Origin of the sequence: Salinicoccus roseus, assembly GCF_003814515.1 — a bacterium.
Taxonomy (GTDB): Bacteria; Bacillota; Bacilli; order Staphylococcales; family Salinicoccaceae; genus Salinicoccus; species Salinicoccus roseus.
Genome location: NZ_RKQJ01000004.1, coordinates 1 through 112,555 on the forward strand (window position 1 = coordinate 1; position 112,555 = coordinate 112,555).

130 protein-coding genes are annotated in these 112,555 nt (G+C 48.4%); 25 read left to right on the forward strand and 105 right to left on the reverse strand.

The features are described from left to right. Window positions 1–102: 102 nt before the first annotated feature. The 3 genes from EDC33_RS12705 to EDC33_RS10975 all read right to left on the reverse strand — a co-directional run bounded on the left by EDC33_RS12705 (window position 103) and on the right by EDC33_RS10975 (window position 2,254). Window positions 103–282 carry a hypothetical protein gene (locus EDC33_RS12705; RefSeq protein WP_124011228.1) on the reverse strand — a complete coding sequence of 60 codons (180 nt, stop codon included), beginning with the start codon at window positions 280–282 and terminating at the stop codon, window positions 103–105. A gap of 133 nt (window positions 283–415) precedes the next feature. Further along, window positions 416–1,186: a KinB-signaling pathway activation protein gene (locus EDC33_RS10970; RefSeq protein ID WP_094907218.1), complete on the reverse strand. Its 771-nt coding sequence runs from the start codon at window positions 1,184–1,186 to the stop codon at window positions 416–418. Window positions 1,187–1,204: 18 nt separating this feature from the next. Continuing rightward, window positions 1,205–2,254: an Mrp/NBP35 family ATP-binding protein gene (locus EDC33_RS10975; RefSeq protein WP_124011229.1), complete on the reverse strand. Its 1,050-nt coding sequence runs from the start codon at window positions 2,252–2,254 to the stop codon at window positions 1,205–1,207. 252 nt (window positions 2,255–2,506) lie between these two features. Here EDC33_RS10975 and EDC33_RS10980 point away from each other — a divergent pair, with 252 nt between their 5' ends. Further along, entirely contained in the window at window positions 2,507–3,961 is a 1,455-nt protein-coding gene (locus EDC33_RS10980; RefSeq protein WP_229716767.1) for an alpha-amylase, read from the forward strand. A gap of 31 nt (window positions 3,962–3,992) precedes the next feature. Further along, window positions 3,993–5,378, forward strand: a complete 1,386-nt coding sequence (locus EDC33_RS10985) for an alanine/glycine:cation symporter family protein (protein WP_040105281.1) — start codon at window positions 3,993–3,995, stop codon at window positions 5,376–5,378. 39 nt (window positions 5,379–5,417) lie between these two features. On the opposite strand, the gene EDC33_RS10990 is transcribed toward EDC33_RS10985, so the two are convergent. The 9 genes from EDC33_RS10990 to EDC33_RS11030 all read right to left on the reverse strand — a co-directional run bounded on the left by EDC33_RS10990 (window position 5,418) and on the right by EDC33_RS11030 (window position 15,910). Further along, entirely contained in the window at window positions 5,418–6,515 is a 1,098-nt protein-coding gene (locus tag EDC33_RS10990; protein ID WP_124011231.1) for an NAD/NADP-dependent octopine/nopaline dehydrogenase family protein, read from the reverse strand. Window positions 6,516–6,528: 13 nt separating this feature from the next. Further along, on the reverse strand, window positions 6,529–8,085 hold the full coding sequence (locus EDC33_RS10995) for an amidohydrolase (RefSeq protein WP_124011232.1): 1,557 nt from the start codon (window positions 8,083–8,085) through the stop codon (window positions 6,529–6,531). 77 nt (window positions 8,086–8,162) lie between these two features. Further along, window positions 8,163–8,969, reverse strand: coding sequence for a pyrroline-5-carboxylate reductase (proC, locus tag EDC33_RS11000; protein ID WP_124011233.1), 807 nt, complete (start codon window positions 8,967–8,969; stop codon window positions 8,163–8,165). A gap of 82 nt (window positions 8,970–9,051) precedes the next feature. Then, window positions 9,052–9,717 (reverse strand): PAQR family membrane homeostasis protein TrhA, encoded by a 666-nt coding sequence (trhA, locus tag EDC33_RS11005; protein WP_170156425.1) that lies wholly within the window; start codon window positions 9,715–9,717, stop codon window positions 9,052–9,054. Window positions 9,718–9,770: 53 nt separating this feature from the next. Next, window positions 9,771–10,916 carry a UTP--glucose-1-phosphate uridylyltransferase gene (locus EDC33_RS11010; protein WP_124011234.1) on the reverse strand — a complete coding sequence of 382 codons (1,146 nt, stop codon included), beginning with the start codon at window positions 10,914–10,916 and terminating at the stop codon, window positions 9,771–9,773. A gap of 92 nt (window positions 10,917–11,008) precedes the next feature. Further along, window positions 11,009–13,129, reverse strand: a complete 2,121-nt coding sequence (locus tag EDC33_RS11015; RefSeq protein WP_124011235.1) for a hypothetical protein — start codon at window positions 13,127–13,129, stop codon at window positions 11,009–11,011. Then, on the reverse strand, window positions 13,126–14,532 hold the full coding sequence (locus tag EDC33_RS11020; protein WP_124011236.1) for a glycosyltransferase family 2 protein: 1,407 nt from the start codon (window positions 14,530–14,532) through the stop codon (window positions 13,126–13,128). Before EDC33_RS11020 ends, EDC33_RS11015 begins: the two co-directional genes overlap by 4 nt. Beyond that, window positions 14,532–15,476: a HEAT repeat domain-containing protein gene (locus tag EDC33_RS11025; protein ID WP_124011237.1), complete on the reverse strand. Its 945-nt coding sequence runs from the start codon at window positions 15,474–15,476 to the stop codon at window positions 14,532–14,534. The genes EDC33_RS11020 and EDC33_RS11025 overlap by 1 nt, the downstream gene beginning before the upstream one ends. 35 nt (window positions 15,477–15,511) lie before the next feature. Then, complete coding sequence (locus EDC33_RS11030; protein WP_124011238.1) at window positions 15,512–15,910, reverse strand: response regulator transcription factor; 399 nt, start codon at window positions 15,908–15,910, stop codon at window positions 15,512–15,514. Between the two features lie 262 nt (window positions 15,911–16,172). On the opposite strand from EDC33_RS11030, the gene EDC33_RS11035 reads away from it, so the two are divergent. Continuing rightward, a complete protein-coding gene (locus tag EDC33_RS11035) occupies window positions 16,173–17,279 on the forward strand; it encodes a GGDEF domain-containing protein (RefSeq protein ID WP_124011239.1) in 1,107 nt (368 codons plus the stop codon). Between the two features lie 25 nt (window positions 17,280–17,304). Here EDC33_RS11035 and EDC33_RS11040 read toward each other — a convergent pair whose 3' ends face one another. The 10 genes from EDC33_RS11040 to kynU form a co-directional block, all read right to left on the reverse strand. After that, window positions 17,305–18,606 (reverse strand): pyrimidine-nucleoside phosphorylase, encoded by a 1,302-nt coding sequence (locus EDC33_RS11040; RefSeq protein ID WP_124011240.1) that lies wholly within the window; start codon window positions 18,604–18,606, stop codon window positions 17,305–17,307. A 17-nt stretch (window positions 18,607–18,623) separates the two neighbouring features. After that, complete coding sequence (locus tag EDC33_RS11045; RefSeq protein ID WP_040105286.1) at window positions 18,624–19,760, reverse strand: glycosyltransferase family 4 protein; 1,137 nt, start codon at window positions 19,758–19,760, stop codon at window positions 18,624–18,626. A gap of 16 nt (window positions 19,761–19,776) precedes the next feature. Then, window positions 19,777–20,925, reverse strand: a complete 1,149-nt coding sequence (locus tag EDC33_RS11050; protein ID WP_124011241.1) for an NAD-dependent epimerase/dehydratase family protein — start codon at window positions 20,923–20,925, stop codon at window positions 19,777–19,779. Between the two features lie 164 nt (window positions 20,926–21,089). Beyond that, the gene (locus tag EDC33_RS11055; RefSeq protein ID WP_124011242.1) at window positions 21,090–23,315 is read right to left on the reverse strand and encodes a TRAP transporter permease; all 2,226 of its coding nucleotides are present in this window, start codon (window positions 23,313–23,315) and stop codon (window positions 21,090–21,092) included. Window positions 23,316–23,320: 5 nt separating this feature from the next. Further along, window positions 23,321–23,773 (reverse strand): DUF1850 domain-containing protein, encoded by a 453-nt coding sequence (locus EDC33_RS11060; RefSeq protein WP_229716766.1) that lies wholly within the window; start codon window positions 23,771–23,773, stop codon window positions 23,321–23,323. A 62-nt stretch (window positions 23,774–23,835) separates the two neighbouring features. Next, complete coding sequence (locus tag EDC33_RS11065; RefSeq protein ID WP_124011244.1) at window positions 23,836–24,864, reverse strand: TAXI family TRAP transporter solute-binding subunit; 1,029 nt, start codon at window positions 24,862–24,864, stop codon at window positions 23,836–23,838. A 124-nt stretch (window positions 24,865–24,988) separates the two neighbouring features. Further along, on the reverse strand, window positions 24,989–25,309 hold the full coding sequence (locus tag EDC33_RS11070; protein ID WP_094907236.1) for a hypothetical protein: 321 nt from the start codon (window positions 25,307–25,309) through the stop codon (window positions 24,989–24,991). Between the two features lie 14 nt (window positions 25,310–25,323). Continuing rightward, window positions 25,324–26,166 carry a tryptophan 2,3-dioxygenase gene (locus EDC33_RS11075; protein WP_124011245.1) on the reverse strand — a complete coding sequence of 281 codons (843 nt, stop codon included), beginning with the start codon at window positions 26,164–26,166 and terminating at the stop codon, window positions 25,324–25,326. Next, the gene (locus EDC33_RS11080; protein WP_094907238.1) at window positions 26,159–26,794 is read right to left on the reverse strand and encodes a cyclase family protein; all 636 of its coding nucleotides are present in this window, start codon (window positions 26,792–26,794) and stop codon (window positions 26,159–26,161) included. The genes EDC33_RS11075 and EDC33_RS11080 overlap by 8 nt, the downstream gene beginning before the upstream one ends. Continuing rightward, window positions 26,791–28,056, reverse strand: a complete 1,266-nt coding sequence (gene kynU, locus EDC33_RS11085; protein ID WP_124011246.1) for a kynureninase — start codon at window positions 28,054–28,056, stop codon at window positions 26,791–26,793. Before kynU ends, EDC33_RS11080 begins: the two co-directional genes overlap by 4 nt. A 143-nt stretch (window positions 28,057–28,199) precedes the next feature. Here kynU and EDC33_RS11090 point away from each other — a divergent pair, with 143 nt between their 5' ends. Continuing rightward, window positions 28,200–28,922: an SDR family NAD(P)-dependent oxidoreductase gene (locus EDC33_RS11090; RefSeq protein WP_040105295.1), complete on the forward strand. Its 723-nt coding sequence runs from the start codon at window positions 28,200–28,202 to the stop codon at window positions 28,920–28,922. A 26-nt stretch (window positions 28,923–28,948) separates the two neighbouring features. Next, window positions 28,949–29,374, forward strand: a complete 426-nt coding sequence (locus tag EDC33_RS11095) for a hypothetical protein (RefSeq protein ID WP_094907241.1) — start codon at window positions 28,949–28,951, stop codon at window positions 29,372–29,374. 53 nt (window positions 29,375–29,427) lie between these two features. Here EDC33_RS11095 and EDC33_RS11100 read toward each other — a convergent pair whose 3' ends face one another. Together EDC33_RS11100 and malQ are read right to left on the reverse strand one after the other, a co-directional pair. Continuing rightward, the gene (locus tag EDC33_RS11100) at window positions 29,428–31,779 is read right to left on the reverse strand and encodes a glycogen/starch/alpha-glucan phosphorylase (RefSeq protein ID WP_124011247.1); all 2,352 of its coding nucleotides are present in this window, start codon (window positions 31,777–31,779) and stop codon (window positions 29,428–29,430) included. Next, on the reverse strand, window positions 31,776–33,254 hold the full coding sequence (gene malQ / locus EDC33_RS11105) for a 4-alpha-glucanotransferase (protein ID WP_124011248.1): 1,479 nt from the start codon (window positions 33,252–33,254) through the stop codon (window positions 31,776–31,778). The genes EDC33_RS11100 and malQ overlap by 4 nt, the downstream gene beginning before the upstream one ends. Before the next feature lie 138 nt (window positions 33,255–33,392). On the opposite strand from malQ, the gene EDC33_RS11110 reads away from it, so the two are divergent. From EDC33_RS11110 to EDC33_RS11135, 6 genes are all read left to right on the forward strand, one after another. Continuing rightward, window positions 33,393–34,094 (forward strand): YjjG family noncanonical pyrimidine nucleotidase, encoded by a 702-nt coding sequence (locus EDC33_RS11110; protein WP_124011249.1) that lies wholly within the window; start codon window positions 33,393–33,395, stop codon window positions 34,092–34,094. A 71-nt stretch (window positions 34,095–34,165) separates the two neighbouring features. Then, window positions 34,166–35,080 carry a metal ABC transporter solute-binding protein, Zn/Mn family gene (locus EDC33_RS11115; RefSeq protein ID WP_124011250.1) on the forward strand — a complete coding sequence of 305 codons (915 nt, stop codon included), beginning with the start codon at window positions 34,166–34,168 and terminating at the stop codon, window positions 35,078–35,080. 13 nt (window positions 35,081–35,093) lie between these two features. Continuing rightward, the gene (locus EDC33_RS11120; RefSeq protein WP_124011251.1) at window positions 35,094–35,819 is read left to right on the forward strand and encodes a metal ABC transporter ATP-binding protein; all 726 of its coding nucleotides are present in this window, start codon (window positions 35,094–35,096) and stop codon (window positions 35,817–35,819) included. Then, window positions 35,812–36,690: a metal ABC transporter permease gene (locus EDC33_RS11125; RefSeq protein ID WP_188358218.1), complete on the forward strand. Its 879-nt coding sequence runs from the start codon at window positions 35,812–35,814 to the stop codon at window positions 36,688–36,690. Before EDC33_RS11120 ends, EDC33_RS11125 begins: the two co-directional genes overlap by 8 nt. Beyond that, window positions 36,687–37,796, forward strand: coding sequence for a metal ABC transporter permease (locus tag EDC33_RS11130; RefSeq protein ID WP_229716765.1), 1,110 nt, complete (start codon window positions 36,687–36,689; stop codon window positions 37,794–37,796). The genes EDC33_RS11125 and EDC33_RS11130 overlap by 4 nt, the downstream gene beginning before the upstream one ends. A gap of 17 nt (window positions 37,797–37,813) precedes the next feature. Beyond that, the gene (locus EDC33_RS11135) at window positions 37,814–38,467 is read left to right on the forward strand and encodes a metal-dependent transcriptional regulator (RefSeq protein ID WP_124011252.1); all 654 of its coding nucleotides are present in this window, start codon (window positions 37,814–37,816) and stop codon (window positions 38,465–38,467) included. Window positions 38,468–38,521: 54 nt separating this feature from the next. Here the strand turns inward: EDC33_RS11135 and wrbA are convergent, their stop codons facing one another. Further along, complete coding sequence (wrbA, locus tag EDC33_RS11140) at window positions 38,522–39,133, reverse strand: NAD(P)H:quinone oxidoreductase (protein ID WP_040105304.1); 612 nt, start codon at window positions 39,131–39,133, stop codon at window positions 38,522–38,524. Between the two features lie 42 nt (window positions 39,134–39,175). Next, the gene (locus EDC33_RS11145; protein WP_094907249.1) at window positions 39,176–39,616 is read right to left on the reverse strand and encodes a MarR family winged helix-turn-helix transcriptional regulator; all 441 of its coding nucleotides are present in this window, start codon (window positions 39,614–39,616) and stop codon (window positions 39,176–39,178) included. Between the two features lie 171 nt (window positions 39,617–39,787). On the opposite strand from EDC33_RS11145, the gene EDC33_RS11150 reads away from it, so the two are divergent. Next, window positions 39,788–41,380, forward strand: a complete 1,593-nt coding sequence (locus EDC33_RS11150) for a BCCT family transporter (protein WP_124011253.1) — start codon at window positions 39,788–39,790, stop codon at window positions 41,378–41,380. A gap of 52 nt (window positions 41,381–41,432) precedes the next feature. Here EDC33_RS11150 and EDC33_RS11155 read toward each other — a convergent pair whose 3' ends face one another. From EDC33_RS11155 to EDC33_RS11200, 10 genes are all read right to left on the reverse strand, one after another. After that, the gene (locus EDC33_RS11155) at window positions 41,433–41,900 is read right to left on the reverse strand and encodes a Dps family protein (RefSeq protein WP_040105307.1); all 468 of its coding nucleotides are present in this window, start codon (window positions 41,898–41,900) and stop codon (window positions 41,433–41,435) included. An 88-nt stretch (window positions 41,901–41,988) separates the two neighbouring features. Beyond that, window positions 41,989–42,654 (reverse strand): Crp/Fnr family transcriptional regulator, encoded by a 666-nt coding sequence (locus EDC33_RS11160; RefSeq protein WP_229716764.1) that lies wholly within the window; start codon window positions 42,652–42,654, stop codon window positions 41,989–41,991. A gap of 190 nt (window positions 42,655–42,844) precedes the next feature. Further along, entirely contained in the window at window positions 42,845–43,627 is a 783-nt protein-coding gene (locus tag EDC33_RS11165; protein ID WP_124011254.1) for a Cof-type HAD-IIB family hydrolase, read from the reverse strand. A gap of 85 nt (window positions 43,628–43,712) precedes the next feature. Continuing rightward, window positions 43,713–44,429: a hypothetical protein gene (locus EDC33_RS11170; RefSeq protein ID WP_124011255.1), complete on the reverse strand. Its 717-nt coding sequence runs from the start codon at window positions 44,427–44,429 to the stop codon at window positions 43,713–43,715. Between the two features lie 88 nt (window positions 44,430–44,517). After that, window positions 44,518–45,108 carry a hypothetical protein gene (locus EDC33_RS11175; RefSeq protein ID WP_124011256.1) on the reverse strand — a complete coding sequence of 197 codons (591 nt, stop codon included), beginning with the start codon at window positions 45,106–45,108 and terminating at the stop codon, window positions 44,518–44,520. Continuing rightward, window positions 45,092–46,588 (reverse strand): sodium:solute symporter family protein, encoded by a 1,497-nt coding sequence (locus EDC33_RS11180; RefSeq protein WP_094907255.1) that lies wholly within the window; start codon window positions 46,586–46,588, stop codon window positions 45,092–45,094. The genes EDC33_RS11175 and EDC33_RS11180 overlap by 17 nt, the downstream gene beginning before the upstream one ends. Further along, window positions 46,575–46,826 (reverse strand): hypothetical protein, encoded by a 252-nt coding sequence (locus tag EDC33_RS11185; protein WP_094907256.1) that lies wholly within the window; start codon window positions 46,824–46,826, stop codon window positions 46,575–46,577. The genes EDC33_RS11180 and EDC33_RS11185 overlap by 14 nt, the downstream gene beginning before the upstream one ends. 161 nt (window positions 46,827–46,987) lie before the next feature. After that, window positions 46,988–47,404 (reverse strand): universal stress protein, encoded by a 417-nt coding sequence (locus EDC33_RS11190; RefSeq protein WP_124011257.1) that lies wholly within the window; start codon window positions 47,402–47,404, stop codon window positions 46,988–46,990. A gap of 25 nt (window positions 47,405–47,429) precedes the next feature. Then, window positions 47,430–47,753, reverse strand: a complete 324-nt coding sequence (locus EDC33_RS11195; RefSeq protein WP_124011258.1) for a YrhK family protein — start codon at window positions 47,751–47,753, stop codon at window positions 47,430–47,432. Window positions 47,754–47,906: 153 nt separating this feature from the next. After that, the gene (locus EDC33_RS11200) at window positions 47,907–48,902 is read right to left on the reverse strand and encodes a zinc-binding dehydrogenase (RefSeq protein ID WP_124011259.1); all 996 of its coding nucleotides are present in this window, start codon (window positions 48,900–48,902) and stop codon (window positions 47,907–47,909) included. A gap of 137 nt (window positions 48,903–49,039) precedes the next feature. Between EDC33_RS11200 and EDC33_RS11205 the strand changes: the two genes are divergently transcribed. Continuing rightward, the gene (locus tag EDC33_RS11205; RefSeq protein ID WP_124011260.1) at window positions 49,040–50,005 is read left to right on the forward strand and encodes a threonine ammonia-lyase; all 966 of its coding nucleotides are present in this window, start codon (window positions 49,040–49,042) and stop codon (window positions 50,003–50,005) included. Between the two features lie 30 nt (window positions 50,006–50,035). Here EDC33_RS11205 and EDC33_RS11210 read toward each other — a convergent pair whose 3' ends face one another. From EDC33_RS11210 to EDC33_RS11220, 3 genes are all read right to left on the reverse strand, one after another. Then, complete coding sequence (locus EDC33_RS11210; RefSeq protein WP_124011261.1) at window positions 50,036–51,013, reverse strand: LLM class flavin-dependent oxidoreductase; 978 nt, start codon at window positions 51,011–51,013, stop codon at window positions 50,036–50,038. A gap of 12 nt (window positions 51,014–51,025) precedes the next feature. Continuing rightward, the gene (locus EDC33_RS11215; protein WP_124011262.1) at window positions 51,026–51,304 is read right to left on the reverse strand and encodes a DUF3219 family protein; all 279 of its coding nucleotides are present in this window, start codon (window positions 51,302–51,304) and stop codon (window positions 51,026–51,028) included. Between the two features lie 163 nt (window positions 51,305–51,467). Then, window positions 51,468–52,667, reverse strand: coding sequence for an amidohydrolase (locus tag EDC33_RS11220; protein WP_124011263.1), 1,200 nt, complete (start codon window positions 52,665–52,667; stop codon window positions 51,468–51,470). 247 nt (window positions 52,668–52,914) lie between these two features. Between EDC33_RS11220 and EDC33_RS11225 the strand changes: the two genes are divergently transcribed. Both EDC33_RS11225 and EDC33_RS11230 read left to right on the forward strand, forming a co-directional pair. Then, a complete protein-coding gene (locus tag EDC33_RS11225; RefSeq protein WP_124011264.1) occupies window positions 52,915–53,391 on the forward strand; it encodes a DUF2243 domain-containing protein in 477 nt (158 codons plus the stop codon). A gap of 1 nt (window position 53,392) precedes the next feature. Then, window positions 53,393–54,169, forward strand: a complete 777-nt coding sequence (locus EDC33_RS11230; protein WP_124011265.1) for a cytochrome c oxidase assembly protein — start codon at window positions 53,393–53,395, stop codon at window positions 54,167–54,169. Between the two features lie 68 nt (window positions 54,170–54,237). Here EDC33_RS11230 and EDC33_RS11235 read toward each other — a convergent pair whose 3' ends face one another. From EDC33_RS11235 to EDC33_RS11450, 44 genes are all read right to left on the reverse strand, one after another. After that, window positions 54,238–55,668 (reverse strand): NAD-dependent epimerase/dehydratase family protein, encoded by a 1,431-nt coding sequence (locus EDC33_RS11235; protein WP_124011266.1) that lies wholly within the window; start codon window positions 55,666–55,668, stop codon window positions 54,238–54,240. A gap of 131 nt (window positions 55,669–55,799) precedes the next feature. Next, window positions 55,800–57,092: a DUF2254 domain-containing protein gene (locus EDC33_RS11240; RefSeq protein WP_170156418.1), complete on the reverse strand. Its 1,293-nt coding sequence runs from the start codon at window positions 57,090–57,092 to the stop codon at window positions 55,800–55,802. Window positions 57,093–57,237: 145 nt separating this feature from the next. Continuing rightward, window positions 57,238–57,756, reverse strand: a complete 519-nt coding sequence (locus EDC33_RS11245) for a DoxX family membrane protein (RefSeq protein WP_124011268.1) — start codon at window positions 57,754–57,756, stop codon at window positions 57,238–57,240. Window positions 57,757–57,909: 153 nt separating this feature from the next. After that, complete coding sequence (locus tag EDC33_RS11250) at window positions 57,910–58,788, reverse strand: alpha/beta fold hydrolase (RefSeq protein WP_124011269.1); 879 nt, start codon at window positions 58,786–58,788, stop codon at window positions 57,910–57,912. A gap of 115 nt (window positions 58,789–58,903) precedes the next feature. Further along, on the reverse strand, window positions 58,904–59,413 hold the full coding sequence (locus EDC33_RS11255) for a YfiT family bacillithiol transferase (protein ID WP_124011270.1): 510 nt from the start codon (window positions 59,411–59,413) through the stop codon (window positions 58,904–58,906). Window positions 59,414–59,505: 92 nt separating this feature from the next. Further along, the gene (locus tag EDC33_RS11260) at window positions 59,506–59,961 is read right to left on the reverse strand and encodes a YaiI/YqxD family protein (protein ID WP_124011271.1); all 456 of its coding nucleotides are present in this window, start codon (window positions 59,959–59,961) and stop codon (window positions 59,506–59,508) included. A gap of 59 nt (window positions 59,962–60,020) precedes the next feature. After that, a complete protein-coding gene (locus tag EDC33_RS11265) occupies window positions 60,021–60,467 on the reverse strand; it encodes a DUF4385 domain-containing protein (RefSeq protein ID WP_124011272.1) in 447 nt (148 codons plus the stop codon). 151 nt (window positions 60,468–60,618) lie between these two features. Next, complete coding sequence (gene rpsI / locus EDC33_RS11270; protein ID WP_031547085.1) at window positions 60,619–61,011, reverse strand: 30S ribosomal protein S9; 393 nt, start codon at window positions 61,009–61,011, stop codon at window positions 60,619–60,621. An 18-nt stretch (window positions 61,012–61,029) separates the two neighbouring features. Then, window positions 61,030–61,467: a 50S ribosomal protein L13 gene (rplM, locus tag EDC33_RS11275; protein ID WP_031547084.1), complete on the reverse strand. Its 438-nt coding sequence runs from the start codon at window positions 61,465–61,467 to the stop codon at window positions 61,030–61,032. Window positions 61,468–61,636: 169 nt separating this feature from the next. Then, on the reverse strand, window positions 61,637–62,416 hold the full coding sequence (gene truA / locus EDC33_RS11280; RefSeq protein WP_124011273.1) for a tRNA pseudouridine(38-40) synthase TruA: 780 nt from the start codon (window positions 62,414–62,416) through the stop codon (window positions 61,637–61,639). A gap of 11 nt (window positions 62,417–62,427) precedes the next feature. Next, window positions 62,428–63,225 (reverse strand): energy-coupling factor transporter transmembrane component T family protein, encoded by a 798-nt coding sequence (locus EDC33_RS11285; RefSeq protein WP_124011274.1) that lies wholly within the window; start codon window positions 63,223–63,225, stop codon window positions 62,428–62,430. Beyond that, a complete protein-coding gene (locus EDC33_RS11290) occupies window positions 63,215–64,078 on the reverse strand; it encodes an energy-coupling factor transporter ATPase (RefSeq protein ID WP_124011275.1) in 864 nt (287 codons plus the stop codon). The genes EDC33_RS11285 and EDC33_RS11290 overlap by 11 nt, the downstream gene beginning before the upstream one ends. Continuing rightward, complete coding sequence (locus tag EDC33_RS11295) at window positions 64,075–64,863, reverse strand: energy-coupling factor transporter ATPase (protein WP_094907274.1); 789 nt, start codon at window positions 64,861–64,863, stop codon at window positions 64,075–64,077. The genes EDC33_RS11290 and EDC33_RS11295 overlap by 4 nt, the downstream gene beginning before the upstream one ends. A gap of 151 nt (window positions 64,864–65,014) precedes the next feature. Beyond that, on the reverse strand, window positions 65,015–65,410 hold the full coding sequence (gene rplQ, locus EDC33_RS11300) for a 50S ribosomal protein L17 (RefSeq protein ID WP_040105330.1): 396 nt from the start codon (window positions 65,408–65,410) through the stop codon (window positions 65,015–65,017). Window positions 65,411–65,428: 18 nt separating this feature from the next. After that, the gene (locus EDC33_RS11305) at window positions 65,429–66,373 is read right to left on the reverse strand and encodes a DNA-directed RNA polymerase subunit alpha (protein ID WP_040105331.1); all 945 of its coding nucleotides are present in this window, start codon (window positions 66,371–66,373) and stop codon (window positions 65,429–65,431) included. Window positions 66,374–66,460: 87 nt separating this feature from the next. Beyond that, window positions 66,461–66,850 (reverse strand): 30S ribosomal protein S11, encoded by a 390-nt coding sequence (gene rpsK, locus EDC33_RS11310; protein ID WP_031547075.1) that lies wholly within the window; start codon window positions 66,848–66,850, stop codon window positions 66,461–66,463. Between the two features lie 22 nt (window positions 66,851–66,872). After that, complete coding sequence (gene rpsM / locus EDC33_RS11315) at window positions 66,873–67,238, reverse strand: 30S ribosomal protein S13 (RefSeq protein WP_040105332.1); 366 nt, start codon at window positions 67,236–67,238, stop codon at window positions 66,873–66,875. Window positions 67,239–67,262: 24 nt separating this feature from the next. Continuing rightward, complete coding sequence (gene rpmJ / locus EDC33_RS11320; protein WP_017473641.1) at window positions 67,263–67,376, reverse strand: 50S ribosomal protein L36; 114 nt, start codon at window positions 67,374–67,376, stop codon at window positions 67,263–67,265. Between the two features lie 30 nt (window positions 67,377–67,406). Continuing rightward, window positions 67,407–67,625 carry a translation initiation factor IF-1 gene (infA, locus tag EDC33_RS11325; RefSeq protein ID WP_017547668.1) on the reverse strand — a complete coding sequence of 73 codons (219 nt, stop codon included), beginning with the start codon at window positions 67,623–67,625 and terminating at the stop codon, window positions 67,407–67,409. Between the two features lie 151 nt (window positions 67,626–67,776). Continuing rightward, window positions 67,777–68,424: an adenylate kinase gene (locus EDC33_RS11330; protein WP_040105333.1), complete on the reverse strand. Its 648-nt coding sequence runs from the start codon at window positions 68,422–68,424 to the stop codon at window positions 67,777–67,779. Between the two features lie 12 nt (window positions 68,425–68,436). Then, the gene (secY, locus tag EDC33_RS11335) at window positions 68,437–69,735 is read right to left on the reverse strand and encodes a preprotein translocase subunit SecY (protein WP_094907276.1); all 1,299 of its coding nucleotides are present in this window, start codon (window positions 69,733–69,735) and stop codon (window positions 68,437–68,439) included. Next, window positions 69,735–70,175, reverse strand: a complete 441-nt coding sequence (rplO, locus tag EDC33_RS11340) for a 50S ribosomal protein L15 (protein ID WP_040105335.1) — start codon at window positions 70,173–70,175, stop codon at window positions 69,735–69,737. The genes secY and rplO overlap by 1 nt, the downstream gene beginning before the upstream one ends. Before the next feature lie 27 nt (window positions 70,176–70,202). Continuing rightward, the gene (gene rpmD, locus EDC33_RS11345; protein WP_031547068.1) at window positions 70,203–70,382 is read right to left on the reverse strand and encodes a 50S ribosomal protein L30; all 180 of its coding nucleotides are present in this window, start codon (window positions 70,380–70,382) and stop codon (window positions 70,203–70,205) included. Window positions 70,383–70,398: 16 nt separating this feature from the next. Beyond that, window positions 70,399–70,899: a 30S ribosomal protein S5 gene (gene rpsE, locus EDC33_RS11350; RefSeq protein WP_031547067.1), complete on the reverse strand. Its 501-nt coding sequence runs from the start codon at window positions 70,897–70,899 to the stop codon at window positions 70,399–70,401. A 21-nt stretch (window positions 70,900–70,920) separates the two neighbouring features. Continuing rightward, window positions 70,921–71,283: a 50S ribosomal protein L18 gene (gene rplR, locus EDC33_RS11355; protein WP_040105336.1), complete on the reverse strand. Its 363-nt coding sequence runs from the start codon at window positions 71,281–71,283 to the stop codon at window positions 70,921–70,923. A gap of 26 nt (window positions 71,284–71,309) precedes the next feature. Next, window positions 71,310–71,846, reverse strand: a complete 537-nt coding sequence (gene rplF / locus EDC33_RS11360; RefSeq protein ID WP_040105337.1) for a 50S ribosomal protein L6 — start codon at window positions 71,844–71,846, stop codon at window positions 71,310–71,312. A gap of 24 nt (window positions 71,847–71,870) precedes the next feature. Further along, window positions 71,871–72,269, reverse strand: coding sequence for a 30S ribosomal protein S8 (rpsH, locus tag EDC33_RS11365; protein WP_040105338.1), 399 nt, complete (start codon window positions 72,267–72,269; stop codon window positions 71,871–71,873). 30 nt (window positions 72,270–72,299) lie between these two features. Further along, complete coding sequence (locus tag EDC33_RS11370) at window positions 72,300–72,485, reverse strand: type Z 30S ribosomal protein S14 (protein ID WP_084184968.1); 186 nt, start codon at window positions 72,483–72,485, stop codon at window positions 72,300–72,302. Between the two features lie 19 nt (window positions 72,486–72,504). Further along, window positions 72,505–73,044 carry a 50S ribosomal protein L5 gene (gene rplE / locus EDC33_RS11375; protein WP_040105340.1) on the reverse strand — a complete coding sequence of 180 codons (540 nt, stop codon included), beginning with the start codon at window positions 73,042–73,044 and terminating at the stop codon, window positions 72,505–72,507. A gap of 25 nt (window positions 73,045–73,069) precedes the next feature. Continuing rightward, window positions 73,070–73,402, reverse strand: a complete 333-nt coding sequence (gene rplX / locus EDC33_RS11380) for a 50S ribosomal protein L24 (RefSeq protein WP_040105341.1) — start codon at window positions 73,400–73,402, stop codon at window positions 73,070–73,072. Between the two features lie 30 nt (window positions 73,403–73,432). Further along, window positions 73,433–73,801 (reverse strand): 50S ribosomal protein L14, encoded by a 369-nt coding sequence (gene rplN / locus EDC33_RS11385; RefSeq protein ID WP_017547656.1) that lies wholly within the window; start codon window positions 73,799–73,801, stop codon window positions 73,433–73,435. Window positions 73,802–73,830: 29 nt separating this feature from the next. Next, complete coding sequence (rpsQ, locus tag EDC33_RS11390) at window positions 73,831–74,094, reverse strand: 30S ribosomal protein S17 (RefSeq protein WP_094907277.1); 264 nt, start codon at window positions 74,092–74,094, stop codon at window positions 73,831–73,833. 21 nt (window positions 74,095–74,115) lie between these two features. Beyond that, window positions 74,116–74,325 carry a 50S ribosomal protein L29 gene (gene rpmC, locus EDC33_RS11395; protein ID WP_031547052.1) on the reverse strand — a complete coding sequence of 70 codons (210 nt, stop codon included), beginning with the start codon at window positions 74,323–74,325 and terminating at the stop codon, window positions 74,116–74,118. Beyond that, window positions 74,315–74,749 (reverse strand): 50S ribosomal protein L16, encoded by a 435-nt coding sequence (gene rplP, locus EDC33_RS11400; protein WP_031547050.1) that lies wholly within the window; start codon window positions 74,747–74,749, stop codon window positions 74,315–74,317. Before rplP ends, rpmC begins: the two co-directional genes overlap by 11 nt. Window positions 74,750–74,764: 15 nt before the next feature. Beyond that, window positions 74,765–75,409, reverse strand: coding sequence for a 30S ribosomal protein S3 (gene rpsC, locus EDC33_RS11405; RefSeq protein WP_040105342.1), 645 nt, complete (start codon window positions 75,407–75,409; stop codon window positions 74,765–74,767). A 21-nt stretch (window positions 75,410–75,430) separates the two neighbouring features. Beyond that, a complete protein-coding gene (gene rplV, locus EDC33_RS11410) occupies window positions 75,431–75,814 on the reverse strand; it encodes a 50S ribosomal protein L22 (RefSeq protein ID WP_031547048.1) in 384 nt (127 codons plus the stop codon). A gap of 31 nt (window positions 75,815–75,845) precedes the next feature. Beyond that, entirely contained in the window at window positions 75,846–76,124 is a 279-nt protein-coding gene (gene rpsS / locus EDC33_RS11415) for a 30S ribosomal protein S19 (protein WP_040105344.1), read from the reverse strand. Window positions 76,125–76,182: 58 nt separating this feature from the next. Continuing rightward, complete coding sequence (rplB, locus tag EDC33_RS11420) at window positions 76,183–77,019, reverse strand: 50S ribosomal protein L2 (protein ID WP_040105345.1); 837 nt, start codon at window positions 77,017–77,019, stop codon at window positions 76,183–76,185. A gap of 30 nt (window positions 77,020–77,049) precedes the next feature. Further along, window positions 77,050–77,322 carry a 50S ribosomal protein L23 gene (gene rplW / locus EDC33_RS11425; RefSeq protein ID WP_031547045.1) on the reverse strand — a complete coding sequence of 91 codons (273 nt, stop codon included), beginning with the start codon at window positions 77,320–77,322 and terminating at the stop codon, window positions 77,050–77,052. Then, window positions 77,322–77,945, reverse strand: a complete 624-nt coding sequence (rplD, locus tag EDC33_RS11430; RefSeq protein WP_040105347.1) for a 50S ribosomal protein L4 — start codon at window positions 77,943–77,945, stop codon at window positions 77,322–77,324. The genes rplW and rplD overlap by 1 nt, the downstream gene beginning before the upstream one ends. A gap of 29 nt (window positions 77,946–77,974) precedes the next feature. Then, window positions 77,975–78,637, reverse strand: coding sequence for a 50S ribosomal protein L3 (gene rplC / locus EDC33_RS11435; RefSeq protein WP_094907278.1), 663 nt, complete (start codon window positions 78,635–78,637; stop codon window positions 77,975–77,977). 25 nt (window positions 78,638–78,662) lie between these two features. Next, window positions 78,663–78,971, reverse strand: a complete 309-nt coding sequence (rpsJ, locus tag EDC33_RS11440) for a 30S ribosomal protein S10 (RefSeq protein WP_031547042.1) — start codon at window positions 78,969–78,971, stop codon at window positions 78,663–78,665. 317 nt (window positions 78,972–79,288) lie between these two features. Continuing rightward, window positions 79,289–80,623 (reverse strand): NCS2 family permease, encoded by a 1,335-nt coding sequence (locus EDC33_RS11445; RefSeq protein ID WP_124011276.1) that lies wholly within the window; start codon window positions 80,621–80,623, stop codon window positions 79,289–79,291. A gap of 34 nt (window positions 80,624–80,657) precedes the next feature. After that, window positions 80,658–81,296, reverse strand: a complete 639-nt coding sequence (locus tag EDC33_RS11450; RefSeq protein ID WP_124011277.1) for a YczE/YyaS/YitT family protein — start codon at window positions 81,294–81,296, stop codon at window positions 80,658–80,660. Between the two features lie 161 nt (window positions 81,297–81,457). Between EDC33_RS11450 and EDC33_RS11455 the strand changes: the two genes are divergently transcribed. Next, window positions 81,458–82,105, forward strand: coding sequence for a PepSY domain-containing protein (locus tag EDC33_RS11455; protein ID WP_124011278.1), 648 nt, complete (start codon window positions 81,458–81,460; stop codon window positions 82,103–82,105). Between the two features lie 36 nt (window positions 82,106–82,141). Here the strand turns inward: EDC33_RS11455 and EDC33_RS11460 are convergent, their stop codons facing one another. Then, window positions 82,142–82,819 carry an aminoglycoside phosphotransferase APH(3') gene (locus EDC33_RS11460; RefSeq protein WP_031547037.1) on the reverse strand — a complete coding sequence of 226 codons (678 nt, stop codon included), beginning with the start codon at window positions 82,817–82,819 and terminating at the stop codon, window positions 82,142–82,144. A gap of 119 nt (window positions 82,820–82,938) precedes the next feature. Here EDC33_RS11460 and EDC33_RS12710 point away from each other — a divergent pair, with 119 nt between their 5' ends. The 4 genes from EDC33_RS12710 to EDC33_RS11475 all read left to right on the forward strand — a co-directional run bounded on the left by EDC33_RS12710 (window position 82,939) and on the right by EDC33_RS11475 (window position 84,886). After that, on the forward strand, window positions 82,939–83,109 hold the full coding sequence (locus EDC33_RS12710; protein ID WP_169738741.1) for an SE1832 family protein: 171 nt from the start codon (window positions 82,939–82,941) through the stop codon (window positions 83,107–83,109). A 19-nt stretch (window positions 83,110–83,128) separates the two neighbouring features. Next, entirely contained in the window at window positions 83,129–84,280 is a 1,152-nt protein-coding gene (locus EDC33_RS11465) for an MFS transporter (protein WP_124011280.1), read from the forward strand. Further along, entirely contained in the window at window positions 84,277–84,591 is a 315-nt protein-coding gene (mspA, locus tag EDC33_RS11470; RefSeq protein ID WP_094907283.1) for a membrane stabilizing protein MspA, read from the forward strand. The genes EDC33_RS11465 and mspA overlap by 4 nt, the downstream gene beginning before the upstream one ends. A gap of 61 nt (window positions 84,592–84,652) precedes the next feature. Further along, window positions 84,653–84,886: a hypothetical protein gene (locus tag EDC33_RS11475; RefSeq protein ID WP_249036098.1), complete on the forward strand. Its 234-nt coding sequence runs from the start codon at window positions 84,653–84,655 to the stop codon at window positions 84,884–84,886. Window positions 84,887–84,942: 56 nt separating this feature from the next. Here the strand turns inward: EDC33_RS11475 and EDC33_RS11480 are convergent, their stop codons facing one another. Together EDC33_RS11480 and EDC33_RS11485 are read right to left on the reverse strand one after the other, a co-directional pair. Then, entirely contained in the window at window positions 84,943–85,737 is a 795-nt protein-coding gene (locus EDC33_RS11480; protein ID WP_124011282.1) for a transporter substrate-binding domain-containing protein, read from the reverse strand. Window positions 85,738–85,913: 176 nt separating this feature from the next. Next, window positions 85,914–87,182 carry a lipid II:glycine glycyltransferase FemX gene (locus tag EDC33_RS11485; RefSeq protein ID WP_124011283.1) on the reverse strand — a complete coding sequence of 423 codons (1,269 nt, stop codon included), beginning with the start codon at window positions 87,180–87,182 and terminating at the stop codon, window positions 85,914–85,916. A gap of 56 nt (window positions 87,183–87,238) precedes the next feature. Here EDC33_RS11485 and EDC33_RS11490 point away from each other — a divergent pair, with 56 nt between their 5' ends. Then, complete coding sequence (locus EDC33_RS11490; protein WP_124011284.1) at window positions 87,239–87,484, forward strand: hypothetical protein; 246 nt, start codon at window positions 87,239–87,241, stop codon at window positions 87,482–87,484. Here EDC33_RS11490 and EDC33_RS11495 read toward each other — a convergent pair. The 17 genes from EDC33_RS11495 to EDC33_RS11575 all read right to left on the reverse strand — a co-directional run bounded on the left by EDC33_RS11495 (window position 87,469) and on the right by EDC33_RS11575 (window position 103,988). After that, the gene (locus tag EDC33_RS11495) at window positions 87,469–88,155 is read right to left on the reverse strand and encodes a VOC family protein (RefSeq protein ID WP_124011285.1); all 687 of its coding nucleotides are present in this window, start codon (window positions 88,153–88,155) and stop codon (window positions 87,469–87,471) included. The genes EDC33_RS11490 and EDC33_RS11495 overlap by 16 nt on opposite strands. A gap of 91 nt (window positions 88,156–88,246) precedes the next feature. Then, a complete protein-coding gene (locus tag EDC33_RS11500) occupies window positions 88,247–89,413 on the reverse strand; it encodes an ABC transporter ATP-binding protein (RefSeq protein WP_124011286.1) in 1,167 nt (388 codons plus the stop codon). 12 nt (window positions 89,414–89,425) lie between these two features. Continuing rightward, entirely contained in the window at window positions 89,426–90,394 is a 969-nt protein-coding gene (locus tag EDC33_RS11505) for a sugar phosphate isomerase/epimerase family protein (RefSeq protein ID WP_124011287.1), read from the reverse strand. Window positions 90,395–90,405: 11 nt separating this feature from the next. Next, a complete protein-coding gene (locus EDC33_RS11510) occupies window positions 90,406–91,437 on the reverse strand; it encodes a Gfo/Idh/MocA family protein (RefSeq protein WP_094907300.1) in 1,032 nt (343 codons plus the stop codon). A gap of 9 nt (window positions 91,438–91,446) precedes the next feature. Next, a complete protein-coding gene (locus EDC33_RS11515; RefSeq protein WP_124011288.1) occupies window positions 91,447–92,478 on the reverse strand; it encodes a Gfo/Idh/MocA family protein in 1,032 nt (343 codons plus the stop codon). Further along, a complete protein-coding gene (locus EDC33_RS11520; protein WP_124011289.1) occupies window positions 92,475–93,188 on the reverse strand; it encodes a ThuA domain-containing protein in 714 nt (237 codons plus the stop codon). Before EDC33_RS11520 ends, EDC33_RS11515 begins: the two co-directional genes overlap by 4 nt. Further along, window positions 93,185–94,204, reverse strand: a complete 1,020-nt coding sequence (locus EDC33_RS11525; protein ID WP_124011290.1) for a LacI family DNA-binding transcriptional regulator — start codon at window positions 94,202–94,204, stop codon at window positions 93,185–93,187. Before EDC33_RS11525 ends, EDC33_RS11520 begins: the two co-directional genes overlap by 4 nt. Window positions 94,205–94,223: 19 nt before the next feature. Beyond that, window positions 94,224–95,045: a carbohydrate ABC transporter permease gene (locus EDC33_RS11530; RefSeq protein ID WP_031547019.1), complete on the reverse strand. Its 822-nt coding sequence runs from the start codon at window positions 95,043–95,045 to the stop codon at window positions 94,224–94,226. Then, complete coding sequence (locus EDC33_RS11535; RefSeq protein ID WP_094907293.1) at window positions 95,045–95,911, reverse strand: carbohydrate ABC transporter permease; 867 nt, start codon at window positions 95,909–95,911, stop codon at window positions 95,045–95,047. The genes EDC33_RS11530 and EDC33_RS11535 overlap by 1 nt, the downstream gene beginning before the upstream one ends. A gap of 58 nt (window positions 95,912–95,969) precedes the next feature. Then, window positions 95,970–97,271, reverse strand: coding sequence for an ABC transporter substrate-binding protein (locus EDC33_RS11540; protein WP_124011291.1), 1,302 nt, complete (start codon window positions 97,269–97,271; stop codon window positions 95,970–95,972). A gap of 202 nt (window positions 97,272–97,473) precedes the next feature. Continuing rightward, window positions 97,474–98,178 carry a hypothetical protein gene (locus tag EDC33_RS11545; protein ID WP_124011292.1) on the reverse strand — a complete coding sequence of 235 codons (705 nt, stop codon included), beginning with the start codon at window positions 98,176–98,178 and terminating at the stop codon, window positions 97,474–97,476. A 1-nt stretch (window position 98,179) separates the two neighbouring features. Beyond that, window positions 98,180–98,464, reverse strand: coding sequence for a LacI family DNA-binding transcriptional regulator (locus EDC33_RS12895; RefSeq protein ID WP_282957580.1), 285 nt, complete (start codon window positions 98,462–98,464; stop codon window positions 98,180–98,182). A gap of 13 nt (window positions 98,465–98,477) precedes the next feature. Beyond that, window positions 98,478–99,320 (reverse strand): sugar ABC transporter permease, encoded by an 843-nt coding sequence (locus EDC33_RS11555; protein WP_094907383.1) that lies wholly within the window; start codon window positions 99,318–99,320, stop codon window positions 98,478–98,480. Beyond that, a complete protein-coding gene (locus tag EDC33_RS11560) occupies window positions 99,320–100,582 on the reverse strand; it encodes a sugar ABC transporter permease (protein WP_094907381.1) in 1,263 nt (420 codons plus the stop codon). The genes EDC33_RS11555 and EDC33_RS11560 overlap by 1 nt, the downstream gene beginning before the upstream one ends. A gap of 25 nt (window positions 100,583–100,607) precedes the next feature. Continuing rightward, window positions 100,608–101,897 carry an extracellular solute-binding protein gene (locus EDC33_RS11565; protein WP_124011293.1) on the reverse strand — a complete coding sequence of 430 codons (1,290 nt, stop codon included), beginning with the start codon at window positions 101,895–101,897 and terminating at the stop codon, window positions 100,608–100,610. A 202-nt stretch (window positions 101,898–102,099) separates the two neighbouring features. Further along, window positions 102,100–103,131, reverse strand: a complete 1,032-nt coding sequence (locus EDC33_RS11570; protein WP_124011294.1) for a GTPase domain-containing protein — start codon at window positions 103,129–103,131, stop codon at window positions 102,100–102,102. Between the two features lie 14 nt (window positions 103,132–103,145). Next, entirely contained in the window at window positions 103,146–103,988 is an 843-nt protein-coding gene (locus tag EDC33_RS11575) for a DUF368 domain-containing protein (protein ID WP_229716762.1), read from the reverse strand. A 146-nt stretch (window positions 103,989–104,134) separates the two neighbouring features. On the opposite strand from EDC33_RS11575, the gene EDC33_RS11580 reads away from it, so the two are divergent. The 3 genes from EDC33_RS11580 to serA all read left to right on the forward strand — a co-directional run bounded on the left by EDC33_RS11580 (window position 104,135) and on the right by serA (window position 108,056). After that, complete coding sequence (locus EDC33_RS11580; RefSeq protein WP_124011295.1) at window positions 104,135–105,211, forward strand: AAA family ATPase; 1,077 nt, start codon at window positions 104,135–104,137, stop codon at window positions 105,209–105,211. Window positions 105,212–105,322: 111 nt separating this feature from the next. Further along, window positions 105,323–106,477, forward strand: coding sequence for a pyridoxal-phosphate-dependent aminotransferase family protein (locus EDC33_RS11585; RefSeq protein WP_371868357.1), 1,155 nt, complete (start codon window positions 105,323–105,325; stop codon window positions 106,475–106,477). After that, window positions 106,464–108,056 carry a phosphoglycerate dehydrogenase gene (gene serA / locus EDC33_RS11590; protein ID WP_124011297.1) on the forward strand — a complete coding sequence of 531 codons (1,593 nt, stop codon included), beginning with the start codon at window positions 106,464–106,466 and terminating at the stop codon, window positions 108,054–108,056. The genes EDC33_RS11585 and serA overlap by 14 nt, the downstream gene beginning before the upstream one ends. Window positions 108,057–108,088: 32 nt before the next feature. Here the strand turns inward: serA and EDC33_RS11595 are convergent, their stop codons facing one another. After that, window positions 108,089–109,198, reverse strand: a complete 1,110-nt coding sequence (locus tag EDC33_RS11595; protein ID WP_124011298.1) for an HAD family hydrolase — start codon at window positions 109,196–109,198, stop codon at window positions 108,089–108,091. Window positions 109,199–109,570: 372 nt separating this feature from the next. Between EDC33_RS11595 and EDC33_RS11600 the strand changes: the two genes are divergently transcribed. Beyond that, complete coding sequence (locus EDC33_RS11600) at window positions 109,571–111,238, forward strand: Na/Pi cotransporter family protein (RefSeq protein WP_124011299.1); 1,668 nt, start codon at window positions 109,571–109,573, stop codon at window positions 111,236–111,238. 37 nt (window positions 111,239–111,275) lie between these two features. On the opposite strand, the gene EDC33_RS11605 is transcribed toward EDC33_RS11600, so the two are convergent. Further along, the gene (locus EDC33_RS11605; protein ID WP_170156419.1) at window positions 111,276–112,460 is read right to left on the reverse strand and encodes an NAD(P)/FAD-dependent oxidoreductase; all 1,185 of its coding nucleotides are present in this window, start codon (window positions 112,458–112,460) and stop codon (window positions 111,276–111,278) included. Window positions 112,461–112,555 lie beyond the last annotated feature (95 nt).

The window sequence follows — 112,555 nt, forward strand, 5'->3', positions numbered from 1 at the left end:
GGTTTTACTTGTCGCCCAAGTTGAATGCCGTAGCATTCGTTTTTTCGGAATTAACGTTGACATATTGTCATTCAGTTTTCAATGTTCTCTGTTTTTGACTGCTTAATTATTGTAGCATTTGAGCAACTTGTTTGCAACCACTTTTTCAATTTCTTTCCGGCTGCTTCGTTCGCTCTTTTGTGTTTCTCCGCCGTTTTCAGCGACTTCTCTATCGTACCATGTCGGCGTCTTTATTGCAACCACTTTTTTAATTTCTTTTGAAAGTGATCTGCCGGTCAGCACTTGTTTTTGTCGTCTCTGTTTCAGCGACTTTCATATCATACCAAGCAGAGGAGCCAGGTGTCAACGCTTCTCCCCATTTTAAAGATGTAGTGTTACACAATATTAAAGAGGCAGTGCGCTGCACTGCCTCCAATCACTTGCCATGACGGTCTTTCTGTCTTGTGCTGTTTTTATAATTCAATGCATTTCTTTTTTTGACCTGGGACTTTTCCTTGCTTTTCTGTTCGCTCTGTTCCCGTTCCCTTTCACTTCTCTTCTGTTCATTGAGGTCCGCCTTGGTGACCCTGCCCCGTTCTGCCTTCTCCTTTTCAGATGCTTCTATGTATTTCGGAAGCATCAGCAGCTGGAAAGCATTACAGATGATGAGGGTGAAGACCGACCTGTATATCCACGAGGTATCTTCTACGGTTATGAAGGGGATGAGTGTGACAGACGTCATGAATATCATATAGAAGAGTGCCGGAATGAAAAGCTGGGTGCCCGGCGACTCCCGGTCCTTCCAGCGGGCCACGATGAAGCCCGACACGATTACAAGGATCGGTATCCATATATAGCTCCATACCTGACCGGCTTCAACACCAACCCTATAGAATCTGACATAGAACATGTCGAATGCAGCGTACATGATAAGCAGCAGCTGCACGTAGGGCCATAGCTTTTTGAATATCCCCATGCCAAGCGGATGAAGGAATAGATATATGAAGAAAGCGACCTGGCTGACTGTGGCGATCAGCAGCCCATAGCCGAGGAACCAGACCAGACCGGCGAAGAACTCACCGAACTGGCCCTCCAGCAAATAACGCGTTACGTTCTGGTATTCTGTGACCAGACTGACGATGGCCGTGACCACCATGCCAAGAAGAAGCGTTCTAAAATAAAACCTGACTAGGTATTTCGATGTCATACTGTGATTCCTCCGCGCCTATTCGCTCTCTTTGATTACGTTATCTGCAATGCTTCTGTATATTTCACCAATCTTATGCTCTTTTGTATAGACGGAAGGTGCGAAATCCTTCTCATTCCATTCAGGCTGACCGAGCGGCAGCTGGCCGAGAAGTGGGGCCTGTAGCTCCTGCGCAAGCTTTTCTCCACCGCCTTTGCCGAACACGTACTCCTTCTCATTCGTCAATTCACTCTCGAAGTAGCTCATGTTTTCGATTACGCCGATGATCTCATGATCTGTATGCTGTGCCATGGCGCCTGCCCGTGCTGCTACAAACGCCGCCGTCGGATGCGGTGTCGTTACAATGATTTCCTTACTGTGAGGCAGCAGCTGATGGACATCCAACGCCACGTCGCCTGTACCCGGCGGGAGGTCAAGCAGGAGGTAATCCAAATCTCCCCATTCCACTTCATTGAAGAAGCTGCTGATCATCTTGCCGAGCATCGGCCCTCTCCAGATGACCGGCGTATTCTCTTCGACGAAGAATGCCATGGAGATGACTTTCACACCGAAACGTTCGACGGGAATGATCGTCTTGTCTTCAATACCCGGCTTTTCAGTGATGCCCATCATATCCGGCACACTGAAACCATATATATCCGCATCAATGATGCCGACCTTCTTGCCCTTCTCAGCAAGTGCGACAGCCAGGTTGACCGCAACAGTGGATTTCCCCACGCCGCCTTTACCGGAAGCTACAGCAATGAATTGCGTATCGTTGTCCTTGAAACGGTTTTCCACTTCACTGCCTGAAGTACCGCGGTGCTTCTCTATCACCTCTTCATCCAGTTCATCAAAACGCAGTCCGACTGTTTCCGCTCCCGCCTCTTTCAGCAGATTGACGACTTTCATCTGCAGGTCCAGCTGCTCTTGACCGCCGAGACGGCCGATTGCGACTTTGACGCTCACGTGGTTCTTTTCTTCCTTGATGCTGATTTCCCTGATGCCGTCCGTTTCCTTAATTGGCACATTAAGTATCGGATCATCTATATTCCCAACTATTTCTTCCACTTGTTCTTTAGTGACCATTTAAATTCTCCTTTTATGCCTAGATTCAATATTATCATGATAACATATCCGGTTATCTATAAAATAGAAAAGTGCCAAACACTTTGTGTATGCGTCCAGAGATTTCAATTTTATTTTAGATGAGGAAAAAAACGGATGCTTTGTATGTTATAATTATTTATATTTTCAGACTAATCATATGAAGTTTTTTGGTTACATGCCTTCCAAAATGGCTATATGTTGGATACCAGCTATAGAAAGGACGCTAATGATATGAATTTTACACTCATGCAGTATTTTGAATGGTACTTGCCGGATGATGGTTCCCATTGGGACCGCCTGAAGGATGGTGCCCAGGAAATCAAGGATATGGGGGTTGATGCAGTCTGGCTCCCGCCTCCGACCAAGGCAGACGACCCGTCCAATCAGGGATACGCGGTATACGATGTCTATGATCTGGGTGAATTCGACCAGAAGGGCGCAGTCCGGACGAAATACGGCACACGCGAACAGCTTGAGGCAGCGATAGCCGCATGTAAGGAAGCAGGCCTCCTCGTCTACCTCGATCTTGTGATGAACCACAAGGCCGGCGGAGATGAGAAGGAGACATTCCAGGCGATAGAAGTGGATCCCGAAGACCGGGGGACGGAGATATCTGAACCCTATGACATCGAAGGTTATACACGCTTTACATTCCCGGGGCGCAATGGGAAGTACAGTGAATTCGAATGGGACTTCACCCACTTCGTCGGAGTGGACTACGATGCCAAGGCAGATCGTACAAGTGTATTCAAGATCGTCGGGGAACATAAGGACTGGAGCGACAACGTCGATGATGAATATGGTAATTTCGACTACCTGATGTTTTCGGACATCGATTATAACCACCCGGCCGTCAAAGAGGAAATGATCGAATGGGGCAAGTGGCTCACCGATACACTCGATGTCGACGGCTTCAGGCTCGATGCAGTGAAGCATATCGACAGCAAGTTCATCGCCGAGTTCATCGAGGCAGTAACGGAACACTCAGAACGGGATATATATTTCTTCGGTGAATTCTGGAATCCAGATGTCGAGGCCAAGGAAGGGTTTCTGAAGGATGTCGAGTTTGATATCGACCTTTTCGATGTGAAGCTCCACTACAACCTCTTCGAAGCGGCCAATGAAAAGGAAAAATATGACCTGACACAGATCTTCGAAGGAACGCTAGTCGAGGAGAATCCATGGAATACAGTAACATTCGTCGACAACCATGATACCCAGCCCGGCGAGTCGCTCGAATCTTTCGTGGACGATTGGTTCAAGCAGTCGGCCTATGCTCTGATCCTCCTCAGGCAGGATGGATACCCTTGCGTATTCTATGGAGACTATTATGGCATCGACGGCGATTATGACAAGGAAGGCATGGCGGTCGCGATAGATCCGCTGCTCCGTGCAAGACATACCCGGGCTCTCGGGGAGCAGGAAGACTACTTCGACCATCCCGATACCATCGGCTGGGTCCGGTTAGGTGAAGAAGACGTCGAAGGTTCAGGTTGTGCCGTCCTCGTTTCCAATGGTCTGGAGGAAGGTTATAAAAAGATGTATGTCGGCGAATTGCATGCCGGTGAGGAATGGACGGACTTCACCGGGACCCGCCCGGACACGGTAACCATCGATGACGAGGGCTATGGTGAATTCTATGTCGACAGCCAGAGTGTCAGTGTCTACGCACTTCCTGAAGAATAGTCTTAAAATCCTGTATTAGAGGAGAGATCATATGGAGACCATTACAGCAATATCGACTTTCTTATGGGGCTATCCCATCATTATTCTACTTTTCTTTACAAGCGTCTATCTCACTTTCAGACTGAAATTCTTCCAGTTCGTCTACCCGCTCTACATCTTCAAGCAGACTATAGGAAGAGTGGGTAAAAAGACGAAGGGGAAAGGGACCATCACACCTTTCCAGACATTGACCACTGCCCTCTCATCCACGATCGGGGCAGCCAACATCGTCGGGGTGCCTGTAGCCATCATGCTTGGCGGCCCCGGTGCTGTCTTCTGGATGTGGGTCATCGCCGTATTCGGCATGGCCCTGAAATTCGGTGAAACTGCACTCGGTGTGCATTACAGGGAACAGAATGCAGCAGGCGAATATGTAGGCGGCCCTACATACTACATGAAGAATGGAATCAAATGGCCGATGGTCGGAAAAATCCTTGCCGCCTGGTACGCCACCTTCCTGCTCATCGAGCTTGTGCCGAGCATCATGGTGCAAAGTAATTCAGTTGCCAGCACCATAGAGGAGTCTTTTGATTTCAGCCCGCTGATCACCGGCATCATCATTGCGGTTGCTGTGGGTATCGTCGTATTCGGAGGCGTCAAACGTATCGGGAAGGTCACCTCCTTCCTTGTGCCATTCATGGCCGGCTTCTACATCATTGCAGGCATGATCATCATCTTCATGAACATCACTGCAGTACCTGACGCCTTCGCCCTCATCTTTACAGAGGCGTTCAACCCGACTGCCGCACTTGGGGGCGGAGCCGGCGCTGTTCTTGCTGAAACGATACGCTGGGGCTTCGCCCGTGGCATCTACAGTAACGAAGCCGGCTTGGGTACCTCTCCGATCGCCCATGCGGCAGCGAAAACCGACCACCCGATCCGTCAGGCTTTCTGGGCTGTCATCCAGATCATCGTAGATACTCTGATCATCTGTACAATTACAGCCCTGGTCGTCATCATGACGGGAGTGTGGCAGGATAGCGACGCACACGAGGACAGCGTCAGGGAAGCACTCACCGCCCGGGCATTTGGGGAAACCTTCGGCCCTATCGGCAACTCGGTCGTATCCCTTGCGCTCGTCATCTTCGTCTTCTCTACAATTACAGTAGTCGTCTTCTATGGGGCAAGACAGGCTGAGTACCTCTTCGGCCTTTGGGCAGGCACAGTGATGAAGGGGGTCTATGTGGTATCCATAGTCATCGGTGCAATAGGCGGCGCCACAGTACTGTGGGCCTTCCTTGACCTTACACTCTTCTTCGTCATACTGCCGAACATCATTGCCGTCATACTGCTGTCGCCGAAGATCATCGAACTGAAACGAGAGTTCTTCAAGTCCGATGACTATTACCAGAAGGATATACGGGAAGAAAACTCCTGACCAAAAAACCTCTGACATTTGTCAGAGGATTTTTTTGATTTAGTCGCGTGTATGATTATACTTCATCAGATGGTTCAGCTGTTCGGCATTTGTCGACTCTATACCGAGCTTGCCGAGTGTGACACCCTGTTTGAAATAATCACGGCCAAGCAGTACGCCTGTCAAAGTGATTACCGCATCCATCACCGGTGTTTCCACATCAACCATATCCCCGATGCTTGCCCATAATACCAGACCATTGGAGACATCTTCTGTTACATATCGATTTTCAAGATCCGTCGGACCTACGATATCCTTCAGCACTTTGGAACTGTTGTACTGCTCGAGCAGAGATTTCCCTTCCTCGAAGTAGCCGCTCCTTACACTCCTCTCCGACTTTGAAAGTGCTTCGAAGCCGAGTGCCTTGCATATTGCCTGCCGTTCTTCATCTATACGATGGATGACATTCACTGTATGTTCAGTGATGCCTTCCTTGTAAAGGTAGAACTCATCTCCAGCAAAATCGATCCGGCCTGCATTCAGAATGGACGGTCCTGGATGACTTTCAGGGTTTCCATTATTGAGTGTCGTCTCAAGGATATTTTCAGCCGGTTTCAGATGATCATACATCCTGTTGAATACTTCGAGCATCTCTTCTGTATGGCGGGAAGGATATGCCGCGAACAGGTTGTGTTTGTTGTAGGCGATGAGCTGCGCCTCATTCTTTTCGGGGAAGTACCGGGAAGCATAGGTGAGGGACATCGTCTCCCCCACTTTGACATCCACGTCCGCCTTCATATTGTGCAGTACACGTTTGAAGCGGATACTGCACATTGCACTTGCGCTGTTGATCAGAATGTACTGGCCGTCTTCAAGATGGGGCGCAATATTTTCTGCAACGGGTTCGATGGCGGTCGATGGTATGGCAAGCATGAGTACATCCTGGTCATGGACCGCTTCAGCGATTTCCCTCGTGAATTTGTGTATCTTGACCGGGGAGCCATTGAAATTGATCTCCCTCGTCTCTTCAATTTTGCTCAAGTCTCTGCCGGACTGTGGTGATTGGTACAGAGTGACCGTATGTCCTTTTTCAGTCATATCTGCAGCAGCCGTGATGCCACCATGCCCTGCACCAAAAATGCTGATCTTCAAACCCATCAAATCCCTCCTTCTAATTATTTGATTCGTAGACGGTGGTGCCGTCAATTATTGTCTTCTCCACTTTTGCTTCAAGCAGTTCATCCGCTTCACATGTCATGACATCCCTGTCGAAGATTGCGAAGTCGGCGTAATAACCCGGTGCAATAAGCCCGGCCTTGTTTTCCTTGTTGATGATTGCTGCAGCATTATGTGTATACATCCTGAACGCATCATATCGACTGATGCGTTCATCTTCATTATACACTCCCGATGCCCCCCTGCGGGTCACCAGTGTATGGATTCCGAGCAGAGGATCTACAGCTTCTATCGGTGCATCGGAGGAGCCACCAAGCAGAAGACCATGCGCCTGCATGGTGCGGAAAGCATAGAGATACTCCATCCGCTCCGATCCAAGATAGGATTCGACCCACGGCATGTCGGATGTCAGAAAGGTCGGCTGGACATCACAGATGAGAGGGAGCTGCGCCATCCTGTCGATCAGTTCTGCACTGAGCAGGCTGCAGTGGATCAGACGGTCATGCCTGCCTTCCGGGACAGGATACTTCTCGATTGCATCGACCACCAATTCGCATGCCTTATCCCCGATGACATGGACCGCCACCGCGTCTCCATTGGCGCGGGCTTTCCTGACCAGTGATTCGAGGGCTTCGACCGAATGGATCTGGATGCCATGATCATCCGTTTCTTCATATGGTGCTTTTACGAGGGCTGTTTTGCCCCCGAACGCACCGTCCATAAATAGTTTCATTGCGTCTTTTTCGACCCAGTCATCCTTGAAGGACAGTCCATCCCCGATCATTTCGTCATAGACCGCCTCATGCCTGAGGAGATTGACCCTGAACTTCTTCCTATCCGGCCCGAGTGTCTCCATGTAGGCTTCATATGGCAATTGGTATGGGCCATAATATGACATGTCCTCCGTATGGACATTCGTGATGCCGTAAGTATACAGATGCTCCACTGCCGTTTCGATGTCCGCGCTCAGCGACTCCACATCATCATCGACTGTCGCTGCCCTGAGGGCCTCGAATGCCTTGTCGTAGGCCCACCCTGTCAGGTTCCCCTCTTCATCGCGTTCGTAGTATCCCCCTTCGGGATCCTCTGTTGAACCATCCAGCCCCAGCACCTCCAGTCCGCGAGTATTGATAAGGCCAGCATGCTGGCAGACCCGGGTGACCAATGTCGGCTTGTCGGTCAATGCATCCAGTTCCTCATGCGACATACGGTATTGGTCCGGGAAGTTATTTTCATCATATCCAAGTATCAGATTCCATTCATGTGTCGACTCAAAATCATTGATCAGACGCTTCATTTCTTCTATATCCTGCACTTCATGAAGCGCAAGGGATTTCAGCATCTTCCCCAGCATGATCAAGTGCTGGTGGGTGTCTGCGAGACCGGGAAGCATCGTCTTTCCACCAAGGTCCACCAACTGGCCACCCCTGCCGGCCAACTCTGCCTTTGAGCCTGTCGCAAGGATACGGCCGCCATCTTCGAGTACAGCCTCTACAGTATCCCCTGGTGCTTTCATCGTATGGATTGTACCATTATAATACAGTGTCTTCACTTCGTTCCTCCTCACAAAAAATGCTTCATATACATTATATATGAAGCATTCCCCTTCTACACATTTATACTCTGGTGCTAGTCGTCATCCTGGCTCAGTTCTTCACTCCGGTTTGCTGCAGCATTCAATGTCGCAGTGAGTATCTCCTTGATGCCTTCGCCATCCAGTGCATTCAGTCCCGCTTCTGTCGTACCATTCTTTGAGGTGATGTTCTTCCTGAGCTGGCTGAACGGCAGTTCGGACTCCTCTACCATCTTGCCGGCACCGATCACGAGGTTGCGTGTCAGGAACAATGCCTCTTCCTCATCGAATCCGAGCTCCATCAGGCTTTCCGCATATTTTTCGTATATATAGTACAGGAAGGCTGAACCGGAACCGGTTGCTGCAGTAATGTTGTGCATGACGTCTTCCTCTACGGTCACAGTCGTACCAAAGCTTTCCATAAGCTCAACGAGTTCATCCTTGTCAGGGAAATTTTCGCTGTAGGTTATTCCACTCACTGAATGCTGGACCATCGCATTTGTGTTCGGCATCAGTCTCGCAATCGGATTTTCGGTCCCCAATTCCCGTCGGATCGTCTTGATCTGGGTCCCGGCCATGACCGATACGATTTTTGTCTTTTCCTCAAGATGCGGACGGATTCTTTTGGCGACATCCGGGAAGCTCTGCGGCTTGCTTGCCAGAATGACATAGTCTGCGCCATCCAGCAGTTCTGTATCGTCATAAGAAACGTTGACACCCAGGTTCTCCTTGAAGAACATGATCTTTTCCTTCTGGCTTCTGCTCGTCAGGTAGATCTGATCCGGTTTCACGACATTATTTTCTATCATGCCAATGAATATGGCACTCGCCATGTTTCCCGCACCGTAAAAGACAATTTTCATCGAATCAACTCCAATTTTGATTTTAACAACATTACCTATCATAACAAACTGAATAAAAAAATCAAAAACGAATATCTATTCATCAATGGATATAGAACACTATGCCCACATAGTGCAGGAAACTCGCTGCGACAATGAAGAAGTGCCATATCATGTGAAAATATTTCCGTGTCTTCTGTGCATAGAACCATGCGCCGACGGTGTAGCTCACCCCGCCAAGCACCAGCATGAGCAGGAACATCCAGTTGGTATTGTTGAATATATGCGGGAAGAAGATGACCGCCATCCAGCCCATGACCAGGTAGAACCCGAGACTCACCTTGCTGTTCACCTTCGGACTGAGCACTTTATACAATATCCCGAAGACAGCAGCAGCCCACTGGATGATGAGCGTAACCAACCCCCATGTGCCGCCGATGACCGACAGGGCAATGGGTGTATATGTGCCCGCAATGGCGACATAGATCAGACTGTGGTCCAGCAGGCGCATGATGTATTTATGCTGGGTGTTATGTGCCATCGAATGGTAGAGCGTCGATGTGAGGAACATGAGCAGGATGCTGATGACATATACCGATCCCCCCACCGCATGCATGGTGCCTCCCTGTACATACATATAAACGGAAGTGAATGGCAGCAGTCCGATGAAGATGAGTGCTGCTACGCCATGGCTCACACTGTTCCCCACTTCCTCGCCGAAGGACAGGGGGACGATATGTTTCAGGGAGCCGCCGAGCTTCTCGCCCATCCCCTGCTTCTTCCAATACAGGTTCTTGGGAGGCTCCTTCTGGCGGACGAACATCATATCAGCCCTTCATCCGTAAGATCCCTATAGGCAGTTTCGATGCTGTCCTTGCCCACCTTGTTCTTAAGCGGAGAAAACTCCCCTTTGCGGTCGACCTGGAGGGTCATGTGGGTCTTCGCATGACGGAAAGCATCAAAATAGAATTTCTCAAACTTGAGCCCTTCCTCTTTCACAACCTTGAGCGTTCTGTTCATGTGTTCCAGCTTCTTCAGGGCCAGATGATAGGGCATCCTCACATCTGCCGCCTTCTCGAGGAAGCCGGTACTGAACATATGGATGCCGATGTTACCATTCTTGAATGCATCGCCCTGCCCTTCAGGAAGTTCGGTATACTCGACCACACTCTTCTCTCCATTGACCAGGCACAGCCGTCCTACACTCTCACCTGGCTTTGGGGTGATGGATTTCGATGTCACTTCATTATCATTTTGGATGTGAAGGCCGACCAGCAGCGGATCCGCCACCTTCACTACGACATTATCGACATTGTTCATGAACACATGAGCGATGCCCCTCGATTTCATATCGTCGAGCATGCCGCTGCGCTTCAGTGCACCGAATATACCGCCGTTGCCGTTCGGCGTCAGCATGATGTCCTTCCTTTCATCGATCAGCAGCTCTCCCTCCTTGGACAGGGCCGGGAAGTGCTCCTGCCTGAAGAAATGGATATTTTCAGGCGCCAGTCCAAAATGGTGATGGTCCTCAAAAAATTTGAGTGTCTCTTCATGATTTATATCGCTCGTCATGATATACCACTGCAGTGGCGTCTTCACCTTTTCTTCAAATGCCTGAAGTTGTGCTGCCTGAAGTTCAAAAAGGGAGCGCCCTTCAAAGGAGAAGGTCCCTTTCGGACCCTGATGTTCAAGACGTGTCCCCTGGCCGCCTGCCATCAGGAGGATGGCCACCTGTCCTTCCGCCATCGCCTGGTATGCAATATCCTCAAGCATGTCCCGTTCCAGCTCCGCTGGTCTCACGAAGGGCACTTCCTTGATCGATGACATATCCACATGTTTCGGGTTCAGGTAGACATTTTCGTAAACCGCCTTGATCTCATCAGTGTCGAGTGTCTGATATTGTGCGTCAAGCTTCTCCTGGTAGCTTTTCTCCAGCAGTTCATATTGGGGTATCCAGTCTGTAATCATTTTCGGCCTCCACAAATCTTTTCCTCCATTATAATGCAAATCAACAATGCTGTAAAAATAAATGGAGACACCGCGAGGACTTCACTCCGCAATCAATATTTTCTAAAAGTTTCTTTTACGATGGGGTAGGAACCCTTGAGGCGTTCTTTTGATTCCGGAAGGTCCCACCCCTCCCATTCATAACGTTGCAAGGTCGGCAGGGTGTCACCCTCCATTAATGGAAGGCTTTCAAAAACACTGTCATGGCGTGAGGCAATCACGCCCACCCCTATTCCTTCAATGGAAACGGAAGCTTCAAGCCCGTCCTCTACTATATCGCCGATGAACTCGTGGCGGCTTGGGTCCCGGGCCCCTATAAGCTGCCATGGGAGCCGCACTTCCATAACACCTTCATCACGCAGCCATCTGTAGTCAGCCAGTGAGTCGTAGTCTGCAGCTTCAGGGTCACCGTTGCCTTCCTTGAGCTTCCCTGTTTCATAGTATTCGAACGGCACTGTTTCTCCCCGGTCCGGAAGATGGTGTTCTTTGTTGAGCGCCAGGTGGATCTTGTTGAATTCCCCTGAATCTTTTGCCGGTGTTCCCTCCACCTCAATCATCCCGAGGGTATGCCCATATTGCAAGTTGAAGAAATCATAATAGTCATCCACTACGACTCTGGACTCGTCACCGTTGATCCTGACGATGAAATCTACCGCAGATTCGGATACTACGTTTCCAGCGATTCCCTTGTTGCCCTGGCCCGGTACGATATCAAGGGGGATTTCAATCTCATCCACCGCTCCTGGGACATGCTCCACCTTCAAATAGAGGTAGCGTTCATCATGATCTACCGACAACGACTTCAAATCCCCCTCCCCTTCGTAAAGAGGCTTGCGGTGCCAATCTGATGGATCACCATCGATTCTGATCTTGTGTGTATCAAAACTCAATAGACCAAACTGCTGCTCATTGGTCTGTGCATTGGACCAGAATGGCCTGCGGTCGGGATTATCATAATCCATCGTATTCCATGTACGCTTGAACCACTCATCCTGCCATGTGAATAAAATGCCACCCATCATACCGGCATGGATGATATCTTCATAGAGGCTCGTAGTCATTTCACCCTGGTCTTCCTCTGAATGGAACCCCTGGTTAAAGCCGAATGGATTTCTGTGGGTGAGGCCGCGAGATGCAGGTAAGCCGAATTCAGCCACAACTATAGGAAGCCTATGGGCACCCTCCATCTCATTCAGATATCCAGCGTAGTTGTTGCGCTCCCCACGGTGATCCAGGAATTCTACATACTTCTCATCGTAATTCAGAAAGTCGGGGTAGTAGGGGTATATATGATATGAAGCGTACTGCCCAACGCCCTCCATTTCACCCTTCGCATATATAACATTCGGATTGACACTCACGAGATCTTCCATATCTGAGGAATCGGAAGGATGATCAAGAATATCGGTGGTCACCCAGTTGGTGAAACTCATCGGTCTCAATGTCCCGTAGTTGTCACTCTCATATTTCGAGACGAAGTCCATTTTCTGGGCAAGCCAGTGTTCGAATGCAGAAGCACCTTCCGTTCGATAATATGTACCGTCATACTGTCCGATATCCCCGTGGCTTTCATTCGTCCCCACAACAAAGGGAGGGTACCACTCCACCCCCAAGATCCATCCTATAACATAGGGGGAGATATCGTTAGTATATTTCCCTGATGCCTTACCGGGCTCTGGTTCAATATCCCCCTTTCCATGCACAGCATCAACGACATTTTTCATATCACGGTCAAATTCCCTGTTCAGCGATTCCTGATAAGCATCCTCACCTTCATGCATCTTCCCTTCATCGGCCCACATACCATGCATGATGTAGAGCGGTTCATTCACCTTGTTATATCGGTGCAGGGCATCATAGAAGTCCGGCGGATGCAGTGTATATACACGGATCGTGTTCGCATTCATTTCACCGATCTGCTCAAACCATCGGTAGTATTCCTCTTCTGTAATTGCAGCTTCCCCTGGAAAATGACCAGGCTTGGCCATGCCCATATTAACACCTTTTATTGTGATCTCCTGCCATCCTTCGGTCGTTTGGACTTCAAAATGGTCTCCAGCAATCCTTGCAGGCTGCATCTCATGTGCTCCTTTCCCACCTTGACTGCCATAAAGGTATAGAATCACTCCCCCCAGAATGATGGACAGCAAAGTGACTATGATATATCTTTTCATGATTCTGTTTCTCCTCTCCCCAGACCCTTCCTTTCCATCTGTCCCCACACGTGTTTCCTGCGAATGAAGTTGAAGATCCCCTCTATTCTCCAGAGCAATGTCAACGGACGATACCAGAACGTTTCCGACAGGGCCAGCAGAACCAGTGTCAGAATATGACTTGCTCTCGTATAGTTGTTGGTTGTCCAGGCATCCATCAACAGGGAGAAGGAGGAGAATATGGAACCATATAAGATGAGGGCCAGCATAAGAAGAACAGCCACTTCCACATTCAGGCCGCCCGTGGAGAAGGCAAAGATGATATACAGGTAACCAGCCAGTTCAATCAAAGCTCCGAAACCTTCAAAGAGCCAGAAATATGGGAAGGCAAGCAGCCCGATACGTCCATATTTCGGATTCAAGGTCATATGCCTATGGCGCCATAGGCTTTCAATCAGACCCTGGCTCCAGCGGCGGCGCTGCCGCCTCAATACTTTCAGCGTTGCCGGTGCTTCGGTCCAGCATACTGGTTCAGGGACAAATTCGACCCGTTCCCCGGTATTTTTCCTGCGTATCAACTCATGCACCTTGACCACAAGCTCCATGTCTTCACCTATGACGCCTGGACTATACCCACCCGCTTCGATGACAGTCTTTTTGGAGAAGACGCTGAATGCACCTGATATGATCAGCACCATATTGAATTCACTCAGGAATATTCGACCCAGCATGAAGGCACGCAGATATTCCACAATCTGCATCATGACCAACGGACGTCTGAAGATCTTACGCTCTACAATCGATCCGAAATGGATATCATTGCCATTGGCAATCCGCACATTACCACCCGCGGCTACCACCTTCCCATCTGAAGCGATGATCGGACGCATGACTTTCAGCAGGGAGTTTTCATCCAATATGGAGTCCCCGTCGATTGAACAGAAGTAGGGATATCGGGCAAGATTTATGCCTGCATTGAGTGCATCAGCCTTGCCTCCATTCCTCTTTCTGAGTAGAAAGACTTTCGGATGCAGCTCGGATTGATGGAGTGACACGACGGATTCTGTCACAAGATGGAAAGGCACTTGACGGTATATCCTCTTCATTTTGAATTTTTGTATGAGGATATCTGCAGTATCATCGGTGGAGCCATCATCAATGACGATGATTTCAGATTCGGGATACCGTAGATTAATGAGTGAATGGAGTGACTCTACAATGCCCACTGCCTCATTATAGGCCGGGACCAGTATGGAGACCGGCTTTGTGAACATGTTTATCTTAAAGTCCTCTTCGAGCATATTATCGTCCAACATCTTCCTTTTCGACAATGCACGATATGCGGAAGAGACCATGAGGATGTAGAAGAATATGACAAAACCTACATAAATGAGGATGAGCCAGCCTATGATGGATACAATCATCAGCGTTCGCTCCTTTCTTCACCAAGGACCGCAAGGGGGACTGCCCAGTCGGTCATTGGTGGCATGAAGCCCGTAAGTATTTTCACCGCTTCTTTCCTGACAAGGGGATGCGGGTCATCCAGTCCTTTAATTACACCATATACGGACGTCTCTCCGATTGTTGGGCCAAGTCTTATGGCAAGCATCCGTTCCTCCCAAACCTCTGATTCATAGAAGGCCGTGTAGACATCCTGATTCCTGGTGGAGCCGATGACACTGATCGCCTTTAGTGCCCGTATCCTCACTTCCGGCACATCTGAAGCGAGCATCGTTTCGAGCCAGTCGAGCGATTTGGAATCCGGGATGAAGGATGCACGCCCAATCAGGGCGAATTGTGAAGGAATTGTCATCTCTTCAAACCGGTCTCGCATGAACGCTATCTTTTCGTCGTCGAGCCTGCTGAATATCTTCTTATACTCGTATTCCGTAAGGTCATTTCTAAGAAAATAGACATACATGAACCGGTCCATATCGAACAGCGACAAATATACGAGGAAAAGGAAATATTCGAAACGTGAGAGTCGATGGATTTCCCTTTCAGTGAAGACATCTTCGAATCCTGCCATCCGGAATTCTATGATCTTGTTCAATGTATTTATGCGATGTGCCCATTTTCGATGTTTGAGCGTGTACTTATAGCGGTGTGTGAAATTTTCTACAGAAAATCCTTCAATCCTTTCGTGTATGCCTTTTGAATAGCCATTGTTCGAGTAGGAGAAGAAAATCTTTTCAACCGCCTCAACATGGGCATCCTTCCTTATGGGGGGCGGTGTGCCTATGCCATGGAAGATATAGTCGAACCATCCATCAAAATGGATATCCGTATATTGGATGATTTCTTCATTTCTTCTTCTACTTTGGATCGAACGCATGATGAAAAGTGCCACCAGTAAAAAGAGAGCCACCGTCAAGGATAGTACAATCAACAACATCCATTGGATCATACCCACACCCTGTTCCCCCTTAAGGCCAGCCTTTTGATTTTCGCCTGGAAGACTTTAAGGTTGAATGGCTTGATGAAATAGCCATCCACTCCGGAGTTCAGCGCGTACACCATCTCCTCTTCAGTATTGGAGCGTGTCATAAAGTAGATGACGCTTCTGTCATCTTGACTGCGGATATGGTCGACCACTTCCATCCCGCTCTTTTTGGGGAGGATATCGTTGATGATGAAGATTGAGATCCCCGCTTCTCCTTTATAACCCTCCATGAACTCATACCCATCGGCATAGTAATGGACCGCCCTTCCCTCATCTGCAAGCGTCCGCCACAAAATCTTCCGGAACATCTCATCCGGCTCTATGATGTGGATATCAACTGTATTATTAATCCCGTCCACGCCCCTTCACATAATATATATCTATTATACTTTTTATATGTGAAATTTCACACTACTATATTTACATATTATTGAATTATAAGAATATACGACCAAAATAAGACTATTTTATTACTAATTGAAGATAAATAAAGGACATCTATGATATAGTAGAACCGCTTATACATATCTGGAATATTTCACCATCATGACATAATTGAAATGCTGCACCCGGAATGCCATGGGTAAATATTAGTATCGAGTTCTGAAAGGGGGCGAGGGTATGGTTTTTGATATGTTCATGCTGTTCTGCATGTTGGTCACATTCATCTACATCTACTTCCAGCTCAAGTGGAAGATAACAGGGAGGCTGGTCAACCATAAAAAGGAGAGCCTCTATGGCGGTGTAATGGCTGGTACTTTCGCCATCATTCTGAACTATTACGCCGTCCATGCCCATGAGAATGTCTATTTTGGGCTGAGCATGGTCGTCCTCATCCTTGCCCTGATGTTCAACAGCCAAGCAGCATATTTGCTTGGTGGGGGGATCCTGTTGCTGTGGCTGGCATTTTCTCCTCTAGCCATGCCGACGGCCTCCGTGCTGGCCCTGTGCTCAATCTTGGCTGGCGTCTTCCTTGCAGACTTATTGGCCCATCGCCTGGGTCCCTACCCCAGAGCAGTCATCCTTGTAGCAGTTGCAGCCTCAGAATATTTCGTCTCTATAGGGATAACGGCAGGTGGTTATGAAGCTGCACTGGTTGCTGCGTCATACTATATGCTGCTGTCGACTGTCAGTGCAATTGCAGGCATATCCGTCATTCATTATATGCAAAGGTCCCATGAACTTTATGAGACGCTTTCAGAAGATTCTACTGTCGACGGCCTTACCGGCCTCTTGAACAGGCGGGTCTTCGAAGCCGAACTGGATGCGCTTGGCAAGGATGAGCCGTCCGTTCTGATATTAATGGACATCGACCACTTTAAAGGATTCAATGATACTTACGGGCATCCGGAAGGTGACAGGACACTTAAGGTTGTCAGCCGGAAAGTGAAGAATATCGTCGGCAAGGACGGTATTACAGCGAGGAATGGTGGAGAAGAATTCGCAATTCTCCTTAAGGGACGATCGAAGGAGGACGCTTTGGAGATTGCAGAACGTATCAGGACTTCGTTGGAGAACAGCAGGCATATCACTGCAGCCGGAAAATTTGTCGGAGTGACTGCATCCATAGGTATTGCAGCATATCCTGAGCAGGCTTCCAGCCCAAAGAATCTCTACAGCCAGGCGGATGAACACCTTTACATCGCAAAGAAGCTTGGACGGAACCAGGTCTGTTGCGAAAGTTCCCATGAGTTAATCATCGCCCCCTCAGATAACAAGGTAAAATAAAAAGGCTCCCATCGGGAGCCTTTTCCTATTCTGTAATGACCTGTTTGATCAGTTCGATTTTATTTTCCCTGCTGCCGATTCTGTAATTGTCGAGTATCTTCTGCTCAACTTCCTTGATGTCTTCGGAGTTGCTGTGAATCACAGCAAGCGTGTCGCCCTGCTCTACACGGTCACCGACCTTCTTCTTCAGCACGAGACCAACGGCCAGGTCGATTTCATCCTCTTTCGTCTGACGGCCTGCACCCAGCATGGCAGAGGCGATGCCGATTTCCTCAGCTGCAATTTCCTCGACGAAGCCGCTCTCTTCAGCCTTCACCTCGAACTGGTATTTGGCCTGCGGCAATTTGGATGGATCATCAACAACAGAGGCGTCCCCGCCCTGATTTTTAAGGAATACTCTGAACTTCTCGAGTGCCTCGCCATTATCTATGACTGCACGCAGCTTGTCCTTTGCTTCATCGAGGGATTCTGCAGCACCGCCGAGCACAGCCATCTGTGCCCCGAGTTCAAGGCAGAGGGCTGTAAGGTCTTCCGGCCCTTCACCTTTGAGCGTGTCGATGGCCTCCTTCACTTCCAGAGCGTTGCCGATGGCGTAGCCGAGGGGTTCCGACATGCTTGAAATGATGGCCATCGTATTGCGTCCGACATTGTTTCCGATGGAAACCATCGCACACGCCAATTCGACCGCATCTTCTTCATTTTTCATGAACGCACCATCGCCAGTCTTTACATCCAGCACGATGGCATCTGCACCGGCAGCAATTTTCTTGCTCATGATGGAGCTTGCAATCAGCGGAATGGAGTTGACGGTTGCAGTGACATCCCTGAGTGCATAGAGCTTCTTATCAGCTGGCGTAAGATTTCCCGATTGTCCGATGACCGCGACTTTATCCCGGTTGACGATATCAGTGAATTCCTGCTCGGTGATTTCGACATGGAAACCATCAACGGCTTCCAGCTTATCGATGGTCCCGCCGGTGTGGCCGAGCCCGCGGCCACTCATCTTGGCGACCGGTACGTCAAGTGCTGCAACGAGCGGTGCGAGTACGAGCGTCGTCGTATCGCCGACACCCCCTGTCGAATGCTTGTCGACCTTCACGCCTTCGATAGCCGAAAGATCGATCTCATCTCCCGATTTCACCATGGCCATCGTCAAGTTCGCACGTTCTTCCTGGGTCATATCATTGAAGAAGATCGACATGAGCAGACTGGACACCTGATAGTCCGGAATATCCCCATCCGTATAGCCGTTAATGAAATGTTCGATTTCTTCCTTCGATAACTCTCCGCCGTCACGCTTTTTGGCGATGATATCTACCATGCGCATAACCATCTTCCTTTCCCTTACATATTTCTGCTGCCTACAGAGTGCCTGTCCCGTGCTTCCATATAGAAGTCGATCAGGCGTTGGGATGTTTTATCCCAGGCATAGTCCAATGCTTCGTTTCTGGCATTCCTTCTCATCGTCTCGAGTTTTTCTTCATCCTCAAGCACCGATACTGCTTCCATCATGCTGTCGAGATCTTCATTCTCATAGAGCATGCCGGTCACACCGTGCGCCACCTGTTCATTGGTCGGCCCGCTTTTGGCACCGATCACTGGCAGGCCTGAAGCCATCGATTCGAGAATGACCAGCCCCAGTGTCTCGGAGACCGACGGGAAGATGAAGGCGTCGCCTGTGGCAAAGGCCTTGGACAGCTCTTCACCATGGATGAAGCCTGTAAACACTGTATTGGTTCCTTTGAATCGCTTCTCGATATCGGTACGGGCCGGCCCATCACCAATGATCGCAAGACTGATGTCAGGACGCTTCTCGAGCAGAGGCAGCAGCTTGTGGATTTCCTTCTCTACTGCTATCCTGCCGATGAACACCAGCAGCTTATTGGAGGGTTTCCCTCCTGTCAGCCGTTCCCTCATCTCCTCGTCCCTGTAGTCGGGATGCCGGTGGATGACATCTACACCACGCGGTATGATATCCAGGCGTTCGATACCCTGCTCAGCCAGTTCATCATGGATGGCTTTTGATGTCACCAGGTTGAGGTCTGCATTTTTGTGGTTGCGTTTGATGTACCACCAGAGAAGTGGTTTTGCCGGCTTGTAGACCTTGTAGTAATCGAGATATTTCGGCAGATGTGTATGATAGGACGAGACCAGAGGCAGATCCAGTTTCTGAGCGGCTTTTACTGCGCTTGTGGCAAGGAGTATGGGGTTTACTGCATGCACGACATCGGGTTGGAATTTCTTCAACTCACGATAAACTTTCCGGGAAGGGACTCCCCACTTACGATATCTGTAAAAAGGGAAAGTGATCGGCTTTACGCCGACCACTTTCGCACCCTTATAGTCATATACTCCAAGATCTGGGGCTATGACCAGAACTTCGTGGCCTTCCCGTATAAAGTAGTCTATCGCTTTTGTCAGTCTTGTAACGATTCCATCCGTCGACGGGAGAAATGTTTCTGTGACAATCGCTATCTTCATACGGTTCTCCCTTTCCCTACTTCCAAGTCACTTTAGGAAGGACATTGTCCACAATGATGCGGTCCTTGTGCTCTAGTGCTTCCTGCAGGATTTCCTTGAGTACATCCTGAGTGAGCAGGTAAGGCTCCAAGCCCAGATCGATCAGGTTTGTATTGACCGCATTATAGTAGTGATCTTCATTTTCAATACGTGGATTTTCTATGTTCTTGATCGATGCTTCGATATCAAGATCTTTCGCTGCCTGCTTCGTCTTTTCGGCAAGCTCCTGTACGGAGAAGGATTCAGTGAACTGGTTGAACACCCTGAACTCGCCCTGTTCTGCAGGGTTTTCGGCAGCAATTTCAACACAGCGTACCGTGTCTTTGATGTTCAGGAACGCACGTGTCTGGCCGCCTGAGCCGTACACTGTCATGTCATGGCCGATTGCTGCCTGGATGAGGAAACGGTTGAGTGCTGTACCGAATACGCCATCATAGTCCAGACGGTTCGCAAGGACAGGATCCTTCTTCGTCTCCTCCGTGTTCAGACCATATACGATGCCCTGGTTGAGGTCCGTTGCACGAATGCCCCAGATTTTGCACGCGAACATGATGTTATGTGTATCATGCACTTTTGTAAGGTGATAGAAAGATCCCGGCTGTTTAGGGAATGGCAGGGTATCTTTTCTTCCTTTATGTTCAATCTCAATATAGCCTTCTTCAATATCGATGTTCGGCTGGCCATATTCTCCCATTGTGCCAAGTTTGATCAGATGGCAGTCAGGTTCGAATTCCTTTATCGCATAAAGGACATTGAGGTTGCCGAGCACGTTGTTCTGCTGCGTATATACCGCATGCTTACGATCGATCATGGAGTATGGTGCTGAGCGCTGTTCAGCAAAATGAACAAATGCCTCTGGTCGTTCATTCTTGAATACAAGGCTCAGGAAGTCATAATGGTTGAGGTCGCCTTCATAAACTTTGATTTCTTTGCCTGTGAGCTCTTTCCATTTATCCACACGCTCCTGGAGAGAAGCGATCGGTGTTACGGAATTGGAGTGCAATTCGTTGTCGATCTCACGTCTCACCAAGCTGTCCACGATGGTCACATCATGGCCCTTCTCGGAAAGATACAGGGCTGTCGGCCATCCACAGAAGCCGTCCCCTCCTGCTACTATAATTCTCATTTGAAAATCCTCCGCTTCAAGTGTTATTTACAATATTCGCAGTATACCGCTAGTATACAATGACCATTATAAAGATATTTGCATCGGGGGACAAACTTTTCTCATCAAATTGTTTAATTGCCCAACAAAAAAACAGCCGGGAAATTGATTCCCGGCTGTTTTCATCAAGCCATCTGTGGTGCACGTTTGTTTTTCCTTCTTTTATAGAGCTGGAAAAGGACCAGCAATACAAACAGTCCAATTGCGATGCCGTCCGTCACAAAGTCACTCTGGATGAAAAGCAGGGCCGTGGCCACTGCAGCGATCCTTTCGATGATGCTGTAGGGTGTGAACATGTAGTTCTGGATGAATGAGGCAAATGTCGCCATGCCGATTGCAGCCGTGATGACTGCCCATACCATTTCAAGAGCAGTGGCATCAGTGATCAGCAGTATCGTCGGATTGATTGCGAACATGAACGGGAGAAGCAGGGCAGCGGAATCGTACTTGAAGCCCTGGACTCCAGTCCGTATCGGCCCTGCATTGGCGATCCCAGCCGTCGCGTATGCCGGCAGGTTTATCGGTGGTGTATCATCTGCCAGAACCCCGTAATAGAGGACGAACAGGTGGGCGACGATGACCGGCAGGCCAAGATCAGTGAGGACCGGCGCGATGACCGCGGCCAGCACAACATAGGTTGCAGTCGTCGGCAGCCCCAGACCAAGCAGCAGACAGGCAAACACGGTAAGCACCAACGCAATGTATATCTGTGTATTATCTGTAATCATGAAATTCGGCAGCCAGCCTTCGATCGTATCGGAAAACTCGATGACGATGCGTGTGAACTTCGTGGACAGGCCGCTTGTCGTGATGACACCGATCAGTATGCCTGCCGTCGCACAGGCGACGATGATGCTGAGCGCATTCCTTGATGCTGTATCGAAACCTTCCATCAGCTCCTTGAAGCCATATTCAGACTTCACTTTATCCTGCTTCATGGAGCGTTGGAAAAGCCCGAACAGCAGGGCGACAATGATGCCGCCCAGCACCATCGTGAAGATCGAATCCCTCCACCTGATGGTCTGGCTGTTGAAGACCCGACTTCCGAATACATCGTTCAATGCCACAAGCCCCTGGTTGAGATAACCAACCAGATACTGCATCGCAAATGTCGCCGCAAGCAGTATTGCCGCATAGAGGATCGTCCTTCCCAACCGCTCCTTGAATCGGTATGTGAAAAGCGCAATGACGATCATTGCTATGATCGAGTAGAATGCTGATGCGTTGACGGAAGAGCGTTCAATCACGAGATAGTATAGCAGTATCAGTATCGGTACCAGCATGTACCCCTGGGTCATGATCAGCTTGCGCGCTGACTTCATCTCCGACTTTTCCATACCGGAAATCCCATGCTTGCTCGCTTCGAAGTGCACCATGAAGAGTATCCCCACATATGCAAGCAGCGCAGGAATGAATGCACTTTTGATGATTTCATAATAGGGGATGCCTGTAAATTCCACCATGATGAAAGCCGCTGCACCCATGACCGGCGGCAGGAACTGTCCACTTGAGGAAGCGGCAACTTCAATACCGCCGGCAACATGCGGTGGGAAACCAACTTTCTTCATAAGGGGGATGGTGAACGTCCCGGTAGTTACTGCGTTTGCAGTTGAACTCCCGGAGATGCTCCCCATCATGCCGCTTGCCACGACGCTTGCTTTAGCAGGTCCGCCCTTAAATTTTCCGAAGCCGCGTATCGCGAGGTCGATGAACATCTTCCCCGCTCCGGTCGACTCCAGTATTGCACCGAATAATATGAAAATGAATACAAATTGGGCGGATGCATAGATCGGTGTACCGAATATTCCATTGCTGCGATAGACGATTTCATAGACGAAGCGCGAGAAGTCACCACGGTTATGATAGAAATCCCCCGGCATGAATTGCCCAAGGAAAAAGTACCCGATGAACACTCCTGCAATGATGACCAACGGGAGCCCCACCACGCGCCGGGTGGCTTCAATGACGATTACAACGAATATTGCCCCGATGATCAAATCTACTGCAGTCGGTCTTGCAGACATGATGGCTTCTGCAGTCTGACGGTTGATCAGATAGATCCCCATTGCCAATGATGCCGCGGCCAACAGCAGGTCATACCATGGAATCGTCTTCTGACTCAGTCCCTTTTTGATTGGGAATATGAGGAAAGCAAGTATGATTCCCAGCATCAGGTGGACGACCAGGAAAGTCCGCGAACCGATGCCGGGCAATCCGAACCCGGCTACATAAAGGTGGAAAAAAGCCAGGCCGATGGCTACAGTGCTGACCAGCCACCCCATTTTCCTGCCGATCTCCCTGTCACTTCCCTCGAGCTCCTGGAGCATCTTCTTCTGTTCATTTTGTTCCATTTGATTCACCTCTTAAAGAAGGTCCGAGTGACTTCGACCTCCAAATTTCTACCCTTGAATGGCTCATCGGAGATGACGATATCATCGTCCCCAATCAGTATGTGATGCGGAAATACCGATGATGGACGGATTCTCAGTGTTCCTCCATGCACCGGCCTGTTGATGTCACTGATGATGAATTTTCCATCCTCAAGCTCCATTACTTCCCCTTCGTACGGCATCCCTGCCCCAAATGACTCCGTATGGCTTTCCATAGTGTATATTTCAGTCCCACGCACTTCGAACACTTCCTTTACGGGTGAACGCTCGACTGAATGTATGTATGTAACAGAGAAGCGTTCTCCATCTTCCACCCGGGCACCATATAACACCTCACCAGTCTCCATATCGGAAACTGAAAAGTAGAGTGGCCGTGTTGCATAAAGAAGGATTGCTGCCACAACAATTGAAACTCCCATAAGGGATAAAAAGACATTGCGGGTCTGCAATGTCTTTTTACTATTACTCTTTTCCATTCTATCTACTGCTCATCGTAATATTGCTGAGCACCTGGGTGAAGGTCGATGGACATGCCATCCTGTGCAGTATCGAGTGTCACTTCTTCCCCACGGACGTGTGCATTGCTCAGGTCGTCGAGATTTTCAAAGAGTGCTTTTGTCATTTCGTACATCTGATCATCCGGAATGTCATTCGATGCGATGACCATTGCCTGTACTGCTACTGTTGTAGCCGTACTGTCGAAGTTCTCATAGGCATCTGCTGGAATTTCGTGCTGAGTATAGTATGAGTATTCTTCAGTCAGTGAGTCGATTGCTTCCTGATCGAAGCTGACAAGTTTGACATCTGCACTTGCACTGAGTTCCTGGATGGCACCTGTCGGCGTACCCGCTGTTACGAAGGCTGCATCGACGTTTCCATCCTGTAGGTTCGTTGAAGCGTCAGCAAAATCAAGGTACTGTGCATCGACATCAGATTCGCTGAGACCGTGCGCTTCGAGAATCTGTGTTGCATTGGCCTCTGTACCAGAGCCCACATCCCCGATTGCGACACGCATACCTTCCAGATCGGAAACGGATTCGATTCCGGAATCAGCAAGTGTGACAAGCTGGATTGTCTCCGGATAGAGCGTAAGCACCCCGCTGTAGTTTTCCAGCGGTTCTTCGAACATGTTCGTACCTTCTACACCATAATATGCGATATCATTCTGTACGAGTGCAAGCTGGGCTTCCCCATTGTTGAGCTGTTCCGCGTTGGATACGGAAGCACCGGAAGATACACCTGTTGCAGAAACATCCTCAAGCTGGGAATCAATGATATCCGCCATTGCAACACCGATCGGGAAGTACACCCCTGCTTCCCCACCAGTCAGTACTGTAATGTTTTCAACCCAGCCTTCACCGGAAGCGCCATCGCCGGAAGATTCACCTTCCTCAGTCGTTTCGTCTTCAGTCGTCTCTTCTCCGCCATCACCACCGCTATCTCCACCGCATGCTGCAAGGACAAAGGACAACGTAAGCATCAGTACCAGTAACCATGAAAATTTTTTCATACCCTACTCCCCTTTGTAAATTTTTTCTTTACTTACTGATTATTGTAACATAAAAACGCTTGCAATAAATTAAATATTACAAATTATTGACTCATTAAAAAAGCACCCGCTTTTCCGGGGTGCTTCATTTGGATGTCGTCGTCCATTCCCTGCTGTTCCGATACCTTTTTGTATGGGCGTATATGTTGTCCCCTGCGTAGTCCTCATTCGTATAGACGGTTATATCGAAATATTTTCCCTGCTCGGAGAAAGGCTCCTCCATATAGACGTCCCTCAGATGGCTGAAGAGATTCTTCATCCCATCCATCTTCAGGCTCGGATATTCCCTCAGGACCCGCTTCTGGAGCTGGCCGTTGTGCTCAGTCACTTCCTGGACGACGATGACGAAAGTCTCATCCTCCCGGATCACATCATCAAAAATATTGGTCTGTCCGTAATCCCGCATATTATCATTCCTCCCTATAGTTCCGATCTCAGTTCCCAGAGTTCCTTGAAGAAATAATCATCAATCACACGCTTCAGGTAATTGACACCGGAGCTGCCTCCAGTCCCCTTTTTGAAGCCGATGATGCGTTCGACCGTCTTCATGTGCCTGAACCGCCACTGGCTGTACAGGTCTTCCACATCCACAAGTTTCTCCAGCATCTCATAGAGTTCAAAATATTCATCGGTGTTCAGGTAGATCTGCTTGAATGCCTCCTTGACCGACGCGTTCGGCACATAGGACTCCGTCACATCACGCTCAAGCACTTCCTCGTCTATTACGAAGCCGGCCCTGGCGACAGCCCGGATGGCCTCATCATAGATGCTCGGTTTTTTGAGCTGTGCCTTCAGCATATCATGGACGACCGAATCCTTCTCATATATCTTCAGGGCGTGTGTCGTCTTATAGCCGAGACTGAACTCCATCATGCGGTTCTGGTACGACTGGAAACCTGATGCGTTGCCAAGGCTGTCGCGGAATTTCAGGTAGTCGCTCGGCGTCATCGTCGAGAGGACATCCCACGCTGAAATGATCTGTCTCTGGATGTTCGTCACCCGTGCCAGCTTTTTGAATGCCATCCTGAAGTCGTCGTCCTGGATATCCGATATTGCGGAGTTTATTTCATGGATGATCAGCTTCATCCATAGTTCCGATACCTGGTGGATGATGATGAAAAGCGTCTCATCATGCTGATCTGTCATCGTATTCTGCGAGAATAGAATGCGGTCGAGGCTCAGATATTCGCTGTATGTCATATCCTTCAGGAAATCCGTCTTTACATCTTCCCCGCTGATCGTATGATCCTGGAAGTCACTCATCACCGAACCCTCCTCTATACCGCAGTGCTGCACGTACAGGTGAGCCATCGGCGCCCTGGAGCTTCAATGGCAGCGCCACAAAGTCATAGTAGCCCGGTTCCACCTCATCCAATACTGCATTCTCCAGAATCATGATATCCCGTTCATACAACAGATGGTGGATATCCAGCGTCTTCGAATCGATTGCGTCAACCGAAGTGACGTCAATGCCAAAGAGCTTGATGCCACAGGAAGCCATGTATTCGACCGCACGCTTCTCAAGCACCGGAATCGAATCGGGAAAAATAGTACGCTCGGTCCGACGTTTCGTCTTGAGCAGCAGGGTGGTCCCCTCAATCCTGTAGGGTTCAATGTCCTCCAAGGTGACGGTCTCCCCTCCGCCCACTTCAATTACGGTTGCCCCGCCGATATAACGGTTGATGTCCAGCGCCTCCACCGTTGCGCCTCTATCATCAAAATGGAACGGTGCATCAATGTGGGTCCCGATATGGGTGCTCGTCTCGATCTTCCCTATATTGACTGACCCGCTCTCCGCCTTCGTCACCGTGCGTGCGTAACTGAACGGCGTATCCTCCGGCCAATGGGCGATCCTGTCATCGAGCGTCTGTGTAATGTCCTGCCACATCATGCAATCACCCCCCGTTTGTTATCAAATTGTTCATACAGCCGGTCATCCATGATCTCCTTCAGGATCATCACGGTATGATGGACATCTTCAAATGAATTGTATAGCGCAACCGGCGCAATCCTCACGTAGCTTGGTGCCCTGAAATCGGGAATCACACCCTTGGACTTCAGGGCCGCATTGATGCCTGCTGCCTGCGGGTGGCCGATCAGTATGTGTCCGCCCCGGGTGTCATGACTCTTTGGCGTAACGATGTCGATATCATGATCCTTGAGGACGTCTTCAATCATTCCGATCATGAAATCCGTCAGTTCGAGGGACTTTTGCCGTATATTTCCGATTCCGGCTTCGTCGAACATTTCCAGTGCACCGAGAAGCGGCGCCATGGAAAATATATGCGGCGTGCCTACCTGGTATTGGCTGATGTCTGAGGCCTGGTCGAAAGTGTGCTTCATGTCGAACTGCGTCTCCTTGTTGTTGCCGAACCATCCTTTAAGGCTTACCGGATGGTGTTGATGTTTCTCATTCACGTACAGGCCCGCCACAGACCCGGGTCCGCCATTCAGATGCTTATATGTACACCATACAGCGAAATCCACATCCCATGCTTTCAGCTGGTGCGGGACGGAACCGATGGAGTGGCAGAGGTCGAACCCGATGACGATTCCTTTTTCATGTGCTTTCCGTGTCAGCTTTTCCATCTCCAATACTTGACCGCTGCGGTAGAGTACAGAGGGCAGCAGTATCAATGCGATGCTCTCGTCCATCATATCGATGATCCGGTCGGTAGCCAGCAAGTGCCCATCGTCAGAAGGTACCTTCACCATGCCATCGCCGTATCCGTAGTCTTCAAGTATCGACTGCACCGCATAGATGTCAGACGGAAAGTTCAAGTCGTCGACCAGTATTCTATACCGTTCATCCGTCGGACGATAGAGGGTCCGGATGGTCTGGTGGATATTCATCGTCGTGGAACTGGTCGCCAGAACCTCCTGGCTTTCAGCTCCAACAAGGTCCGCCATCATCGCCCCGATCCTTTCACTCATGTAGAACCATGGCCGCTCCCCTCGGGTCCAGCCGTCAATCCCGTGATTCTTCCAGTCCGCCATCACATCAAGCATGCTCTGCTCCGAACGCCTGCTCATCAATCCGAGTGAATTCCCATCCATATAGTAGACAGCATCCCCCAGATAGAATTCCTCCTTGTACTTTGCCAGTGCATCCCGTTCATCCTTACGGCGCGCCTTTTCCAGCCATTGATTCATATAATGCCTCCCAGTATCTTTAGCATGTAAGCCTTTTCTTTTATTATACAGTGATTTTATCACATGAAAAGCCTCATGAGTGCCTGCTTCCCATGTCTTTGATACAATGGAAACATAAAACTGTTGATAAGGAGAATCCATCTATGCAGGAAATCAAAGGGAAATATGCTGTAATCACAGGGGGCACACGAGGCATCGGCCTTGCCACCGCCCACGCGCTCGCCGAGGAAGGTGTAAACATTGCCGTGATTGGACGCAATCCGGACACACTGAAAGATGCTGTCGGCGAGCTCCAGAAACATGGTGTCCAGGTCGTCGCCCTGAATGGGGATGTTTCAAACAAGGAAGATGTGGACCGCATGCTGGACGAAGTCAACGACGCGTTCGGACGCATCGACATTCTGATCAACAATGCAGGCATCATGAATCACACTACTTTCCTCGACAGTTCTGAAGAGGACCTCCGCAAAATGATGGATGTGAACGTGTTCGGCATCTATCATATGATGCATGGCATCCTGCCGATGATGAAGCAGCAGGGCCAGGGGGATGTCATCAACATATCCTCGATGTCCGGCTTGAAAGGAACGAAGGGCAGCTCCCTCTATTCTGCCACTAAGTTTGCTGTCATCGGCATGACTGAAGGTGTCATGCAGGAAATGCGCCAGCATAACATCCGGGTCTCCTACCTGACGCCGTCCGCAGTCCTCACCGACCTGATCGGGGAGACGGGGCTGAAGGAAGAGACGATGACCCACGCGGAGGATATGGCAGACATCATCGTCAGCCAGCTCAAACTGAATCCGAGGACCTTCATCAAGACAAGCCAGATGTGGGCCACCAATCCCACACCGAAAGACCAATAGCAAATAATTTGTAAGGAAGTGATTGTATGGCAGGACCGGCACTCAGACAACTGCATGCACATAGAGCAATCCATGACGCAAGCCTGGGAGGTGCAGAAGACCACGTCGCCGATATGAAAATCCTATTGAATAAACTCGAGCACAAGGAACTTGCCGAGGAGATGCAGTCGTTCATCGAATATGTCGAGCAGCGTATACTGACCCATGCAGACAGTGAAGAAGAAGATAACGGCCTATATGAGGAGGCAGTCAACAAGAACCCGGACCTCCATGATAAGGTGCAGCATCTGACACGCGACCATGACCTGATGCGCATCATGATCGAACGCATGAAGGAAGAGCTGGCGAAGGACGAAGTCGATTTCCAGAAACTCATCGACTATTCCGTTTCCATCATCATCGTGGATGAAATCCATTCACGGGATGAGGAAAGCTTCCTGCTCGCAGAATAGAAATAAGCCTGATCCAAATAAATGGATCAGGCTTATTTTTTGCTTTTTCTTACCTACTGTTGCTTGCTCACATGCCATATTTCTGTTGCATACTCTTCGAGCGTCCTGTCGGAAGAGAATTTGCCAGCATTGGCCATGTTGATGAACCCTTTCCTGTAGAATGCTTTCTGATCTTTGAAATCATTGGCAATCTGGTCCTGAGCCTGACGGTAGCTTTCGAAGTCCTCAAGAATGAAGTACTGGTCCTCCGCGGTCAGACTGTTGTATAGGTCCTGGAACATGCCAGTATTATTGTCGTTGAAAGTGCCGTCGATGAGGGACTCCACTACCTGTTCCAAACCTTCTGTCCGTTCCATCGCTGCAACAGGATCGTAGTTGCCCCGCTTTGCCACGACTTCCTCGACTTCCATGCCGAAGATGTAGTTGTTCTCTTTCCCTGCCTCTTCAACGATTTCAACATTGGCGCCATCCATCGTGCCTACTGTAACGGCGCCATTCAACATGAACTTCATATTGCCTGTGCCTGAAGCTTCTTTCCCTGCAAGGGAAATCTGTTCAGATACATCTGCAGCCGGGAACAGCCTCTCAGCATAGGATACACCATAATTTTCGACAAAGACGACCTTAATGATGCCGTTCACATCGGAATCGGTATTCACCTTGCCGGCAAGCTCATTGATGTACTTGATGATTGCTTTGGCAATGTAGTATCCGGGAGCCGCTTTTGCACCAAAGATGAATGTGCGTTTCGTCCACTCCCCATCAGGGTCCGCCTTGATGCGGTTGTACAGATCTGCAATATAGAATGCCATCATCAGCTGGCGTTTATATTCATGCAGGCGTTTGATCTGGATATCGAAGATGGAGTCCGGATCGATGTCCACTTCTTCATGGAACTGGATGTACTCGGAAAGCTCCTGTTTCTTTTCCCGTTTGATGTCGATGAAGCGCTCCAGCACTGCCTCATCGTCCTGCATCGGTTCAAGGCCCTTCAGCTGTTCGAGTGATGTCACCCACTCCTTCGAACCGAGAAGGTCGGTGATCATACCACTCAGTTGGGGATTGGACTGGAGCAGCCATCTCCTCTGAGTGATACCGTTGGTCTTATTGAGTATCCGGTCCGGGAACATGTCATGCCATGATTTCAGGACATCCGTCTTGAGCAGATCGGTGTGGATTGCGGCCACCCCATTCACTGCCCGCGTTGCATAGATCGACATGAATGCCATGTGGATGGAGTTGCCCTGTATGATCAGGAAGTTGTGCCATTCATCCTTGTCGACCTGCCACTCCTTCAACTCCCTCACAAGACGGGCATTGATTTCTTCTATATATGGATAAAGGTTCGGAAGTACTGATGTGAAAAGTCCCTTATCCCATACTTCCAATGCTTCTGCAAGCAGCGTATGGTTTGTATACGCCATGGATTTCTGTGTGATGTCGAACGCCCTTTCAAAATCGACACCCTCCTTTTCGAGCAGTCGTATGAGCTCCGGTATGGCGAGTGCCGGGTGTGTATCATTCAGCTGAATCGAATGCAGTTTGGAGAAATCATCGAAGCTCTTATGACCTTCCGCCTTGAAGTTATCCATAAGGTCCTGCAGGGATGCCGATGTGAAGAAATATTGCTGCTTCAGCCTCAGTTTCTTGCCTTCATTCGTCGAATCATTCGGATACAGTATACGTGAAATCGTCTCCGCTTCGTTCTGTGCCTTGACGGAGTCGATATACTTCCCTTCATCAAAAGCCTGGAAATCGAACTTGTGGATGGCTTCCGCCTTCCATAGGCGCAGTGTATTGATTGTGTCCCCGCCGTAGCCGACGATCGGCATGTCATAAGGGACAGCCTCCACCTTGTCATTGTCGCTGAATTCGACGATTACTGCATCGTTACTGTTCTTTATCAGCCATGGATTGTCGTGCTCGAGCCATGGATCGGCCTCTTCAACCTGGAATCCGTTCACAAAATTCTGCTTGAAGATTCCATACTGGTAGAGGATGCCATAGCCGGAGAGCGGATAGTCGAGTGTCGCTCCAGAATCAAGGAAACACGCAGCCAGACGGCCGAGTCCTCCGTTTCCGAGTCCTGCATCGTCTTCAGCATCTTCCAATGCATTATAGTCGACCCCCATCTCCTCCAGAGTCCGTTTGACTTCCCCGTCTATGCCCAGGTTTACGAGATTGTTGCTCAGCGCCCGTCCCATGAGGAATTCAGCAGACAGGTAATAGGCCTGCTTCTTTTTTCTGAATTTACTCTTTGATTCAATCCATTCAGGCACAAGATACTCCATGACAGCATTGCCGACCACATTGAATTGTTCTTTTTCGTTCAGTTCGTAAAATGATTCCCCGTGACTTTCATAGGCTTTGCCTTCAATCCTATCCTTGAGTTGTAGTGATGTCATAGTGACCTCCCGTATCGTTCATTAAGATTTTTAAGTTGCTTACTGTGCTCTTTCTTCAGTGCATCCTGTGTCAGCCGCCATTCCCAGTTGCCTCCAATGGTCGATGGTACATTGAAGCGGGCTGAGTCATCAAGACCCAGCAGATCCTGCACAGGGATGATTGCCAGATTGGACGAGGATGCAAAGACGCCCCGGATCAGTCCGTTGACATACCCTTCCTCTTCGGTGAGGTTCAGATAGCTGCGTGCTGCTTCAACAGCTTCTTCATCTGCACTGTCAAGCCATCCCTGCATCGTCTGGGTGTCATGGTTGCCCGTATAGGCGATGGTATGCCCTGTGTAGTTGTGGGGAAGATAGCCATCTTCACCACCGAAACCGAATTGCAGCACCTTCATGCCGGGATATCCCGTCTCTTCGATCAGATCACGCACTTCCTGGGTCAGGAAACCAAGGTCTTCAGCGAGGATTTCCTTGTCTCCCAGCGCTTCCCTGATGGCTCTGAAGAGGGACATGCCAGGTCCTTTGACCCATTCGCCATTCTCAGCGGTCTCATCTTCAGCCGGCACTTGCCAATATGCTTCGAAACCACGGAAATGGTCGATGCGGACAGCATCATAAAGACGGAAACTTTCCTCCACACGGCGTATCCACCAGTGATAGCCCTCCTTCTCCATCTGCTCCCAGTCGTAGATCGGGTTGCCCCAGAGCTGTCCTGTGTCACTCATCATATCAGGAGGGACGCCTGCGACGACGCTCGGCTTCAAGTTCTCCTTCAGCTTATAGAGGTCCGGGCGCGACCAGACATCCGCACTGTCTGCCGCGACATAGATCGGAATATCACCGATGATCCTTATGCCTTTCCGGTTGGCGTAACGTTTCAGGTCCCCCCAATGTTCAAAGAAAAGATACTGTGTGAAGATCCAGAAATGTCTTTCCTTCCTGTTCCCTTCGTAAAAAGCCTCCAGCACCTCCCTTTTCCGAAGGCGGTAGCGCTCCGGCCATTCCGTCCAGGCGATGTTCCCATGCGCCTTCTTGATGGCCATGAACGTCGCGAAGTCGGGCAGCCAATCTTCATGTTCGGCCGCAAAGCCCTCCAGCTCCTTCTCTACTTCAGGATAGGCACGCTCAAACGCCTTATCGAGCAATGCCATCTTCCCTTCATATAATTTCGCATAGTCCACGTATTCCTCATCTTCTCCCAAGTCTGTACGGACAATTTCCGACTGCTTCAACCAGCCCGCTTCCACCAGCCGATCCAAATTTATGAAGTACGGGTTGCCGGCAAAGGCGGAGAAGCTCTGGTACGGTGAATCCCCAAAACTCGTGATGCCGAGCGGCAATATCTGCCAATACTTCGTTCCTGTCATGGAGAGGAAATCGACGAAGGCATAGGCATCTTCTCCAAAATCACCAATACCGTATTTCCCAGGTAATGAGGATACATGCAGCAGCAGTCCGCTTGAACGCTTTTCCATAAGGTCCCCCCTCTTTTATGCAAACGTTTGCATTTCCATAATTCCATTATAACATATATACTGGGCATACATATATACTGGGCATTAAATAATCTTATGATGGAATGCCACCGCCATCCCCTGCAGGAGGAATGACAGTTGAACCGATACCATACATTGCTTTTCGATCTGGATGATACGCTGCTCGACTTCGGAAGGGCCGAACAGACTGCACTTAGAAAGGTGCTGTCCCATTTTGGCATTGAGGCCACACCAGAACTGTTTCAGCGCTACAGCAAAATTAACAGGGCACATTGGGAAATGCTTGAGCGCAACGAACTTTCCAAAAATGAAGTGCTCTCCTACAGACATGAACGATTTTTCAAATCACTCGGCAAGGAGGTCGACGGTGCCACGATCGATCAGCTCTACAGGAACGCCGTTGCAGAGCATGGGCATCATCTTTTTGATGGGGCGCTTGAAATAGTGGAAGAACTCTCATGGACATACCGCCTGTTCATCATCACTAACGGAGTTAAGGAGACACAGCAGAAACGTCTGCACCGCTCGGGGCTGGGACCCTATTTTTCTGAGGTTTTCATCAGTGAGGACGTGGGATATCCGAAACCGATGAAGGCGTTCTTCGATCATGTCGGAGCACGCATCGAAGATTTCGACAGCAGCAGGGCATTGATCATCGGGGATTCGCTCACCTCGGATATAAAAGGCGGGCATAACAGCAATATCGATACATGCTGGTACAATCCGCTCGGTAGATCCAACCCCTTTTCTTTTTCCCCTCACTACGAAATTAAACAATTAAATGAAATACATCAGATTCTGACGAACCGGCCATTCTAGTCCGGTTCTTTTTAGGTTTGACTAAATTAATTATTTAGGATAACCTAAATAAAAATGGCAGGAGGGATACCATGAATAAAATTCACCCGTTCTTCATTCTGGCTGCGTCCTTGATGCTGCTCATGGGATGCAGTGAAGCCGAAAGCAGCGAAGACGGCCGGCCTGATGTCGTCGTAACGACCACCTTCATATACGATATGGTCCAGGTCATCAGTGAAGATACTGATGCATTTGATACTTCCCTGGTCATCCCTGCCGGGGAGGATCCGCACATCTACCAGCCGAAGGCCAGTGACCTGAAGCTGATTCTGGAAGCTGACACTCTGATCTACCAGGGGTTGAACTTCGAAGGCCGCATGGTCGATGTACTGGATGAAGGTGTATCCGTCACAAAAAACTTCAGTGAAGACAAGCTGATGTTTGAAGGTGAAGGCGAAGCAGACCCACACTTCTGGTTTGACATCGACCTCTATAAATCGGCCACAAACACCGTCTATGAAACACTGGCGGAGGCATATCCCGAACACAGGGACACGTTCCTTCGAAACAGGGATGCATACTTCGAAGAATTGGATGCCCTCGATGCCTATGTCGGGGACCGCATCGAAGAGATCCCGCCGTCGTCCCGGCTGGTCATCACCCCGCATGACGCCTTCGGGTACCTGGCATCCAACTACGACCTCGAAGTCCATGCACCCCAGGGCATCTCCACCGACTCCGAAGTCTCGAACAGTACGATAGAAGAAACAGCCAACCTCATCATGTCCCGGGACATCAAAGCCATATTTGTGGAAACCACTACAAACCCGGATCAGATGAAACGGCTTCAGGAAATCATCGACTCCAGAGGAGGCGCCGTTGAAGTCGTCGGAAGCGAAGGAGAAGCACTCCTATCCGACTCGCTCGCCCAGGAAGGGGACAGCGGTGATACGTACATCAGCATGTTCAGGCACAATATCGATACGATTACCGAGCACCTGAAATAGAGGAGGAAAATATATGACACCACTCATCACTGTAAAGGACCTGAATGTCGCCTACCATGAGAAACCGGCATTATGGCACGTCAACATGTCGATACAGGAAAACAGCAGGACTGCCATAGTCGGTCCCAACGGTGCCGGCAAGTCGACACTCATCAAATCGATCATGAAGCTGATCCGCCCCGTATCCGGAAAGATTGAAATTGAAGGACGGGATGCCAGACATGCGCTGAAGCGCGTAGCATATGTGCCCCAGAAAGGCGAAGTGAACTGGGATTTTCCAGCCACTGTCCTGGATGTCGTCCTGATGGGCCGCTATGTCCATAAAGGATGGATCAAGCGGCCGAACAGAAAGGATGAAAGCATCGCGCTGTCCGCGCTGGAGACGATGAAGATGGAAGGCTTCAGAAACCGTCAGATATCCGAGCTTTCGGGCGGCCAGAAGCAGCGTGTATTCATTGCCCGCGCCATCGCCCAGGATGCAGACATATACATCATGGACGAACCTCTGCAGGGGATCGACATCACCACCGAAAAGCTGATCATCGATATAATGAAGCAGCTCCAACAGGAAGGCAAGACGTTCATCGTCGTCCACCACCATCTGGATACGGTGGAAGAATACTTCGACCATGTCGTCATACTGAACAAGACCGTCATTGCGGAAGGCACTATCGGCTCCGTATGGAATAGGAAAAACATCAACAGGGCCTACTATGAGATGAGTCGTGCCCATGATTGATATATTATCCGGCTACACCTTCCTCATCGTCGCATTCGGCACTGTCATACTGGCCTTTGCATCGGGCATCATCGGAACCGTCAGTGTAATCAAGGGCCAAAGTCTGATCGGAGATGCCGTCGGTCATGCCACCTTCCCCGGCATCGTGATTGCCTTCATGCTCGTCGGCATCCGAGACACACTTTCTCTCGCACTCGGAGCCCTGATACTCGGCATCGTTGCATTCTTGACCATCCAGCTCATTACGGAGCATTCCAAAATCACACTGGACAGTGCACTTGCACTTGTACTATCCTCATTCTTTGGACTTGGCATGGCGTTGATGAGCTTTGTCCAGGGGAACCCGGATTTTGACGGGACGCAGGGCCTTTCCGATTATATATTCGGCCAGGCCGCCTACATGCTGAGGAGTGATGTGTATCTCATAATCGCTGCCTCCATCCTGAGCCTGCTCATATTTTCACTGTTCTACCAGCAGATTAAAATATATATATTCGACCCCATATACAGCCGCAGCATCGGAATCAGCAATCCCTTGATGAACTTCATGGTTCTGGCCATCACAATCACACTGATTGCGGTAGGTCTCAAGGCTGTCGGAGCCATCCTCATCGTCAACCTGCTGATCGCCCCTGCGGTGATCGGCCAGCTGTGGTCGGACCGTTTTTTGAATGTACTGCTCATTGCCGGCACTACAGGTGCCATCGCGGCATTCATCGGCACCTATATCAGCACGGCCGGGGATGATATCGCCACAGGGCCTGCAATCATACTTGTATTGTCCGCCTTCGTCGTCTTTTCCATGCTCTTTTCAAGGAAAGGACTGCTCAGACGCAGCATCCATAGAAGGAAGTTTGGTGAACGCACATGATGATCGAAGTCCTTTTTGTACTCATCGTGACAGCGATGGCGACCAGCCTGCTTGGTGTATTCCTTGTACTGCGCGGCATGGCCATGGTGACGGACGCGATCAGCCATACGATACTGCTCGGCATCGTCCTCGCATTCTTCATCACGAATGATATCCGTTCGCCATGGCTCATCATTGCAGCAAGCCTCGTCGGTGTGCTCACCGTCTATATCATAGAACTGGTCTCGCAGACCCGGCTGATCCGTCAGGATGCTGCCATCGGGTTCGTTTTCACCGCTCTTTTCGCCGTCGCCATCATTCTCGTTTCGAAATATGCCGGTGATGTCCATCTGGACATGGATGTCGTACTCATGGGCGAAGTCATCTTTGCACCATTCAACCGTATCGAGATTTTCGGCCTCAGCATTCCGAATGCGCTGTGGCAGCTCTCGATCATACTGCTCATCAATATTGCATTCGTCCTATTGTTCTACAAGGAGCTGAAGATTACGAGCTTTGATCCGAAATTTGCATATATTGCCGGCTTCTCAGTCGCATTCATCCACTATGCACTGATGACACTCGTATCCGTCACCGCCGTCGCTGCCTTCGATGCAGTAGGATCGATCCTCGTCATCAATTTCTTCGTCGCCCCTGCGCTTACCGCCTATCTTCTTGTCAGGCGCATGGGGACGATGATCATTCTCGCCCTGTCTTTTGCAGTCCTGAACAGTGTCGCCGGCTACTATACAAGCCTCTACTTCGACCTGTCCGTAGCAGGCACGACATCCTTCATTGCACTGATCACATTCATGATCGTGTTCCTGTTCAATTCCAACGGATGGGTCAGCAGCTTTGTCCAGAAGACACGCCAGAAAAAGCAGTTCAATCGTGCAATGATACTGATGCTTCTGAATGAAAAGTCCCATGAATCTTTGACACAGGAAGAGATCATGTCACATTTCAACCTGACGCCAAAGCGGTTCAACCGTCACATCGATCACTTGCTGATGAATGAATACATTGAAAAGCATAATAAGAACTACAGGCTGACACAGCGGGGTGTCGAATTCACCCACTATACGCGCATCAAATATGAACTGCCTGAAATGAATGACCACTATTGAGGAATGGAGGGGTGGATGTGAGTCCCACTAAAGAAGACTACTTGAAGATACTGTTCGAACTCGGCGGCAGGACCGAACAGGTCCCCAACAAGGAGATAGCCAGCCGCTTGAATATTTCCCCACCCACCGTGACAGAGATGATGCACAGTCTCGTCAAGGCTGGATGGGTCGCCTATACACCCTATAAAGGCAGCAAGCTGACCAGGGAAGGAACGGAATACGCGAAGAAACTGATAAGGAAGCATCGTCTGTGGGAAGTGTTCCTTGTGAAACATCTCGGCTTCCCGATCAACGAGGTCCATACGGAAGCTGAACTTCTGGAACATTCAACAAGTTCTGTGCTTGCGGATAGACTTGAAGACTACCTCGGGAATCCTTCACACTGCCCCCACGGGGGTGTCATCTCGATCGATCATATGGATGACCAGGAAGCGAGCACGATACATCTGACGGAAGCGGAAATCGGCGCACCCGTCCGCATCTCCCGAATCGTCGATGACGAAAAACTTCACCACTACTTTAAAAATCATGACTTGAAGATCGGTGACCCGATTACAGTCACAGACAGGGATAGTGGACTCGACCTCCTTACAGTCCAGCATGGAACAACCGGGAAGGAAATCCAGGTCAGTCAGACGGTCGCCCAGTATCTTTTTGTTGAGAATATATAATATAAGAAGCCTTCTCCCATCAGGGGAGAAGGCTTCTACAATTTCATTGAATTTTTACTTTCCCTGTCCGTCCTTGATCCACTTGGCGGTTTCGACGGTGCGTTTCGCCTGATGCTTCACCGCTTCTTCAATATCTTCCACGATGCCATCTTCGCCTGCTGTTGCAGACACACCGTAAGGATTTCCTCCGGATGCAAACTGTACAGGGTCTGTATAGCCAGGAGGCACGATGATTGCACCCCAGTGGGCCATCGTTTTATAGATGGACAATACTGTCGCTTCCTGTCCACCGTGGGAGTTCTGTGCAGAGGACATGGCACTGACCACTTTATTGACCAGCTTGCCCTGACCCCAAAGTCCCCCGGTCGTATCGATGAACGCACGGAATTGGGATGCTTCCACCCCAAAGCGCGTCGGTGCACTGAAGATGATGGCATCTGCCCAGTCCAGATCTTCAGTCGTCGCCTCTTCCACATCCTGCGTCTTCTCGTAATGTTCTTTCCAAGCAGGGTTCTGCTCTATCGCTTCCATCGGTGCCGTCTCAGGCACTCTGCGCAATCTTACATTCGCGCCAACACTCTTACCTGCTTCTTCAGCCCATTGGGCCATCTGATGATTGGTACCAGTCGAACTATAATAGACTATTGCCAGATTCAGTTCTGCCATGATATCTCTCCTTTGTAAGAATGGTGTCACGGATAAGATACGCTATATCGAAACATTCTTCCCCAGCTTCTTGAGCAGTTCGATCAATTGTGCCTTCTCTTTCGGATCGAGGCCATCCGCCGCCTGTTCCAGGCGCTCGGCATGCTCAGGGAATATCTTATCCATCAACGCTTGTCCTCTACCCGTGAGTGAAACGTATGAAACACGGCGGTCCGCTTCATACTGCTCCTTTTTGACATAGTCCTCCTTCTCGAGGTTATTGACCACGTAGGTGATTGAGCTCGAGGATATCAGCACTTTCTCCCCGATGTGCTGTACCTGCTGTGGCCCTTTGCTGTAGAGGAGTTCCAATACAGCGAAGGCCGTCGGGTTGAGGCCATGTGTACGCATATCCTTGAATGCTTCCGTCTGGAAAGCATTGAATGCATGGTGGAGGACGACATAGAGTTTCAGGGAGAGTTCCCTGTTATTCGACGCTTTCATTTCTTCACTTCTCCATTCATCTAAAATTCCATCCGAATCGAATGGATGAACCTTGATATCATTGTATTATACCCCAACACACATCTGGTATATAAATTTCATGTTTTAATATGTTAGCATAGTGTATATGTTAATTGAATGTAAAAAATAAAATAAGTTAGGAGAATATCTATGTCGAACAAACCGAAGCGCAAAGAGTTCAAGACGATAGACTGGAAAATTTTCCTGCCTTCTGTACTCTTCATCCTGGCACTCAGTATTCCATTCTCCCTCTATGAATCGGAGTCACTGGAACTGCTCAATGGCATCTTCGATCAGATCGTTTCCTCCTTCGGCTGGGGTTATATCTGGTATGCGACGATCCTGCTTGCTGCAGGCCTCTACCTGTCCTTTTCCAAATATGGGCAGGTTGTACTTGGTGAACCGGACGAAAAACCCCGGTTTTCATTGTTCTCATATGCCTCCATCCTGATTGCCATGGGGCTCGGCTCCACAATCATGAGAACCGGTATGGTGCAGTGGGCTGAAGTGGCGAACAATCCACCATTCGGCATCGAACCGGGCTCCGGGGAGTCCTTCCTTTGGGGCAACGCCTACGCGATGTACATGTGGAGCTTCCAGATCTTTTCAATATTCGTAATGACGGCTCCGGCCATCGCATACATCATCCACGTAAAAAAACGACCGATGATGCGCATATCCGAGGCGACGCGGGTGATTTTTGGTGATCGGTTCACCGACGGCGTCGGCGGCATCCTCATTGACATCCTATTCCTTGTAAGCATCCTCTCAGGTGCCGCAGTGACACTTGGACTCGGGACACCGATCATTACATCCAACCTTGCCGCACTGCTGGACACTGAAGTGACGTTTACAATGACCATGATCGTAACGTTCATCTGGGTTGCACTATTCTCATTGAGTGCCTACCTCGGGATAGAGAAAGGGATACGGCGCCTCAGTCTGTTGAACATGTACCTGGCTGCATTTCTGGCCATCTTCATACTTATCGTCGGTCCTGGAATCTTCATCATGGACTTCTTCACCGATACCATCGGCCACCTGCTGAACAACTATCTCACATACTCGTTCTTCACCGATTCAGTAGCAGTGGAACAGACAGCCCATATGAGAAGTCATATGATCTTCTGGATTGCCTATAGTGCCACGTGGGCCATGCTTCACAGTGTGTTTGCAGCCAAGATTTCACGTGGCCGGACAATAAAGGAAATGATCCTGACCTACCTCCTGGCACCGACTGCACTTTCCTGGGTCGCGACAGGCGTACTCGGAGGCATTGGGGTGCACAGACAGAAGAATGGTGAGCTTGACGTTCTGGCACTCGCCCAGGAACAGGAAGCTGTACAGATAATTCCTGATATCCTGCAGACCCTCCCCATGTCCGGACTCGTCATGGTGCTCTATATCATCATGGCGATGATCTTCCTGACTACGACACTCGACTCCACCACATTCACCATTGCCGCCTATACCAGCAAGGAGGATATGAGTGAACAGGATCCATCGAAGTTCCTGAGGATATTCGTCGCTTTCGTCATCACAGGACTGGCACTTGTGCTGATGCAGATCGGCGGACTTGCACCGCTTGAAGTCGTCTCGGGCATGATGGGACTGCCGATCATCATCCTTCAGTTCCTGACCATCTATGCCGTCAAGAAGATGATTGACGAAGACGAAGCATGGAAATACAATATCAGAAAGCCGACAAGCGACGATGTCGATGTCTACGGATACAAGAAATAGCACAAAGAAAGCGCGAACCTGCACTTGCAGGTTCGCGCTTTTCAATGTGCCGCTACTGGCTGACTTCTTTTCCGAGGAAGGATTTGAGCATCCAGTTGTTCTTTTCGATATCCGTGATCATGCCGATGAAGATATCTGCCGTACGATCATCCCCGGCATCTTCTGCGATTTTTCTGCCTTCATCCAGTTCCTTGATGACAGTATCATAGTCCTGTGCAAGCTGCCTTACCATCTCATTTGCGTCAATGTCGTACTCCGCTTCCTTGACGCTTGCCTTCTCGATGGCATCCGACTGCTTCCCGATCGGCTCTCCTCCGATTGCAAGCAGCCTTTCCGCGAGTTCATCCACATAAGTTGACGCGGTGTCATAGAGCTCTTCGAATTTGTCATGCAGGGAGAAGAAGTTGTGCCCTTTTACATACCAATGATAGTTATGAAGTTTCGTCCATAGTACTGTAAAATTGGCGACCTGTAGATTGAGTGCTTCCCTTACTTCCTGCTTATTGTCTGAATTAGCCATCCATTATCACCTATCCTTTATTGTAATCATGATAACTATACCCTGGGCGGAACTGTTCAAACGCGTGCGCTACGGCTTCAAATATTCGTCACAGTATGGAATAATCCAGCACCTGATAGGTCCGGTTGTCGATTTTTCCAATCATTCCATCCGCTTCGAGCTTCTTGAAAATACGAGTCAATGTCTCCGGCTGCATGCTCAAATATGAAGAGAGGTCCTTCTTCGTCATTTTGAGTCTCAGGAAGTCTTCGTCATCGACATGGGTGCGTATATATTCGATCAGACGCTCCTCACTGTTCATCAATGCAATGTTCGTCGCCTGCTGCTCCACTTCATTCAGCCGTGTCGAGAACCGTTCGATGATCTTGATGCCGATATCCGGATATTCCTTGAGCAGGACATAGAGGTCTGCCTTCCTGATTTCACACACCCTTGAATCCTGCACTATCTCCGCATAGGAATCATGCAGCTTCTCGCCCCCAAAAAGCGCCAGTTCACCCGTAAAGTCACCCGGCAGCAGCACCCTGATGAGCTGCTCCTTCCCTTCCTCATTCAGCCGGTATATCCTGATCTTTCCACGATGGAGGACGAACAGCGAATCTTTCGGGTCTCCTGCCATATAAAGGTGATCATTCTTTTCGTAAGACCGGGATTCCACTTTCTCATATACTTCATTCATTTCCCCTTCAGTAAGATGATTGAAGATCGGTACTTTCCTGACACACATCTTATGATTGCCATGACTTGCTGCCAAATTATCTCCTCCCCGTTCAACACTCTCTTTTCTTACTGCTTATTCTGCTGTTCCAATATCCCATCCACTTCTCATTATAAACCAAGGGGACAGTTTAAAAATTGATGGCAGTCAATGATTCCTGAAAATAAAAAAGAACCGCCATATATGCGGTTCCCTGATGATGCTTGAGCGGTTCTCCTGTAATACGCTATTTGATCAGCCCGGCCATTTGCAGACCATGCAGAATGCCGTCTTCATCCACGTCTTTGGTGATATATTTTGCATGGGACTTCACCTTGTCCGCTGCATTGCCCATGGCGAAGCTGTGATGGACGGTACTCAGCATTTCAAGGTCGTTCGGTCCGTCCCCGAATGCATACTGCCTGTCGGCAGGCAGTCCGAGGCGCTCGATCACCTTCTCAATCCCATTGGCCTTCGATCCGCCCTTAGGCAGCACATCCACAGACACAGGATGCCATCTGATGAAGTCGAAGGCATCGTAGGCCGCTTCGTACTGCTGCTCCTCCCCTTCCGGACAGAACAGCAGTGTCTGGTACAGTTCCTTCACCTCATGATAGCTCGGATCATGTCCCGGCATCATATCGAGCTTCAAGGTCGATATGCCTTCCGTAATGTACTCGTGCTCCGGAACATTGGACATCATGTCATCTTCGTTCAGATAGACGACCGGATGATCGTTCTCGAGCGCTTCCTCAGTCATCCTATCCAACGCCTTTGCATCGAGAGGGTTCTTGTAGATGACTTCTCCTTCCAGCACCACATACTGGCCGTTGAAGCTGACGTATGTTTCGATGCCGAGCGATTCCCTGAGTTCCTTGAACATGAACGGTGCCCGTCCCGTCGCGATCGCTACTATATGACCAGCATCCTGCAACTCCCCTACTGCACGCCTTGTCGATTCCGGCAGTTTCTTTTCCCGGTTCAGTAATGTGCCATCAATATCAAAGAAAATTATGCTTTTGTCCTTCATCCACTGCACCTCATCCTGAATTTTTTATAATTTTAGATCACTCTCATCATACATTATGAAAAGCCTTCCATGTCAAAGAAAGTCCCTATTCCGTCTTCTCTTTCAGATTCTCATACCACTCATTCGTTGTAGAGTCATCCCGGTCATTGATGTAGGTGTGGATATTCCCGGTTACAATGACAAGCATGTCACTGGTACGATCTTCGATGTTCATGTCATATAACGCTTCTTCACCCTCCATGAAACCGTGAAGCTGCAGGTGGGTGCCGAAAAGATTATGGTTGAATGGAATCTCTGGTGCTTCCGATGTCATTTCGACACGATCGATCTCATCAAAAGAAATTGGTGTTTCATCGTTTATTGCGATACCGTCTGCTTCGAACCCGATATCCACATCATTTACGCTCTGGTTCCAAAAAGCGACCAGACCACCAATGATGAGCACCAGCCAGAACCCGGCCATGAACAGGTGGCTCTTCGAATATGTAACTGTATAAAGCTTCAAATCAACAATGACATTCAAAATCATCAGCATGGCGACCACCGATGCAATCGCCCATATCGACAGTATCGGATCGAAGAACAGATGAATGGATAATGCGATGAGGGATAACACGAGCATAATATTGAGAAAAATGCGTTCTATCCTACCGATCCCGAGATCCTGAACTTTAAGATAATCATCATCTGTAAAGCGCCGATCGTCGAAGCTGAAGTAGTTTCTTTTTTCCGAAAAGAAATGCGTGTAGAAGTTCTGGATCAGGATACCGGCCAATAGAATATAAGTTATAGTGAATATCATCGTCATACCTCCTTAGGGAATTATGCCATACCGGGGGAAAAATGACAAAAAGAGCATGGCTTAGCCATGCTCTTTTAAACTTTCTCCTCTATTTCATCAGGTCGACGCCACTTGCCCAGCGGCTGCTCATGAAATTCTCCGAGGCTCCTGTATTTGCGTTGATGTAATGTGTTTCCCTGCCGGATCGTCCCTCCATCTCAACTTTCCATAGAGGCAGATGGACGAGTCTCGGCTTGGATTGTTCATGGTCGGGCTTCTTGAGTACATAGGAACGGTCTATCTGATTGCTCTGCACATCCTTGATATATCGTCCAACCGACTGCACGCCGATGATAGGAGTGATGACCTTATCCTTCTCTACTTTAATTTCTGATATGGATGGGACGGTGGAGAGCAGCCCCCGGTATCCGGATACGGCATCGACGAATATCATATTCGGTATGCGCTTCGGTTTGAAGGGACGCCGCGTGGCAACGACTGTATTCCGTACAATCCACATGGGGTGATAGATCAACTCCGCAGTATGGATGCCGGCTTTGATGGCATCTTCACCCATTCCAGAGATCAACTTCCCCTTCATGCCAAAGGATTTCCTGATGAAGTCGGGGAGTTCGTGTGCTTCCACGGTCTGTTCCCCGAGCTGTTCAATATATTTCTCCTGCTTACCGATCAGAGTCATATCCATACCCCTCTGGCTGGATGACAGCTTCTGCTTTTGCTTCCGCTTCAATATGCGTATGATAACGGTCGACCTGGTTCTGTATCTCCCTGGACGGTGGTGCAGTCATCAGGCTGACACCGACGGTGAGCAGCAGGGATATGGGTGCAGCGATGATCGGTTCGGCGTTCGTCGGCAGAATCTGCAGTGACACGAGTATGAGGAATACGACTGCGCCGCCAAGCATACCGGCAAATGCACCCTGTTTGTTGGCACGCTTCCACCAGATGCCGAGCACAAATGGAATACCGAACGAGGATAACAGGAATCCGCCCACCCAGCCGACCATGATTGCGATGAGTTGGGGCGGGTTGATGGCGATGAGTATGCCTGCCACACTGGCCACCAGCATGACGATCAGGCTGAGCAGGGTGATTAGGCGCTCACTGGCATCTTTGTTGATGTTCTTCTTATATATATCATATGCAACACCTGCAGATACGGCGAGCAGCATCGCATCAGCGGAAGACATGATCGAGGCAAGGAGCCCCGCCAGCATGATGCCGCCTACAATCGGTGGCAGATAGTGTTCAATGACCGATACGAATATCATATCTGCATTGTCCAGCTGGTCTGCAATGCCGAGGCTGGCACCGGCCATTGCCACGACCATGCCACTCAAGAAGAGCAGCAGGTAGATGAGCGTCCCCCACATGGATGAACGGCGTGCCGTCTTCGCATCCCTTGATGCAAAGTTACGCATGACGACAGATGGAGATATGATGCCGAACCATAGGAATGCGATGAACAAGCCGAAATATGCCATCCAAGGCTGCGTGACATCACCGAAATTCGGATCGACTGCAAGCGCGTCGCTCAGCAGTGTGAATATCCCGCTGTGATCGAACAGTATGAACATGGCGAGTACCATAACACCAAGGAGCATGATCGCTCCCTGGAACAGATCGGTGTATGTGATTGCCCACATGCCCCCGAGTGCCGCATAGATCGTGAACCCGAGGCCAAGGATGATGACGGCCCATATATAATCAATACCAAGAACGTAAGACCCGATCAGTCCTGAAGCCGTCAGCTGCGGCACCATATAGAATGTCATCGCCAGCACGACGATGATGGCGGAAAGGATCTGAACAGAGCGTCCGAACCTCTGGTCGAAGAAGTCCGGCATCGTCTTGACGCCCGCTCTTCTCACCTGACCTGAAATGAGGAACATCGCAAAGGGCAGGATGCCGATCGCCCCGAATGCATATGCAAAGAAATACGGCAGACCGAGCGTCACGCCGGAGCCGACTGCCCCCATCAGTGAACTTGAGCTGGCAACGGCAGCTGCGATGGCAAACGCACCGACAAATGTATTGATGTTGGAGCCGGCGGTATAATAGTCTGATGAGGATGAACGCGCCCTTTTATAGAAGTAGAGTCCTATCCCAATCATGAATAGAAGATACAGCAGTACGATGATCGCTTCAGTTATTCTCATGCATCTCTCTCCTCTCCGTCTCTTCCTTCACCGATTTCTCCACATGTTCAATCCAGAAAACATAGACGACTGCGAGTGTGAACCACAGTATGATTCCGACCAGCATGAGCCAGGCAGTAAGCGCCACTCCTGCCACATATGTTTCGTGCGGCCACCAGATCCATACGACTGCCGAATACAGAAGTACGACAATCGCAAGGATGAATCCCGGATCCTTGAATTTTGAGCGTTGTACCATTTCCATCCCCTCCAAATTGATATTTTTCCCCTTGTTGATTACTGTAGTTTTCCGCACCCTCCATTTTCTGAATTTTCGAATACTTGTGCTTCATTAAAATTATCACATGCTTTTTCCGGGCGCAAGACATATAAAAATAGGCACTTCCTTTAAGGAGGTACCTATTTGATGATCATCACCGGTATTTTGGAATGTTTCGCCACCTTATGGCTGACGCTGCCGAGCACCATCTCCTGAAACATGTTCAGACCCCTGCTGCCAATGACCAGCACCTCATAGTTTCCGGAATTCGCTTCTTCAATGATCTTAAGGGAAGGGAGCCCCCGTCTTGTCAGGTATTTATGATTTATGTCCGCTTCATCAAAGTGGCCGATGATGGAAGAAAGTATATCCTTCTTCTGCTTGTCCCAGTTCCTCTCTGTACTTGAGCGTACAACATCCTTTTGTGTATCATCCGGATCCAGTACATGCAGGACAGTGATATTCGTGTCCCCTCCCACCAGCCTTGCGGTTTCGTATGCGGCCCTCCTGCTGTTTTCCGAGCCGTCTATTGCCAGAAGTATGTTTTTATAATGCATCCGTTCATCCTCTCATCAATTCATTTCAATCCGTTCCATTCCGATATGTCGTTTCCGGATCTTCTTCATCTCCGCCCCCGCTGCTTCTGCGTGCCTCCCTCTTCACAAAAAAGGCGTGCATCAGCTTAAGGATCGGGCGGCCAAGAAGCTGCAGACTGCCGAGCAGAAACAGCAATGTCCCGATTGTCTGGGTCGAACTCCAGAAGAACATGATGCTGCCGATTGTAAACCAAAGACCAAGGGACAGGTCGTTTATGATTGCAAGCAATTTGTAGCGCTTCCTGAAGAAGATTTCAAATCGGCCGACGTCCAGTTCGTATACGTTCTTTTCATTTTTGAGCCTCGGCATTCAAGTCATCTCCTGTCGATGCTTATAAATCCACTTGGTTTTAACAATACCCGCTCGGTAATGAACCTAACCGAAGGCCACATGTGCCTTGTGCCAAAACCAAAAAAGGTGGACACGAAATGCCAAGCCATGTCCACCACTACATACTTCTGCCTATCCTTCGATTGTAAATGCAATTTTACCCATCATATCCGCACTCTCCAAATATTTGAAGGCTTCTTCATATCCGGACAATGGATGTGCCTGATCGATGATTGGTCTGATCTGATGTTTCTCTGAGAATTCGAGCATCTGATGCAGCTCTTCCGTGCTTGCCATCGTGGAGCCTAGGAGGTTGAACTGGCCATAGAAGAATTTCCTCAAGTTAAATTCCACCGTGTCTCCTGTAGAAGCACCGAAAGCAACGAGAGTTCCGCCACGTTTGAGCTGGTCAAGCGCCTTGTTGAATGTGGAGGCACCGACGCTTTCGATGACCACATCGACCTTTTTGCCGTCCATTTCCTCATCCCAGTCGGCTTCACTGTCGATGGCGAAATCCGCACCGAGTTCCAAGGCCTTTCTGCGCTTTTCCTCGGAGCGTGAAGTGATGTAGACCGTCGCTCCCTTGGCTTTTGCAAATTGGATGAGGTATATCCCGGCCCCGCCGGTACCTCCTGGAATCAGAACGCTCATCCCCGCTTCCAGACCACCGCGGGTGAAGAGGGCACGATAGGCCGTCATGGCGGATAAGGCGAATGCCCCCGCTTCCTCCCATGATAGGTATTCAGGCTTCGGCACAGCATTCTCCTCCGGGACGACGATATATTCTGCAAAGGTGCCGTGTCCCGGGAGGCCTACAATGTCAAACCCTTCAGGCGGCACATCGCTGTTCTTCTGCCATCCCAGGGCCGGATTGACGATGACTGCATCGCCCGCTTCAACCTTCTCTACGCCTGCGCCAACCGCGTCGATGACGCCTGCACCATCTGATCCCAGGATGAGGGCAGGGTCTTCCGGCTTATGCCTTTCGGGCACAAACAGATCCCTATGGTTCAGTCCTGCCGAGCGGAGTCTGACCCTGACCTCTCCTTTCCCCGGCTCAGGCAACTCCATCTCTCCGTAGTTCAAACCTTCAAGACCTTTCTTCTTCTCATGAAACACTGCTTTCATCTATGCTCCTCCTCATTCTTTCTACTCCCATCAATCATAAGACGCTTACATCATCCTCGGCAAATGAAGTGCTTGTATTTTTGAAAAATTGCGAGTTTTTCATGCTGATGTATAATGGGGAGAAAAGGAGGGATCTCATGACATTAACCTTGGAAATGGTCAAAGAAGCACAGCCGAGGATCGGATCCCATATCATAAAAACACCATTGCTCAGAGCCCACGCACTTGATGCGCTTCTTGGATGCGAAGTCCATCTCAAGCTCGAAAACATGCAGGTGACCGGTGCCTTCAAATACCGGGGAGCGATCAATAAGATACTCAAACTCTCCAGCGAAGAAAAACAGAGGGGCATCGTCACCGCCTCATCGGGAAACCATGGCAAGGCAGTCGCCTACGGCGCCCGTGAGCTTGGAATCCGAGCAACCGTCGTCATTCCCGATACTGCACCGCCGTTCAAGGTGAAGGCCATTGCACAGCTCGGTGCGGAGATTGTATACTCCACTGTCACAGAGCGCTTCAACGTCAGCGAAAGGATGGCCGAAGAGAATGGATACACACTTTTTCATCCCTATGATGATGATGACATCATGGCGGGACAGGGGACCATGGGACTGGAGATCATGGACCAGCACCCTTCCCTCGACACCGTCATTGTACCCACAAGCGGCGGCGGAATGCTTGGCGGGATACTGACCGCCATGAAGGAAAGCGGCTCCGGCATCGGCATCCTCGGTGCAGAATCTGCAGCAATCCCCCGGTACAGTGAAAGCCTGGAACACGGGGAGCGGGTGAAAGTGGAGAGCCGCCGGACGATTGCCGATGCACTGGTTTCCGCACAGCCCGGCGGCCGCAATTTCCCGGTGGTACAGAAGTATGTGGATGGCATGCTCAAAGCTGAAGATGCATCGATCCTGAAAGCGATGAAGATGCTGCTGATGGAAGGCAGGATCCTTGCGGAACCTTCCTCAGCAGTAGGGCTGGCTGCAGTACTCGAGGACACCTATACCCCGAATAAGGACGAGAAGGTCTGCTTTGTCATCTCCGGAGGCAATGTCGGCTTCGATCAGTTGAGACAACTGGATGATGTCAGCTATGGCATATAATGAAAATGAAGCCGCCTGGCCCAGGCGGCTTCATTTTTCATCCAGTGCTTCTGCTATATACCGATACGAATTCCTTTTATCCTCCGGCGAGAAGGTGATGGTGATGATCATGAACTCATCCACCCCGGATACCTCCTGGATGCGTTTGAGCTCATCCACGACTTCGTCGGGATTGCCGATGATCATCTGGTCCCGCATGGCTTGAAGCTTCTCTTCATCCTCCTTTGTCAATTCGCAGGCTTTCGCCTCTTCGATCGACGGGATGCCCCGGGTTTCACCGTGGGATTGCTGAATCTGCCAGATGAGCCAGCTGTATGCGATATCGTGGGCAGCTTCCGTCGTTTCTCCACAGACGACGGAGACCCCCATGATCGTCTCCGGACTCTGGCCTTTACTGCGTGGTGTGAAGTTTTTACGGTAATGCGCAAGAATCTCCTTGCCGTCCTCCTCACTCATGAACTGCCCAAAACAGTAGGAGAGTCCCTTCTCCGCTGCGAATGCGGCACTTTTTCTGCTTGTGCCGAGCATCCAGAGCGCAGGTTTGACCGGCGGCTCCGGGTTGGCGGCGAGGTCCGCCTCCCCATCGATATAGTCAGCCAGTTCATCGACCAGTTCGGGCATTTTGAACACCTGCTGCAGAAACCCGTCGGATAGTGCTTCGGACGCTTCTGCCGGGCCGCCCGGTGCCCTGCCGATGCCGATATCCACCCGATCCTTGAAAAGCGATGCAAGCATATTGAAACTCTCTGCCACTTTATACGGTTTGTAGTAGGGCAGCAATACAGCTCCAGAGCCGATTCTGATCCGTTTCGTATGGGCACCGACATAGCCGAGCATCACTTCCGGGGCACTCGAGGCGAGACCCGGTAATGCATGGTGCTCAGCCGCCCAGAACCTGGTATAGCCGTACCTGTCGCCCACCTCGGCCAACTTTCCCGAGGCCTCAAGTGCTTCGGACGCCGTCTGACCATTGGATATCGGCGCCTGATCCAAAATACTCAGTTTCATATCTCCTGCTCCTTATACTTCCTGTAGTGTGACCCTGAACTCGCCAGTCTGACCTTCTTCATAGAGGTTGTCGAGGGAAGTTGAATAATTGATGATCGTTCCCTTGAAATCCAGGCCTTCCTCCGGAATCCTGATATCGAATGTGCCTTTATATAGAAGGACCGTAACATCGTGGTATTCTTCGCTCGTCACATCAAAGATGAAGGATACTACCTGATGTCCTTCTTCAGTCTTTCTATCATAATGCTTCACTTCAATTTCCGTATCATTCAGAACTATATTACGAACCATATTCTCATCCTTTTCCCCAAGAATAACACAGCCGCCCTCCCCATATGGATGGAGGTGCTCAAAATGAATGCCCCACCACATCCAAAAATTGGAATGGCGGGGCGGAAGCTATTCGCTCTTCTTTCTTTTTTCCAACAGTCGTGTTCGTCCTTGATTCTTTGCTTTACCGGCTGTCCTGCTGCAGTCGTCCAAGAACGACTTCACCCAGGGTTTTTGCTGACATCAGAAGTGCACCTTCATTGGCTTCAAATTTAGGATGATGGTTCATATACGGCTCGTCCACGCCTTCAGGCTTGGCGCCGATATAGTAGAAGGCGCCCGCTGTCTTTTCAAGATAATAGGCAAAATCCTCAGACCCTGACAACGGCTTGCCGAATTCTACGCCTTTCAGATATCCACCAATGTTCGGCTTCAGAATGTCTTCCACGGCATGGGCAAGCTCAGGTGTATTGTAGAGCACAGGGTAGTCGTATTTGTAGTCGAGGTCGACCGTTACTCCAAATGCACTTTCCAGGGATTCGGCAATACCCTTGATTGCTTCATATGCCGGCACTTTGTTCTTTTCGCTCATGTATCTCACGGTACCTCTCAATGTCACCGAATCCTGGATGACATTGTAGCCGCCCGGTGCATCGAATGAAGCTACGGTGACAACCACCAGGTCTGCTGGATCCATTCTTCTTGAGACGACCGTCTGTACTTGTGTGACGAAATGGGCGCCGGCCACCAATGCATCCTTCGCTGTGCTCGGCATCGCGGCATGGCCGCCTTTCCCCTGGATTTTGAGGTCGAAGTTGGACCGTCCAGCCATCGATTCACCCTCTGCCAGGATGACTTCCCCCACTTCAAAGTTCGGGAAGATATGTATGCCGTAGACTTCATCCAGATCATCCAATATCCCGGACTCGACGATGCCCTTGGCTCCGCCTGGAGGCACTTCCTCAGCATGCTGGTGGATCACCTTTATTGTTCCACTCCATTCATCTCTGAGCTCATAGAGGGATTCCGCAAGAATCAGCATATAGGCCGTATGCATATCATGTCCACATGCGTGCATGACACCTTTCTTTTTGGACTTGAATGGCACATCCGCTTCCTCCTCGATCGGCAATGCATCGAAGTCGGCACGGATCCCGATCACCTTTCCGGCTGAAGCACCTTCAATTTCCACAATGACCCCATGGCCCCCTCCGGCGCCCGTCGTCACCGTGACATCCTTGCCGTCATAGAAGTCTGCGATGTACTTCGCCGTATTCTCCTCCTCGAAAGACAACTCCGGATTTTCATGAAGATGGCGCCTGATTGCAATCATTCTCTCTTCTTTCTCTTCAAGCTTCTGCAACAACTTTTCTTTAACAGACATGAAATCCCTCCACCTTTTAAAATCAAAAAATTTATTCTATTCAGTTATTGTATCACTATCGATTTCATCATGAATACCAGACAGGGTTAATTTTACACATAAGAGAATGTTTATCACATTTTTTAGTATATCTTCACAAAATGAAAGCTCGGCCATTATTCATGATGACGTTCGAAATGTTCAAATCCTTTATTACCCCCAATTTCGGGTAAGTGAATTATAACTTTGTTTGACAGGAGAGGATACAATGGCAAGAAAACAGGAAATCAGCCATGCCAAGCCAGCTATGAACATCTGGTCCGGAGTTCTTTTCGGTATCGGGCTGATGGCGCTGATTGACGAAATCATCTTCCACCAGCTGCTGCAATGGCATCATTTCTACGACCTTTTCACACCATTCATCGGCATATTGTCCGATGGTCTGTTGAATGCTTTTGCACTGTTTGCGCTGGTTGCCGGCCTGTTCATGTTTGCAGATATACAGCGGCGGCATATTGCCCATATGCGGACATGGACTGCATCATTATTCCTCGGGCTTGGAGGATTCCAGGTATTTGATGGAATCGTGAACCATAAGCTGCTGCAGATCCACCAGGTGCGATATGGGGTCGAAATATTGCCCTACGACTTGGCTTGGAACATTTCCGGCCTCATGCTGCTGATCATCGGCACTGTTCTGTTCACTCAGGCCAGGAAGCATATGAAACCAAGTGAGGCCCGATGATATGGAACACGCAAACTTCCTCCCCATCGAAATAGCTGCCGCCTTAATTGCGCTTGCTGCCCTGATCCTGTACCCGGCTGGTATGTATATATCGGGTAAGAAGCACAAAAAATGGCCCTTCCACCGTTTTATATTATGGTCGGCCGGGGTTGTCCTGGCTGCTTCCGCCCTCACCGGGCCGCTCGCCCAACTGTCGCATACGAATTTCACTGCACATATGATGGGGCATCTGCTGGTGGGCATGCTGGCTCCGCTTCTCCTCGTATTCGGCAGGCCGATGACATTGCTCATGCGCACTCTAAATGTCCGATCAGCGAAAAAATTGAGCCGTCTGCTCAACAGCCGCCATATCAGCTTCATCACCAATCCGCTGGTTGCAGCCACTCTGAACATCGGCGGCCTGTTCCTGATCTATATGACCGGCCTGTTCACGATGATGCACATGTCGGCATGGCTCTATGCCCTGATCCACCTGCATGTCTTCCTTGCAGGGTATCTATTCACAATCTCACTTATCTACATCGATATCACAACGCATAGATACAGCTACATGTACCGGGCCCTCGTGCTCATACTTGCACTCGGTTTCCATAAAGTGCTATCCAAGCTCATCTACGCAGCGCCTCCCGAAGGCATCCCAAAGGATGCAGGAGAAAGCGGCGCACTATTGATGTACTATGGCGGTGATGTCATCGATGTCGGATTGATCATCATACTGTGTTGGCAGTGGTATCGGGCACGGTCTCCAAAAATGCAGAAGACAGCAGGCCCCACCTAGCGGACCTGCTGTCTTTTTTCGTCTTCTTCATATTTCCCGGGAAATTATCCTGTTGTCTTCCTTTCCATCTATTCTGCATTAGGGTTGGAGACATATTTCGCATACTGTGAATCCAGCATGTTTGCAAGCAAGCGTGTTTCAAACCCGAAAGCCTTCATGACCAGCAGGTGGATTTTCGCCTGCGTAACAGTATAGAGGATCCATGGAAGCGTCGGTTCGTACTCGTGGATGGCAATCAATACTTCATCCGTATCCAGCACACGGCGGAACTCGAGGCGCGCCCGGCCGTCCTCCCTAGTCTGGGAGAACTTTCCTCCTTTAATGTAGTAGAGGATCCGGTCTTCATACGAACGCTCCTCCGATTTCTCCAGAATTAGGATCGGCGATTTGAACAGAGGCAGTGCAATTGATGTCTCCTTGTCCTTCACACGCGTACTTATGAATTTCCCTCCGATTCGGGACAGCCAGTTCACATAGTAGTCGGCTGTATCATTTATCGTCCATTGCTTTGGAATCCTTATACGCTGGACGGATTTCACATCGTTCTTCTCTATGTCGCTTTTCTGTATGATTTCAATGCCTTTTTTGGTGCTTGAATCTATTTCATCATCCAGCGCGATACGGACACTGTCCTTGAAGCTCGTTGGTGCATCTGATATGCCCTCTACGCAGTTCTCATCCCTCATCACCATGTTATGCGAAAGACTTTCAAGTAATGGGTAGACCATCTCTTTCGGCTTCTGCGCAATCAGGCTGACCCAGAGCTTGGAAAGTGTGATCGGGATGATCGGCACATCGATCATCGGCAGCTTTTTGCCCATGACTTCCGCCGTCTCTTCAAAAAGTTGTCTGTAGGACTTTTCCTCGGGCCCGCCGATATCGATGGATTCATTTCGGCTGGACTCCCTTTCGATTACCCGAGTCAAACCTGTAATGACATCCTTCAGTGCCACCGGGTGCGTCCTGTTGTATGCCCAGGATGGGAGCAGAAGCCCCGGCAGGCGCTTCACCAGGTTGTGGAGGATCGGGAAGGAAGACCCCTTCGGTCCCACAATCAGTCCGGCACGCAGTGTGGTCACGGGAATCCCGTAGGCACCAAGTATCCTTTCACATTCCAGTCGGCTTGCCAGGTGTTCTGAAAGTGTATCATCATCCGGAATGATGCCGCTCAGATAGACGATCCGCTTCACGCCCTTCTGCTTGGCAGCCCATGCGAAATTATCTGCGAGTATCGCATCCATATCTGCGAACTTCGCCTGCGAAAGCTTTGATGAGGGCTGCATGGAATGGACGAGGTATACTGCAATATCTATATCCTCCATCACATTCTCGATATCTATCTGTGAATAGAGATCCGCTTCCTTCCATGTGACATTCTCTTCGTCTTCCTTATTATCCGCATGTCTGGAGATCGCTATGATCTCATGATTTTCTTTGAGCTTCTCCAGAAGATTTCCGCCAATATATCCGGACGCACCGGTCAGTAATATTCTCATCAACATTCATCCCCTTTTCTTCTTTTCAATACGTACTTATACCCTGAAATGAAATATTTAGACCAGCCACTAGAAATCCGCATTAAAAATGGTACCCCACTCCCATCGGGTACCATTCCATCAATATGTCCATATTACTCCGCCCTGTTCAACGCTTCACTTAAACGGACTTGCCTCTCATTGATATATTTGTAATCAATATCATACAGTACACCCTCATCGAAACCATCATATACATAGCGGCTGAATGCTTCTATATCCCGCTTCACATCATCTGTACTATTCAGGGCGATATTCTCGAGAGCCTCAATGAGCGTCCTGAGGATCGTCACATCCTGCCTCCCGTAGAAACTGATCTGCGACAGCATCTTATAGAGTTTATCTTCCACACTGCTTCTTCTAACCACCAGTCGTCCCAGATGCTTTTCATCATTGTATATGACGTACGTACCGGTATATTTGAAATTCTTTATGAGCGCTTCGGAAAGGTAGTGGATGCACTGGACAGCGGTGTTGGGGTCATTGATCCCGGGGGACAGCGCACGTATCGCAACATCCACAATCTTCTGCAGGCCATAGTCGACATCCTGATATACGCTCCGTTCCTTGCCGAGCTCAATATTCCTGATCAGACTGTCCGGGATTTCAGTCCCTTCATCGTGATGGATGGTGATAAGGATGGTAGAGGTCGTCACAAACTCCCCCACCAGCTGCTCGACATGGATGACAGCCCCGTTCTCCTCGGCCCATTCAAACAGCCTGTCATGGTTCATGAACTGAATGAATCCGAAGTCTTCGGACTGGAGTGCAGTCGTCGCGTCATACGACTCCACCACCTCCGGCTTCAGCCCGCTTACTGCAACATGATCCTGATCGATCCTCTTTTCTTCCTTTTCTATCTCGTCCTTCACATCCTCGACGAGAGAATTGATGAGGTTGCTGACCTGTATGCTGGAAGCGACGAAATGGATGAAGTACGCAAAGAAGAAAAGGCAGAGTACGGCAAGCATGACCGCCACAATCGCCGAAATGACTTCCCCTTCGAATGTGGCCTGCTGCATGAAGGCCAGGGACAGGATCGAATACAGAAAACCGCCCATGAAGACACCAAGGACCCGCATCGTCCTCCTGTCATTCACAAAGTTGGTGAGCACCCGTGGGGAGAACTGGGATGAATATGTAGTCAGCACTACCATGATGGTGGAGAACGTAATCGTTGTCATCGTCAACAGTGCCCCCGAAATCGAACCGAGGATCTCTTTGGCCAGATCGACCGATGTCGCCAGGAAAAACGCCAGCTCGAAGTTGAGCAGCGGCAGTATCTTCATGTCTATGTAGACGACAATCAGAGCCAAAGCAAGCGCCATCAGACAATAGATCACAGGAATGACCCATATGCTGTTTCTTATTGTTTTCAGGAATTTCATCATCATACCCCATTTTCATAGCTGTTAAATCAATCATAACCGGGATGGGGTGAATACTCAATAGAAGGTCAGGGACGACCCACGGGAATGAGACGCGGCAAAAGACCCGGCTCCATATGGAACTGGGTCCTTGATGAAACATGAACTATTCAGTCACTTCGCGCTTTCTCGTCGGGAACTTGAACCTGCGGGATGTGCCATCTTCATTCTCACGATACAGGAAGTGGTCCACTCCGAGGCTTCCCGCCTTGTGGCCTCCAGCAAGTATGACCAAGCCGATGAGGATGTAGAGCGGGTTTACTGAGACTGTGCCTGCAAACAGGAATGCGAAGTTCATCATCAGTCCGAAGAATGCAGCATATGCGGTCAGTCCCCCGAGAAGCAATCCGAGTCCGACAAGCACTTCACCCCATGGAATCATGACGTTGACGATCGGTGCCATCGGCAGAAAGACATTTTCCACAAGGAATGTATACCACGGATAGACTGCACTGCCGTCCGGACCGACTACAGGATTCTGGACTGCATTCTGCAGATATCCTGAAGCATCGAAGCCATTCATCACTTTGCCCAAACCACTCGTAAACCAGCCAAACCCGAGGAATATCCTCAAAATAAGTAATACATATTTGCTCGCCTTATTTTCCCTAAACCGTCTGATCATTTGTATTTCTCCTCTCTGTTATCCGTTCTTTTCTATAGGTTCATTATATGTGAATATTATCACATATGCAATAGTTTTTGTTATTTTTTTCACATTAATTTGCGTCATTAAGGAAAATAAAAAAGCACAGCCGTAGGCTGCGCAGAATGATGATCAACTTATGATCTGGGAAGCGGTTTTATTCAGGAAGCGGAGGAGTTGGTCATTGACGAATTCAGGCTGTTCCTGATGGACCCAATGTGTCGCATCCTCGACCCAGATTACAGCATCGCTGTCGATGAGCTTAAGGCTCTCCTCTGCCAGCTTGCTGGAAAGGAACTGGTCACCTTTGCCCCATATGATCTTTACGGGCACTTCGATATCGTGCTTCCGCCCACTCTTCATGCTGGAGGGCATTGCACGATACCAGTTCAGCATGCTCGTCAGCGTCTTGGGCCTTGCCCAAGCAATCTTATATGCACCAAGCTCCTCTTCTGTGAATGTCCCTTTTCTACTCGTCATCTTAAGGGCCTGCTCCATATACCGGTAATCGTTGCTGCTCATGATCTTCTCCGGTACTTTCGGAATCTGGAAGAACAGCATGTATGAGCTCCTCAGCCACTGCAGGGGTGTCGTCAGCATGACTTTGGGAAATACCGGCAAGTGCGGCATGTTGATTGCCACAAAGCCCCGAACCAGTTCGGGATGCGTGCTCACCAGATGCCAGCCTACCGCACCGCCCCAATCGTGGCCGATGATGGCTGCATCCTTATGTCCAAAGTAGTGGATGAGCCCGATGATATCATTCCTGAGCGTATCGATGTGGTAAGCCCTGACCCCATCCGGCTTGTCACTTTTATTATATCCACGCTGGTCGGGGGCGACGACCCTATATCCCGCTTCGGCCAACTCACGGATCTGTCTTCTCCAGCTGAACCAGAACTCGGGGAAACCATGGAGCAATATCACCAGAGCTCCATCCTTGGGGCCGGAAACTGCAACATGGAGTCCCACTCCATTCGTCTCGATATGCTCGAAATCGATGTTCATCATGATACCCTCCATTTCCTAATATGAAGCCGTTTTGCCGTTCTTTTATTTATTCCCGGTCTAGGGCCTCACTAAGCACAATCTGGAAAGCCGGAGGCAATCATGCGATTCCAACAGATTATTTGGACAATGCGATCTTAATATGTTCCAGGTGATGCTCTTCATGCCATGCGAGTTTCGCCACTTTTGTTGCTACAGTGATCTTACCGTTCGTCTCATGGATGAAATATCGGTCCAACTGCGCCTCCGTCAGGTTGCGCGCCACTTCTGTGATGCGTGCGTTCATCCCTTCGAGCATTCTGATGGACGCCTCTACAGGAAGTTCAGTATCCGGCTGCACCGCCCATTCCTCCTGGAGAAAGCCGGGCACCGTCGGTGCATCGTCCGTAAGTGCCAGTTTCAGGCGCTGATACATATTCAATTGAGAATCCGCAATATGGTGAACAAGCTGCCTTACCGTCCAACTCCCTTCACGATAGGTTTTTGATAGATCTTCTTCATCCAGATCATCGACTGTTCCCCTCAGCTGGCCTGTATAGGACTCGATCTGATCCGCCCACTCTTGTACATTTTCAAGCGTTGGTGTTTCTGGTACATCCAGTTTACCTATTGGAAACTTAACATCCATTAAAATTCTCCTCCCATAACAATGTCTTCCATTTCAATATACTATACATCCAGCTTCGATTTCGATTGTACGCTCAAAGCGATGAATAAAAACTATCCTTTATCCACTGTACTCCCGATCTTCTGGCGGAACAGCTTGAGGAAAGCTTCCTTGTCCTCCTTTGAGAATGGCTTCGGTCCCTTCGTCCGCCCGCCGCCTTTACGTATCATGCTGCCCATATAACGCGTCTCAAGCAGATGATCGATATTCCTGGCGTCATATTCAAATCCTTTATGATGGAGTACTGTGCATCCCTTCGGCAGAAGCAGGGAAGCAAGCCCGTAGTCCTGGGTCACCACGATATCATCCGCTGCTGCGAGCTGCACCACTTTGAAGTCCGCAGCATCCGGACCCGCTTCCACATAGACAGCCCGGACATGATCAGGCAATTCCTGGGTGGAATAGTGCGACAGACTCGACACCAATACGACCGGCACCTGCCTGTCCCCTGTTTCTTTTATGATGATGTCCTTCACCGGACACGCATCCGCATCAACAATCACTTTCATCCAATCACCTTTCCTTAATGACACCTTGGAGACGGAAGTAAATTGGAACAGGCGTCATCTCATCCGTACTTCTTCTGATGTGCCTTCTTCAGCTTGAGGTAATCTTCGTCCTCCCGCACCGTCTTCCATTTCTCTTCAAAGATCGCGGCCGATTCGGCCTTCTTCTCGTCAATATCCCGTTCGTTCACTTCACCATTCTTGTCGTACTTCCTTCCACCTTTATAATTGGCATACCGTCGGGAGCGCGTATATCCCATCTGGAGGAATTTCCTCGCCATGTCCATCCCGACAAAGTCGTCCTTTTCCTTATAGTCCAGATACATCTGATAGATCTTATCCGAGGATTCCCGGGCAATCTCAGGCGTCTTGAAACGCCAGTGCGGGAGTATTTCACTTTTATAGGGTTCCACCATCAGCACTCCCTGCTCGCCTCTTCCCACTCTGTAGAGTTCAGGCTGTTCACGAAAGTCGATGTTGTCAAAATCCAGGTCGTAGTCGAAAGCCATTCATATCCCTCCAGATATATTTTTATTGGTAAATGTCATCTTTATATATACCCTTATTCCAGAAGGTTTGAACTTCCCTACCCGGTATTGACTATATGTACAAAAAAAGAACCCCAAATATGGGGTTCTTGAAAGTATCGGAATCGTATCCTTAACGTTTTGAGAACTGTGGAGAACGACGGGCTTTCTTAAGTCCGTATTTCTTACGTTCTTTCATACGTGGGTCACGTGTAAGGAGTCCAGCTCTCTTAAGCACGCCACGGTTTTCCGGATCTGCTTCCAGAAGTGCTCTTGCGATACCATGACGGATTGCCTGAGCTTGTCCTGTGAAGCCGCCACCTTTAACGTTTACCAGTACATCGTAGTTACCTTGTGTTTCTGTAACTGCGAATGGCTGATTCAAGTCAAGGATGAGACTTTCGAATGGGAGATAATCCCTCATGTCACGTCCGTTGACTGTAACATTGCCTTCACCTGGTACGAGACGTACACGCGCTACTGCATTTTTACGACGACCTGTTCCTGTATATTCTACTTTAGCCAATGATTTAACCTCCTATCCTTAACCGCGAAGTTCGTAGTTTTCTGGTTTTTGTGCTTCATGCTTGTGCTCGCTTCCAGCGTATACATGAAGTTTCTTGCCTTGTGCGCGACCGAGTCTGTTCTTTGGAAGCATGCCTTTGATGGAGTTCTCCAACAGACGGACAGGGTTCTTCCTTTTCAGTTCACCGGCTGAGATGGATTTGATTCCACCTGGGTGGCCAGTGTGTCTGTAGTACATTTTGTCCTGTTCTTTGTTGCCGGTCATTTGGATCTTTTCAGCGTTGATGATGATTACGTTATCACCTGTATCAACGTGTGGTGTATAAGTCGGTTTGTTCTTGCCGCGAAGTATGGATGCAACTTCAGAAGAAAGACGACCAAGTGTCTGTCCTTCTGCGTCGACAACATACCATTTACGTTCAATATTGGCTTCGTTTGCCATAAATGTTTGACGCATTTCCAGTCCTCCTAAATATATGAGTGGTGCTCTCATTCATGCTCTCTAAAATAAAAAAGCTTCGTTTGCTTTATATCGTTTTGCACAATAAGTTTCCGGGGCTTATCGTGGGTGATATAAAATTATACCGTTGTCTATGATAACCCTAAAAGGGTATTTTGTCAATGTTTCAGTGGATTAAATTATATTTTTCCAATGCCTCATTCCGTGATTCTTCATCGAGGAATACACGTTCCAGGTAAAGGCCTTCTGGCGGAGCCGTCTTGGGCACGAGGGTCCTGTCCCTTGCCTCTATGATCTGAGGTGTGCGGGAAGCTTCCCACCGGCCTTGTCCGACTTCAAGCACATAGGCGACGAGGATTCTGACCATGTTGTAGAGGAAGCCGGAACCGATGATCAGGAAGTCATAGCCGTTATCCGTCCTTATCAGGTCGAAACGATAGATGTGGCGCACCTTGTTTTCGATCGGCGACTTGGCGCTGGAGAAGCTTGTGAAGTCATGGGTGCCGACGAAATGCTGCATCGCCTCCCGCATCTTTTCTTCATCCAGCTTATACGGATAATAGGTTTTCAGGCCCTTTTCGAATGGGTCCCTTATATCACCCTGGTAGATGCGGTAGCGGTAGGCCTTACCTTCTGAATGGTGGCGTATATGATAGTCTGGACTGATCCGTCTGACTTCGTGGATCGCTATGTCCCCCGGCATTGCACTGTTCAATGCATGCTGCCACTTCGGTTCAGGGATATTCAGATCCGTATCGAAATGGAAATACTGCTCCCGTGCATGGACCCCGCTGTCGGTACGTCCGGCCGGGTGAATTCTGATGGGGACCTTATGCATCCGCTGCAGTATCTTTTCTATCTCCCCCTGGACTGTACGTCCCTCCATCTGGTACTGGAAACCGTTGAAGCCGGCACCATTATAGCTTGTTCTTACTAGATAGCGCATTCCTCTACTCCTTACTGTCTGATCATCCACAGGATGATGCCGAATATGATCATGAGAATCAGTGCGAAAGTGTCCTTCCACTGCCAGTTGAGCACACGGTAGTGTGTTCTGCCTTCCTCTCCCTGATACCCTCTCACTTCCATGGCGATGGCCATCTCCTCGGCCCTTTTGAAGGATGAAATGAAAAGCGGAATGAAGATTGGTGTCAGCGCCTGCAGTCTGGACATCAGGCTTCCGGTCATGAATGTCGATCCCCTGGCACTCTGGGCCTTGATGATCTTCTCCGTCTCATCCATCAGTGTCGGAATGAACCGGAGGCTGATGGACATCATCAGCGCAATTTCATGCACGGGCACCCTGAAGAACTTCAGTGGTTTCGCGATGCGTTCGATTGCATCCGTCAGCTGCAGTGGGCTTGTGGTCAGCGTCAGTATCGTCGTGATCAGGACAAGCATTGCGAGCCGTATGGTGATATAGATGCCCCGGACGATGCCTTCCGATTCTATTGTGAAGAAGCCGGCATCGACAAGCACAGTTCCCCCTTTAGTGAAGAAGAGGTGCATGAAGAAGGTGAACAGCAGCAGTATGAGTATCAGCTTCAATCCATTGAAGAGGAAGCGGATGGACAGGTCTGCAGTCTTGGTCAGTACAGTGATGAAGACGATCAGCAGTGTGTAGCCGGTCCAGTGGTTGGCAAAGAATACGATGGCCATGAAAAGGACGACCGCCAGTATCTTTGCACGTGGATCCAGCTGGTGGATGATGCTGGACCCCGGGATATATCTGCCAAGCAGCATTTTACTGAGCATAACCCGCCCTCCATTCCCTATAGAGTTCGGTGAACTGCTCGACGTTCCTTGGCATGCTGTCGAAGACGACACCTTTGTCTTCCAGGTCATGGATCAGCCTGACGATGTCCGGCGGTTCGAGTGCAAAACGTCCAAGCAGTGCTTCATCAGTGAGCAGGTCGAGGGTTCTGCCTTCCCTCACAAGATGGCCGCTGCTCAGTACCTTCACATAGTCGGTATACTCGAAGACATCGTCCATATCATGTGTGACGAGGATGACGGTGATGCCCATCTCCTCGTGGATCCGCTTGAAAAGCGCCATCGTTTCGATATGACTTTTCGGGTCCAGCCCTGCCGTCGGTTCGTCCAGAATGAGCACTTCCGGCTCCATGGCAAGGATGCCTGCGATGGCCACTTTCCGCATCTGTCCGCCTGACAGATCGAAAGGTGAAGACTGGAAGAGAGACGCATCAATGCTCAGGAGATCCAGATAGTATTCCGCTTTTTCCTGTGCCACAGCTTCATCCATTCCCATATTCTTCGGTCCAAACATGACATCCTTGAGCACCGTTTCCTCAAACAGCTGATGTTCAGGAAACTGGAATACCATGCCCACATGTTTTTTCACCTGGTGGATCTCCTTCTGTTTCGACTTCCTCTTCAGCAGAATATCACCGACACGCACCTCTCCCCTATTTGGAAGGAGCAGGCCATTCATCGTCTGGATCATCGTCGATTTTCCGCTGCCCGTATGGCCGATGATGCCATAGTATACACCTTCCTCGAAGGTTGTACTGATGTCGTTCAGTGCAAGATGTTCAAAGGGGGTGTTCTGGTGATAGATGCTCGTCAGATTCTTGAATGCGATCCTCATAGGCGTTCCACCAATTCATCGTATGACATGAAGGAACCGTCTAGGAGCTGCTTGGACAGCTTCATATGGAAAGGCAGCACCAGACGGCTTGCCACCAGCGCATCCGCATCCTGATATATCTCCTCCACCGTGCCTTCACTGATGACACGGCCATCCTTCATGATGACGGCATGGTCGCTCTCTTCAATCTCTGACAGGTCATGTGTGATGAAGACGAGCGTCGTCTTTCCCTGATGGTGGATGGCCTTCAGTATATCGAGGACTTCCTGCCTGCCTTCCGGATCTATCATGGAAGTCGCTTCATCCAGAATGAGCACTTCAGGTGACATCGCCAAAGCCCCTGCGATGGCTACACGCTGCTTCTGTCCCCCCGACAGCCTGGATGGTTCATGTTCACGGAATTCGAGCATATTGACCGCCTTGAGCGCCTCCTCGGTGCGCCTTACCATCTCTTCCCTCTCGATGCCATTGTTCTCAAGGCCGAAGGCCACATCATCTTCAACCGTCGCACCGACAAACTGGTTGTCGGGGTTCTGGAAGACGATGGCAAACTTCTTCCTCAGTTCTGCACGGTTTTCATCATCCAGCACTTCCCCATCGACGGTGATGGTGCCTTCATAGTCATTCAGTATGCCCATGAGTATTTTGACGAGTGTACTCTTGCCAGAACCATTATGTCCGATGATGGAGACCCATTCCCCACGCCGGAAGGTCAGGGAGATATGATCCAGAGCTCTATATTCACCTGTCCGATAACTATAGGTTATATCTTCAAGACCAATCATAACTCCACCACCATTTTTATGTAATAAAAAAGCGCGTACCCTGCACATGGGAGTCGCGCGATGATTCAGTATTGCCTGCAGGGTACGTTGAGCTAGACAATATGGCCCTCAGGCCACATTATCGTAACACTCATTCTGCTTTTATAAGAGATTACGCTTCTTCAGTCGCAGCAGTGCCTTGTACGAATTCGATGATTACGAGTTCAGCACCGTCTCCACGGCGTTCACCAAGTTTCTTGATGCTTGTGTAGCCGCCCTGGCGGTCTTCAAAACGTGGTGCGATATCATCAAAAAGCTTTTGAAGTGCGTACTGTGTCGTACCATCTTCATTTGCGATTTCAACATTGCGTACTGTCTGGCCTGCACGACGTCTAGACGCGAGGTCTCCACGCTTGCCAAGTGTAACCAGTTTGTCTACCACTCTGCGAAGTTCCTTCGCTCTCTGTTCAGTTGTTGTAATGCGTTCGCTCACGATGAGGGATGTTGCCAGATCACGGAGCATCGCTTTTCTTTGGTCGGACGTGCGTCCTAGTTTTCTGTAGCCCATTGCAATTTACCTCCTTTATCAGTCTTCTTTACGGAGCCCCAGACCGAGGTCCTCAAGTTTAAACTTAACTTCTTCAAGAGACTTGCGTCCCAGATTTCTTACCTTCATCATGTCTGCTTCACTCTTATCAGTCAGTTCCTGTACTGAGTTGATGCCTGCACGCTTCAGACAGTTGTATGAACGTACTGACAAGTCGAGTTCCTCGATGGACATTTCAAGCACTTTCTCTTTCTGGTCCTCTTCCTTCTCGATCATGATTTCTGCATTCTGAGCTTCATCAGTCAGACCGACGAAGATGTTCAGGTGCTCTGTCATGATTTTGGCAGCAAGGGAAATGCCTTCCTGCGGGGAGATGGAACCATCTGTCCATACATCCAGGGTGAGTTTGTCGAAATTCGTCTTCTGGCCAACACGCGTGTTTTCAACTGTATAGTTGACACGTTCGATTGGTGTATAGATCGAATCCACCGGAATCACACCGATTGACATATCACTCTTGTTATTGCCCTCTGCAAGGGTATAACCTCTGCCACGATTTGCGATCATGCGGATCTTCAACTGACCACCATTGGATACTGTTGCAATCTTCAGGTCGCGGTTCAAAATCTCAACGTCGCTGTCGTGGGTGATGTCGCCGGCTGTGACGATGCCTTCACCACTGAAGTCGATTTCCAGAACTTTTTCATCTTCGGAATAGATCTTGAGTGCAAGCTTTTTGATGTTTGTGATGATTGTTGTAACATCTTCCACAACATTTTCAATTGTAGAAAATTCATGCAGTACATTTTCTATTTCTATCGTTTTGACTGCCGCACCAGGTAATGATGATAAAAGAATGCGACGCAAGGAGTTTCCAAGTGTTGTTCCATATCCTCTTTCAAGAGGTTCAACAACAAACTTACCAAACTTAGAATCTTCCGATACTTCGACTGTTTCAATTCTAGGTTTTTCGATTTCTATCATTTGTCTACTTATCCTCCCTCTAAACGCCGGAAATATTATGCAGCCATGTGTTTTACATTACACTCGGAATTGTCCTGTGACCAGTAATTATACACGGCGACGTTTAGGCGGACGGCAGCCATTGTGTGGTACAGGAGTGACATCTTTGATTGCTGTAATTTCAAGACCTGCAGATTGGAGTGCGCGGATTGCTGATTCACGACCTGCCCCTGGACCTTTCACTGTAACTTCGACAGTTTTGAGTCCGTGTTCCATTGCAGCTTTGGAAGCTGTCTCTGAAGCCATCTGTGCAGCGAATGGTGTAGATTTCTTAGAACCTCTGAAACCAAGTGCACCTGCTGATGACCATGACAGTGCGTTACCAAAATCGTCAGTGATAGTTACAATTGTGTTGTTGAATGTTGAACGGATATGCGCGATACCGGAGTCAATATTCTTTTTCACTTTACGTTTACGTGTTTGTTGTCTACGAGCCATTTTTTCTCCTCCTTTTCCCTAATTATTTCTTCTTGTTCGCAACTGTTTTAACTGGACCTTTACGTGTACGGGCATTGTTTTTGGTATGCTGTCCACGAACTGGCAGTCCACGACGGTGACGGATTCCCCTGTAGGAAGCAATCTCCATCAGACGCTTGATATTAAGGTTCTGCTCACGACGGAGGTCACCTTCAATCTTGTACGTGTCGACGACTTCACGGATTTTGTTCAGTTCGTCTTCAGTAAGATCCCTTACACGTGTACTTTCAGATACACCTGCTTTTTCAAGGATTTCTGCCGCTCTTGAGCTGCCGATACCGTAAATATAAGTGAGAGAGATTACGACACGTTTTTCACGTGGTACGTCTACTCCTGCAATACGAGCCATATGTTACACCTCCGATTTTATAATTTAGCCTTGCTTCTGTTTGTGCTTAGGGTTTTCACAGATTACCATTACTTTGCCGTTTCTGCGGATGACTTTGCATTTTTCACAGATAGGCTTGACTGATGGTCTTACTTTCATGTGTTTTACCTCCTTAGAATGTGGAGTCCATTATTTAAAACGATAAGTGATTCTGCCACGTGTTAGATCATATGGTGACATTTCGACTGTTACTTTATCGCCAGGAAGAATACGTATATAGTTCATACGGATTTTCCCTGAAACATGGGCGAGAATCTCATGCCCGTTTTCAAGTTCCACTTTGAACATAGCATTCGGCAATGTGTCAAGCACTGTGCCTTCCAGCTCGATAACATCTTGTTTACTCATTTCAAATTCCCCCTTTACAGCATTCTAATCTATATTAGAAATCCACTTCAGGTGAAGATAGACTACACTTAACGTCAAAATATGAACTTGGATATTTTTCGTTATAATACAAGCAACATTCACTCAGAAGTGTCTGAAGAGGTGAATATCCTTATATATTTTGCAGAATCGCATCAACATCGCTGAACACTTCATCAATGTCCTGGGAACCGTCCACTTTGACAAGCACTCCCTGATCTTCATAGAAGTCAAGCATCGGTGTTGTCTGCTGGATGTTTACTTCCAGACGATTTGCAACTGTTTCAGGGTTGTCATCTTCCCTCTGATACAACTTACCGCCATCAAGATCACAAACGCCTTCCTGCTTCGGTGGGTTGAACACAAGATGATAGGTAGTGCCGCAGACTTCACAGATGCGGCGGCCAGTCAGACGATTCATCAGTTCTTCTTCTGTAACTTCAACATAGATCGTTTTGTCGATCTTTGTTCCAAGTTCCTTCATGATGCCGTTCAGTGCTTCCGCCTGCTCCACAGTACGTGGGAAACCATCCAATAGGAAGCCATCTTTCGCATCACTTTGGCTCAAGCGTTCCTTGACGATGCCGATTGTCACTTCATCTGGGACAAGTTCACCCTTATCCATATAGGACTTGGCTTCCTTGCCGAGTTCCGTGCCATTCTTGATGGCAAGACGGAACATGTCGCCAGTTGAAATATGAGGGATCGGGTATTTCTTTATAATCTTGGATGCCTGTGTGCCTTTACCTGCACCAGGCAGTCCCATCAATATAATATTCATACGCTTTTCCTCCTACCTACGCTTTCTAAAACCGCGGTATTCTCTTTGGTTTGCTTGTGCTTCCAACTGTTTCATGGTTTCAAGTGCAACACCAATGACAATCAGAAGACTCGTACCTCCAATTTGAATCGCTTGCGGCAGATCCATGAACTTCGTAATAAGAAGTGGCAGGATGGAAATGCCGGCCAGGAAGAGTGAGCCTACAAATACGAGCCTATATAATACAGACGTAATGTAGTCTTGGGTGTTCCTACCCGGACGGATGCCAGGTACGTAACTTCCCTGCTTCTTAAGGTTATCTGCCATCTTTTCAGGATTAACCTGGACAAATGAATAGAAGTACGTAAATGCAATGATCAGGGCAACATAAAAGATCATTCCTATCCAATCGGACGGATCAGCGAATCTTGCGATCGTCTGGGCCCAGTTGGCATCAGGGAAGAATAGTGTCAGCGTCTGCGGGAGCATGAAAAATGCCATCGCAAAGATGACCGGAATTACCCCTGCCGGGTTGACCTTGAGCGGCAGGAATGTCGATTGTGGTGCCAATTGTGATGAAGTTCGTTGACGTTTGGCATATTGTACCGGAATTTTACGCACAGCCTGCAGTATGAATACAGCAAAGGCTGTAATCAGTATGAGCATGATGATGAGTCCAACCATCTGCAGCACTGCCATCGTCGTATCATCTGCACCGACGAATTTCTGCTGGTAGAGCTGAATGATTGCGCTTGGCAGAACGCTGAGTATACCTGCAAAGATGATGATTGAGATACCATTTCCGACACCATGTGTCGTAATCTGTTCTCCCAGCCACATCAGGAAGGCTGTTCCTGTTGTGAGCACGAGTGCAATGAGCAGGTAGGAGCCAATATTACTATTATCAAGGAGCATACCTTCGAACATCTGGTTGAAAGCAAAGGACATTCCCAACGATTGTATGAACGCGAGTATGATCGTGAAATAGCGTGTAAATTGACTGAGCTTGCGTCTTCCGACTTCACCCTGTTTTGCCCATTCAGCAAACTTTGGTACAACATCCATCTGCAGGAGCTGCACCACGATTGATGCTGTAATGTAGGGCATGATGCCCATGGCAAGAATGGAGAAGTTCATCAGTGCGCCACCACCAAAGGTGTTCATAAGATCCAGCACGCCCTGTTGGCCTGCTCCCATGTCGAACACACTCGGATCCACACCTGGAACCGGTATATATGTGCCGATCTTGAAAATGACGAGCATTGCCAAAGTAAAAAGAATTTTACTGCGGATTTCTTTAATTCTAAAGAAATTGGATAACGTGCCGAGCATTAGATCACCTCGTAGCTTCCGCCCTGTTCCTCAATTGCTTTAGCAGCTGAACCAGAAAACTTATGAGCTTTGATTGTTAATTTCTTCTCAAGAGTACCATTGCCGAGTACTTTGATTCCAGATTTTGCATTCTTAACAATACCATTTTCTTTCAGCATTTCAGGTGTAACTTCAGTGCCGTCTTCGAAACGATTCAGATCGTCCAGGTTAAGCACTGCGTATTCTTTACGGTTAATGTTCGTAAATCCACGTTTTGGGATACGACGGAAAAGTGGAAGCTGTCCACCTTCGAATGTTGGCCTTACTCCGCCACCGGAACGTGAATTCTGACCATTATGACCGCGTGCAGATGTCTTACCGTTACCAGAAGACATACCACGACCTACACGGTTGCGGTTCTTACGCGCACCTTCTACTGGTTTCATCTCATGTAATTTCATCCTTGCACCTCCTATATCATAATATCATTATTTTTCTTCTACTGAAACTAAGTGGCTGACTTTCTCAACCTGACCTCTGAGCTGAGGTGTATCTTCAAGCTCGACCGATTGCTGGAGCTTTCTGAGGCCGAGGGAAGCAACTGTTCTTCTCTGCGTCTCAGATCTCCCGATCAAGCTTTTTTTGAGGGTGATTTTAACTTTAGCCATGTCTGTAAATCCCTCCTTAATTTTGTAGCTCTTCTACTGATTTGCCGCGCAATTTAGCAACTTCTTCTGCGCTTTTGAGTTCAGTAAGGCCTGTCATTGTTGCACGAACAACATTGATCGGAGTGTTAGCACCAAGAGACTTGCTCAAGATGTCGGAAACTCCTGCAAGTTCGAGTACGGCACGGACCGGTCCACCAGCGATAACACCTGTACCAGGGGCTGCAGGTTTCATGAATACTCTGCCGGAGCTGAAACGTCCAATGATTTCGTGTGGGATAGTACCGTCTACGAGTGGTACTTCGATAAGGTCTTTCTTAGCAGCTTCGATTGCTTTTTTGATTGCTTCAGGCACCTCTTGGGCTTTACCTGTACCAAAGCCTACACGTCCTTTTTTGTCTCCTACTACAACAAGTGCAGAGAAACGGAAACGACGTCCACCTTTTACAACTTTAGCGATACGGTTGATTGTAACAACGCGCTCTTCGAATTCCTGTACTTTCTCTTCTCTACGAGCCATAAATGTTATTCCCTCCTTCTATTAGAATTGCAGACCGTTTTCACGTGCAGCTTCTGCGAGTGCTTTCACACGTCCGTGATATAGATAACCACCGCGGTCGAATACTACGCTTTCTACGCCTTTTTCTTTGGCACGTTTAGCTATCAGTGTACCTACTTCAGCTGCTGCGTCTACATTGGATCCAATTTCATTCTTGAAATCAGCATCTTGTGTAGAAGCACTTGCCAATGTCGTCTGTTGACTGTCATCAATCACTTGAGCATAGATATGCTTATTAGAGCGATAGACATTAAGACGTGGTCTTTCTGATGTGCCAGAAAGTCTGCTGCGCACGCGCTGATGTCTTTTTTGACGCACTTTATTTTTATCAATCCTAGCGATCATTGATGTTCACTCCTCACTTTAATTAATTATTTACCAGTTTTTCCTTCTTTACGGCGTACTTGTTCGCCTTTGTAACGAATACCTTTTCCTTTGTACGGTTCAGGTGGACGTACGGAACGGATCTTGGAAGCAAGAGCTCCAACACTTTCTTTGTTGATGCCTTCAACTTTGACGTTCGTATTGCCATCCACTGAGATGGAAAGGTCCTCGGAAGGTTCGAATTCAACCGGGTGAGAAAGCCCAACATTGAGTACCAATTTCTTACCCTGCATCTGCGCACGGTAACCGACACCAACAAGCTCAAGCTCTCTGGAGAATCCTTGGGATACTCCGACAACCATATTGTTGATCAATGCACGTGTTGTACCATGGTTTGTGCGATGATCCTTGGAATCACTTGGCCTTACGACCTGAAGTGTGTTGTCTTCCAATTCATAAGTCATTTCTTCGTTAAACGTGTTTACCAGTTCACCTTTAGGTCCTTTGACTGTAACTGTGGATCCATCAATATCAACTGTAACATCACTTGGTATTTCAATAATACGTTTACCTACACGGCTCATTTGTTTACACCTCCTGTTAATTCATTACCAAACGTATGCGAGAACTTCCCCGCCGATATTTCTTTTGCGTGCTTCTTTATCCGTAAGCACACCTTCTGATGTTGAGATCAGTGCGATACCTAGACCGTTGAGGACCTTCGGCAGCTCTTCTCTTCTTGCGTATACCCTAAGGCCAGGCTTGGAGATACGCTTCAAACCAGTGATGACTCTTTCGTTCTTGCTACCATATTTAAGGAATACACGGATGACGCCTTGCTTGTCGTCTTCGATATATTCTACATTTTTTACAAAACCTTCTGTTTTAAGAATCTCTGCAATTTCCTTTTTGATGTTGGATGCAGGAATCTCCAGTGTTTCATGCCTCACGATATTCGCATTCCTAATGCGCGTCAGCATATCTGCAATTGGATCTGAGATTGTCATTACTAATTGCCTCCTTTCAATTTATGGCGATTACCAGCTTGCTTTTTTAACGCCAGGAATCTGACCTTTGTAAGCAAGTTCACGGAAACATATACGGCAGAGCTTGAATTTGCGAATGACTGAATGTGGTCTTCCGCAACGTTCGCAGCGTGTATATTCTCTAACTTTGAATTTTTGTTTCTTTTGCTGTTTAGCAATCATTGATTTTTTAGCCACAATTTCGCCTCCTTATAGCTTACTTTTGAAATGGCATTCCGAACTGAGTGAGCAGCTCGCGTGCTTCTTCATCTGTGTTCGCTGTTGTAACGACAACAATATCCATACCTCTTACTTTGGATACTTTATCATAGTCGATTTCAGGGAAGATGAGCTGTTCTTTTACACCGAGTGTGTAGTTGCCGCGTCCATCAAACGCCTTCTTGGAAATACCTCTGAAGTCTCTTACGCGTGGGAGGGATACTGAAACCAGTTTGTCCAGGAAATCGTACATTCTTTCCCCACGAAGAGTAACTTTGGCTCCAATCGGCATACCTTCACGAAGTCTGAATGTCGCGATAGATTTCTTAGCTTTTGTGATTACCGGCTTCTGACCTGTAATTGCTTCCAATTCTTCTACTGCAGTATCAAGAACTTTTGCGTTTTGAACTGCTTCGCCAACACCCATGTTGACTACGATCTTTTCGATCCTAGGCACTTCCATGACGGAAGAGTAGTTGAATTTATTAACAAGTTCATTTTTGATTTCTTCATTGTATCTTTCTTTTAAACGTGCCACTGTATGGACCTCCTTCCATTGCTAATTAATTTTTGTCGTATTGTACAGTTGGAATTTCTTTTCCTGACTTTACAGCAACTCTCACTTTAGTTCCGTCTTCTTTGATTTCATGACGGATACGAGTGCGTTCTCCTGATTCAGGGTCAACGTGCATTACGTTGGATACGTGGATAGCCGCCTCTGTTTCGAGGATGCCGCCTTCAGGGTTCATCTGTGAAGGTTTGAGATGTTTCTTCATCATGTTGACACCTTCAACGACTACGCGGTCTTTGGCAGGGATTGCTTTGAGCACAGTGCCCTCTTTACCTTTATCTTTACCGCTGATTACAACGACTTTGTCTCCAGATCTTACGTGCATGGGAATCGCACCTCCTTGTTTAAATGTGGATTAAAGTACTTCTGGTGCAAGTGAAACGATCTTCATGAAGTTGCCTTCACGGAGTTCACGTGCTACTGGTCCAAAGATACGAGTACCTCTTGGGCCTTTATCATCACGGATGATTACGCATGCGTTCTCATCAAATTTGATGTATGAACCATCTTCACGGCGTACACCGGATTTAGTTCTAACTATAACAGCTCTTACTACTTCACCTTTTTTAACAACGCCACCAGGTGTTGCATTTTTTACGGTTGCAACGATGACGTCGCCGATATTTGCTGTCTTGCGGCCTGTTCCACCCAAGACTTTAATAGTCAGCACTTCACGTGCACCTGAGTTATCTGCCACTTTTAAGCGGGATTCCTGTTGGATCATGCGAATAGACCTCCTTTATCTTCAATTGTTTAGATGATAACTGATTCTTCAACAATTTCCACGAGGCGGAAACGTTTAGTTGCAGACAATGGACGTGTTTCTTCGATTCTTACGATATCGCCCATCTTTGCAGTGTTGTTCTCATCATGCGCTTTGTATTTTTTAGAGTATTTTACACGTTTGCCAATGATCGGATGTCTCTTTTGTGTTTCGACAACCACTGTAATCGTCTTATCCATCTTGTCGGATACTACGCGACCCTGGTAAACTTTACGTTCGTTTTTACCTTCCACTATGTGAGCCTCCCTCTAATATTATTGGTTTGCTTTCGCTTCGCTGAGCTCTCTCTCGCGGATAGTTGTTTTCATTCTTGCGATAGTTTTTCTAACCTCTTTGATACGAGCAGTGTTCTCTAGCTGACCAGTAGCTAGTTGAAAGCGTAGGTTGAAGAGTTCTTCCTTCAGTTCTTTGACGTTGTTTTCTATTTCAGATGTTGTCAGATCACGGATTTCATTAGCTTTCATTCGTATCACCACCTAATTCTTCACGTTTAACGATTTTAGTCTTTACTGGAAGTTTGTGGCTCGCAAGACGAAGTGCTTCTCTAGCAACCTCTTCCGGGACACCTGCAACTTCAAACATTACACGGCCAGGTTTTACTACAGCCATCCAGCCTTCTACAGCACCTTTACCTGAACCCATACGTACTTCCAATGGCTTTTTAGTATATGGTGTGTGCGGGAAGATGTTGATCCATACTTTACCGCCACGCTTCATATAACGTGTCATGGCGATACGCGCTGCTTCAATCTGTCTGGATGTAACCCAGGCAGTCGTTGTAGCCTGCAGGCCGTATTCACCGAAACTCACTTCAGTTCCGCCTTTAGCGCGTCCCTTTGTATCCGGACGGTGTTGACGACGGTATTTTACTCTTTTAGGTAATAGCATTGTTAATTTCCTCCTTTACTTTTTGTCATTCTTGACAGGAAGAACTTCTCCACGGTAGATCCATACTTTAACACCGAGTTTACCGTATGTTGTATCTGCTTCTTCATGTGCATAGTCTATGTCTGCACGAAGAGTATGCAGTGGAACTGTTCCTTCGCTGTATCCTTCAGAACGTGCGATATCTGCGCCACCGAGACGGCCTGAAACTTGAGTTTTAATACCTTTAGCTCCAGCTCTCATCGCTCTTTGAAGTACTTGTTTTTGTGCCCTACGGAAAGATACACGGTTTTCAAGCTGACGTGCAATATTCTCGGCAACAAGCTTCGCGTCCATGTCGACTTTTTTGACTTCTACGACATTGATGTGGATTTTCTTGCCTGTAAGGTTTGTCAGTGCAGTACGGAGCTTGTCGATTTCGCTACCGCCTTTACCAATTACCATACCTGGTTTGCCAGTGTGAAGCGCAATGTTCACACGGTTGGCCGCGCGCTCGATTTCCACTTTGGAAATAGCTGCGTCTTTAAGATTTTTTTCGATATATTCACGAACTTTGAGGTCTTCGTGCAGCAGGTCTGCAAAGTCTTTCTCTGCGTACCATTTCGCCTCCCAATCACGGATGATGCCTGTACGAAGCCCAATAGGATTTATCTTCTGACCCAAATTAATTCCCTCCTTGTGATTTTATGCGTTCTCTTCTACTTTTGTTTCTTCTGTTTCCTGAACCTCTTCTTCAGCTGGTTCTGAAACTACAATAGTGATATGGCTTGTACGTTTGTTGATCTTTGTCGCACGGCCTTGTGCACGTGGACGGAAACGTTTCAATGTCGGGCCTTCGTTAGCATACGCTTCAGAAATATATAGGCTGTCGATATCCATGTCATAGTTATGTTCAGCATTGGCTACAGCTGATTTGATCAACTTTTCAACTACTGGCGAAGTTCTTTTATTCGTTAGTTTAAGAATTGCGATTGCTTCTCCGACTTCTTTACCGCGAATGAGGTCAAGAACCATTCTCGCTTTACGAGGAGCAATTCTAACTGTTTTTGCGACTGCTTTCGCTTGCATCTTTCGTTCCTCCTTTATTCCGTCTTATCCCTTATCGTCTTGTTTTCTTGTCGTCGTTTCCGTGGCCTTTGAACGTTCTTGTTGGAGCAAATTCTCCAAGTTTGTGACCGACCATATCTTCTGTAACATAGACCGGTACATGCTTGCGTCCGTCATATACAGCGATTGTATGACCGATGAAATTAGGGAAGATTGTGGAGCGACGTGACCAAGTTTTGATTACACTTTTTTTGTTATCTTCGTTGAGTTTTTCCACCTTGTTCATGAGGTGATCGTCAACAAAAGGTCCTTTTTTAAGACTGCGAGCCATTTTGGCGCCTCCTTCCAATAATGCGTGCGGATGTAGCATCCGCACACTTTGGTTTCATTTATTTCTTCTTCTTGCGTCCTCTTACGATGAGCTTATCAGAACGGTTCTTGCCTTTACGTGTCTTCTTACCGAGGGTTGGTTTACCCCAAGGAGACATTGGTGATGGACGTCCGATTGGCGCACGGCCTTCACCACCACCGTGTGGGTGATCGTTAGGGTTCATGACAGAACCACGAACTGTAGGGCGCTGCCTCTTCCATCTGGAACGACCGGCTTTACCGATATTGATGAGTTCGTGCTGCTCGTTGCCGACAGCACCGATTGTTGCACGGCAAGTTGCAAGGATCATGCGCACTTCGCCAGAGCGGAGTCTGACAAGTACATATTTGCCTTCCTTACCGAGTACCTGTGCACGCGCACCTGCTGACCTTACCAGCTGGCCGCCTCTGCCTGGTTTCAATTCGATGTTATGGATTGTTGTACCTACAGGAATATCAGTGAGTGCCATAGCGTTACCTACTTTGATGTCCGCATCTGGGCCACTCATGATTTCATGTCCTACTGTTACACCTTTAGGTGCCAGGATATAGCTTTTCTCTCCGTCTTCATAAACGACAAGAGCGATGTTTGCTGAACGGTTTGGATCGTATTCAATCTGTGTCACGCGCGCAGGCACACCATCTTTGATGCGCTTGAAGTCGATGACCCTGTATTGGCGCTTGTGTCCGCCGCCTTTGTGACGAACAGTGATCCTGCCCTGGTTGTTGCGTCCCGCTTTTTTCGGAAGCGGCTGTAACAATGACCGTTCTGGTGTCGTGGATGTGATTTCTGAGAAGTCGGAACCAGTCATATTACGACGAGCGTTTGTGGTCGGCTTATATTTTTTAATCGCCATCTCGTTTTACCTCCTTATTGGTAAGTGCCCTTAGAATATTTCGATAGAGCCTTCTTTAAGTGTTACGATTGCTTTTCTTCTTTTTCTTGTATAGCCGCTGTAACGTCCCATACGTTTTTTCTTCGGCTTATAGTTCATTATGTTCACTTTGTCGACTTTTACGTCAAAGATTTCTTCAACTGCATATTTAACTTGTGTTTTGTTTGCTTTTACATCCACATCAAAAGTGTATTTATCAATGGACATCAAGTCAGCAGAACGCTCAGTGATTACCGGGCGTTTAATGATATCGCGTGCATCCATTACAGAAGCACCTCCTCTGCTTTATTGATTGCGCCTTCAGTGAAAATAACACGGTTTGCAGCAAGGATATCGAGTACATTGAGCTCTTCCAGCGTCAGCACTGTGACACCTTGGAGGTTACGGGATGAAAGTTCAACGTTTACATCTTCGTTCTCAAGTACGAGAAGAACCTTTTTGTCTGCATTCAGATTTTCAAGGATCGCCGTGAAGTCTTTTGTCTTCGGAGTGTCGAGCGCAAGGTTGTCCACTACTGTCAATGCTTCTTCATTGACTTTTGCGGAGAGCGCTGAGCGAAGAGCCAGACGGCGCATTTTTCTAGGCATTTTGTAGGAGTAGCTTCTTGGCGTAGGGCCGAATACCACTCCACCTCCACGATAGTGAGGTGCACGGATTGTACCTTGACGTGCATTACCTGTTCCTTTTTGTCTGAATGGCTTCTTGCCGCCACCGCTGACTGCGGAACGGTTTTTTACTGAGTGTGTACCGCGGCGCAGTGACGCGCGTTGCAGGTTCACAGCCTCAAACAGCACATGCTGGTTTGGCTCGATGCCAAAGATATCCTGGTTAAGTTCTATAGAATTAACTTTGCTTCCTTCTTTAGTTAATACATCTACGCTTGCCATGTGTTAAATCCTCCCTTCCTAAATTGCTATTATTTAACACTATTTTTAATTGCTGATGCGATTTTTACATATCCTTTACGTGGGCCAGGAACGTTGCCTTTTACAAGGATCACGTTGCGCTCAGCGTCCACTTTTACGATTTCAAGATTCTGCAATGTGACAGTTTCTCCGCCCATGCGTCCCGGCAATGCTTTGCCTTTGAATACGCGGGATGGGTCGGCACCCTGCCCCATTGAACCAGGTCTTCTGTGGTAACGGGAACCGTGGGACATAGGTCCGCGGCTCTGGTTGTGGCGCTTGATTGCACCCTGGAAACCTTTACCTTTGGATGTTGCCGTCACGTCCACCAAGTCGCCTGCTTCAAATGTATCTACAGTGACTTCTTGACCGACTTCGAATTCATCTGCTGCGAGATTTTTGAATTCGCGTACGAAGCGCTTAGGAGCTTTGCCGGATGCTTTTGCATGGCCGGTTTCAGCCTTGTTTGCGTATTTGTTTGTTCTTGCACCTTCAAAGAACTCACGTTTGTCGTCGAAACCGATTTGTACTGCACTGTATCCATCAGTTTCTTCCGTCTTCTTCTGCAGCACTACGTTGCCCGCTGCTTCTACTACTGTTACAGGGATGAGCTCGCCGTTTTCTCCGAAAACTTGAGTCATTCCCACTTTTTTACCTAAGATTCCTTTGGTCATCGAAAGTCGCACCTCCTGCTATAATTTATAATTTGATTTCGATGTCCACACCAGATGGCAGGTTGAGTCCCATGAGGGCATCTACCGTTTTCGGTGTAGGGTTTACAATGTCGATAAGACGTTTGTGCGTACGCTGTTCAAATTGTTCACGGGAATCCTTGTACTTGTGTACCGCACGGATGATCGTGTAAACAGTCTTCTCTGTTGGAAGTGGGATCGGGCCGGAAACATCCGCACCAGAACGCTTTGCTGTTTCAACAATTTTCTCTGCTGATTGATCCAATACTCTGTGATCGTACGCTTTCAAACGAATACGAATTTTTTGTTTTGCCATTATTTAACCTCCTTTTGGTCGTCATCATTGATTGATAGACTTCTCCACGAAAATTCTCTTGCACGCTGCCATGGCAAAGCGGCCGGGCGTGTCAGTAACCTCTCGCTTCATCGATTCAAAACGCGCACCCCTTTATGTAAGGCGGTGTGTTTTTATATATGGACGGTAGACCATCCATTTCAGTCCAACGTTAGATATATTACACGAAAAAAGTGAAAAAATCAATAGGTTGCCCAAGATTTTTTCACTTTTCCCCGAAGGACTTGCAATACGGTGTCCTATTATACAGTTTTCAGTTACAAATTACAAGGTGTTATTTATTCCGTCATGAAGATGAAATATAATATGAAGACTACAAAGAGGCCATACATTATCGGATGGATCTCTTTTCTTCTTCCTGCCATGATCATCGTGATCGGATAGAATACGAAGCCGATTGCAATACCTGTCGCGATACTGTACGTCAGCGGCATCATGAACATGGTCAGAAATGCCGGAACCGCCACTTCGAACTGGTCCCATCTCACTTTGGACAGGTTTGATACCATCAGGGCTCCAACGATGATCAGTGCTGGAGCCGTCACCTCGGAGGTGAAAGTCACGATGAGCGGTGACAGGAAGATGGCCGACAGGAACAGCACGCCTGTTACGACGCTTGCAAAGCCTGTCCTGGCACCTGCTGCAACACCGGCGGTGGATTCCACATACGAGGTGGTGGTCGAAGTGCCAAAAATAGCCCCTGCTATCGTCGCAATGGAGTCGGAAAGCAGTGCCCGTCCGCCTCTTGGCAATTTATTATCCTTGATCAGGTTGGCCTGGCTGGCAACACCGACAAGTGTGCCCGCTGTATCGAAGAAGTCGACGAACAGGAAGGTCAGCACAACAATCAGGAATTGGATGTTGAATATTTCCGAAGGATTCGAGAACGCCTCGAATGCGGCACCGAAGGTAGGCTCCATGCTCGGCACTGAACCGAAGAAGCTTTCCGGCCGCGGCACCAGACCGAACAGCAGTCCGAGGATTGCAGTAATGATCATACCGAAGAAGATAGCTCCCGGGACTTTTCTTGCCATCAGTACGGCTGTGATGAAAAGCCCTCCTACGGCGAGCAGCACCTTTGGATCATGCAGAACACCCAGACCGACGAGTGTCGCATCGTTTGTAACGATGATGCCTGCACCCTGCAGGCCGACGAAGGTGATGAAGAAGCCGATCCCGGCACTGACCGCCATCTTCATCTCCATTGGTATCGAGTTGATGACATATTCCCTCAGACCACTGATGGTCAGAATGGCGAATATCACTCCGGAGAACAGCACACCGGTCAGTGCGGTCTGCCATGGAATGCCCATGGTCAGAACAACGGTAAAAGCGAAGAATGCATTCAGGCCCATGCCAGGCGCAAGCGCTATCGGATATCTGGCATAGAGCCCCATGATCAGGCAGCCGATGAAGGCAGCCAGTGCTGTTGCCACGAATACGGCGTCCATGTCCATCCGCATTGATTCGGGTATACCTTCTATCCCCTGAAGGGAGAGCACAGAAGGGTTGACGGCGAGTATGTATGCCATGGATAGGAATGTCGTCAACCCCCCGATGGTTTCACGTCGATAATTGGTACCGTGATCCTCAAAGCCAAAAAACTTTTTCATAACCTGCTCCATTTCTTGATTAAATTATTCAAAGCTATATGATCCTGATGATTTCGTCATCCTCTCCGCCCAGAAAGCTGACGAGCAGACGACGGGTCAATGGGAGCCACATTTCTATGAGCTTGCCCAACCCGACTATGATAACGACTGTGCCGATGAACACCGGACCCCCTAGGAGATATCCGGCGACAGCAGCACCCAGCTCCATGATATTCCTTGCCATGGAAATTTTCAATCCAAACTTTTCGACAAGCAGCAGCATCAGGGTATCCCGTGGACCCGCGCCAAGATTCGGCGTTATGTAGAATGCTACACCGAATGCCATGACGAACAGACCCACCGTAAAGATGATGATATGCTGTGTCCACCCTTCAAACTCAGGAATGAGCCAGTTGAAGATATCAATAAAAACTCCCACCGCCACCATGTTGATGTAGACGCCAAGTTTCGGCAGGCGCCGTGTGATGACAGCAGTGAATAGGACGATTGTGGCTCCGGCAATGATTGCCCAGCTTCCTATTGTCAGACCAAAGGTCTGCCACAGTCCATAATGCAGCACATCCCATGAACTGAGTCCGAGGAGCCTTCCTTTTATTGTCAATGAGATTCCGAGAGCCAGAATCACCAGTCCCACGATATAGAACAGCCAGCGCTTTGTCAGATTCGTTATCACATGGCATCCCCTCACCTCTTATTATTTAAACTAGTTTACGCCTCTGTGAAGAAAAACGCAATATTGTTTGCCAATACACCTTCCACGTTTGAAATGGCATATGGAAGGGAAGGTTTGAAGTAATCAATTTAAACGATCAACTTAAAATAGGAGGATTCCAAATGGAGAATAGATACAAGCTCGCAAGCGTCCTGATGTCTGCATCACTCGTAATGGCCGCGTGTGGCGGTGCCGATGAAAATCCTGATTCAGCAGATGTCGACGAAGTTGTGGAAGAGAACGAAGAATTCTCTTCAACCGAGGAGTCTGCTGAAGAATCAACCGAGGAGTCCACCGAGGAATCCAGTGGCCAATCTTCAGGCAGCACCGGTGATACGATTGCCCCTGAAGACATCAATCATGATGCCGAAGAGGCAGTGGATGCTGCATCAGAAAACTTCGATGGAGAACTTGTGGAAGTCGAACTCGATGACGAGGATAACCAATGGATATACAAAGTAGATATGGAGAGTGAATCTGAAGAATACGAGGTGAAATTGTCTGTGGATGACCTTTCCGTAGTAGAGGAGCAGACGGAGAGCGATGATGACTTCGATACGGACGAACACTTCAGCTATGGCGATGCCGTGCCTGCAGAGGAAGCGGTGCAGACTGCCATGGATGAGACCAATGGTGAACTGGAAGGCTGGACCCTGGATAGGGATGACGGACAGCTGCAATATGAAGTGGATATGAAAAATGGTGATAATGGAGATTCTGATGTGACCATCAACGCCGAGAACGGCGAGATAGTGGAAACGGACGACTGATGAGAAAAGGCGCAACCAATGTGGTTACGCCTTTTCTTATGCTTCCACCAGCTGAATGAACTGGTTCATCTTTTTCTGATCGACATGATCCTTGATCCGATACCCCTCATAAAAGTATTCCAAGTATTCACGACCCAAGACCCTCTCAATATCAAGTGCCATGGCGGCAAGGTCAAAATACCGGTCCCTTACTCCAATTCCTATCATATCCACACTGCCTGTAATGTAATTTTCGTTTACTATTACATTGGAGAGTCTAAAGTCCCCATGGCTGAAAACCAGATCCGTATGGACGGCATCCTCAGAATAGACGAACGGACATCCCTCAATCTTCTGCTTATGCAGAAAACTCAAGTATCTGCCAATCTGCTTCAGTGTGGAAACGATGACCTCAGGCGGCTGCCCCTGTAGGAACTTCTCGGCATCCACGCCCGGAAGAGCCAAATAGAACATATAGGCACCGGCCTCTTCATATAATGTCACCGGCTTCGGCACACCATTGATCTTATTCAGCTCCATCCATAGCAGCCGTTTGTATTCCCGCCGTGTCCGCTTCACATCATCAATGTAGGATTTTGCAATCAGCGGTTCCTGCGGCTGGTACATATTGGGCGGGTCCTCCCCGCCGTATGTAAGCAAATGCACCCGGGCTTCCGAATCCCCTTCAAGCGGTGCCCAATCGTAATATTCTTCATATATTTCAAAAGTGTGCATCCAATGTCCCTCCATTCCCTTCCATTCTACTTCAATCATCCTTAAAATGTCATTAGTGATTCCCCTAATATCGATTGCATTATGATATGATACTACTATAATTCAAGGTGGTGAAAGTAATGGATCTGGAATACAGACTTAAGGAACTTAAAAATGAGTATGTACGCATCCAGGGTGATCTGGAAAAGCTCGAATCCACTGGCAACCGCACATCAAAAATGGAAGACCGCCTCACTCAGATAGAAACAGAAATTGCACAGACAAAAAAAGAAATCCGGAATCAGAAATAACCAATAGGAAGTGCCCGCAATGAAAAAAATGATCCTATTCATTATGATCATACAATTCCTCATATATTTCGGCTTCAGTATGATCATACCGGTCATACCGGAACTTGTGACCGAACTCGGCGTGTCCACCCTGCACATGGGCGGGCTGCTTGCCGTCTATTCCATCGCCAGCTTCATTTCCGCGCCCTATTTCGGCAGATTGAGCGACCGCAATGGCCGTCGGCCGATTCTTCTGTATGGACTGCTCGCCTTCAGCCTCAGCTTCCTCCTGTTCGGCATGTTCATCGATGTACTGTGGGTGCTGTACCTGACACGTCTGCTTGGAGGCGCCGCTTCAGGAGCCCTCTATACAGCAACGACCAGCATGGTGGCGGACTTGACGACGCGTGAAGAGCGAACGCGTTTCATGGGACTGATCGGCATGTCCATCGGCCTCGGATTCATTTTCGGACCGGGAGTGGGCGGACTGCTTTCCCAGATCAGCCTGAGCTTTGCCTACTACATGACGACCATTGTCATTGTGGGCGCACTGATATTCAGCCTCTTCAAAATTGAGGAGACGTATCGTCCAGGCGTCAGCGCTGGGAAAGACATCACTCTGCCAAGCGAGTACTTCCTTAAACCTGTCGGCATCCTTCTCATCTCCACATTCTTCGTCATACTGACGATGAGCGGGATGGAAAGTACATTCCAGCTGCTCGGCATAGAGAAGATCGACATCACCCCTACAGAGATGGGCATCCTCTTTGTAGTCGGCGGCATTTTCAACGCTGCTGTCCAGGGCGGCTTCATCGGCCGCCTCAAGGATGGACAGGAGTACCCGGTGATGATTGCCGGACAGGTCATGACACTGATCGCTTTCATCCTGCTGCCGTTCATGTCCAGCCTGTTGTTTGCCGGGGTGTGCATCGTTCTGCTGATGACGGGGAATGCCCTCGTCAAGACGCTGCTCACCTCCCAGATTACAAAAGAGACGCACCAGGACGAAATGGGCCGTATGACCGCTGCTACATATTCCCTGGATAGCCTGGGCAGAATATTCGGACCGCTTGTCTTCAATCTGCTGTTCATTCTGACTGCAGGATTGCCATTCTGGTTCGGTGCGGTGATGACCCTGCTGTCCACATACTTCATTTTCCAATACTTCAGGAAAAGGAGGACCCTCGCATGATTCTGACAGTCCTTATGCTGCTCATTTATCTCGTCATCAGTGCAATCACCATATTGCTGATGAGAAACAGGGCCCTGGATATTCTGAGGGTCATCGCAGGTGTCGCCCTGCTGCTCATGATGACCCTGATTTCCCTGGAAGCGCCCAATCCCGACGGCCTGCTGATCTTTTCGCTGGCCATTTCCCTCTTCATAGCAGTTGAAATCACTGCCTTCAAAGAAGCAAAGGGAGACCATGCACGCCTGTTCATGATACATGTCTTCACCCTCATGATTTCAGCCGTGCTCATCATCATGCTGCTGACACTGTAAAAGGAAGAGAGGTGGCCATATGCGCCGGGTCATACTTATTCTGCTCATACTGATGCAAATCATGTTTTATATAAACTATATAGTCAATGACGGAATCATCTTCTTCAACATCTATGTATGGGCCCTGCTCAATCTGATCTCCCTTACGGCAGGATGGAAGGCCGCAAAATCGGAACCAAACCTGTACGAAAACCGGCACATACACTTTGCTCTGTCGATGACGCTGCTGCTCATGTCGGTGATGTCGCTGATCTTCATACTGCTGATCATCCTGACCCGGCCCTACTTCCTATAGACAGAGTACAAATAAAGCCAGCTTCCACACGGAAGCTGGCTTTATTTATGCCCGCATCATTCTGCCTCTTCTTCATATATGTCCATGCCGTACCATTTTTCGGATATCTCAGCCAGTGTGCCATCGCTCCTCAATTCAGCAAGCACATCATTGATATCCGAAATCAACTGCTGATTTTCCGGCGTATCCTTGAATGGCAGGGCGACAGGCTGAACTCCGAAAGGCTCCCCTGCTATTTCAAGCGCTATATCACGATCATTGATCATTGCCAACAGCTGTTCCCGCCCAAATAGGTATGCATCAATCTTGCCGGCAATCACATCGTTATAGACCACCTCGTTATTCTCATAATCAATGATCTCGCCCCCATGATCCGGGTATTCCTCATTCAGTACATTCTGGAAGTTCGTGCCCAGTATCGTACCGACATCGGCCCCCTCCAGATCACTGACGGATTGGATGGTCTCATTATCCTGGGCCACCGCCACCGCTGCCTTCGAATTATAGTAGGGGTCGGAGAAGGTATACTTTTCAGCCCTTTCCGGAGTCATGGCAAAATTGCTGGCCGTATCCACATTCCCTGTATCAAGATTGGCCAGCACACCTGTCCAGTCTGTCATCACCCATTCTATCTCATAGTTCAGTTCATCGAATATCGCGTTATAGATATCTGCATTGAATCCCTTCACTTCCCCGTCTTCCTGGAAAGAGAGCGGATAGCCATCAGGTGACGAACCGATTTTGATGATATTTTCCCCTTCCGTCTCTTCCACACTCCCGCTTTCCGCTTCATTTCCGCATCCTGCAATCAAGAGCAGGACGAATGCCAACGGTAAAATCCATTTCTTCATAAGAATCCCCCTGTATGTAAGTTGTCATATAAGCACAGATCCATAAAACATAGTTTTTTACTATGGATTAATGGGTATAAGTCTATCATGACAGTAACTCTTTAACAAGAGGGTCTCATATAGGGAATTCATGGACTCCATATAAGAAATATCTATAAGAAAGAGCGCCGTGTATTTCAACGGCGCTCTTTCAGTGCTTTGAGTGTCTGATTCAATTTTACTTTCCCCTTTTGGAACATCGGCACGCCGACTTCGGCAAGGGTGTACAGCGGGCGGTGGAGAACATAATCGAATTCTCCGATTTTCTCACTCACTTCCGTCCCCCATACTTTCTTGAACTGCCACAGGCCGAAATGTGGGGAATCCTCGGGCGGAGAGACGCTGACACCGCCAAAGTCATATGTCTTGGCACCATTGTCCCGTGCATACTTCATCATTTCATACTGCATATGATGGTTCGGCAAGTATTCACGGTACTGGTCGGAAGATGCCCCGTAGAGATAGTATGCCTTATGTCCAGACTGGGCAAGCAGCGCGCCGGAAAGGATGACGCCTTCAGGATGCTCTTTCTTGATTTCTTCAATCTCCTGCTGCTGTTTCTGAAGCTTTTCCATTCGGTTGTTGAGATCCTTGATCTGGTTCTCCTTCTTGCTGCCATCCTTCTTCTTCATGGCTTTTTCCAGATCCTTCCCGACCTTATCCAGGTCCGCCTCCAGGGAAGCCGCAACTTCCGCAGGCATCAGTTTCACCAGGAATAATTCCATGTGCCCATTTTCGTGGAGATTATCATAGAGGGATTCAAAGTAGGTGATGTCACGGGTGAGGAACCCATCCCGCTGTCCGGTCTCCTTCATGAGCCTGACGAAGGTCTGGAGATCCCCACGCTCCGCCCTGTAGACTTTGGTCCCCCGGCGGATGGCATTGCGCACTTTTGTACGGTTGTTCCGCTCAAAGCTCTGCAGCAGTTCCTTGTCATCCTTATCGATCGGGGCCACCATGGTCTGCCTCGGCTGTATATTATCCTTGCTCATGCCATCTTTCAGGCCACGGTGCCTGAAACCGATCGATTCAAGGAATCCTATCGTATCCCGATGTGTTTCAAGTGGAAGGTCCGGATCTATCTTTATTGCATAGGCCTTCTCGTCCCCGGCTATCTTCAATGCCTCATTCAGCATGAATTCCACAAGAAGCGGGTCCTTGTAGTCGCAGACAAAGCCTCTGGATATATAGCATAGTGTATGGTTCAGTTTCGGCACCTTCTTGAACAGGAGAAGAGCCGCGCCAAGCGTTTCATCCACCTCGTTTCCTACGGCAAACCGTCTGGAGTACCATCCGGTCAGTTGCTTGGAACGTGCCCAGTCCGTCAACTGCAGCAGGTCTCCATGGGGGTGCCCTTCAATAAACTGATCATGTTCGTCTTCAGTCAGGTTCAACAATTTAAGCATAACGGTCTCCATTCAATTAAAATCTGATATAATATTCCATGAAAGGTGGTCCTATCATGAGACAAGCTATTCTAATCTTTCTTCTGATCATCAACATCATAAGCATCGTCCAACTTGGTCAATATGACAGTGGGGATCTCATCGCTCTGATGAGTGTCAGAATCATCCTCGGTGTAGTCACCATCATGCTGAGCATTGCGTATATCCTTGTGAAAGGCACAAAGTCAATCGTCCTGATCAGCATCATCACAGCACTTTCTGCACTTCTGCACCTTGGACTCATCATCTATATAAATTTGTAGACTGCTCCTCTATAAATCGCCGATTCCCCGTCCATCCCCAATTCCAGGGTGATCGACGGGTCTTTATTTTCTGAGATGGTGAGCGTCGTATGTGCATCGACTTCACCTTTCCAGACACCGATTACATCAAAGAAAGCGTCCCACACCTTCACATTCCTCACTTCATGATGAATATTCATTTCCGGGGAAATGAACGTCCCCCTCAAGTTTCTGATCCTCTCCAGACGCGCCGATTCCTCTTCCTCCCATTGTATGAAGAAGGGCAGCACCTCTTCATCATCCAAAACGTAGAGCAGCTTCCAGCGTATCGTTTCGCCATTCGTCGTCCGCTCCATATCCACTGGGCCTACAGTTCTGAACCCTTTCGCCCGGTATCGGTCGGCAAGCTGGTGTATTTCTTCTGTGGCAAGTGCATAGCGTAGGAAGCCTTCTTCGTACTCCATGCGGTCAATCGTACCGACAAACGAATCCTCCGACTCTTCCAGATGGCGTTTGAATCTTTCTTCGTCGTCGATGGCGAGATATTCCACATATCTCTGATCGAAATAGGACAACAGGTTCGCAGTACCCAGATGTTCATGTTTTCCGCCCGAATGGATGGGCAGCAGGCCATCTTCCTCTACCGGTTCCAGCTTGTTGACATAATGTATGATGTGATCGAATTTAACCATGCTATTCACCTCTTTCCAACTATATCATATTACCGTTAAATCGTCCCAGACATTAAAAATTACAGCCTGTCCATGTGGACAGGCTGTATCTCTATGCCTTGATGACACCGGATGTATCCTGCTGTTCCAGACTTTCCTTCTCCTTGGCGCGCTCTTCTTTCGTGACGATGCGTTTATGCGTGTCATTATCGAAGAAATGCCCCTTGTTCATGTCGAACGCAAACTTCACGATGTCTCCCGGCTCAAGCTCATTGCGTGCGTCGACACGCGAGATGAATTCCTGCCCTTCGAGGTCTGAGTAGAGCATGATTTCGGAACCGAGAAGCTCACTTACTTTGACTTCCGCATTGAAGGCGGAAGCAAGCTCCGATTCGACGAAGACCGCTTCCTCCCTGACATCCTCCGGACGGATGCCGAACTTGATCGGCTTGTTGTCATATCCCTCATTCAAAAGCATGCGACGCTTGAATTCAGGAATCTTGATTGTCGTCTCCCCAATTACAAGTTCACCATTCCTGATCTCTGCATCAAACACGTTCATGGCTGGTGAGCCGATGAACTGCGCAACAAACACATTCTCAGGAAAATCATATACTTCCTTCGGCGAACCGACCTGCATGATATCCCCTTTATCGAGTATCACGATGCGGGTGGCCATCGTCAGCGCTTCCGTCTGGTCGTGTGTCACGTATACCGTGGTCGTCTTCAGGCGCTTGTGCAGTTTGGTGATTTCAGCACGCATCTGCACCCTCAGTTTCGCGTCCAGGTTGGACAGCGGCTCGTCCATCAGGAAGACGCTCGCCTCCCTGACGATTGCCCGGCCCAGCGCTACACGCTGCCTCTGTCCACCTGAGAGTGCCTTCGGCTTGCGGTCCAGGTAGTCCGTCAGACCAAGAATCTCGGCTGCATGCTCAACCCGTTCTTTGATTTCCGCTTTCGGCGTCTTCCTCAGCTTGAGACCGAACGCCATATTGTCGTAAACGCTCATATGCGGATAGAGGGCATAGTTCTGGAAGACCATTGCGATATCCCTGTTCTTCGGCTCGACATCATTCACCAAGCTGTCATTGATGTACAATTCCCCGCCTGTGATCTCTTCAAGTCCGGCGATCATCCGCAAAGTCGTCGATTTCCCACACCCGGAAGGACCAACCAGTACGATGAATTCCCCATCATGGATTTCCAGATTGAAATCATCCACCACCGTCGGACCTTTTTCATATGTCTTCTTTATATTCTTCAGCTTTAAATCAGCCATAAGATCACTCCTTTAAGCCCACCACATGTCAGTCGGCTGTTCTTTTATTATGACACCCTGCAGATTTCTTACAGCGGTCTGGAAGCCTTCTTCTATGGACATCAGACCATCTTCATGTTCAATCGAGACGACATAATCATAGTCGTAGGTTCTGAGCGCACTCATCATGTTCGCCCATTCATCCATACTGTGGCCCAGGCCGACGCTTCTGAACGTCCAGCTCCGTTCCCTGATGCTGCCATAAGGGTTCATATCGAGATAGCCGTGCATATTAAGGTTATCCTGATCGATATACGTATCCTTCGCATGGAAGTGATGGAGCGCATCTTCACGCCCCAGAATCTTGATTGCTGCAACGGGATCGATCCCCTGCCACCACATATGGCTTGGATCGAGGTTGGCACCGATGTATGCGTTCGTCGCCTTCCTCAGTTCAAGCATCGTATGCGGGGAGTGGACGAGAAATCCGCCATGAAGTTCCAACCCGATCTTCACATCGTTCTCTTTCGCAAGTTCAGCGATGTCCTGCCAATATGGAATCAGTCTGTTCTTCCACTGCCATTCCTTTATCTCCGAATATTCCTCCGGCCAGGGGGTCACCGGCCAGTTGACTGCCGTGTCCGTCTCATTCCCAGCAGGCGTACCGCTGAATGTGTTGACTACAGGTACATCCATCAGGTTTGCCAGCCTGATCGACTTCCTCAATATTTCATCCGACTCCCGACGGAAAGCTTCGTCCGGAGAGATCGGATTTCCATGGCAGCTGAAGGCGCTGATGATGAGCCCCCGTGATGTGAACTTCTCCAAGTATGCCTCTCTTGCATCTTTCGATTCAAGCAGTTCATCGACATTGCAGTGCTTATCTCCAGGATAGCCGCCTGTACCGATTTCTACTGCATCCAGCCCGGATGCTTTGATATAATCCAGCATTTCTTCCAGCTCCATGTTCTGGAACAGCGGATTGAATACTCCCAGTTTCATCTGTCTACCTCCTAAAGTCTGATGCTCCTCTGTTCTTTCGAGCTTAAGTATATTGCTTCGATGATCTTCGATACTTCTTTCGCTTCTGTTGATTTCACCGTTAGCGGGGTGTTGTATTTGATCGCTGATATGAAGTTTTCAGCCTGAAGTCTGCTGTAGGGCTCATCCACTTTTATATAGTCGATGCGCATCGTCGTCATCAGGTCTTCATCGGCCTGGTTCACTTTCATATCGAACACATCAAGGCCTGCTTTGGCACCTGAGATGCTGATGTGGTTTTCATCTTCCGGGATATTTGCGGCCCAGCTCGTTTCAAACAGCATCGATGCACCATTATTGAACCGTATGAATGCACTGACATGGTCTTCCACTTCAAAGGAATCCCGGTTGAAATGTCCCCATTCGTTGACTGTATTTGTACGGCTCAGCTGATTGTAGGTCGAGCTTGATACTTCCACAGGCTTTACGTCACCCATGAGGTACATGGCCAGGTCGAGGAGATGGCAGCCATAGTCGATCAGTGCACCGCCCCCCTGAAGTTCCTGGTTGGTGAATACCCCCCACCCAGGAACTTTCCTGCGCCTGAGCCCTTTCACACGGACCACGAGGGGATCACCGATTGTGCCGCGTTCGATGATCTTCTTCGCTGCGATCGCCTCTTTCATGAAGCGGTAATGATAGGCAATGTGAAGCTTCACGCCATTGCGTTCCTCCGCTTCAATCATTGCATTGCACTCTTCTGTACTCATGGCCATCGGCTTTTCACAGAGCACATGCTTGCCGTTGTTCATCGCATCGATGCTGATTGATGCGTGGAATTTATTAGGTGTGGAAACCACCACCGCATCGACATGGGGGTACATGTCCTCAATTGTAGAACATACTTCCGGAATGTTGAGCTCGTTCGCCACCTTCATTGCACGCTCCACATTGACATCCTGTATGGCTGTAATCTCCACATCATCGAAGGTCCTGAACGTGGGAATGTGCCGTCCTGTCGCTATTCCCCCAACACCAATGAAACCCAGTCTTATTTTAGCCATCTGCAACACCTATTCTCCAGTAATGATCTTCTTCGTGCGATCGGATTCTAAAGCATTCAGTATGATTTCCACGGATTTTTTCGCATCTTCTGCCGTCACCGGTACCCGCTCTTCATTCACAAGGGCATTGATGAATGCATCCATGACCAGCGACTTCTTCTTCTGGCCCGCTTCATCATTCGTCTGTATACCGCCGTAGTTCTCCTTGACGACTTCACCGTCTCTGCCTGTGAAAATGAAGGAATGCTCAGAATCTGCAAGCAGGCTGAGCACACCCTTTTCACCATAGATGACGGTGGAGTTGTCCTCTTCCCCATAGAATGACCAACTCGCCTGCAATGTGCCGACGATATTCGATTCGGTGCGCAGAATGCATACCGCATTGTCATCCACATCGGAAAATTCCTTCGCTTCCTTGGAAATGAAGCTGCCTACATCCAGAACCTCTTCCCCGAGGAGATAACGCATGAGATCAGCCTTATGCACACCAAGGTCTCCCATTGCGCCCATTACCGCTTCCTCCTTCTTGAAGAACCAGCTGTCCTTGCCGTCGACACTCCAGTCCTCCGGGCCGGGATGCCCGAACGCTGTACGGAAGGAATAGATCTTGCCGAGTCTGCCTTCATTGATGTAATCGCGTGCCACCTGGTGCTCTTTGATGAGACGCTGGTTATGGCCGACCATCAGCTGCTTGCCGGATTTCCTTTCCGCTTCAATCATGCGGTCCATCTCATCCATCGCAACACCCATCGGCTTCTCGCACAATACATGCTTGCCTGCTTCCAGTGCCGCAATTGAAATCTCTGCGTGCATGTAGTTCGGCGTACAGACGCTGACGGCATCGACATTGCTGTCCATAAGCAGATCTTTATAACTTTTGTAGGATGCGCCGCCATATATCTTCTGTTGTGCTTCAGCCCGTTCGATCACCGGATCGCAGAATGCAACCAGCTTCACGTTTTCATTTTCTTTATATTCGGCAATATGCCGCTTCACTCCGATGCTGCCGCATCCTATAATACCAACGTTGATCATGATTATTTCTCCTTTATCTCTTCCAGTGGTTCGTGATTTCCGTAGTAGTGTTTCTTGCCATGGACACTCCCTGCCCAGTTCACACCATTATTGATGACCTTCTGGACGTTCTCATCATAGTATGTCGGATGTGTCTCATGACCCGGACGGAAGTAGAATATCTTGCCGTTGCCCCGTTTGAATGTACATGCACTCCTGAACACTTCGCCGCCTTCAAACCAGCTGAGCATGATCAGCTCATCCGGCACGGGAATGTCGAAATGCTCGCCGTACATCTCCTCTTCAGGCAACTCGAAGTATTCACCGAGACCATCAACAATCGGATGCGTCGGATCGACCACCCAGAGGCGTTCCTTTTCATTCGCTTCACGCCACTTGAGGTCGCAGGATGTGCCCATCAGCAGTTTGAACGGCTTGGAGAAGTGCGCTGAATGCAGGATCACCAGGCCCATGCCGTCCCAGACACGCTGACGCACCTTTTCTGCAATTTCGTCAGCGACCTCATCGTGGGCTTTGTGCCCCCACCATATCAGGACATCTGTATTATCCAGCACTTCGTCAGTCAAGCCATGCTCCGCTTCATCCAGAGTTGCCGTCGTCACTTCATGCCCTTCAAGGAAACTCGCAATCTGACCGTGGATGCCTTCAGGATATATTTCACCCACCACTTCTGATTCCTTCTCATGCCTGTATTCGTTCCAGACTGTCACTTTCATCCGCCTTCCTCCTTCTGTGTTGATCTGCGTTCTATAATGCGCGTAGGTACCGTAATGATTCTTTTTAATTTATCTCCATCTCTTATCAGGGTGATGATTTCATTTCCAGCTTCCTTGCCAAGTTCCTCCGGGAAGATGTCGACAACGGTCTGGGGCGGGGCCGCAAACTTCGTCAGCAGAGAATCACTGAAAGTCGCGGTGGCCACATCCGCCGGAATGCGAATCTTCATCTGATAAAGATGGGAAATGATGCGGGCATTCAGAACACCGTCCAGTGTCAAAAGCGCCTCCGGTCCGCCATCTTCAAATAAAGATTTCAGCATGTCGCTGATGGAACGGGGGTCATCTCCACATTTGACCACCCTGCCCATGGCTGATAGGCCAGCCTCATGCATCGCCATTTCAAAGCCACGAATCCTATCTCTAGCGACCGCAAATACATCGTTATCTACAATCATCGTAATTTTACTATAACCTTTCCCAATCAATAATTCAGTTATGGACACCGCCCCCTGTACATTGTCATTGTCCACATAGATGGCTTCACGATCGTTGCGTATATCCTTCCCTATGACTACATAAGGGAAGCCGGCTGCCGAGAGGAATGCTGCTATCGGGTCGCCCTCTTTTGAATAGAGGAGTATGAACCCGTCGACCTGCCTTGAACTGATCAGTTCCTTCACTTCCGCAAGAAGACTGGCATCATCAGTCGCGGAAGTTGTAAGTGTCGAAAAACCCTCTTTCCTGCAGGCTTCGGAAACACCGAGGTTCACTTCAGAGTAGAAAGGGTTCAGGTTCACTTCATGCATGCCGCTCTTGATGACCAGGCCGATGGTATTCGACTGGTTCGTCACCAGATTCCGTGCCGCGATATTTGGTGCATATCCACTCTCTTCCATTATTTTTTGGACTTTCTTTTTTGTGGCGGCACTGATTCCATCATGATCTTTGATCACCCTGGATACAGTAGAGGGAGAAACTCCAGCTATCCTTGCCACATCTTTTATCGTCACCATCTCATAATAAGCCTCCTACCTACTTCACAGCACCGTCCGATACACCTTTGATGATATGTTTCTGAGCAATGAAGTAGCCGATTATGACCGGTATGATGGAAATCGTCAAGCCGGCCAGTGCCAGGGTCCACTGTTTCGTATACTGTCCGAAGAAGAGGAACAGTTTAAGTGGAATCGTTTCGTCCCCCTGGCCAAGCACCAAGCTTGGAAGGAGGAAGTCGTTCCAGATCCAGATGACATTCAAGATCGCCACCGTCACACCAATCGGCCTCAGAAGCGGGAATATGACATGCCAGAAGGTCTGCCATTTTGTAGCCCCATCAATCTTTGCCGCCTCATCAAGGGAGAGCGGGATATTCTTCAGCGCTCCATGATACAGGAACAGAGAAAGGCCGGAACCGAAACCGATATACATGAAGATCAGGCCCCATTTGTTCAAGCTCTGAAGCTCACTGAATATCTTGACCAGCGGAATCATCACCGACTGGAAAGGAATGAGCATGGAGGCGACGAACAGGAAGAATATCAGGCCGCTGACCTTGCTCTTGTTCCTTGAGAGTGCGTATGCAGCCATTGCCGAGAAGAATACTATGCACACAATGCTCAGCGACGTAATCAGGAAAGAGTTGAAGAATGTCCTGAGAAAGTCGAGTTCCTGAAAAGCCTGTACAAAGTTCCCAAAAATGGGTTCCTGCGGTGGTGCAAGCGTATTTTCAAACATTTCCCGCTTGGTCTTGAACGCATTGACCAGCATGATGTAGAAGGGGGACAACCATAGAAGTGCGAGCAGAATGCCGACGATTTCCAGAACAATGCGACCGGTCGTCTTTTTCTTCTTCATTACAGCTCCACCTCTTTTTTCTTATTATAGTAGACTTGCGTCAAACTTAAAATTGCCACGATTATGAAGAAGATGACCGCCTTGGCTTGGGCCAGTCCCATCGTGTTCATCGCAAATGCCGTATCGACAATATCCATGGCAATCATTTTCGTAGTGCCACCAGGGCCGCCTCCGGTGAGGGAGAGGTTCTGATCGTAGATCTTGAATGCACCGGACAATGTCAAGAACATACTTACTGTGAATGCCGGAGCCACAAGCGGCATCACAACATTCTTCAGCTTTTGAAAGTAACTTGCTCCATCCATATCCGCCGCCTCGAGCAATTCGTCAGGGATGCTCTGCAGATATGCAATGTAGATGATCATGATGTAACCGGCCATCTGCCATACATGCAGAATGACGAGTCCCCAGAAGCCCGTCGCAGGGGTCGCCAGCCATCCCTGCAGCATTTCGACACCCATGGCGTCTCCAAGGGCATTGAAGATATTCGTGAAGATGAACTGCCAGATGAAGCCGAGGATCAGACCACCGATCAGGTTCGGCATGAAGAAGATTGTCCTGAGCAGGTTCTTTGATTTTATGTAGCTCGTTACAATCAGTGCCAGTGAAAAACCAACGACATTTATGATGATTACGGTCACGATTGCATACTTGAAAGTGAACCAGAGCGCACTCAGGAACGTTGGGTCGGACATCAGACTTTTGTAGTTATCAAATCCTGTAAACACCGGTGTCTGCGCCATGTCGCCTGACCACTCTGTAAGGGAATAATAGATCCCCCAGATGAAAGGCACGACTACAACAATCAAAAGTGCCGCCAGAACCGGGGCAATGAATACCCAGTACATGATATTTTTGGTTTTCATATTAACACCTCTTTGTAAGAAATAATGGAGCAATATGATTGCCCCATTATGATTTCATTTATCTATTCTCTTCCCAGTATGCTTTGGAGTTATCTATCGCTTCTTCCCATGTGATATCTCCGGAAATGTACTGCTGAACATTATCGCCGAATGTCTCTTCAGCGAAACCGGTAGGATATCCAAGGAATACCCATCCGCTTGTATTGCCTTCTTCGGAATACTCATAGATTTCCTGGGACAATGGATCTGAGATCTGGCTTGTGTCATAGTCCTCATATGCCGGAATGAAGTTGAAGTCGTTCAGTACGATTTCCTTGCCTGCGTCGGATGTGTACATATAGTCGAGGAAGTCTACAGCCGCCTGCTGAACATTATCTTCAGCTCCGGAGTTCACTACCCAGTACTGAGGTACGCCTACAGGCATTTTAGACTCGCCGGCCACCGGAATAGGAATGATGCCGGAATTCTCAGCCACTTCAGGTGCAATCTGTTCAATGGAAGGGTATGCCCAGTTGCCCTGTTGGATCATGGCAACCTTTTCCATGGAATAGAGGGCTTCGACTTGTTGTGAATAGTCGAGGCTCAATACTGGCTGCTCGGAATAGTTCACTTGCATATCGATGTAGTTCTTCAGTTCTTCGGAATGTTCAAACTCAACCGTGTCGGACTCGAATGCTTCGATAACGCTGTCATTGAATTCAGGTGCGAGGAATGAACTGCTGGAGTGGTTTCCATATACCCATCTCTCTTTGCCCGGGAAGGCGAAGACGGCATCCAGGCCAAGTTCTTCTTTCATACCATCCAATGTATCTACTGCTGTCTGCAGATCTTCCATCGTCGTCAGTTCATCAGGGTTGATTCCTGCTTCTTCAAAAATACCCTTGTTGTAGATCAGGCCGTATCCTTCAAGGTTGTAAGGGATACCGTAAACTTGATCATCGACTGTAACTGCATCAAGCGTACCTTCCAGCGCTGCGTCGACTGCTGCGGAATCTTCGATTGGTGCGATACGGTCCTTATGATCTTCATAGTCCTGAGGTCCGCCGATATTGAAGATATCCGGTTCGTTGCCAGATGCAATCTTCGACTTCAATGTGGCACCGTAGTCGTTTCCGCCACCGACCGTTTCAACGTTGATTGTCACATTCGGATTCTCTTCTTCATATTGTGCCACGAGGGATTCGAACTGCTCCTTGAATTCCACTTTGAACTGATAGAGGTCAATCGTTACGGATTCACCATCGCCACCTTCTTCACCGTCTCCTGAAACTGAACCGCCAGCGTCTCCACTGTTGCCGCATGCTCCCAATACGAGAATCAGGGCAAGAAGAAAGGCATAACTCCACTTCGATCTCTTCATTTTTCATCCTCCTTGTATGTAAGCGTTATCAATCGCTTGTATTTTGATTATATATTCAGAATTCTTTTAAGTCAACACTTTTTTGCAAACGATTGCATAAGTTTATTTCCTTTACATACAGGATTCCTTATAACGTTTTATCATGTTCAAGTGCAAACGATTGCCCTCCAAAGGAAAAACATCCCGGCAAGCGCGTTCTGGTCTAACGGTGGTATTTGATGACTTCGCGGGCAAAGTCATTCATATCGCCGACGTATTCAAATGTTCCCTTCAATACGGGGTAGATGCTTTTCACGCTGACTTCGCCGAGCGAAGAAACGATGAAAGTGACGACATTCAACTTCCTCATTTTAAAGACTGCACTGAAGAGCGTGGCCAGATGATTGATGTAGTCCGCAGGTTTCTTCGTGTCCTTCTCCGTATTTTTTACACGATTGATGTAGTCCGCAGCCCGGGGGATGTCCTGACCGATCACTTTTCCATCCTCCTCAGTGACGCCATAGTGCGATTCGGTCATTTCCTCTATCGATTTGTAGGAACGGCTGAGTATGATGTCCTTGAAGCTTGGAGACAGCAGTTTGGCAGCCAGGCTGTTCATTTTCCTGGTTAGGAATTTCTCAAGATACTGGGCACTTCTGACCCTCTTGTCGAACATTGCGTCCTTCTCTTCAAATATATCATTCAGTTTCCTTCTCAGCTCATCGATCCCCGCATCATCCTTCACACTGGCAAAATGATAGGACAGCGGCTGATCGAGATGCTTCTTGAAGGTCACATGGAGCTCCGTGTCCTTGTCGTTCATCAGTGTCTTCTGTGCACGCTCTCCGGAAACGTCCACAAGTGTATCGGTCTTGTTGTAGACGAATGTGATATGGATGCCTTTCTTGGCAAGGTACCGGATAACCATTTCATCCGCATCCCGTATCTTGGAAGAGAAGATGTACAATACGTGTCTGACACCTGTCCTGGCTATCAGCTTCTTGTACTGCACTTTTTACTATGAGACCAATAGTATACGACTTGTTCGTAACAAGATTTCTTGCAGCAACATTGGGCGTATACCCCATCTCCTGCATTATTTTGCGTATTTTTCTTTTGGTATCTGAACTGATTCCTGGATGATCCTTTACAACTCTTGAAACCGTTGAAGGGGAAACGCCAGCAGTTTTTGCTACATCTTTAATTGTAACCATCAGATCACCCTATCTAACCTTTAGTCGATCCGGACATCAAGCCGGAAATCAAATACCTCTGCAGGAAAAGGAACACGATTGCTATAGGTACTGCAATCAGGATCGACCCTGCGGCAAATCTTGTGAATGTATTGGCAAATTGATCATTGACCATATTGTAAAGCCCTAATGCCAAGGTGAAGTTTTCTGGACTTCTCAAAACGATACGCGGCAAAATAAAGTCCATGAACGGTGCCATGAAATTAAACAATGCAACTACTGCAATAATCGGTTTGGCCAAAGGAATCATTATTGTAAAGAATATACGAAAATGTCCTGCGCCATCCATTTTCGCAGATTCATCCAACTCTCTTGGGATGGTATCGAAATAACCTTTAACCAAAAATGCATTCATCGGAATCGATCCACCCACATATACAAGAACAAGTCCCCAGAGGGAATCCAGAAGTCCTATTGTATTGAGGAGGATATAGATTGCCACCATGGCCATCAATACCGGAAACATCTGCAGGATAAGAAAGGCATACAGACCGTATTTACGTCCGACAAAACGATATCTTGAGAAGGCATAGGCAGTCAAAGTAACGAAAACCACTGAAAGGAAAGAGGAGGCCGCTGCTACAATCAAGGTATTCTTATACCATGTCAGATACATGCTCTGCGGGTCTGTAAACAACCATTTATAATGGGTGAATGACCAGTTTTCAGGAATCATATTAGCCCCATACAAATTATTCCCCGGATTTAATGAAATTCCAAAAGTCCAAAGGAGAGGATAGAAGATCGCCACCGTCATAATGAACAGTATGGTATACATGACAATCTGCTTTAAGAGATTTTTTCTTTTTTTAGTCATCATATCTCACCTTCCTCTTGAACTGCTCTAGTACGACTGAACTGGAATGCAGCCACCGAAGCTACAATAAGACCAATGATGATGGAAATTGCGGCGGCCATATTATAGTTCTGGGTTTCGAAAGTCAGTTTATATACCCATGAAATCAAAATATCGGTGCCGCCAGCATTTTGTTCTCTTATAGCAGGTCCACCAGCATTGAATAGATAAATGATGTTGAAGTTGTTGAAATTCCCTGCATATTGCATTATGAGAAGCGGTGCTGTAGCAAACATGATGTGCGGGAAAGTTATTTCAGTGAACTTCTGCCACCCTGACGCACCATCCATATCAGCTGCTTCATACCAATCGTCGGATATACTTTGAAGGACGCCCGTGAACAAGGCAAAGACAAATGGGAATCCTAACCATGTTTGAATCATTATCAGAGCAACTTTTGCCCAGAAGGGATCTGATAGCCACGGAATTGAAAGGCCGAACAATGGTTGCAGAATGTCATTGTTGATAGCCCCGAACTGGTTATTGAATAGTGCAGAGAAAATAAGAATCGTCACAAATGCCGGCACTGCCCATGGCAAGATAAGTATAGTGCGTATCAGCCTTTTGAACTTTATCAAAGGATGATTGACGATGATTGCAAGAAGTAGGGCCAGGGCGATCTGTAATGTTGTTGCCACGAGTGTCCATACGATCGTCCATGTAAAGACGCTGAAGAAAGTATTCCTCCAGATGTCCACTTCAATCAAAGCCTTAAAGTTCTCGAAGCCAATATAATCCAGAACATTTCTAGGCGGTGCATTATAGAGATTATAGTTCGTGAATGCCAGGAAGAACATATACAGCAGTGGGAATACCACTATAAAGATGAGTAAGAAAAGCCCAGGGGCGACGATTGCATAAGGGAAACTCTTATCCCATGCATCCCTGAATTGCTGCCTCATCGTCCTGAAGTCCCCGCTGTTGATCAGTTTGGCATCTTTGTACGCATCTATGATATTAGCAATATAGAAGGTAATTGCTATTACGACTACAAGAAGGGATATGATCCCCTGTGCCAGTAAAATCCTTGAATCATCTACACGTGGAATTTCACCAAGAGTAAAAAGTCCCCAGAATCCAATATTCAAGAAATTATAGAAAACTGCAAAAAATGATATAAAGAGAATAAAGAGGCCACCTGCTTTGGCGTACCTCTTATTGTATAATTGGCCCAGTCCAGGAAGGATGGACAGGACTGCAGCCAATTTCGGATTTTTCTTCATAGCCCTTTCCTCCTAACCTTCGATACTACTCTTCAGAATCCTGTCCACCTGAAGCTGAGTCTATATCAGTTTGTATTTGTGATTTTGCTTCTTCCAAAACTTCGCGAGGATCGTCCCCATTAGATATGAAGATCAACGCATCTCCCATTGGTTCCCAAACTTGTGCCATTTCCGGAATATTAGGCATTGGGTTTGCGTTCTCGGCCTGCTCATTAAACACCCTCAACAGTTCATTGGAGCTTTCAACATCTGAGCGTGGCACTGTTTCCCTGAGGCCCTCAGTGACCAATTTGCTGTTATCAGCATTAGTCATAAACTTCAAGAGGTCTTTTGACCAGTATTCGTTCTCCGTATATTCGGAAATCATCCATCCCTTGACTCCCATAAATGGTGTCATTGTTTCTCCATCAAGTTCAGGTAGTGTTGCTGTACCCAGTGAATCTCCAAGTGCATCAGAATAGTCTGAGAGTTTCCATGGGCCTGTCATTGCAACAGGTGCCTTTCCATCTGTAAACAATCCATCAAGCACATCACCGGTCACATTCTCACTAAGGTATCCGGCCTGGAACCACTCTTGCATACGTGTTGCTTGCTCAACTACACCATCTGTAGCGACTTGAAGATCTTCAGAGTTGTAGCTTCCATCCTCTTCTTGGCCGAAAATCTGCTCATCTCCAGAGAACAGCAGTGGATATGAGAAGTAGAAGTTGGTTGCTTCCATCAGGAATCCGTATTCATTATTACTTTCATCCGTATACTCTTCCATGATTGCTTCGAGCTCCTCAACTGTTTGAGGCGCTTCGTCTATAATATCCTTATTATAATAGAGAGCAGCCGCTTCAACAGCAAATGGTACGCCCATCAATGAGCCTTCGTAAGTGAATGCTTCAAGTGCATTTTCGTTGAATGCATCGAGTTCGAATTCAGAGGGGTCGAGTTCCATTCCAAGACCTTGGAGATAAGCACTACCAATCATATCGTGTGGCTGTTGATAGAGGTCTGGACCCTGTCCTGCCGGAGCATCCAATGATAATTGTTCCAATTGGTCAGTCATGCCTACTTCTGTAAATTCAACAGCAATACCTGTTTCTTCTTCATACTTCTCAAAAATTTCACCGTATACTTCCATCTGATTTTCTCCATCAAGCCAAACATTCAGCACTTCAGGCTTTTCTGGTTCAGAGCCTTCTTCACCTGAGCCGTTGGCTCCTTCACCAGCAGCTTCTTCCCCACTCTCTGGTCTGTCCGGCCCACAGGCTGCCAACATCAGAACCAATGCAAACATCATCAATAGAAACCATTTGTTGCTCTTCATCATAATCCTCCTCTAGATATGTAAATCATTTCATACTTTTATAATAAAGCGTTTTCACATAGTAAGTCAATATTTTTTGCAAACGATTGCATAAATTTATCTCTTTTACATGCAGGATTCCTTATAACGTTTTATCATGTTCAAGTGCAAACGATTGCCCTCCAAAGGAAAAACACCCCGGCGATTGCCGGGGTGCTTTGGTCTAACGGTAGTATTTAATGACTTCGCGGGCAAAGTCATTCATATCACCGACGTATTCAAATGTTCCCTTCAATACGGGGTAGATGCTTTTCACGCTGACTTCGCCGAGCGAAGAAACGATGAAAGTGACGACATTCAACTTCCTCATTTTGAAGACTGCGCTGAAGAGCGTGGCCAGATGATTGATGTAGTCCGCAGGTTTCTTCGTGTCCTTCTCCGTATTCTTCACACGATTGATGTAGTCCGCCGCCCTGGGGATGTCCTGGCCGATCACTTTTCCATCCGCCTCAGTGACGTCGTAGTGCGATTCGGTCATCTCCTCTATCGACTTGTATGAACGGCTGAGTATGATGTCCTTGAAGCTTGGGGACAGCAGTTTGGTCGCCAGGCCGTTCATTTTCCTGGACAGGAATTTCTCAAGATACTGGGCACTCCTGACCCTCTTGGCGAACAGTGCGTCCTTTTCCTCGAATATATCATCCAGCTTCCCTCTCAGCTCATCGATCCCTGCATCGTCCTTCACGCTGGCGAAATGATAATACAGCGGCTGGTCGAGCTGTTTCTTGAAGGTCACATGGAGTTCTGTGTCCTTATCGTTCATCAGCGTCTTCTGTGCACGCTCTCCGGAAACATCCACAAGTGTATCGGTCTTGTTGTAGACGAATGTGATATGGACGCCTTTTTTGGCAAGGTACCGGATAACCGTTTCATCCGCATCCCGTATCTTGGATGAGAAGACGTACAATACGTGTCTGACACCTGTCCTGGCTATCAGTTTCCTGTACTGTTTTGGTGAATATTCCGTTGTTCCGACACCTGGAAAATCAAGGATCTTTCCCCTTTTTCCGTAGGGGTGCTCGGTAATTGTGCGTGTGGCATCAGTCTGTGTGGAAATAAAGGAATCGGCATCCGCCAACCGGTTTACCAGGGCACTTTTGCCTGCGTCAACCTGTCCCAGCACAGCAATGCGGTAATCGATCGTAGATTCTATATATTCATGATAGGCCATGACCAAAGGATGGCTCTGTTCCATATCCTCGCCTCCATTCAGATTGTATCTTCATTGTCAGCACCCATGTACCAGCTGATTGCAAACCCCAATATGGCGGACAGCACAGTCACTGTCCAGGATAGGGCTGTATCCGGAAGGCCGGGGTAGATCGCAAAGACGGATCCAATGACGAGCCCCAGTATCAGTGCATAGGTCAAATAGGTGAAATGTCTGAGCATATATTGGATGATGCGGCTCGCAACAAGCAGACCCAGGACGATGCCGGAACCGACGGCAATCAAAATCGGCAGTATTCCAAGATTGAAGCTTGTCAGCTCACTGACTGCATAGATGACGATGGAATACGAACCGAGTATCAGGAGCACCAGCGACCCTGATATTCCCGGAAGAAGCATCGTCGTTGAAGCGAGTATACCACTGAAGAACAGTTTGACGAGCAGCGGGAAGGTGATGGCGACATCATTGATCACCTGTTCCTCCCCCCTGCTCATTCCCATAACAAAGAGTAGCGCCACCGCCATGAACAGGATGATGTAGTGGCCTGCCCTGAATTCCACTTTATAATTCGAAATCCTCAGCATCATTGGAACGACGCCGATCACCAGACCGATGAAGAACCAATGCGTCGGCACCATGTGATTCCGCAGCAGATAGTCTATCAGGTTGGATAATGTAAGTATCGCAATCCCCATCCCGAAGACCAGCGGCAGCAGGAATAGAATCGCCTTCCTGTAGTGCTTTGATACGATTTTACTGATGGCCCCGAGGAACTGGTCATAGATGCCGAGGAGGAGGGCCATCGTGCCGCTGCTGACTCCAGGAATCAATTCACATATGCCCATCAGAAACCCTTTGAAGATATTTACCCATTTTACCATTTATAGTATCCCTCAACTTTTAATTTTTACCATCTGATTGTAGCATATCTTTGCCTACCTGTTGGCAAAGAGCATGTATATTGATTTGATAAACCGCTTTTATACTGATATAACTGTCTTAATACCATTCGTGAGGAGTTGTCACAGTGAGAGATCTAGGAATTTATTTCGGCACCTTCGCCCCGTGTCATGTAGGGCACTTTGAACAGATCATCCGGGCCAAAAGGGAAAACCGGCACGCTTTCGTGATTGTCAGCGGCTATGAGGGGGATCGGGGAGATACCCACGGCATGACGCTCGATAATCGGGTCAAATCCATGCGGCGCCTGCTCGGCCCCGATGACAATGTCACCATACTCAAGCTGGATGAAACACATATACCCAGATATCCGCACGGTTGGGAACCGTGGCTCAAAATGCTGGCAGAAACCATCCTTCTGGAAATGGATGCCCTCTTTTTTTCCGTCGGAGAGATGACCTATTATGTCGGGGAGGAGGAGTATACCGATCCCCTCAAGGACTTCTTCTGCAGGGAATGGCCTCATATCGATACATCCATAACGATGGTTGACCGCAAAATACTCGGCATCAGCGGTACAAGCATCAGGGAAGAGCCCATATTGAACTGGGACTACGTCATGCGGACCTTCAGGAAGTTCTTTGTCCAGAATGTACTCATCATAGGAGCACCAGGAACAGGCCGCACTTCAATGGTCCAGGATCTGGCAAGGCGTTATTCTACAAGCTACTCCATAGAGTATGCAAAAACTTACTGCCGCGAGCACCGGATCGCCGATGATGAGCTTGACGTCAAAGACTTCCACGCAATAGGCATCGGACAGTTTGAGAACAACAGGCGCCATATCCACTCCCCCGGCACACGCAAAGTCTTCTTTGCGGACACTGATGTCATGACTACAAAAGTCAATATGAAGCGGTACGCAGATGGGGAGGAATTCAACCGCCTGAAATCAGTTTTCGACTATTATATACATCTCCAGCACTGGTCCCTCATACTGGTCCTTCCTCCGGAAGCACCGAAGGATGAGGCGGCTGTGCATGTCGGAGATAAAAATGAGATTCATCAAATGATCATGGAGGAACTGGAGCTGCATGATCTGATGTCCATCACGCACATCCTCGACGGTGATTCCTACCGGGACAGGTATCAGGAAGCCCATAGGTTGGTCGATGAAATTCTGAAAGACGGCAAAGACAACTGATGGAAACGCTTTATTTGATAATATTACACTTTATAAAAGATTGACCCCTTATAATTATGGAAAATACAGAAAACTTTGATATTATAGTGTACATCTATTCTATGGAGGCAGATATATATGGAACCAAACTTGCTACTCACACCCGGTCCGACGCCCATCCCCCCTCAAGTAACGCGTGCAATGTCAGATGGCATGATTGGACACCGTTCTTCCGACTTCACTTCCCTCATGGAAAATGTGCAGTCCAATATAAAAACATTATTCGGTACAGAAGAACCTGTAGCCATACTTACTTCAAGCGGTACAAGTGCATTGGAGACGTCCATGGTCAATCTTGTAGAACCTGACGAATCCATTGTCGTCATCGTCAGCGGTGCATTCGGTGAGCGTTTTAAAAGTATCGCCCAGACATACCCATACGATGTCCATGTTTATGAAGTACCCTGGGGCGAAGGGGTGGATCTCCAAAGCTTCAAGTCGTTCCTTTACGGTAAAGAGAATATCAAGGCTGTATTCTCCCAAGCCTGTGAGACCTCCACAGCCGTAGTCCATCCCATCCATTCATTGGGGGAACTGGTCAAGAATTACAATAGTGATACCCTGTTCATCGTCGATGGCGTAAGTGCAGTGGGCGGCATGCAGTTCGATATGGCCCGTGATTCCATCGACTGCCTCGTTACAGGGAGCCAGAAGGCATTGATGCTGCCGCCGGGCATCGCTTTCGTGGCAATGAACAAACAGGCGAGGAAACGTGCCAGTCAAAACGAAATATCAAGATTCTACCTTGATATCAACAAATACTTCAAATCCCTGGAAGAAAACTCCACACCGTTCACACCAGCCGTATCCCTGATCCAGGGACTGGACCAAGTGCTTGAACTCTATAAGGAGGAAGGAGTGGAGCAGGTATACGACCGCCACCTCAAGATGCGCAATATGCTCAGGGCGGGCCTTAAGGCGCTTGATTTTGAACTTCTTGTGGAGGATGACCATGCTTCTCCGACCGTCACTGCATTCAAGTCCGATGAAGCTGAACTTTCCCATATCAAAGACGCCCTTAAGAAAAAATACGGCATCACAATTGCAGGGGGCCAGAAACAGCTTAAAGGAAAGATTTTGCGCATTGGACACATGGGCTATATGTTCCCGAAGGATATGTTGACAGTTCTGTCTGCACTTGAGGCCATCACAAGTGACTATCGCGGAAAGAAATATTATGGCAGCGCATTGACTGCTGCCCAGGAGGCATATTATGAATCAATATAAAGTACTTGTACTGGATCCAATCAGTGAAGACGGCATCAAAGAACTGCTCGACCATCCGAATTATGAAGTGGACATCAAAACCGGCCTCTCCGAAGCGGAAATACTGGATATCGTCCATGATTACCATGCCATGATCGTCAGAAGCCAGACGACCGTCACAGAGGAGATCATCCAATATGCACGTTCCCTGAAGGTGATCGCCCGGGCAGGCGTCGGTGTGGACAATATTGATATCGATGCCGCCACCAAGTATGGCGTCATCGTGGTCAATGCCCCGGATGGCAATACCATATCCGCAACCGAACATACGATGGCGATGATGCTGGCTCTGACAAGGGAAATCCCTGCAGCCCATAAGGAACTTTCGGAAGGTGTCTGGAACCGCAAAGCCTATAAAGGTACCGAAATGTACGGCAAGACCCTCGGCATCATCGGGGTCGGTAAAATCGGCTTCGGTGTCGCCCGCCGGGCCCAGAGTTTCGGCATGAAGATTGTTGCGTTCGACCCCTACCTCTCGGAGGAGAAGGCCAAAGAAGCGGATATAGAAAAGATGGAAGTCGAGAACATCGCAGAGCATGCCGACTTCGTTACGGTCCATACTCCCCTTACCCCGCAGACAAGAGGAATTGTAGGAAAAGCATTCTTCGAAGCTGCCAAACCGGAACTTAAAATAGTCAACGTGGCGAGAGGCGGCATCATTGATGAAGCAGCGCTACTCGAGGCACTGGATGAGGGCCAGATAAGTGGCGCAGCCCTCGATGTATTTGAAGAGGAGCCGCCGACCAACCAGAAACTTCTGAACCACCCCCGCATCGTAGTGACCCCGCACCTCGGTGCTTCGACAGTGGAAGCACAGGAAAAGGTGGCCATCAGCGTTTCCCGGGAAATAATCAACATCCTTGAGAACAACACGATTGTCCATGCGGTGAATGCACCGAGGATGAGCGAAAACATCAACGAGGAACTGAAGCCTTTCATAAATATATCCAGCCATATGGGTGAAGTGGCGATACAGCTGATGAACCGACCGCCCCTGGAAATCAAACTCAAGTACCATGGAGACCTGGCATTGGATGACACAAGCATACTCACCCGGTCATTTGTTGCAAATATGCTGAAGCCCCATCTTGGAGAGAACGTCAACATCATCAATGCCCTCTACCTGCTCCAGGAGCAGGATGTCACTTACAAAGTGGAGAAGAAAGGACAGACACATGGCTACAGCAACTATCTCGAAGCAGAACTGATCAACAATGATGAAAAACTGACGATCGGCGCCAGCGTTCTGAATGGCTATGGAGAACGCATTGTAAAGATAAATGGCTTCCAGGTCGATATCAAACCGACAAAGCACCTGCTCTTCATCAACCATCTCGACCGTCCCGGCATCATCGGAGAGATGGGCCATACGCTCGGCAAGTATGACATCAACATTGCGAGCATGCAGCTGGGCAGGAAGGACGAAGGCGGTGCCGCGCTATTGTCCCTTAGACTCGACCAGAGCGTAAATGACGAAGCGATTGAAGAACTTACAAAAATAGAAGGCTTCCATAAAGTGAAGCAGGTCGATCTGTCCTGAGAGGAATAGGGTAATCCAAAAAAAACCATCACTCATGAGTGATGGTTTTTTAATATGATTTCCTCTACACCAAGAACATCTTCCACCATGTCGGTGACGCCCAGTGCTTCAAAATTTGGAATGATCGCCCGTCCGGTCAACCCGGTCAATGTAGCAATGAATTCAGCCCCGATTGCTTCTGCACAATAGTAATCGGCCACTGAATCCCCTACAATGACAACCTTGTCGTCGGATGTGTTCCTTTGATTCAATGCATCCTCAAAGTGCACTTCGTCATGTTCATACAGGCTCCATAGGTAGCTGTATGGGTGGGGTTTGGCGAGAGAACCTTCGGCCTGATCTGTTGCTTCTGCCGCAAGCACTTCTGATGCCGTTGAGATCCTGTTGTTCCGGAATATGTCCATGAGACGTTCCTGGTGGAATGGAATCAGCGTCTCCTGTCTCGGCCGCCCTGTGGCGACGCCGATCTCGACTCCTGCCTCAAGCAGGCGCTTCAGCATCCCCCTGATGTCTTCAGGGGCAACAATCCATTCTTCATCATGAATGAATCCAGGCTTGTCCAGCTCTTCTGCTTCAATGCCTGTAGAGGTCTTGACGTCACTGCTGCCAAGATACCATTCCTGATATTTATACTGTCCCTTCTCCCATATGGGACCTGCCATCTCAAAGGCCGATGCATCTTCAATGTTCAGCTTCTCCCTGGCATATGCCATGAGCGCATCATATATGGAATCCTTCGTGTAGGTGTCACCCTTCAGGAATTCGACCACCTTTTTGTAATCCACTTCCTGGGTGTTCATCATGCCGCCAACGCCTTGGATGTCGGCGAGGTCCATTCCTTCCATCTTCAGGTCCGCATTTCTCATCAATTCTATATATAGGATGGAAAATGTCACAAAAAGCATATCCCAATTGGAGTTCAGACCCATCTGCTTAAAACGGTCAAGCACCTCATCGTTGCTGAACACTTCCGCCCTGATTTCCTTTATTTCCTGATCGCTGTAATCCGTACGGAACTGATATGTATCCAGGTTCAGATATCTTGGACTATAGAGCATCTCGTGCACCGCCAGGGCGGATACATCGAAACACCTTTCCTCACTTAAAAAAACGCCATCCACATCAAATAGTACGACCGTCACACGCTTGTCCTCCCCATCTACACTATGTATTATAATCTCAAGTTTCTCATATCGTGCGGGAATTGTCGATATTGGTTTTGATAATTTGAAATCTTGCGAATTCATTTTTCCATTTGGAAGTAATATTATACTATACCATTCGTTATACACCAGAATTGGCGGGGTTTGAAACGCTTTTATCTAGGGAACAACAAGTTATGAAATAAAGCGTTTCACGCCAAATATAAGAATTTAACCCGGGTTAATTTTTTTATTCTGATGCAATTTCATTTTTTTCATCCTATAATGTAAGTCGTAATATGAATGGTAAATATTGCGTTAAAATTATTAATATAATATTAAGGTACGTTGTACCTGGGTGGAGGAATATTTATGGAACTCAGTCCGATGGAAGTCATCTTTCTATTTCTCGGAGGACTTGGTATTTTTCTTTATGGTATCAAACAGATGGGGGATGGCCTGCAGGCTTCCGCAGGAGACCGGTTGCGTGAAATTCTGAACCGGATGACCTCGAACCCGATTAAAGGGATCATTGCTGGTATTGTCGTTACAATACTGCTACAGACCAGTACAGGAACAACAGTACTGACTATTGGACTCGTTTCCGCAGGCTTTATGACACTGCGTCAATCCATTGGTGTCATTATGGGTGCCAACATAGGTACTACAGTCACTGCCTTCATCATCGGACTGAAGATTGGTGATTATGCACTGCCGATTCTGGCCCTTGGTGCATTCCTCATATTCTTTCTGAAGAACAGCCCAAAATCCTATAACATCGGTCGCATACTCTTCGGTTTCGGCGCCCTGTTCTATGGACTTGACCTGATGGGGCAGGGTATGAAACCTTTGGCAGATTACCAATGGTTTACAGATCTGATGCTGGACATGTCTACCAACTCTCTTCTTGGAGTTACTGTCGGTACAGTACTTACGGTCATAGTCCAAAGCTCGAGTGCTACCATCGGTATCCTCCAGAGTCTTTATAGTAATGGACTGCTCGACCTTAGCGCCGGTTTGCCATTACTGCTCGGGGATAATATAGGAACAACAATTACTGCTGTCCTTGCAGCGCTTGTAGGCTCCATCGCAGCCAAGAGGGCAGCTGCCGTCCATGTCATCTTTAACGTAATCGGTGCAACGATTTTCATGATCATCATGCCGTTGTTCGTAAATCTCATTTCATATCTGCAGTCTGCAATGGATCTCAACCCGGAAATGACGATTGCTTTTGCACATGGTTTCTTTAATATCACAAATACACTTATCCACTTGCCGTTCATTGCCGCTCTTGCATGGATTGTAACCCGTATAGTCCCAGGAAGAGACTTCTCCGAGGACTATAAGCCAAACCATCTGGATCCTCATCTTCTTAAGCGCTCGCCTGGCCTTGCCCTGCAGGGTGCGCAAAAAGAAGTGAAGAACCTTGGCAACCTTACACTGAGCATTCTGGATGATACGAAAGAGTACAGCGAAACGAACAACCCTAAACTATATAAACAGATCAAGGAAAAAGTGAATGTCGTCGATACGCTTCAGGATAGCCTGCGGTCATATATCATCGACGCATCAAAGTATGATATTTCTCCGGAAGATGCAGAAAGACAGTCAACCTTGCTTGAAGTGACGCGCATCTTCTATAAAGTCAGTGGGCAGATCAATGAATATGCAGATTTGTTCAATAAGAAACATCGTGAAAACATCGAGCTTTCAGAACCCGCCCAGGAAGGCCTGGAAGACCTGTTCAATCATGTATACAAGTCCTTCAGGAAATCGATAGAATCTCTCGATATATACAACCCTCAAGATCTGGAGGAAGTCATCAGACTCAGCCAGAAGTCATACAAGATCGAGAACAAATTAAGGAAACAGCATGTCAAACGTCTGAATAAAGGCATCTGCTCCACAGATGGCGGCCTGCTTTACGTAGACCTCATCAGCACACTCGAGCGTATCGGCTATAACGCAAGAAACATTTCCGAAACGAACTTGAGCGATGAAGTCGATGACCTCGCTGAAGACTTTACAATCTATGAATAACCAATAAAAAACTGGACCAGATGACTGGTCCAGTTTTTTATACTTTCCCTTTCAATAATGCATACCAGTACATGATCGGCAGCATGTTTTTCTTGAACTGATAGAAAAACCATTTATCATCTGTCTGGTTGAGGAATGTCGATTCCTTTGGAATATTATCATAACCGAATTCCGCCAGTATCAGGTGACCATATTCTGTAGCTATCGGACAGGCTGTCTTTCCATCATATTCGTGAGATGGTTCCTTATCATCCATACGCTCCAGAAGGTTTTTGACGAGGATTGGCATCTGCTCCTTTACCGCACTGCCCATTTTGACTGTCGGCAGGCTTGAGGCATCCCCCAATGAAAAGACTGTAGTGTACGTGTTGTGCATCATCGTGTGCGGGTCTACACTGACCCACCCTTCCGGATCCAGAAGGCCGGAATCCTGAAGAACCGAAGGACCACTCATGGGAGGGGTGATGACGAGCATCTCGAAAGGCACCACATGCCGCTCACCCGTATCGAGATTTTGAAATAAAGCCTCCTTATGCTCGCTTCTGACCTCTACAAGCTCCTCCTTCATTTTGTAGTCGATTCCCTTTTCCTCCAAGCGTTGCACCATCTTGTCGCTGTATTTCTTCACCTTGAACACTTCATCACGGCCGCTGCGGAATACGATATTCGCATCCCGGTCGTTATCTTTTATATACTCATCCATTGTGAAGACGGAGTTTTCAGCAGAGACACCGCCTTTTATCCTGGACTGGGGTTTCGTGATCACAATATTGCCCTCTTTGACCTTCTGGAGGGTCTCGTAGGTGTAATTGACATGCTCGTATATATAATTCGTACATACACCATTCGATCCAAGTGCCTCCGTGGCGCCTTCAATCGCATCGTAGTTGAGCTCTATGCCAAGGGCTACAACCAGGAAGTCATACTTGATTCTGTATCCGCCTGCCTTTACCTCACGTTTGACGGGGTCTACACTCTCCACTGTTTCCTGCAGCCACTTTGCTCCTTTTGGCATCACCTTATCCATGGGCTTCTTAGTAGACTCAAGACTCATTTCTCCACTGCCTACCAGCGGCCAGCCCGGCTGGAAGTAATGGTGTTCGGATGGCTCTATGATAAGTACATCCTTCTCCAGACTTTTGTCTTCGCTTAAAATCCTGCTTGCTGTGGAAACACCTGCGGTCCCTCCACCCAATATGATCAGTCGATAATGATTCTTCATTCTTTCGACACCTCCATTTTTAAGTCTCATTCCCTCTTATTGCTTTATTTATTCAGTTGAGCTCAATAATCCCTCTTCTGTCTGACCACGGCTGC

Bases quoted from the DNA above. Each gene is read 5' to 3' on its own strand.
- infA (WP_017547668.1), bottom strand. From the start codon at position 67,625: ATGAGTAAACAAGATGTTATCGAGCTGGAAGGCACAGTGCTTGACACA.
- EDC33_RS11185 (WP_094907256.1), bottom strand. From the start codon at position 46,826: ATGGTACAACGCTCAAAATTCAAGGATCCGGGATTCATCCTTGCGATT.
- EDC33_RS11490 (WP_124011284.1), top strand. From the start codon at position 87,239: ATGAGACAAGCTATTCTAATCTTTCTTCTGATCATCAACATCATAAGC.
- EDC33_RS11130 (WP_229716765.1), top strand. From the start codon at position 36,687: ATGATGATCGAAGTCCTTTTTGTACTCATCGTGACAGCGATGGCGACC.
- proC (WP_124011233.1), bottom strand. From the start codon at position 8,969: ATGAAAATTGTCTTTTACGGTGCGGGAAACATGGCGAGTGCCATATTC.
- EDC33_RS11330 (WP_040105333.1), bottom strand. From the start codon at position 68,424: ATGAATATTATATTGATGGGACTGCCTGGTGCAGGTAAAGGCACACAG.
- EDC33_RS11050 (WP_124011241.1), bottom strand. From the start codon at position 20,925: ATGAGAATTATAGTAGCAGGAGGGGACGGCTTCTGTGGATGGCCGACA.
- EDC33_RS11035 (WP_124011239.1), top strand. From the start codon at position 16,173: ATGGTTTTTGATATGTTCATGCTGTTCTGCATGTTGGTCACATTCATC.
- truA (WP_124011273.1), bottom strand. From the start codon at position 62,416: ATGCGCTATCTAGTAAGAACAAGCTATAATGGTGCCGGCTTCAACGGT.
- rplR (WP_040105336.1), bottom strand. From the start codon at position 71,283: ATGATCGCTAGGATTGATAAAAATAAAGTGCGTCAAAAAAGACATCAG.
- EDC33_RS11100 (WP_124011247.1), bottom strand. From the start codon at position 31,779: ATGACATCACTACAACTCAAGGATAGGATTGAAGGCAAAGCCTATGAA.
- rplN (WP_017547656.1), bottom strand. From the start codon at position 73,801: ATGATCCAACAGGAATCCCGCTTAAAAGTGGCAGATAACTCAGGTGCA.
- EDC33_RS10990 (WP_124011231.1), bottom strand. From the start codon at position 6,515: ATGGGTTTGAAGATCAGCATTTTTGGTGCAGGGCATGGTGGCATCACG.
- EDC33_RS11295 (WP_094907274.1), bottom strand. From the start codon at position 64,863: ATGATTGGTCTTGAAGATATAACCTATAGTTATCGGACAGGTGAATAT.
- EDC33_RS11605 (WP_170156419.1), bottom strand. From the start codon at position 112,460: ATGAAGAATCATTATCGACTGATCATATTGGGTGGAGGGACCGCAGGT.
- EDC33_RS11225 (WP_124011264.1), top strand. From the start codon at position 52,915: ATGGCAAGAAAACAGGAAATCAGCCATGCCAAGCCAGCTATGAACATC.
- EDC33_RS11205 (WP_124011260.1), top strand. From the start codon at position 49,040: ATGACATTAACCTTGGAAATGGTCAAAGAAGCACAGCCGAGGATCGGA.
- rplD (WP_040105347.1), bottom strand. From the start codon at position 77,945: ATGGCAAGCGTAGATGTATTAACTAAAGAAGGAAGCAAAGTTAATTCT.
- rplV (WP_031547048.1), bottom strand. From the start codon at position 75,814: ATGCAAGCGAAAGCAGTCGCAAAAACAGTTAGAATTGCTCCTCGTAAA.
- rplM (WP_031547084.1), bottom strand. From the start codon at position 61,467: ATGCGTCAAACATTTATGGCAAACGAAGCCAATATTGAACGTAAATGG.
- EDC33_RS11255 (WP_124011270.1), bottom strand. From the start codon at position 59,413: ATGGATGTTAAGTTTCCAATAGGTAAACTGGATGTACCAGAAACACCA.
- EDC33_RS11540 (WP_124011291.1), bottom strand. From the start codon at position 97,271: ATGAAGAGATCGAAGTGGAGTTATGCCTTTCTTCTTGCCCTGATTCTC.
- EDC33_RS11575 (WP_229716762.1), bottom strand. From the start codon at position 103,988: ATGGTAAAATGGGTAAATATCTTCAAAGGGTTTCTGATGGGCATATGT.
- rplB (WP_040105345.1), bottom strand. From the start codon at position 77,019: ATGGCGATTAAAAAATATAAGCCGACCACAAACGCTCGTCGTAATATG.
- serA (WP_124011297.1), top strand. From the start codon at position 106,464: ATGAATCAATATAAAGTACTTGTACTGGATCCAATCAGTGAAGACGGC.
- rplF (WP_040105337.1), bottom strand. From the start codon at position 71,846: ATGAGCCGTGTAGGTAAACGTATTATTGAAATACCAAGTGATGTTACA.
- EDC33_RS11190 (WP_124011257.1), bottom strand. From the start codon at position 47,404: ATGCATTATAAAAACATACTTCTGGCAATAGACGGCTCGGAAAACAGC.
- EDC33_RS11095 (WP_094907241.1), top strand. From the start codon at position 28,949: ATGGCAGGACCGGCACTCAGACAACTGCATGCACATAGAGCAATCCAT.
- EDC33_RS11045 (WP_040105286.1), bottom strand. From the start codon at position 19,760: ATGAAGATAGCGATTGTCACAGAAACATTTCTCCCGTCGACGGATGGA.
- mspA (WP_094907283.1), top strand. From the start codon at position 84,277: ATGATTCTGACAGTCCTTATGCTGCTCATTTATCTCGTCATCAGTGCA.
- EDC33_RS11195 (WP_124011258.1), bottom strand. From the start codon at position 47,753: ATGCCGAGGCTCAAAAATGAAAAGAACGTATACGAACTGGACGTCGGC.
- EDC33_RS11055 (WP_124011242.1), bottom strand. From the start codon at position 23,315: ATGGAACAAAATGAACAGAAGAAGATGCTCCAGGAGCTCGAGGGAAGT.
- EDC33_RS10985 (WP_040105281.1), top strand. From the start codon at position 3,993: ATGGAGACCATTACAGCAATATCGACTTTCTTATGGGGCTATCCCATC.
- secY (WP_094907276.1), bottom strand. From the start codon at position 69,735: ATGCTCGGCACGTTATCCAATTTCTTTAGAATTAAAGAAATCCGCAGT.
- EDC33_RS11530 (WP_031547019.1), bottom strand. From the start codon at position 95,045: ATGAAGAAGAAAAAGACGACCGGTCGCATTGTTCTGGAAATCGTCGGC.
- malQ (WP_124011248.1), bottom strand. From the start codon at position 33,254: ATGGAAAAGCGTTCAAGCGGACTGCTGCTGCATGTATCCTCATTACCT.
- EDC33_RS11545 (WP_124011292.1), bottom strand. From the start codon at position 98,178: ATGGTTATCCGGTACCTTGCCAAGAAAGGCATCCATATCACATTCGTC.
- EDC33_RS11485 (WP_124011283.1), bottom strand. From the start codon at position 87,182: ATGCTTAAATTGTTGAACCTGACTGAAGACGAACATGATCAGTTTATT.
- EDC33_RS11210 (WP_124011261.1), bottom strand. From the start codon at position 51,013: ATGAAACTGAGTATTTTGGATCAGGCGCCGATATCCAATGGTCAGACG.
- EDC33_RS11230 (WP_124011265.1), top strand. From the start codon at position 53,393: ATGGAACACGCAAACTTCCTCCCCATCGAAATAGCTGCCGCCTTAATT.
- EDC33_RS11175 (WP_124011256.1), bottom strand. From the start codon at position 45,108: ATGACTCTGATCGGTAAGCAGGAGAAATATATTGAACAGCTCGGGGAA.
- EDC33_RS11465 (WP_124011280.1), top strand. From the start codon at position 83,129: ATGAAAAAAATGATCCTATTCATTATGATCATACAATTCCTCATATAT.
- EDC33_RS11165 (WP_124011254.1), bottom strand. From the start codon at position 43,627: ATGAAGGACAAAAGCATAATTTTCTTTGATATTGATGGCACATTACTG.
- EDC33_RS11535 (WP_094907293.1), bottom strand. From the start codon at position 95,911: ATGAAAACCAAAAATATCATGTACTGGGTATTCATTGCCCCGGTTCTG.
- EDC33_RS11125 (WP_188358218.1), top strand. From the start codon at position 35,812: ATGATTGATATATTATCCGGCTACACCTTCCTCATCGTCGCATTCGGC.
- rpsS (WP_040105344.1), bottom strand. From the start codon at position 76,124: ATGGCTCGCAGTCTTAAAAAAGGACCTTTTGTTGACGATCACCTCATG.
- EDC33_RS11570 (WP_124011294.1), bottom strand. From the start codon at position 103,131: ATGGAACAGAGCCATCCTTTGGTCATGGCCTATCATGAATATATAGAA.
- EDC33_RS11215 (WP_124011262.1), bottom strand. From the start codon at position 51,304: ATGGTTCGTAATATAGTTCTGAATGATACGGAAATTGAAGTGAAGCAT.
- EDC33_RS12710 (WP_169738741.1), top strand. From the start codon at position 82,939: ATGGATCTGGAATACAGACTTAAGGAACTTAAAAATGAGTATGTACGC.
- EDC33_RS11500 (WP_124011286.1), bottom strand. From the start codon at position 89,413: ATGGCTGATTTAAAGCTGAAGAATATAAAGAAGACATATGAAAAAGGT.
- EDC33_RS11505 (WP_124011287.1), bottom strand. From the start codon at position 90,394: ATGAAACTGGGAGTATTCAATCCGCTGTTCCAGAACATGGAGCTGGAA.
- EDC33_RS11265 (WP_124011272.1), bottom strand. From the start codon at position 60,467: ATGGCTTTCGACTACGACCTGGATTTTGACAACATCGACTTTCGTGAA.
- EDC33_RS11220 (WP_124011263.1), bottom strand. From the start codon at position 52,667: ATGTCTGTTAAAGAAAAGTTGTTGCAGAAGCTTGAAGAGAAAGAAGAG.
- wrbA (WP_040105304.1), bottom strand. From the start codon at position 39,133: ATGGCAGAACTGAATCTGGCAATAGTCTATTATAGTTCGACTGGTACC.
- kynU (WP_124011246.1), bottom strand. From the start codon at position 28,056: ATGAATCAATGGCTGGAAAAGGCGCGCCGTAAGGATGAACGGGATGCA.
- EDC33_RS11600 (WP_124011299.1), top strand. From the start codon at position 109,571: ATGGAACTCAGTCCGATGGAAGTCATCTTTCTATTTCTCGGAGGACTT.
- rpsE (WP_031547067.1), bottom strand. From the start codon at position 70,899: ATGGCTCGTAGAGAAGAGAAAGTACAGGAATTCGAAGAGCGCGTTGTT.
- EDC33_RS11115 (WP_124011250.1), top strand. From the start codon at position 34,166: ATGAATAAAATTCACCCGTTCTTCATTCTGGCTGCGTCCTTGATGCTG.
- EDC33_RS11565 (WP_124011293.1), bottom strand. From the start codon at position 101,897: ATGAAGAGCAACAAATGGTTTCTATTGATGATGTTTGCATTGGTTCTG.
- rplQ (WP_040105330.1), bottom strand. From the start codon at position 65,410: ATGGGCTACAGAAAACTAGGACGCACGTCCGACCAAAGAAAAGCGATG.
- EDC33_RS11445 (WP_124011276.1), bottom strand. From the start codon at position 80,623: ATGAAAAAGTTTTTTGGCTTTGAGGATCACGGTACCAATTATCGACGT.
- EDC33_RS11495 (WP_124011285.1), bottom strand. From the start codon at position 88,155: ATGGTTAAATTCGATCACATCATACATTATGTCAACAAGCTGGAACCG.
- rplX (WP_040105341.1), bottom strand. From the start codon at position 73,402: ATGCACGTAAGATCTGGAGACAAAGTCGTTGTAATCAGCGGTAAAGAT.
- EDC33_RS11290 (WP_124011275.1), bottom strand. From the start codon at position 64,078: ATGAGGATCGCATTCAAGAATCTGACGAGCATCTATCACCAGAACACC.
- rpsK (WP_031547075.1), bottom strand. From the start codon at position 66,850: ATGGCTCGTAGACAACAAACACGTAAACGTAAAGTGAAAAAGAATATT.
- EDC33_RS11525 (WP_124011290.1), bottom strand. From the start codon at position 94,204: ATGGTGACGATAAAAGATGTGGCAAGGATAGCTGGAGTTTCTCCCTCT.
- rplW (WP_031547045.1), bottom strand. From the start codon at position 77,322: ATGGATGCACGCGATATCATTAAACGCCCGGTAATCACTGAGCGTTCT.
- EDC33_RS10980 (WP_229716767.1), top strand. From the start codon at position 2,507: ATGAATTTTACACTCATGCAGTATTTTGAATGGTACTTGCCGGATGAT.
- EDC33_RS11520 (WP_124011289.1), bottom strand. From the start codon at position 93,188: ATGAAAGTGACAGTCTGGAACGAATACAGGCATGAGAAGGAATCAGAA.
- EDC33_RS11150 (WP_124011253.1), top strand. From the start codon at position 39,788: ATGTCGAACAAACCGAAGCGCAAAGAGTTCAAGACGATAGACTGGAAA.
- rpsM (WP_040105332.1), bottom strand. From the start codon at position 67,238: ATGGCTCGTATTGCAGGAGTAGACGTACCACGTGAAAAACGTGTCGTA.
- EDC33_RS11070 (WP_094907236.1), bottom strand. From the start codon at position 25,309: ATGCGGGATTACGGACAGACCAATATTTTTGATGATGTGATCCGGGAG.
- EDC33_RS11250 (WP_124011269.1), bottom strand. From the start codon at position 58,788: ATGATGAACATCGATTTCGAGCATATCGAGACGAATGGAGTGGGACTC.
- EDC33_RS11075 (WP_124011245.1), bottom strand. From the start codon at position 26,166: ATGAGTGACTTCCAGGATCATACGATCAGCGGGGAAGATGTAAAGACG.
- rpsJ (WP_031547042.1), bottom strand. From the start codon at position 78,971: ATGGCAAAACAAAAAATTCGTATTCGTTTGAAAGCGTACGATCACAGA.
- EDC33_RS12895 (WP_282957580.1), bottom strand. From the start codon at position 98,464: ATGGTTACAATTAAAGATGTAGCAAAAACTGCTGGCGTTTCCCCTTCA.
- EDC33_RS11015 (WP_124011235.1), bottom strand. From the start codon at position 13,129: ATGAAAAGATATATCATAGTCACTTTGCTGTCCATCATTCTGGGGGGA.
- EDC33_RS11120 (WP_124011251.1), top strand. From the start codon at position 35,094: ATGACACCACTCATCACTGTAAAGGACCTGAATGTCGCCTACCATGAG.
- rplO (WP_040105335.1), bottom strand. From the start codon at position 70,175: ATGAAATTACATGAGATGAAACCAGTAGAAGGTGCGCGTAAGAACCGC.
- EDC33_RS11455 (WP_124011278.1), top strand. From the start codon at position 81,458: ATGGAGAATAGATACAAGCTCGCAAGCGTCCTGATGTCTGCATCACTC.
- EDC33_RS10970 (WP_094907218.1), bottom strand. From the start codon at position 1,186: ATGACATCGAAATACCTAGTCAGGTTTTATTTTAGAACGCTTCTTCTT.
- EDC33_RS11475 (WP_249036098.1), top strand. From the start codon at position 84,653: ATGTTTTATATAAACTATATAGTCAATGACGGAATCATCTTCTTCAAC.
- EDC33_RS11060 (WP_229716766.1), bottom strand. From the start codon at position 23,773: ATGGGAGTTTCAATTGTTGTGGCAGCAATCCTTCTTTATGCAACACGG.
- rplC (WP_094907278.1), bottom strand. From the start codon at position 78,637: ATGACCAAAGGAATCTTAGGTAAAAAAGTGGGAATGACTCAAGTTTTC.
- trhA (WP_170156425.1), bottom strand. From the start codon at position 9,717: ATGGGCGAGAAGCTCGGCGGCTCCCTGAAACATATCGTCCCCCTGTCC.
- EDC33_RS11170 (WP_124011255.1), bottom strand. From the start codon at position 44,429: ATGATATTCACTATAACTTATATTCTATTGGCCGGTATCCTGATCCAG.
- EDC33_RS11020 (WP_124011236.1), bottom strand. From the start codon at position 14,532: ATGATTGTATCCATCATAGGCTGGCTCATCCTCATTTATGTAGGTTTT.
- rpmD (WP_031547068.1), bottom strand. From the start codon at position 70,382: ATGGCTAAAGTTAAAATCACCCTCAAAAAAAGCTTGATCGGGAGATCT.
- EDC33_RS11460 (WP_031547037.1), bottom strand. From the start codon at position 82,819: ATGCACACTTTTGAAATATATGAAGAATATTACGATTGGGCACCGCTT.
- EDC33_RS11285 (WP_124011274.1), bottom strand. From the start codon at position 63,225: ATGCTCAGTAAAATGCTGCTTGGCAGATATATCCCGGGGTCCAGCATC.
- EDC33_RS11145 (WP_094907249.1), bottom strand. From the start codon at position 39,616: ATGAAAGCGTCGAATAACAGGGAACTCTCCCTGAAACTCTATGTCGTC.
- EDC33_RS11560 (WP_094907381.1), bottom strand. From the start codon at position 100,582: ATGAAGAAAAATCCGAAATTGGCTGCAGTCCTGTCCATCCTTCCTGGA.
- EDC33_RS11065 (WP_124011244.1), bottom strand. From the start codon at position 24,864: ATGAAAAAATTTTCATGGTTACTGGTACTGATGCTTACGTTGTCCTTT.
- EDC33_RS11555 (WP_094907383.1), bottom strand. From the start codon at position 99,320: ATGACTAAAAAAAGAAAAAATCTCTTAAAGCAGATTGTCATGTATACC.
- rpmJ (WP_017473641.1), bottom strand. From the start codon at position 67,376: ATGAAAGTAAGACCATCAGTCAAGCCTATCTGTGAAAAATGCAAAGTC.
- rpsH (WP_040105338.1), bottom strand. From the start codon at position 72,269: ATGACAATCTCAGATCCAATTGCAGATATGCTGACGCGCATTAGGAAT.
- rpmC (WP_031547052.1), bottom strand. From the start codon at position 74,325: ATGAAAGCTAATGAAATCCGTGATCTGACAACATCTGAAATAGAAAAC.
- EDC33_RS11040 (WP_124011240.1), bottom strand. From the start codon at position 18,606: ATGCGCATGGTAGATATCATCGCCAAAAAGCGTGACGGCGGAGAGTTA.
- EDC33_RS11305 (WP_040105331.1), bottom strand. From the start codon at position 66,373: ATGATAGAAATCGAAAAACCTAGAATTGAAACAGTCGAAGTATCGGAA.
- EDC33_RS11155 (WP_040105307.1), bottom strand. From the start codon at position 41,900: ATGGCTAATTCAGACAATAAGCAGGAAGTAAGGGAAGCACTCAATCTA.
- rplP (WP_031547050.1), bottom strand. From the start codon at position 74,749: ATGCTATTACCTAAAAGAGTAAAATACCGTCGTCAACACCGTCCGGAT.
- EDC33_RS11480 (WP_124011282.1), bottom strand. From the start codon at position 85,737: ATGAAGAAATGGATTTTACCGTTGGCATTCGTCCTGCTCTTGATTGCA.
- EDC33_RS11010 (WP_124011234.1), bottom strand. From the start codon at position 10,916: ATGATTACAGACTGGATACCCCAATATGAACTGCTGGAGAAAAGCTAC.
- EDC33_RS11245 (WP_124011268.1), bottom strand. From the start codon at position 57,756: ATGATCAGACGGTTTAGGGAAAATAAGGCGAGCAAATATGTATTACTT.
- EDC33_RS10975 (WP_124011229.1), bottom strand. From the start codon at position 2,254: ATGGTCACTAAAGAACAAGTGGAAGAAATAGTTGGGAATATAGATGAT.
- EDC33_RS11090 (WP_040105295.1), top strand. From the start codon at position 28,200: ATGCAGGAAATCAAAGGGAAATATGCTGTAATCACAGGGGGCACACGA.
- EDC33_RS11260 (WP_124011271.1), bottom strand. From the start codon at position 59,961: ATGAAAGTGATTGTTGATGCGGATGCGTGTCCGGTGAAGGACATCATC.
- EDC33_RS11180 (WP_094907255.1), bottom strand. From the start codon at position 46,588: ATGAGAATAACTGAAGCGATCATCGTACTGCTGTATCTTCTATTCATG.
- EDC33_RS11240 (WP_170156418.1), bottom strand. From the start codon at position 57,092: ATGAAATTCCTGAAAACAATAAGAAACAGCATATGGGTCATTCCTGTG.
- EDC33_RS11080 (WP_094907238.1), bottom strand. From the start codon at position 26,794: ATGATGTGGCAGGACATTACACAGACGCTCGATGACAGGATCGCCCAT.
- EDC33_RS11510 (WP_094907300.1), bottom strand. From the start codon at position 91,437: ATGGCTAAAATAAGACTGGGTTTCATTGGTGTTGGGGGAATAGCGACA.
- EDC33_RS11200 (WP_124011259.1), bottom strand. From the start codon at position 48,902: ATGAAAGCAGTGTTTCATGAGAAGAAGAAAGGTCTTGAAGGTTTGAAC.